Origin of the sequence: Methylocystis bryophila, assembly GCF_027925445.1 — a bacterium.
In the GTDB taxonomy this organism is placed as follows: domain Bacteria; phylum Pseudomonadota; class Alphaproteobacteria; order Rhizobiales; family Beijerinckiaceae; genus Methylocystis; species Methylocystis bryophila.
Genome location: NZ_AP027149.1, coordinates 4,419,438 through 4,534,780 on the forward strand (window position 1 = coordinate 4,419,438; position 115,343 = coordinate 4,534,780).

The 115,343-nt window shown below is 63.0% G+C and carries 92 protein-coding genes and 2 tRNA genes; 32 read left to right on the forward strand and 62 right to left on the reverse strand.

Translation table 11 applies throughout. From position 1 onward, the window contains the following. Positions 1-105 precede the first annotated feature (105 nt). From QMG80_RS20465 to QMG80_RS20515, 12 genes are all read right to left on the reverse strand, one after another. Entirely contained in the window at positions 106-1,821 is a 1,716-nt protein-coding gene (locus tag QMG80_RS20465; protein ID WP_245300103.1) for an extracellular solute-binding protein, read from the reverse strand. Positions 1,822-2,021: 200 nt separating this feature from the next. Beyond that, positions 2,022-5,321: an efflux RND transporter permease subunit gene (locus QMG80_RS20470; protein ID WP_085770853.1), complete on the reverse strand. Its 3,300-nt coding sequence runs from the start codon at positions 5,319-5,321 to the stop codon at positions 2,022-2,024. Then, positions 5,318-8,386 (reverse strand): efflux RND transporter permease subunit, encoded by a 3,069-nt coding sequence (locus tag QMG80_RS20475; protein WP_245300105.1) that lies wholly within the window; start codon positions 8,384-8,386, stop codon positions 5,318-5,320. Before QMG80_RS20475 ends, QMG80_RS20470 begins: the two co-directional genes overlap by 4 nt. Positions 8,387-8,567: 181 nt before the next feature. Then, positions 8,568-9,794 (reverse strand): efflux RND transporter periplasmic adaptor subunit, encoded by a 1,227-nt coding sequence (locus tag QMG80_RS20480; RefSeq protein WP_085770855.1) that lies wholly within the window; start codon positions 9,792-9,794, stop codon positions 8,568-8,570. Then, entirely contained in the window at positions 9,791-10,408 is a 618-nt protein-coding gene (locus QMG80_RS20485; RefSeq protein ID WP_085770856.1) for a methyltransferase domain-containing protein, read from the reverse strand. The genes QMG80_RS20480 and QMG80_RS20485 overlap by 4 nt, the downstream gene beginning before the upstream one ends. A 27-nt stretch (positions 10,409-10,435) precedes the next feature. Next, positions 10,436-12,061 (reverse strand): methanobactin biosynthesis FAD monooxygenase MbnF, encoded by a 1,626-nt coding sequence (mbnF, locus tag QMG80_RS20490; RefSeq protein ID WP_245300107.1) that lies wholly within the window; start codon positions 12,059-12,061, stop codon positions 10,436-10,438. Between the two features lie 116 nt (positions 12,062-12,177). Beyond that, positions 12,178-13,467, reverse strand: a complete 1,290-nt coding sequence (gene mbnM / locus QMG80_RS20495; RefSeq protein ID WP_085770858.1) for a hypothetical protein — start codon at positions 13,465-13,467, stop codon at positions 12,178-12,180. A gap of 11 nt (positions 13,468-13,478) precedes the next feature. Further along, positions 13,479-14,012, reverse strand: a complete 534-nt coding sequence (gene mbnC / locus QMG80_RS20500; protein ID WP_158658912.1) for a methanobactin biosynthesis protein MbnC — start codon at positions 14,010-14,012, stop codon at positions 13,479-13,481. A 28-nt stretch (positions 14,013-14,040) separates the two neighbouring features. Next, the gene (gene mbnB, locus QMG80_RS20505) at positions 14,041-14,871 is read right to left on the reverse strand and encodes a methanobactin biosynthesis protein MbnB (protein ID WP_085770859.1); all 831 of its coding nucleotides are present in this window, start codon (positions 14,869-14,871) and stop codon (positions 14,041-14,043) included. An 83-nt stretch (positions 14,872-14,954) separates the two neighbouring features. Further along, complete coding sequence (gene mbnA, locus QMG80_RS21615; RefSeq protein ID WP_085770860.1) at positions 14,955-15,044, reverse strand: methanobactin; 90 nt, start codon at positions 15,042-15,044, stop codon at positions 14,955-14,957. Between the two features lie 148 nt (positions 15,045-15,192). After that, positions 15,193-16,089: an outer membrane protein gene (locus tag QMG80_RS20510; protein WP_085773556.1), complete on the reverse strand. Its 897-nt coding sequence runs from the start codon at positions 16,087-16,089 to the stop codon at positions 15,193-15,195. A 288-nt stretch (positions 16,090-16,377) separates the two neighbouring features. After that, on the reverse strand, positions 16,378-17,232 hold the full coding sequence (locus tag QMG80_RS20515) for a class I SAM-dependent methyltransferase (protein WP_199769038.1): 855 nt from the start codon (positions 17,230-17,232) through the stop codon (positions 16,378-16,380). A gap of 193 nt (positions 17,233-17,425) precedes the next feature. Here QMG80_RS20515 and asnB point away from each other — a divergent pair, with 193 nt between their 5' ends. Beyond that, positions 17,426-19,705 (forward strand): asparagine synthase (glutamine-hydrolyzing), encoded by a 2,280-nt coding sequence (gene asnB / locus QMG80_RS20520; protein WP_085770861.1) that lies wholly within the window; start codon positions 17,426-17,428, stop codon positions 19,703-19,705. 127 nt (positions 19,706-19,832) lie between these two features. Here asnB and QMG80_RS20525 read toward each other — a convergent pair whose 3' ends face one another. Both QMG80_RS20525 and QMG80_RS20530 read right to left on the reverse strand, forming a co-directional pair. After that, positions 19,833-20,948 carry a helix-turn-helix transcriptional regulator gene (locus QMG80_RS20525; protein WP_158658631.1) on the reverse strand — a complete coding sequence of 372 codons (1,116 nt, stop codon included), beginning with the start codon at positions 20,946-20,948 and terminating at the stop codon, positions 19,833-19,835. A gap of 206 nt (positions 20,949-21,154) precedes the next feature. Continuing rightward, the gene (locus tag QMG80_RS20530; RefSeq protein WP_158658632.1) at positions 21,155-21,523 is read right to left on the reverse strand and encodes a hypothetical protein; all 369 of its coding nucleotides are present in this window, start codon (positions 21,521-21,523) and stop codon (positions 21,155-21,157) included. A 521-nt stretch (positions 21,524-22,044) separates the two neighbouring features. Between QMG80_RS20530 and QMG80_RS20535 the strand changes: the two genes are divergently transcribed. The 9 genes from QMG80_RS20535 to QMG80_RS20575 all read left to right on the forward strand — a co-directional run bounded on the left by QMG80_RS20535 (position 22,045) and on the right by QMG80_RS20575 (position 35,958). Next, a complete protein-coding gene (locus QMG80_RS20535; RefSeq protein ID WP_085770864.1) occupies positions 22,045-24,576 on the forward strand; it encodes a YadA family autotransporter adhesin in 2,532 nt (843 codons plus the stop codon). Positions 24,577-24,687: 111 nt separating this feature from the next. Then, on the forward strand, positions 24,688-25,257 hold the full coding sequence (locus QMG80_RS20540) for a hypothetical protein (RefSeq protein WP_085770865.1): 570 nt from the start codon (positions 24,688-24,690) through the stop codon (positions 25,255-25,257). A 105-nt stretch (positions 25,258-25,362) separates the two neighbouring features. Further along, complete coding sequence (locus QMG80_RS20545) at positions 25,363-26,895, forward strand: efflux transporter outer membrane subunit (RefSeq protein WP_245300108.1); 1,533 nt, start codon at positions 25,363-25,365, stop codon at positions 26,893-26,895. 386 nt (positions 26,896-27,281) lie between these two features. Further along, a complete protein-coding gene (locus QMG80_RS20550) occupies positions 27,282-29,798 on the forward strand; it encodes a TonB-dependent siderophore receptor (protein WP_158658633.1) in 2,517 nt (838 codons plus the stop codon). Between the two features lie 104 nt (positions 29,799-29,902). Further along, the gene (locus tag QMG80_RS20555) at positions 29,903-30,859 is read left to right on the forward strand and encodes an MbnP family copper-binding protein (RefSeq protein WP_085770867.1); all 957 of its coding nucleotides are present in this window, start codon (positions 29,903-29,905) and stop codon (positions 30,857-30,859) included. Further along, the gene (locus QMG80_RS20560; RefSeq protein WP_085770868.1) at positions 30,856-32,028 is read left to right on the forward strand and encodes a methanobactin export MATE transporter MbnM; all 1,173 of its coding nucleotides are present in this window, start codon (positions 30,856-30,858) and stop codon (positions 32,026-32,028) included. The genes QMG80_RS20555 and QMG80_RS20560 overlap by 4 nt, the downstream gene beginning before the upstream one ends. A gap of 510 nt (positions 32,029-32,538) precedes the next feature. Then, positions 32,539-33,111, forward strand: coding sequence for an RNA polymerase sigma factor (locus tag QMG80_RS20565; protein WP_085770870.1), 573 nt, complete (start codon positions 32,539-32,541; stop codon positions 33,109-33,111). A gap of 310 nt (positions 33,112-33,421) precedes the next feature. Further along, the gene (locus QMG80_RS20570) at positions 33,422-33,820 is read left to right on the forward strand and encodes a hypothetical protein (protein ID WP_085770872.1); all 399 of its coding nucleotides are present in this window, start codon (positions 33,422-33,424) and stop codon (positions 33,818-33,820) included. 641 nt (positions 33,821-34,461) lie between these two features. Next, positions 34,462-35,958 (forward strand): sigma-54 interaction domain-containing protein, encoded by a 1,497-nt coding sequence (locus QMG80_RS20575; protein ID WP_102938176.1) that lies wholly within the window; start codon positions 34,462-34,464, stop codon positions 35,956-35,958. Positions 35,959-36,010: 52 nt separating this feature from the next. Here QMG80_RS20575 and QMG80_RS20580 read toward each other — a convergent pair whose 3' ends face one another. The 7 genes from QMG80_RS20580 to nifE are packed head-to-tail and all read right to left on the reverse strand — an operon-like array spanning position 36,011 to position 41,669. Continuing rightward, positions 36,011-36,391, reverse strand: a complete 381-nt coding sequence (locus QMG80_RS20580; RefSeq protein ID WP_085770874.1) for a HesB/IscA family protein — start codon at positions 36,389-36,391, stop codon at positions 36,011-36,013. 15 nt (positions 36,392-36,406) lie between these two features. Beyond that, positions 36,407-36,595: a 4Fe-4S dicluster domain-containing protein gene (locus QMG80_RS20585; RefSeq protein ID WP_085770875.1), complete on the reverse strand. Its 189-nt coding sequence runs from the start codon at positions 36,593-36,595 to the stop codon at positions 36,407-36,409. Between the two features lie 27 nt (positions 36,596-36,622). Next, complete coding sequence (nifB, locus tag QMG80_RS20590) at positions 36,623-38,086, reverse strand: nitrogenase cofactor biosynthesis protein NifB (protein WP_085770876.1); 1,464 nt, start codon at positions 38,084-38,086, stop codon at positions 36,623-36,625. Between the two features lie 54 nt (positions 38,087-38,140). Then, entirely contained in the window at positions 38,141-38,425 is a 285-nt protein-coding gene (locus tag QMG80_RS20595; RefSeq protein WP_158658634.1) for a NifU family protein, read from the reverse strand. A 5-nt stretch (positions 38,426-38,430) separates the two neighbouring features. Further along, positions 38,431-38,901 carry a NifB/NifX family molybdenum-iron cluster-binding protein gene (locus QMG80_RS20600; RefSeq protein WP_085770878.1) on the reverse strand — a complete coding sequence of 157 codons (471 nt, stop codon included), beginning with the start codon at positions 38,899-38,901 and terminating at the stop codon, positions 38,431-38,433. A 3-nt stretch (positions 38,902-38,904) separates the two neighbouring features. Further along, positions 38,905-40,257: a nitrogenase iron-molybdenum cofactor biosynthesis protein NifN gene (gene nifN, locus QMG80_RS20605; RefSeq protein WP_085770879.1), complete on the reverse strand. Its 1,353-nt coding sequence runs from the start codon at positions 40,255-40,257 to the stop codon at positions 38,905-38,907. A gap of 11 nt (positions 40,258-40,268) precedes the next feature. Continuing rightward, the gene (gene nifE / locus QMG80_RS20610) at positions 40,269-41,669 is read right to left on the reverse strand and encodes a nitrogenase iron-molybdenum cofactor biosynthesis protein NifE (RefSeq protein WP_085770880.1); all 1,401 of its coding nucleotides are present in this window, start codon (positions 41,667-41,669) and stop codon (positions 40,269-40,271) included. A 313-nt stretch (positions 41,670-41,982) separates the two neighbouring features. On the opposite strand from nifE, the gene QMG80_RS20615 reads away from it, so the two are divergent. Continuing rightward, the gene (locus QMG80_RS20615) at positions 41,983-42,321 is read left to right on the forward strand and encodes a hypothetical protein (protein ID WP_158658635.1); all 339 of its coding nucleotides are present in this window, start codon (positions 41,983-41,985) and stop codon (positions 42,319-42,321) included. A gap of 139 nt (positions 42,322-42,460) precedes the next feature. Here QMG80_RS20615 and QMG80_RS20620 read toward each other — a convergent pair whose 3' ends face one another. From QMG80_RS20620 to gloA, 3 genes are read right to left on the reverse strand one after another with little or no spacing between them, the layout of a single operon-like run. Further along, positions 42,461-42,658, reverse strand: coding sequence for a Nif11-like leader peptide family natural product precursor (locus tag QMG80_RS20620; protein ID WP_085770882.1), 198 nt, complete (start codon positions 42,656-42,658; stop codon positions 42,461-42,463). Positions 42,659-42,715: 57 nt separating this feature from the next. Beyond that, entirely contained in the window at positions 42,716-43,600 is an 885-nt protein-coding gene (nifH, locus tag QMG80_RS20625) for a nitrogenase iron protein (RefSeq protein WP_085770883.1), read from the reverse strand. 8 nt (positions 43,601-43,608) lie between these two features. Beyond that, positions 43,609-44,478, reverse strand: a complete 870-nt coding sequence (gene gloA, locus QMG80_RS20630) for a lactoylglutathione lyase (protein WP_245300110.1) — start codon at positions 44,476-44,478, stop codon at positions 43,609-43,611. A 431-nt stretch (positions 44,479-44,909) separates the two neighbouring features. Here gloA and vnfD point away from each other — a divergent pair, with 431 nt between their 5' ends. From vnfD to QMG80_RS20655, 5 genes are all read left to right on the forward strand, one after another. Then, positions 44,910-46,328, forward strand: a complete 1,419-nt coding sequence (vnfD, locus tag QMG80_RS20635) for a nitrogenase vanadium-iron protein, alpha chain (protein WP_085770885.1) — start codon at positions 44,910-44,912, stop codon at positions 46,326-46,328. Then, positions 46,325-46,666 carry a V-containing nitrogenase subunit delta gene (gene vnfG, locus QMG80_RS20640; RefSeq protein ID WP_085770886.1) on the forward strand — a complete coding sequence of 114 codons (342 nt, stop codon included), beginning with the start codon at positions 46,325-46,327 and terminating at the stop codon, positions 46,664-46,666. Before vnfD ends, vnfG begins: the two co-directional genes overlap by 4 nt. A 79-nt stretch (positions 46,667-46,745) precedes the next feature. Further along, positions 46,746-48,134, forward strand: coding sequence for a nitrogenase component 1 (locus QMG80_RS20645; protein WP_085770887.1), 1,389 nt, complete (start codon positions 46,746-46,748; stop codon positions 48,132-48,134). Between the two features lie 65 nt (positions 48,135-48,199). Beyond that, complete coding sequence (locus QMG80_RS20650; protein ID WP_158658636.1) at positions 48,200-49,102, forward strand: hypothetical protein; 903 nt, start codon at positions 48,200-48,202, stop codon at positions 49,100-49,102. Positions 49,103-49,120: 18 nt separating this feature from the next. Then, positions 49,121-49,606 (forward strand): NifB/NifX family molybdenum-iron cluster-binding protein, encoded by a 486-nt coding sequence (locus QMG80_RS20655; RefSeq protein ID WP_085773559.1) that lies wholly within the window; start codon positions 49,121-49,123, stop codon positions 49,604-49,606. A 27-nt stretch (positions 49,607-49,633) separates the two neighbouring features. Here QMG80_RS20655 and phnE read toward each other — a convergent pair whose 3' ends face one another. From phnE to QMG80_RS20680, 5 genes are all read right to left on the reverse strand, one after another. Continuing rightward, positions 49,634-50,455, reverse strand: a complete 822-nt coding sequence (gene phnE, locus QMG80_RS20660; RefSeq protein ID WP_245300111.1) for a phosphonate ABC transporter, permease protein PhnE — start codon at positions 50,453-50,455, stop codon at positions 49,634-49,636. Further along, entirely contained in the window at positions 50,452-51,330 is an 879-nt protein-coding gene (gene phnD, locus QMG80_RS20665) for a phosphate/phosphite/phosphonate ABC transporter substrate-binding protein (RefSeq protein ID WP_085770889.1), read from the reverse strand. The genes phnE and phnD overlap by 4 nt, the downstream gene beginning before the upstream one ends. Positions 51,331-51,345: 15 nt before the next feature. Further along, entirely contained in the window at positions 51,346-52,131 is a 786-nt protein-coding gene (locus tag QMG80_RS20670; RefSeq protein WP_199769039.1) for a phosphonate ABC transporter ATP-binding protein, read from the reverse strand. A gap of 519 nt (positions 52,132-52,650) precedes the next feature. Next, positions 52,651-53,868, reverse strand: coding sequence for an ATP-binding protein (locus QMG80_RS20675; RefSeq protein WP_281926156.1), 1,218 nt, complete (start codon positions 53,866-53,868; stop codon positions 52,651-52,653). Between the two features lie 31 nt (positions 53,869-53,899). Further along, on the reverse strand, positions 53,900-54,889 hold the full coding sequence (locus QMG80_RS20680; protein WP_085770891.1) for a glycosyltransferase family 2 protein: 990 nt from the start codon (positions 54,887-54,889) through the stop codon (positions 53,900-53,902). On the opposite strand from QMG80_RS20680, the gene QMG80_RS20685 reads away from it, so the two are divergent. The 4 genes from QMG80_RS20685 to QMG80_RS20700 all read left to right on the forward strand — a co-directional run bounded on the left by QMG80_RS20685 (position 54,888) and on the right by QMG80_RS20700 (position 58,371). Next, positions 54,888-55,034 (forward strand): hypothetical protein, encoded by a 147-nt coding sequence (locus QMG80_RS20685; RefSeq protein ID WP_158658637.1) that lies wholly within the window; start codon positions 54,888-54,890, stop codon positions 55,032-55,034. The genes QMG80_RS20680 and QMG80_RS20685 overlap by 2 nt on opposite strands. Positions 55,035-55,770: 736 nt before the next feature. Beyond that, positions 55,771-56,634, forward strand: a complete 864-nt coding sequence (locus QMG80_RS20690) for a WecB/TagA/CpsF family glycosyltransferase (protein WP_158658638.1) — start codon at positions 55,771-55,773, stop codon at positions 56,632-56,634. A gap of 635 nt (positions 56,635-57,269) precedes the next feature. Further along, positions 57,270-57,929, forward strand: coding sequence for a sugar transferase (locus QMG80_RS20695; RefSeq protein ID WP_085770894.1), 660 nt, complete (start codon positions 57,270-57,272; stop codon positions 57,927-57,929). A gap of 366 nt (positions 57,930-58,295) precedes the next feature. Continuing rightward, positions 58,296-58,371: transfer RNA gene (locus tag QMG80_RS20700), tRNA-Phe, on the forward strand. 45 nt (positions 58,372-58,416) lie between these two features. Here the strand turns inward: QMG80_RS20700 and QMG80_RS20705 are convergent. After that, positions 58,417-59,130, reverse strand: a complete 714-nt coding sequence (locus tag QMG80_RS20705) for an MgtC/SapB family protein (RefSeq protein ID WP_085770895.1) — start codon at positions 59,128-59,130, stop codon at positions 58,417-58,419. 115 nt (positions 59,131-59,245) lie between these two features. Between QMG80_RS20705 and QMG80_RS20710 the strand changes: the two genes are divergently transcribed. Further along, on the forward strand, positions 59,246-59,659 hold the full coding sequence (locus tag QMG80_RS20710; protein WP_085770896.1) for a hypothetical protein: 414 nt from the start codon (positions 59,246-59,248) through the stop codon (positions 59,657-59,659). A gap of 135 nt (positions 59,660-59,794) precedes the next feature. Here the strand turns inward: QMG80_RS20710 and QMG80_RS20715 are convergent, their stop codons facing one another. The 10 genes from QMG80_RS20715 to QMG80_RS20760 form a co-directional block, all read right to left on the reverse strand. Continuing rightward, positions 59,795-60,490, reverse strand: a complete 696-nt coding sequence (locus QMG80_RS20715) for a Crp/Fnr family transcriptional regulator (protein WP_085770897.1) — start codon at positions 60,488-60,490, stop codon at positions 59,795-59,797. 261 nt (positions 60,491-60,751) lie between these two features. Next, the gene (locus QMG80_RS20720) at positions 60,752-63,031 is read right to left on the reverse strand and encodes a CHASE2 domain-containing protein (protein WP_085770898.1); all 2,280 of its coding nucleotides are present in this window, start codon (positions 63,029-63,031) and stop codon (positions 60,752-60,754) included. A gap of 171 nt (positions 63,032-63,202) precedes the next feature. Beyond that, positions 63,203-64,051, reverse strand: a complete 849-nt coding sequence (locus tag QMG80_RS20725) for a FecR family protein (protein WP_158658639.1) — start codon at positions 64,049-64,051, stop codon at positions 63,203-63,205. A 478-nt stretch (positions 64,052-64,529) separates the two neighbouring features. Continuing rightward, the gene (locus QMG80_RS20730) at positions 64,530-65,444 is read right to left on the reverse strand and encodes a FecR family protein (RefSeq protein WP_158658640.1); all 915 of its coding nucleotides are present in this window, start codon (positions 65,442-65,444) and stop codon (positions 64,530-64,532) included. 258 nt (positions 65,445-65,702) lie between these two features. Beyond that, positions 65,703-66,119, reverse strand: a complete 417-nt coding sequence (locus tag QMG80_RS20735; protein ID WP_085770901.1) for a DUF3307 domain-containing protein — start codon at positions 66,117-66,119, stop codon at positions 65,703-65,705. A 411-nt stretch (positions 66,120-66,530) separates the two neighbouring features. Next, a complete protein-coding gene (locus tag QMG80_RS20740; RefSeq protein WP_158658641.1) occupies positions 66,531-68,765 on the reverse strand; it encodes a cyclic nucleotide-binding domain-containing protein in 2,235 nt (744 codons plus the stop codon). A gap of 356 nt (positions 68,766-69,121) precedes the next feature. Next, a complete protein-coding gene (locus tag QMG80_RS20745; RefSeq protein WP_085770903.1) occupies positions 69,122-70,483 on the reverse strand; it encodes a PP2C family protein-serine/threonine phosphatase in 1,362 nt (453 codons plus the stop codon). A gap of 37 nt (positions 70,484-70,520) precedes the next feature. Next, on the reverse strand, positions 70,521-70,961 hold the full coding sequence (locus QMG80_RS20750; protein ID WP_281926157.1) for an ATP-binding protein: 441 nt from the start codon (positions 70,959-70,961) through the stop codon (positions 70,521-70,523). Positions 70,962-70,986: 25 nt separating this feature from the next. Beyond that, a complete protein-coding gene (locus tag QMG80_RS20755) occupies positions 70,987-71,325 on the reverse strand; it encodes an STAS domain-containing protein (protein ID WP_085770905.1) in 339 nt (112 codons plus the stop codon). A gap of 354 nt (positions 71,326-71,679) precedes the next feature. After that, a complete protein-coding gene (locus tag QMG80_RS20760; protein WP_085770906.1) occupies positions 71,680-72,762 on the reverse strand; it encodes a HupE/UreJ family protein in 1,083 nt (360 codons plus the stop codon). A 148-nt stretch (positions 72,763-72,910) separates the two neighbouring features. On the opposite strand from QMG80_RS20760, the gene nikR reads away from it, so the two are divergent. Further along, positions 72,911-73,381 carry a nickel-responsive transcriptional regulator NikR gene (nikR, locus tag QMG80_RS20765; RefSeq protein WP_085770907.1) on the forward strand — a complete coding sequence of 157 codons (471 nt, stop codon included), beginning with the start codon at positions 72,911-72,913 and terminating at the stop codon, positions 73,379-73,381. Between the two features lie 586 nt (positions 73,382-73,967). Here nikR and pyk read toward each other — a convergent pair. From pyk to QMG80_RS20780, 3 genes are all read right to left on the reverse strand, one after another. Next, positions 73,968-75,389 carry a pyruvate kinase gene (gene pyk / locus QMG80_RS20770; protein WP_085770908.1) on the reverse strand — a complete coding sequence of 474 codons (1,422 nt, stop codon included), beginning with the start codon at positions 75,387-75,389 and terminating at the stop codon, positions 73,968-73,970. A 42-nt stretch (positions 75,390-75,431) separates the two neighbouring features. Then, the gene (locus QMG80_RS20775; protein WP_085770909.1) at positions 75,432-75,875 is read right to left on the reverse strand and encodes a DUF1036 domain-containing protein; all 444 of its coding nucleotides are present in this window, start codon (positions 75,873-75,875) and stop codon (positions 75,432-75,434) included. A 425-nt stretch (positions 75,876-76,300) separates the two neighbouring features. Then, positions 76,301-76,657 carry a transposase gene (locus QMG80_RS20780; RefSeq protein WP_085770911.1) on the reverse strand — a complete coding sequence of 119 codons (357 nt, stop codon included), beginning with the start codon at positions 76,655-76,657 and terminating at the stop codon, positions 76,301-76,303. 324 nt (positions 76,658-76,981) lie between these two features. Here QMG80_RS20780 and QMG80_RS20785 point away from each other — a divergent pair. After that, a tRNA-Thr gene (locus QMG80_RS20785) sits at positions 76,982-77,056 on the forward strand. A 299-nt stretch (positions 77,057-77,355) separates the two neighbouring features. On the opposite strand, the gene QMG80_RS20790 is transcribed toward QMG80_RS20785, so the two are convergent. The 3 genes from QMG80_RS20790 to nusG form a co-directional block, all read right to left on the reverse strand. Then, positions 77,356-78,846: a hypothetical protein gene (locus QMG80_RS20790; protein WP_158658642.1), complete on the reverse strand. Its 1,491-nt coding sequence runs from the start codon at positions 78,844-78,846 to the stop codon at positions 77,356-77,358. A 138-nt stretch (positions 78,847-78,984) separates the two neighbouring features. Beyond that, complete coding sequence (locus tag QMG80_RS20795; RefSeq protein ID WP_085770913.1) at positions 78,985-80,529, reverse strand: hypothetical protein; 1,545 nt, start codon at positions 80,527-80,529, stop codon at positions 78,985-78,987. A 235-nt stretch (positions 80,530-80,764) separates the two neighbouring features. Continuing rightward, positions 80,765-81,391, reverse strand: a complete 627-nt coding sequence (nusG, locus tag QMG80_RS20800) for a transcription termination/antitermination protein NusG (RefSeq protein WP_085770915.1) — start codon at positions 81,389-81,391, stop codon at positions 80,765-80,767. A 1,568-nt stretch (positions 81,392-82,959) separates the two neighbouring features. Between nusG and QMG80_RS20805 the strand changes: the two genes are divergently transcribed. Further along, positions 82,960-83,256, forward strand: coding sequence for a hypothetical protein (locus tag QMG80_RS20805; protein ID WP_085770919.1), 297 nt, complete (start codon positions 82,960-82,962; stop codon positions 83,254-83,256). A gap of 213 nt (positions 83,257-83,469) precedes the next feature. Here QMG80_RS20805 and QMG80_RS20810 read toward each other — a convergent pair whose 3' ends face one another. The 5 genes from QMG80_RS20810 to ccmA all read right to left on the reverse strand — a co-directional run bounded on the left by QMG80_RS20810 (position 83,470) and on the right by ccmA (position 89,634). After that, complete coding sequence (locus tag QMG80_RS20810) at positions 83,470-83,919, reverse strand: DUF2147 domain-containing protein (protein ID WP_085770920.1); 450 nt, start codon at positions 83,917-83,919, stop codon at positions 83,470-83,472. A 40-nt stretch (positions 83,920-83,959) separates the two neighbouring features. Next, on the reverse strand, positions 83,960-86,761 hold the full coding sequence (locus QMG80_RS20815) for an MMPL family transporter (protein ID WP_085770921.1): 2,802 nt from the start codon (positions 86,759-86,761) through the stop codon (positions 83,960-83,962). A 141-nt stretch (positions 86,762-86,902) separates the two neighbouring features. Further along, positions 86,903-88,036, reverse strand: coding sequence for a L,D-transpeptidase family protein (locus QMG80_RS20820; RefSeq protein WP_085770922.1), 1,134 nt, complete (start codon positions 88,034-88,036; stop codon positions 86,903-86,905). A 273-nt stretch (positions 88,037-88,309) separates the two neighbouring features. Beyond that, positions 88,310-88,975 (reverse strand): heme exporter protein CcmB, encoded by a 666-nt coding sequence (gene ccmB, locus QMG80_RS20825; RefSeq protein WP_085770923.1) that lies wholly within the window; start codon positions 88,973-88,975, stop codon positions 88,310-88,312. Beyond that, positions 88,972-89,634, reverse strand: coding sequence for a heme ABC exporter ATP-binding protein CcmA (ccmA, locus tag QMG80_RS20830; protein ID WP_085770924.1), 663 nt, complete (start codon positions 89,632-89,634; stop codon positions 88,972-88,974). The genes ccmB and ccmA overlap by 4 nt, the downstream gene beginning before the upstream one ends. A gap of 315 nt (positions 89,635-89,949) precedes the next feature. Between ccmA and QMG80_RS20835 the strand changes: the two genes are divergently transcribed. Then, positions 89,950-90,813, forward strand: a complete 864-nt coding sequence (locus QMG80_RS20835; RefSeq protein WP_085770926.1) for a hypothetical protein — start codon at positions 89,950-89,952, stop codon at positions 90,811-90,813. A gap of 93 nt (positions 90,814-90,906) precedes the next feature. Here QMG80_RS20835 and scpB read toward each other — a convergent pair whose 3' ends face one another. The 5 genes from scpB to argS all read right to left on the reverse strand — a co-directional run bounded on the left by scpB (position 90,907) and on the right by argS (position 97,201). After that, complete coding sequence (gene scpB / locus QMG80_RS20840) at positions 90,907-91,656, reverse strand: SMC-Scp complex subunit ScpB (protein WP_085770927.1); 750 nt, start codon at positions 91,654-91,656, stop codon at positions 90,907-90,909. Positions 91,657-91,833: 177 nt separating this feature from the next. Further along, positions 91,834-92,643, reverse strand: a complete 810-nt coding sequence (locus tag QMG80_RS20845; protein WP_085770928.1) for a segregation and condensation protein A — start codon at positions 92,641-92,643, stop codon at positions 91,834-91,836. A 138-nt stretch (positions 92,644-92,781) separates the two neighbouring features. Next, positions 92,782-93,792 (reverse strand): beta-N-acetylhexosaminidase, encoded by a 1,011-nt coding sequence (gene nagZ / locus QMG80_RS20850; RefSeq protein WP_085770929.1) that lies wholly within the window; start codon positions 93,790-93,792, stop codon positions 92,782-92,784. Positions 93,793-93,872: 80 nt separating this feature from the next. Then, complete coding sequence (locus QMG80_RS20855; protein ID WP_085770930.1) at positions 93,873-95,348, reverse strand: SPOR domain-containing protein; 1,476 nt, start codon at positions 95,346-95,348, stop codon at positions 93,873-93,875. Between the two features lie 83 nt (positions 95,349-95,431). Next, positions 95,432-97,201, reverse strand: coding sequence for an arginine--tRNA ligase (gene argS, locus QMG80_RS20860; RefSeq protein WP_085770931.1), 1,770 nt, complete (start codon positions 97,199-97,201; stop codon positions 95,432-95,434). Positions 97,202-97,407: 206 nt separating this feature from the next. Between argS and QMG80_RS20865 the strand changes: the two genes are divergently transcribed. The 4 genes from QMG80_RS20865 (at position 97,408) to rpoD (ending at position 102,536) form a co-directional block, all read left to right on the forward strand. Continuing rightward, positions 97,408-97,698 (forward strand): type II toxin-antitoxin system TacA family antitoxin, encoded by a 291-nt coding sequence (locus QMG80_RS20865; RefSeq protein WP_085770932.1) that lies wholly within the window; start codon positions 97,408-97,410, stop codon positions 97,696-97,698. Continuing rightward, on the forward strand, positions 97,695-98,207 hold the full coding sequence (locus QMG80_RS20870) for a GNAT family N-acetyltransferase (protein WP_085770933.1): 513 nt from the start codon (positions 97,695-97,697) through the stop codon (positions 98,205-98,207). The genes QMG80_RS20865 and QMG80_RS20870 overlap by 4 nt, the downstream gene beginning before the upstream one ends. 157 nt (positions 98,208-98,364) lie before the next feature. Continuing rightward, positions 98,365-100,284, forward strand: a complete 1,920-nt coding sequence (gene dnaG / locus QMG80_RS20875; protein WP_085770934.1) for a DNA primase — start codon at positions 98,365-98,367, stop codon at positions 100,282-100,284. Positions 100,285-100,514: 230 nt separating this feature from the next. Then, positions 100,515-102,536 (forward strand): RNA polymerase sigma factor RpoD, encoded by a 2,022-nt coding sequence (gene rpoD, locus QMG80_RS20880; protein WP_085770935.1) that lies wholly within the window; start codon positions 100,515-100,517, stop codon positions 102,534-102,536. A gap of 200 nt (positions 102,537-102,736) precedes the next feature. Here the strand turns inward: rpoD and QMG80_RS20885 are convergent, their stop codons facing one another. Then, positions 102,737-104,011 carry a cation:proton antiporter gene (locus QMG80_RS20885; protein WP_158658643.1) on the reverse strand — a complete coding sequence of 425 codons (1,275 nt, stop codon included), beginning with the start codon at positions 104,009-104,011 and terminating at the stop codon, positions 102,737-102,739. 552 nt (positions 104,012-104,563) lie between these two features. Here QMG80_RS20885 and QMG80_RS20890 point away from each other — a divergent pair. Continuing rightward, positions 104,564-106,165 (forward strand): peptidoglycan L,D-endopeptidase MepK, encoded by a 1,602-nt coding sequence (locus QMG80_RS20890; protein WP_085770937.1) that lies wholly within the window; start codon positions 104,564-104,566, stop codon positions 106,163-106,165. Positions 106,166-106,290: 125 nt separating this feature from the next. Here QMG80_RS20890 and QMG80_RS20895 read toward each other — a convergent pair whose 3' ends face one another. From QMG80_RS20895 to QMG80_RS20905, 3 genes are all read right to left on the reverse strand, one after another. After that, the gene (locus tag QMG80_RS20895) at positions 106,291-106,731 is read right to left on the reverse strand and encodes a hypothetical protein (RefSeq protein ID WP_085770938.1); all 441 of its coding nucleotides are present in this window, start codon (positions 106,729-106,731) and stop codon (positions 106,291-106,293) included. Between the two features lie 65 nt (positions 106,732-106,796). Beyond that, positions 106,797-107,369, reverse strand: coding sequence for a hypothetical protein (locus QMG80_RS20900; protein WP_245300113.1), 573 nt, complete (start codon positions 107,367-107,369; stop codon positions 106,797-106,799). A 71-nt stretch (positions 107,370-107,440) separates the two neighbouring features. Next, positions 107,441-108,658, reverse strand: coding sequence for a DUF3047 domain-containing protein (locus QMG80_RS20905; protein WP_085770939.1), 1,218 nt, complete (start codon positions 108,656-108,658; stop codon positions 107,441-107,443). Positions 108,659-108,900: 242 nt separating this feature from the next. Between QMG80_RS20905 and QMG80_RS20910 the strand changes: the two genes are divergently transcribed. Beyond that, positions 108,901-110,166: a metallophosphoesterase family protein gene (locus QMG80_RS20910; protein WP_085770940.1), complete on the forward strand. Its 1,266-nt coding sequence runs from the start codon at positions 108,901-108,903 to the stop codon at positions 110,164-110,166. 129 nt (positions 110,167-110,295) lie between these two features. Here QMG80_RS20910 and QMG80_RS20915 read toward each other — a convergent pair whose 3' ends face one another. Together QMG80_RS20915 and glpK are read right to left on the reverse strand one after the other, a co-directional pair. Continuing rightward, entirely contained in the window at positions 110,296-111,768 is a 1,473-nt protein-coding gene (locus QMG80_RS20915; protein WP_085770941.1) for a pyruvate kinase, read from the reverse strand. Positions 111,769-111,915: 147 nt separating this feature from the next. Continuing rightward, a complete protein-coding gene (gene glpK / locus QMG80_RS20920) occupies positions 111,916-113,400 on the reverse strand; it encodes a glycerol kinase GlpK (RefSeq protein ID WP_085770942.1) in 1,485 nt (494 codons plus the stop codon). Positions 113,401-114,072: 672 nt separating this feature from the next. Between glpK and QMG80_RS20925 the strand changes: the two genes are divergently transcribed. Further along, complete coding sequence (locus QMG80_RS20925; protein ID WP_085770944.1) at positions 114,073-115,215, forward strand: type III PLP-dependent enzyme; 1,143 nt, start codon at positions 114,073-114,075, stop codon at positions 115,213-115,215. Positions 115,216-115,343 lie beyond the last annotated feature (128 nt).

Here is a 115,343-nt window from a genome sequence, read left to right on the forward strand (position 1 = left end):
ATGCGTCGCGCGCCAACACGGCTCCGGATGAATCGGAACAAGTTGAACGTTCCGATTTTCGCATGAAGCCGCCGAGCCCCCAAGATCCTTGGCAAGGCCGCTTCATCAGGGCCTCTCGCGCCACCAGCCCTCCAAGATCATATTGTAAGGAAACATCGGATGGCGCGGGTTGCTTGCGGCGTGCCGGAGCTGGGGGACGTGCGCCGTATAGATGTCCGTCGCGTGATATAGGGGCACGAAATAGAAGCCCGAAATGAGAACACGATCGAGCGCGCGCGCGGCGGCGATCAGGTCTTCCTTGCTGCGCGCGGCGACGAGAGCGTCGATCATCGCGTCCACGGCGGGCGAGGCGACCCCACAGAGATTGACCGAACCGGCTTGCGATGCGGCAGGAGAACCCCATCGCGCGCGCTGTTCGGCGCCGGGCTCGGCGACGGGGAGCCATTGCCCGACAAGCATGTCGAAATCAAAATTTTGCCGGTTGCGGTTGTATTGCGCCTCTTCGACCAGGCGCACCTGCGCATCCACGCCGATCCTGGCGAGGGACGCCGAAAAGTTCAGCGCGAGCCGCTCCTCGTCGTGGCTGCGGACCAGAATCTCGAAGCGCAGCGGCGAGCCGCCCTTCGTGAGCCCCGCGGGCGACGGCTGGTAACCGACCTCCGTGAGCAGCGCGATGGCGCGGCGGGCGATCGCGCGATCCCGGCCCGAGCCGTCGTGAGCGGGCGGCAGCCACCGTCCTTCCAGGATGTCCTCTCGCAGCACGCCGGGAAACCGTGCGAGCAGCGCCCGTTCGGCGCCGCTAGCCGGCTTTCTGGACGCCGAATAGACACTCTCGTCGAAATAGCTTTGGGTTCTCCGGTAAAGACCGGAAAGCAGATTGGCGTTGATCCACTCGAAATCGAGCATCATCGCGATCGCTTCCCGCACGCGCGGATCGCGAAAGATTTCGCGGCGCAAATTGAAGCCGAAGCCTTCGATCCCTACCGGCCGCGTGGGTCGAATCGTCTCCTTGACGATCCGCCCTTCGCTCATCGCCGGGAAATTATAGCCCTGGGCCCATTGAGTCGCGCTCGTCTCCTCTCGAAAGTCGACGAGCCCCGCTTTGAAGGCCTCGAATAAGGCGCCGGCGTCTCTGTAGTAATCAACCTCGACCTCGGCAAAATTGAAGAAGCCTCGCCGCGCCGGCAAATCATTGCCCCAATAGTTGGGATCGCGGCGAAGAAGCAGTCGTTCGCCCGCGTTGACCTCACTCACGATGTAGGGGCCGGAGGCGAGCGGCGGGGCGAGCGTCGCCTCGGAAAAGCGCTCGACGTCGGTCGCGTGCTTCGGAAGCACCGGCATAGCCGCAAGCGCCAGCGGCAGCTCGCGATCATTCGCGCCTGTGAGATCGAAGCGGACCGTGCGCGCATCGGGCGCGTCGATCGACTTTACGAGCGAAAATTCGGCGCGCGTCTGAGGAAGGCCTTGCTCCTTGAGCAAAGCGAAGGTGAAGGCCACGTCGGCGGCGGTGATCGACGCGCCGTCGGAAAAATGCGCGCGCGGGTCGAGGTGGAACACGACATGCTCGCGCGCGTCGTCGATGTCGACGCTTTCCGCGATCAAACCGTAATAGGTTTTCTCCTCGTCCTCCGAGCGCGTCATGAGACTTTCGTAAACCGCGCCTTGGAGGAAGAGCGGTGCGCGCAGGAACTTGATGTTGAAGCGATTGAGGTTCTCGAACGTCCCGAGCACGCCAAGGCGCAGCCTGCCCCCTTTCGGCGCGCTGGGCTCGGCGTAGGGGAAGTGGTCGAAATCCGCAGGCAGCTCGGGTTCGCCGACCATGGCGAGCGCGTGCGCGGATCGCATCACGGCCGGCGGAGGGCTTTCGGCGCTCGCCGGTCCGGCAAGCCGAAAAACCGCAGCCAACGTAAAACAGACTCGCATCGTTAGAGTGGCGAGACTTCTCATTGGGGAGCCGCCTTTCTCGTCGCCGCAAGGACATAAAGACGCGGGGGACGCGGCGTGAGACCCCGAAATCAAGCTTATCCGACGGTTTCCTCCGGATGACTGGAAGGGAAACTCGAGCGCCGGCGAAAGAAACGGCGCCATCGTTGACCCGACCAAGAGCGGAGACTCTCGAGATAGAGATAGACGACTGGCGTGGTGTAAAGAGTCAGCAATTGGCTGACGATGAGGCCCCCGACCAGGGAAGTGCCCAGGGGGCGGCGGATCTCTCCCCCGTCGCCGAAGCTCAACGCCAGCGGGACGGCTCCGAAGATCGCGACCAAGGTCGTCATCAAGATCGGACGGAAACGCGAGACACTTGCGCGAAAAATGGCGTCGCCAGGCGCGAGTCGATGCGAACGTTGCGCCTCGAGCGCGAAATCGATCATCAATATCGCGTTTTTCTTGACGATGCCGATGAGGAGAATCACGCCGATGAGCGCGATAATGCTGAAATCGAGGTCGAACAGCAAAAGCGCCAGCACCGCTCCGACGCCCGCCGAAGGCAAGGTCGTTAGGATCGTGATCGGATGAATGAAGCTCTCATAGAGCACCCCGAGGACGATATAGACGGCCGCGAGCGCGGCGAGAATGAGCCAGGGCTCTTTCCCAAGGGAGTCCGCGAAGGCCCCGGCCGTCCCCTCGAGACTCCCATGAATCGTCGAAGGCGCCTGGAGTTCCGCCATGATCCGTCGGATCTCTGCGTCGGCCTCTCCCAAGGCTCGGCCCGAATTGAGATTGAATGAAACGGTGATCGCCGCGAAGAGCCCCTGATGGTAGATCGCGGTCGGCGCCGCACCGGAGGCGAAATGGGCGAAAGAGGACATCGGCGCCATGATTTGCTGACGCGTGCTGACGGCCTCCCGAGTCGGCGCGCTTCCTCCACTTGCATTTATCGGCGCGGTGCTCCTTGCACGACTGGGGGAAGCGATCGCGTCGCCGCCGACATCGCGACGCACCGTCAACCCCGGCGCCCGCGCGCTCTGCGCCTTCGCTTCGAAAGGCGTGTTGCTTGCCGCGGGGCCACTGGCGGCGCCGACATAGAGGTCGTCTAAGATCGTCGGATCCTGCCAATAGCGCGGCTCCACCTCCATCACCACGTGATATTGGTTGATCGGGCCATAGATCACCGAGACTTGGCGCTGTCCGAAAGCGTCGTAGAGCGTGTTGTCGATGTCGCTCGTCGTGACCCCCAGTCGAGAAGCCGTCTCACGGTCGATCGCGACATTCGTTTCAAGCCCGTTATCCTCCATGTCCGAGCTGACGTCGCTCAGAATGGAGCTTCCTCGCAGCGCAGCCACAAGGCGCGGCACGAAGTCATAGAGATCGCTCACATTATCGCCTCGAAGAGTGAACTGATATTGAGCGTCGCCCTGTCGTGCGCCTACAAACAAATCCTGGACCGATCTCAGGAAGAGCCGAGCGCCGGGAACCTGCGCGGCCCTGCCCCGCAGACGCGCTATGACTTCATCCGCGCTGACGTCGCGCTGCGACGTCGGTTTCAAGTCGACGAAAACCGGCGCGCTGTTCGTTTGGCCCATGGCGGAGCCGGCGACGCCCGACACGCTTTCCACCGCAGGATCGCTTTCGATGATCTTTTCGAACTGTGCGAGCTTGCTCCGCATCAATTGAAAGGAAACGGTTTGGTCCGCCCGGATGGCGCCGGCCAGTCGACCGGTGTCTTCTTGCGGAAAAAAGCCCTTCGGAACGATCGAGAAGAGCCAAATGTTCAGGCCAATGGTCGAAATCAAGATCACGATGATGACCGGGCCGTGGCGCAAGGACCAGCTTAGGCTCCGCGCGTATGCATTGAGGAGCCAAGCCTGGAAATCATAGCGCGGTCGTGTAGGCTTCGAGGATTCCGCCTTTAGGAATCTCGCGCAGAGCATCGGCGTCGCCGTCAAGGACAGAAGGAGCGAGACGAGAACGGCGACGGAAAGGGTCACCGCAAACTCGCGGAACAGACGCCCTAGGATGCCGCCCATGAAGAGGATTGGAACAAAAACGGCGATCAGCGAGAGGCTGATCGAGAGCACGGTGAACCCCACCTCCTGAGCGCCGCGGATAGAGGCTTCGACGCGTCCCCTTCCGTTTTCGATGTGGCGAGAAATGTTCTCAAGAACGACAATCGCGTCATCGACGACGAATCCTGTGGCGACGATCAAAGCCATCAGCGAAAAATTGTTCAAGCTGAAGCCCAACAGATACATCGCGCCGAAGGTCGCGACGATCGAGACTGTCGTGACGACAGCAGGAATGAGGGTCGCGCGAGCATCTCGCAGAAACAAGAAGACGGTGAGCGTGACGAGGAAGATCGCGACCACCAGCGTTCCCTCGGTATCGTGGAGGGAAGCGCGGATCGTATTGCTTCTGTCGGATTTAAGCGTGATGCCGATCTCGGCGGGCATCGCCGCCGCAAGTTTCGGAAGCTCGGCCTTCACGCGCTCGACCGTCGCGAGGACATTGGCTCCGGGCTGACGATAAATATAGACGGCTACCGCCTTCTCGCCATTGGCGAGGCATTCGTTGCGCAAGTCCTCAACCGAGTCCTCCACCTCGGCAATTTCACTCAGGCGGATCGCTGCGCCATTGCGATACCCGACAATCAGAGAAAGATAGTCGTTCGCCCGCGTCGCTTGATCGTTCGTGTAGATTTCGAAGGTCTGATCGACATTGTTGATCTCACCCTTAGGGCCGTTCGCATTTGCCGCGACAAGCGTAGCGCGCACATCTTCGGGGCCCAGGCCATATTTGAATAGCGCTTTGGGGTTGAGCTCGATACGCACGGCTGGCGGACTCGAGCCGCCTACGACAACTTGGCCGACACCGTCGAGCTGGGACAATCCGAGCTGCAGAAAATTGCTGGCAAGGTCGTAAATGCGATCCGGGGTCAAGGTTTTCGAGGTCAAGACCAGGATGAGAACCGGCGCTTCGGCCGGATTGAGCTTTCGATAGGTCGGACTGTTGGGCAAGTTCGAAGGCAGGTCGGAGCGCGCCGCGTTCAACGCCGCTTGCACATCGCGCGCCGCGCCGTCGATATCGCGATTTATATCGAACTGTAGCACGATGCGAGCCTGACCCGGGCTGCTCGTGGAACTCATCTCCGTCACATGGCCGATCCGGCCGAGATAATGCTCGAGCGGGTTGGCGACGCTCTTCGCCACGGTCTCGGCGCTGGCCCCCGGCAGTAGCGCGGTCACCGCAAGGGTTGGGAAGTCCACCTGCGGCAGCGGAGCGACCGGCAGCTCGAAAAATGCGATGCAGCCCGCCAAAGCGAGTCCAATGGTGAGAAGCGCCGTTCCCACGGGTCGTGCGACGAAAAAAGCGCAGAAATTCATTCCTCGGACTCGCCGGCGGCGAGGGCGGACGCCGCTTTCCAACCCGCGAGCCGGGCGCCGAGGCGATCGAAGTAGAGGTAAATGACGGGCGTCGTGAACAGCGTCATCGCTTGGCTGAGAATCAATCCGCCAACGATAGCCGCGCCCAGCGGTTGCCGGAGCTCTGAGCCAACGCCCGTACCCAGCATCATGGGCAACGCCCCGAAAATCGCGGCCAAGGTGGTCATCAAGATCGGGCGGAGACGCAGAAGACAGGCCTGAAAAACCGCCTCCTGCGCGGGAAGCCCGCCAGAGCGCTGCGCGTTGAGCGCGAAATCGACGATCATGATCGCGTTCTTCTTCACAATTCCGATGAGCAGGATGATTCCGATGAAACCGATGATGTCGAGTCCCTTCCCAAGCGCGAGCAAAGTAAGCAAGGCGCCGAGACCCGCCGAGGGAAGCGTGGACAAGATTGTGATCGGATGTATGAAACTCTCGTAGAGCACGCCGAGCACGATATACATCGTGACGATAGCTGCGGCGATCAAGAGAAGCTCTTTTGACGCCGAGGCGCGGAACGCGGCGACAGCGCCTTGAAAAGACGTGGTGAAGCTGACCGGCAGCCCGATCTCCTTCTCGGCCCGCTCAATCGCTCTCACGGCCGACGCCAGCGAGGCTCCCGGGGCCACGTCGAAAAATATCGTGGTTGCCGGAAACTGCCCGAGATGCATGATGGACAAGGGGCCATGGCGTTGCACGACATGAACGATCTCGGAAAGCGGGACCTGCCCGTTCGACGTCGACACCGACGATGGGAGGTAGAGCGTCGACAGGCTCTCGAGAGCGCTCTGCAAATTTGGATCGACCTCTAAGATCACGCGATACTGGTTGGACTGCGTATAGATTGTCGAGACGATGCGTTGACCGAACGCGTCATAGAGCATGTTATCGACTGTCGCAGGAGCGATGCCGAACCGCGAAGCCGCGGTGCGATCGATAATGAGATCCACGGCCAATCCCGCCTGCTGCAGATCGCTTGCGACATTGCTGAGCTCCGGCGCTCGTTCGAGCTCTTGCATGAGCCGCGCGGTCCAACCGTTCAACTCTCCAGGATCGGCGGATTGCAAAATGAAGCTATATTGCGCGCGGCTGACGCCGGCGTCGATGGTCATGTCCTGCACAGGCTGCATGGAAAGCCTGACGCCGGCGACATCTGCCGTGTCCCTCTGCAAACGGCGAACGACGTCGGCGGCGCTCAGACGGCGTTCGCTCCAAGATCTTAGATTGATGAGAAAGCGTCCGCTGTTTCGCGTCGCATTGATCCCGTCGACGCCTATGAATGAGCTCAGGCTCTCGACTGCGGGATCGCTCAGAATGCGGTCCGCAAGCTCGGTTTGAAGACGCGCCATGGCTTCGAGAGAGACGCTCTGCGGGGCCTCGGTGATCGCCTGGATCATCCCGGTATCTTGGACGGGAAAAAACCCCTTGGGGATCACCACGTAAAGTGCGACCGTGACAGCGAGCGTGATGACGGCTACGGTAAGAGTGTGCGGTTGGCGCCGAAGCGTGAACTGCAGAGCCTTCCTGTAGCTCACCTTCATTTTGTCGAAGAGGCCGTCGCCCAACTGATCAAGGCGGCTGAACGCCGCGCCGGCTCGGCGCCACCTTGACCTCGCGCAGAGCATGGGCACAAGGGTCAGCGATACGATCGCCGAAATCACGAGCGCCGCTGCAAGCGTGATGGCGAACTCGTGAAAGAGGCGGCCCACGACATCGGCCATGAACAGAAGGGGGATGAGGGCGGCGATGAGAGAAATCGTCAGGGTTATGATCGTGAAGCCGATTTCTTGAGACCCTTTCAGCGCCGCCTGCAGAGGACTGCTGCCGTTTTCTCGATGACGGATGATGTTTTCGGTCATCACGATGGCGTCGTCCACGACAAATCCGGTCGAGATCGTCAGCGCCATCAGCGACAGATTGTCGAGCCCGAAGCCCAAGAGCGGCATGGCTGCAAAAGTTCCGACGATGGATAGAGGGACCGACATACCGGCAATGATCGTCGCCGACAGATTGCGCAAAAACAGATAGATGATCAAAACGACGAGAATCACCGCGAGCGCCAGCTCAAATTGGACATTGGCGATCGAGGCGCGAATCGTTGTCGTGCGATCGCTCAGAATGGCGATATCGATGGCGGCGGGCAGCGTGGATTCGAGCCCCGGGAGTAGAGCTTTGACGCTCTCGGTCACTTCGACGACATTCGCTCCCGGTTGGCGGCGAATGTCGAGAATGATGGCGCGCGTTCTGTTGGCCCAGGCGGCGAGCTTCGTGTTTTCGGGTCCGAACTCCACGGTGGCGACATCGGTGAGGCGCACCGGACGGCCCGCGCGATAGGCGATGATCAGACCTTTATAATCTTCGAGGTTGGTGATCTGGTCGTTGGCGTTGATCGTCGAAGCTTGCGCCGGGCCGTCGAAGCTGCCTTTCGGCGCATTGACATTGGCGTTGCCGATGATCGCGCGAAGATCATCGATGCCGAGGCGGTGCGCCGCCAAGGACCGAGGGTCGAAGCGGATGCGCACCGCTCGCCTGTTGCCCCCATTGACGCTGACCAATCCGACGCCCGGCAGCTGAGATATTTTCTGTGCGAGCCGCGTTTCGGCGATCTCCTCGACTTCGGTCAGAGCCAAGGTGGACGAGGTGATCGCAAGAGTCATGATCGGCGCGTCGGCCGGATTGATCTTCGCGTAGGTGGGAGGGCTCGGCAGGTCAGGCGGAAGCAGATTGCTCGCCGCATTGATCGCGGCCTGAACCTCCTGCTCGGCGACGTCCAGGCTGAGGTTCAAGCCGAACTGCAGGGTGATGACCGAGGCCCCGGCGGAACTCGTCGACGCCATCTGGATCAGTCCCGGCATCTGACCCAGCTGGCGCTCTAGGGGCGTCGTCACTGTCGACGTCATCATTTCCGGACTGGCGCCGGGCAGAAAGGCTTGCACTTGGATGGTCGGGTAATCGACGTTAGGGAGCGCGGACAAGGGCAGAAAGCTGTAGGCTGCGCATCCGGCAATCAAAAAGACCGCCATCAAGAGCCATGTGGCCACTGGGCGGAAAATGAACGGTCGCGATGGGTTTAGCCCTGCGTCCCGGGGGGCGCGAAGCTGTGCTCTTGCTTCATCGCTTGCGCTTCTTGTGCTCATGGCTCCCGCGGATCTCCCTCGAGGGTGATGGGAGGACGTTTGTCTTCAACTCGGGCCTTAGGTTGATTCAGCGGCCTGGGGGGCCGCCTGGCCGGGCGGCCGCCGCGGGAAGGGTTACGCTCGCACCGTCACGCAGTCTGGTTGCGCCTTCGGTCACGACCCGATCTCCACTTTGCAACCCCGTCTCCACGATGACGCGATCATGAGCCGAAGCGCCGAGCTTCACCGGGCGCGACGCAACCGTGTTGTCGGGCTTGATCAGATAGACGAGGGAACCCTCCGGGCCTCGCTGCATAGCGGCGAGAGGCGCCGTCACCGCGTCGTGCAACATTTCGACGTATAGCTCGACGTTGACGAACTGGCTGGGAAACAGCCTCTCGTCTTCATTCGCGAATTCGGCGCGTAACTTGACTGTGCCCGTGGCGGGATCGATCTGATTATCAATCGCCTTCAGCTCGCCCAAAGCGAGCTTGGTCGAGGACGCGTTATCAAAGGCCGCGACGGGGAGCTTCGCCCCGGATCGGAAGCGTCGCAACACCGGCTGCAAGCGGCTCTCAGGAAGCGTGAAAATCACTGTGATGGGCTTCAGGCGCGTGACCACGACAATGCCGTTTGGGTCGTTTGGCGTGACGAAATTTCCCTGATCGACCTGGCGGAGGCCCGTGCGTCCATCGATCAGCGACACGATATTGCAGTAGCCGAGATTGAGGCGCGCCGTATCGACCATCGCCTGGTCGATTTCGACCGTCGCCCTGGTTTGGGCGATGAGCGCCTCTTGGGAATCGACCTGCTGGGCGGAAACTGCGTCCTGAACCTTGCTGCGCAATGTCCGATACCGCTCGAGATCGCGTTGCGCATTGTGCAAAGTGGCGAGGTCGCGACGCAACTGCCCTTCGTTTTGTTTAAGCGTCAGCTCATAGGTGCGAGAATCGACCTTAGCGAGAATGTCGCCGGCCTTGACGGCCTGGCCTTCGACGAAATTCACCTCCACCAATTGTCCAGAGATTTGCGACTTCACGACCGAGGTGGCGGAAGGCGTGACGGTGCCGAGCCCCGTCAATATGACCGGGAAATCCCCCGCATGAACCTCTTCATAGGCAACGGGGGTCGCCGGCCCGCGCCCGACCGGGTGAGCGCCGGCAGTCGACCCTGGCGCATTTTTGGAGGACGCATAATAGCGCCAGAGCCCGCCGCCTACCAGAATAGCGATCAGAGCGAACGCCAGAGGCCAACGGTACGAGCTCCAGCGAAGCGGAGCCGGATGGATGGTTTCTATGTTGCTTTCTCGGTTCATCCGCGACGTCCGCGAGCCGCCACAGTTACGGCGCCGGCGCAGAGGGACTTCCGCAACAAAACCACATGGCTTCCGTCGATGCTTGGGCCCGACGTCATGACCATCAGACCGGAGCCGACGGCCGCGGCGGTCAATCCTTGAAAAGATTCGATCGCCACATGACCGTCCGGCTCGACGAGCAGCAACAAAGCCTCCGGCTTTAAGGCTTGGACGATTTCGCCGAAGAAGCGCTCGGGGTCCGCCACTTCATGGGCAACTGCGAACAAGAAAGCGAAATCGATCGCGCCAGCCAAATCGTCAATACCGAGCGAAAAGCGCGAGGCTTGCCTGGCGTCGATACGATCGCCGAGCTTTGCGCGCTGGGCTCGTCGCTTCAGGCCTTCGACTGACGCCGTTTGCAGCTCGGAGGTGAACACTCTTCCCTTGGGTCCGACGAGCCGCGCCAGCTCCAGCGTGAAGAACCCACGTCCGGGACCAGGCTCCAGGACCAGCATTCCCTCATTGACGAAAGGCGAGAGAATCTCATGCGGATCATGGACGAGGCGACGCAAAGGGCTCGTCAACAGGAATCCGGCCCACCACGGACTGGGGCCATGCTCTATCGCTTGGCGCATTGGTCACTCCCTCGCTTCACGTCGACATCAAGCTCGCCGAGACTCTTCTGGTCGATCGGACCTGGCGCAGATTTGATCCAACGCGCTGGCTAATCGATCGTCGGCGCCCTGGAGCCCGTCCCCGCGCCAGGCGACGAAGCCGTCGGGTCTGATAAGAAGCGCTGCGTCATCGTCGAGCCGCAGAGTTCGATGGAGATCTTCAGTCGATTGGAGATCGGCGTCTATCCGGTAAGACTTTAGCGGGAAGCCCGTCAGCACGGCGAAGCGCGCCGCGGCCTTCATCCAATGCGCGGCGTTTTTCCCGGCGATCAGGACAAAGCCTCCGGCCGACAAATCGTGGAGCGAGAGCTGCTTTCCCTGGACATTCATGAGAGCGTGCGGAATCCGGAAGCCCGGCGAGACGGAAGGGGCGTATGGATCCTCGCTCGATGAACCGTCGTCGTCGGGGCCTGGAACGATGGCTCGCGAACGGTAGCGATAACCAAACACGACGTTGAGATAATCGGCTTCGGCGCTCCGAATTCGGATATCTTCGCGATCCGGGCGCATCCGCTCGACGTAATTGGCGATGCCGCGCGCGTTAGCGAGATGAGCGACCGGCCGGCGCTCCGCCTCATAAGTCGTCAGCAGGTCGGCTCCGGCATATCCCTTGATCACGAAAGCGAGCTTCCACGCGAGATCGGCTGCGTCCTGAATGCCGCCCTGCCCGCCTAAGCCGCCGACCGGCGGCGTCAGATGGGCCGCGTCGCCCACGAGGAAAACGCGTCCCCGGGAAAACTGCTTCGCGACAGAAGCCGACATTTGCCACGGCAGCACGTCATGCACCTTCACTTCGAGCTCGGACGTTCCCAGCGCCTTTCGCACCAGATCGGCACAATGCATCCGGCCGAAGTCTCGGGGAGTTTTCGTCGCCGGATCGTACTCGACGTTGAGTTGTCCGAAACGCGGGTCATCGCAGCTGACGAAGGCGCCGGTGAATTCCGAATTGCGCAGATAATATAGATGCGCGCCCGCTCCATTCAGCACCGAGGGAAGATCCGCCTCAAAGAGCATCGATACGGCGTGTGTCAGCACGCCCGGACCTTCCATCTCCACCCCGAGTTCTTTTCGAACCGAGCTGCCTGCGCCATCTCCCGCGAGAAGATAATCGCAGATGACGTCGACGCGTTCTCCCGTCTTCTCTTCTCGCAGCTCTGCCATGACGCAGTCCGCGCCTTGCTCAAATCCCACCAGGCTCGTCGAAAATCGCACATCCGCGCCATGCGCGCGGGCGTAACGCAACAGGACAGGCTCCACGCGGTCCTGTCCTGCGCTGCAAAGACGCGCAGGCGACAGGCTGCTCGAGGCGTCGTTCATCGCTTTCGTATTGATGACGCTTATCGGCGTTCCGGTGACGGTCTGCGAGACAGCGATCGTCCAATCGTTGGGGCCGCTTCTCGAGGCGGCGAAGAGTTCCGCCTCCAATCCCTTGACGGAACGCAGAAGCTCCATGCTGCGCCGATTCAAGCCATGCGCGCGCGGATGGGTTGAAAGAGAGTCCCGGCGCTCCACCAGCAGACAGGGAACGCCAAGCCATCCTAGGAACAAGGCGGAGGTCAGACCGGCGAATCCCGCGCCAATGACGAGAACGGGAACATGAATTCTCTGCGCCACGCGCCCCACCCTTTTGTCCTGGGCAAGCGATCGTCGGCTCAACGACGAATCCTTGCTCAGCATGCTATGTTCAAGCAGGTTGATTGGGTCACCCGTTTCCACTCTCGAAACCCTGCTCAGGACAGCTGGAAGCCGCTAGCAAGGCTGGCGCCCTTCTCCTCATGAAGAGATTGGCGGCGCCAAAGCCAAAGCACGCAGGCGACTTCAGGCGCGAGCAACGACAAGCACGCGACCGCCGGCTGATCGAAGAAAAGACCCAGCGCAATAAGCGGTAGGGCGAAGAGCCAGGGCGCCGCGCTGTCGGCCGTGGCGACCACCCCGATACGGCCGTGCGAGAGCAGCGCGCCGCGCAGAAGCGCTCCCGCATATCGTAACGGCAAGGACAGCGCCAAAGCGACCGCGAAGCTCGACCACCAGGGTCCGAGATTTCCGTAAAGCGCGGCGCCGAGAGCGTCTCTTCCGAGCGCCAACGCGCCGGCGATGACAAACAGCAGAGGCGCTCCCCCCAATAGCAAGGTCGATATGAGGCGTTTGACTTCGGCAGGAGCGCACCCGCAAAAGCGCATGGCGAAGAAACGAGTCGCCGCCAACAGCGGCGCCAGAACGAGCACAATCAGGCCTTGCACAGCCGCGTAGGCGTCCAAGCGCTGCATTCCGGCCGGAGCGGCTTGGGAGAGCGCGAAAAGCGCAAATGAGGCGAATACGGCGAGTTGCGGCGCCAGCCCGCGCGTCGACTCGATGATGCAGTCCCGCATGAAGGACGCGCGGAAGCCCGCGGGCGGGCTCTCTCCTTCCGCCACGACGATCCGCCTGATCACGATCACGGCCCAAAGGGCCGACAGGATCTCGACTGTGACGCTCGCGATAAAACATCCCACGAAGCCGAACGACGCGATAAGGTGAAGATTGAGCGCGGCCTTTACGGCGGTTTCACAAATCTGCCAGCCCAGAACGAGGCCGCCTCGCCCGAGCGAATGGAGGGCGAAAATGGTCGCGCTCTCGACCATCCGCACCGGCGCGGCCGAGAGGTAAATGAAAATAGCAGAATGCGCGAATTCGGCCGCCGGATCCTTGTGGGCCAAGAGATCAATCAAGACGGGATAGGCGAGCGCTCCGATCGACGCGGCCGCAAGTCCGAGCAGCGCTGCGCAAATCCATATCTCCTGCAACAGCTTCCGGTGCGCCCGAGCCGGCTGCGCGCGCGAGAGGACGATCAACGACATCGAGCCGACGGCAACGGTCAGCGCGGCGTCGAGCACGGCGACGCGCGAGATGAGAGCGTATCCCGCCAGCGCTCCCGCGCCAAGCCTCGCGACCATCGCCAAATCCAGCTGCACCACGACAGCGCGCAGGCAAAAGCTTGCCAACATCGGCGGAAAGCCGCGCCAGAAGGATAGCTCGATCATCTATCGATCGCTCATCTGGAGAGACCTTCCCATCCTGGGAACGTCTTGAGCTCGAAATCCGGCGCGAAAAAGCAGCCGAACAACTCCGTTGGCGCCGGAATGTCTTCGATTTCCAACAACTCGACCTGACGCCCTGTATTGACCGTGCGAACTTTCCAGCCCGCCACAAGGTTCGGCGTGTCGCGACAGCCGATGACGACACCGCAATTTCGTCCCTTGTCGTAGATTGCCCATCCCGCCGCGGCCGCACCCATGATCTCGAGAAGGATTTCTTCGTTCAGCCTGTTCTTGAATTCGGATTGGAGCAGCCAGTGGTAGACCCAGAGATACCAAGTCCAACCCAGCGTAAGCCCGCATTCGTCGGCCCAGGCCATAAAGGGCCAGAAGATCGCCGCTCCGTCGGGAGGACTCATTTCGAGCAGCCGGGGACAGATGTCGAACAGATGATGCCAATAAACGCGTGTGCTCGCGTCTATACGCACGAAGGCGCGGGACTCGGGCGGATAGTCGAAGATGCGGGCCGGGCGCGACAACGCGCCGAGCAAGTCGCTATCCTTGAACGAGTCGTTCTTTTCAAGCTGTTGCGATGGCGAGTTCACGAGCGCTGACCTGCTGCTTGGGAAAAATGGCGCGTAGCCGAGAGAGATCGGCGACGATGTCGTCGTAGTGGATTTCGTTGTCGCGCTCGTAGGTCATCGTCGCGCCTTCCTTGTCGAACAACTCCCGGCGAGACGAAAGAAACTCGATCGTGTCGGGCGCCAGCGCCTCCGCGTGAGTATCCAGCCGCACATAGGGCTGGATCATCGAGTTACGGTAGCCGGCGACGTGAAAATGGCGATTGCTCGCGATCACTCGGTCCCATCTTTCGAGAGGAAGTCCGATATTGCCGTAGGCGCAAACGGCGTTCGACGCGTCGAAGAGCACCCCGGTCCCAATCTCTTGCTGAAGTTTTTCAAAAAACTCCGGCGCTTCATGGCCGCCAAACATGATCGAAGGATAGTTCTCGACCAGCAGCTTCGTTCCCAGCTCGTTCTGCCAGAACTCGGCCTTTTCTCGCGCTGACTCATAATCGCGCGAGTAGTCGAACTCCCCGAGGAAAAGCAGCCTGCGTCCGTGCTCGGTGAAGTAGGCACAATGATCCGAAACATAGATCGGATTGAGCGCGTCGATATAGGGGCGAAGACGACGCGCGAAATCGCGCAGCGTGTCACGATCCTCTTCAAGGAACCGGGAAAACATGATGTGAAAGCCGACGGGGCATGAAAAGGCCTCCGCCAGCTCGGAGGGGGGCACGCACAGGAAATTATCGATCAGCAGCTCCACATAATCGATATGTCCCTCGGCGTTCATTCGCCGGACCATGTCGTAGGTTTCCGGGAGAGTGAAATTGAATCCTAGCCGCATCACTCCGCCCCTTCATGCCTGGGATTGGACGCACGCCCGATGGCATGCCGCCGCGCTCGGAGCAGCGACGGCATGCCAACGCTTTAGCGAACGGGCGTGCAGTGGCTGCCGCAACAGGCGCCCGCACGGCCGATGACGCTCATGATGATTCGCTTGGCAATCTTGATAGCCATCTTATTCCCCCTGTGATCTTCGATTAGGCTCCAACTCTTTTGTTGGAGAGGGTCCGCCCCATGCGGCGCCCTTTTGTTAGACGTATGAGCTTCGCCAAATCAGACACGGACGAAACGAGATTTTGTGGATCTCGGCGAGATGCTCGCATCAATATTTGGCGAGCACAGGAATCGGAGCGCCCCAGGCGAAGTGATAGTTCACGCCCGCACGCACGAGATTGCCGCTGAAGCGAGCGCTCGTGTACGTCGCGTAGTTGTATCCCGTGAAGCCCGTGAAGCTGTTGACCCCGGTGGGAATGGCGTTGATGCTCACCGTGCCGAGGTCATAATAGAGATATTCGATCTTGGCGCTCCAATTCGGCAGAAACATCCATTCCACGCCGGCGCCCGCTGTCCAACCGACGCGCGTGTCCGAGTAGGAGGCGCTCGCGTATCCAGGGCCGTAAACGCCGGCAAGGTCGAGGGAGGCATAGGCCGCAGAGAGATTCGCATTGGCGTAAGCAAGACCCGCCGTCCCATAGAGCAGCAAGGTTGGCGTGGCGAGAAAGCCCGCGCGAGCGCGCATGGTGCCGACATAGTCGAGCGAAGCCTGGACTTGCCCAGCGGTGAGCATGGTCGTCGGGCTACCAAGCGGGTCGCGCGCAACACCGGTGACGCTGGTGTTGAGGCTCGAGCCCGCCACGCCTTGAATGTCGGCCTCGAGCCCGACCAGGAAGCGGGGATTGAACTGATAATTGAAGCCGACTTGGGCGCCGCCGCTGAACGATCCTCTATTGCCGGCGCCGGTCCCCGAAGCGGCGGCGCTCAGCGCGCCAGCGGCGCCCGCCGCCGCGGGAAACGCGTCGTCGAAAAGATCAACGCCATAGCTCCTCAGGCCAGAGCTCCCACCCAAAATTCCGCCCGCGTTTCCGCCGACATAAAACCCCGTCCAGAGCGGCGGCGGCGGCACAACGAGGGGCGCCTTGAGCGAAGGCAGGTCTGCGGCGAAGGCAGACGCGGATAAGGCGCTGGCGAGCACTGTTGCGGCGAGCAGCTTACCTTTCATGATGAACGTCCTTGTCTGGGTTTCGGCGCAATTGTCGCGCCGGAAAGAGATCGAATTCATTGGACGGCCGACCGACTCGCTGACAGGAAGCAGCGCCTGCTTCTGCTGCCGAGGTCGCTGCAGTTTCACGAGCTTAGAACGAGCCTTGAAGATCGCGCCTCTACAAAATTGTAGAAGCCATCCGCCATGAGGCCGGATTTAATCTGCCTTGGAGCTGATTTTTAAAAGTTGTGGCAGAAAGGCCACAGTTTTACTGCGAAGGCTTCGCCGCTCGCATGAGGCCGCTCTTCATACCTTGTGAGCTAAAATGATCCAGCACCCGGCCGTGAAGCGAACTTCCTCTCCCACAATATGCTTAGAAAAAACGGGTCGGACCTTTTCGATGAGCTGTGCTTGTGAGTCTTTGTCGAGCTGCCGAAACGCGGCGCCGATGGCGCCAAAGCTCGTGAACATATAGTCCAGATCGCATAGGGGAAATGAGCAGGGAATGTCGACGGAAAGAATCTCAATCCGACCCCAACCGCTGCCGCTCAGGACAGCTTCGATTCTCTCTCGCTTGGACAGAGCAAACCGCCCGGGCGCATTCGGATTTGGCGCCGGCGCTTCCGGCAGGAAGGGCGCGGCGGCGAGCTCCGCCTCGCGCATGAAGGCATTGTCCGCCGGACCGCGCCAGACCGCGAAACAGGCCTTGGCGTTCGGCTTGGCGGCGCTCCGCAAGTTGGCGAAGGCGCGCACGGGATCGTCGAAAAACATGACGCCAAAACGAGATACGAGTAGATCGAAGCTTGCTTCCTCAAAAGGATACACTTGCGCATCGCCTTGAATGAAAGAGGCGTTCGCCTTCTCACGCTCGCACCGGGCTCGCGCGGCCTCAATCATGCGAGAAGATAAGTCGATGCCGACACAGGCCGGCCCGGAGTCGAGATGCCGCGCATAGGCGATCGTGACCGCGCCGGCGCCGCAGCCAACATCGAGAAGGCGATCGCCGACCGTCGGCGGACAGGCTGCGAGGATGGAGTCCAGAACCGGCTGATACATGCGGTCGAGCAGCGCGCGTCCTTCGACCCAGGCGCGGCCCCCTTCGCCATTCCAAATTTCGGCTTGCTGTTGATTGGCGTCGAGGAAACGACCTAAGCGCATCATTTTACATCCACGGTACGGATCGAACGCTGAGAGCGTATCACAAATCGCGTGGCGCCAACGCCTGCGCCGTTTTTGTCGCGACGCTTTCGTGCTAGTCGCGACGATCTCGCCATTGGGCCGGTCTCCGCGACGACGCGAGAAACCGCTCGAGAGGCGAACGAAACCGACGCTTCGCCGGACAGGGATCGAAAAGATGTGTGGTATTGGCGGCATTATACATCTCGATGGCGCACAGGTTTCAACCGACGTTGACGGGAAGCGCTTGCGCGACATGGCCCGCCAAATGAGCCATCGCGGTCCCGACGATGAGCAAATTTACATCCACGCCAACGTGGGTCTGTGTTTCAGACGACTCTCGATCGTGGACCTGCAAGGCGGCCAGCAACCGCTTTTCGACGAAAAGCGTTCCGTGGTGACGATGTGCAACGGAGAAATCTACAACCATAAGGAGCTCCGCACACGTCTCCTCCCGAATTCACGCTTTAGAACCCATTCTGATTGCGAGGTCATCCCGTATTTATACGCCCGCATGGGGATGGACTTTCTTTCTGAGCTTAACGGGATATTCGCATTTGTGCTTCTTGATAAAGAAAGAAACAAAATATATCTAGGCCGCGATCGGCTGGGCGTGAAACCTCTGTATTACTATTTCGATGATAATTTACTCGTCTTCGGTTCAGAGGTGAAGACGGTTCTCGCCCACCCCACCGTTCCGAAAGAGTTCGATTGGGAAGCCGCTCTGACGCTTAGAAGCAGGATGAGATACCCCCACCGGGAATACGGACTCACTTCGTTTTTCACTGGTGTGCATCATCTGCCAGCCGGACAGTTTCTTGAGATCGAGCTGTCGACGGGGAGACGGCGCGAGCACGTTTATTGGGACGCCGCCTCCGCATGCGACCGGAGACCGGAGGCGGATCTCGATCGTGAGCGATACGTGAGCGATTACCGTGAGCTTCTCCAGGACTCCGTGGAAATGCAGCTCATGGCGGACGTGGAATGCGGCGTGTTTTTGAGCGGCGGGATCGACTCGGTCGCCGTCGCTCATTTCGCAGCGAAGCATAAAGCGGTTCACGCTTTCTCCGTGCTCTCTCAGAGCACTCTCGGGAACGGCGATGCGCCTTCGGCTTATGCGGCCGCGCAATCATTGGGCATACCGATCCACATGGCGCTGTTCGATTGGCGAAAGCTGGACGTCGATCCGGCGTTATGGCGCACAATGCTTTGGATGGTGGAAACGCCAATCGCCGACGCCGAGCAGTATTACAAATATCTCCTGCATGCCTTTGCCCGTGCCCGGGTTCCTGGATTGAAGGTCATGCTGCTGGGCAGCGGCAGCGACGAGTTCAACGGCGGATATACGCGGTCTTTTTACAACGCAGTCCACGACCCGTCTTGGCGCAAGTTCGAGCAGATTTTGGAAGGCTACGAGCGCGAATCCTTATTGCGGCGGAGCGGCGCCTGGAACAAATACGCCATTCTTCAAGCCGGCGGGCGTCCGTTGATCTCACGGAGCTTCTTGGCTGAGCTGGCGGGGTTGACGCCTTACGAAACGCCCTGGGCCGGATACACAGACATGCATCGCCGCGTGTTGCAGATGTGGGTGCTGTGGCATGAGGATCGCACCTCCGCCGCGAACGCCATAGAAGCTCGCGTGCCCTTCCTGGACCATCGTCTCGTCGAGCTCACCTATGCGGTCCCGCCGCAATTGCGCGAAGAGCTGTTCTGGGACAAAACGATCCTTCGAGAAGCCATGAGGAACGAGCTCGCAGAACAATTTCGCCATCGGCCGAAGACGCCTTTTTTCCAAGGCGACGACCTGAAGTATACGCGCCGCCTCTTGTATAATCTCCTCTGCGCCAAGAACCACGCGTTGATCGAGGAGGCGATCGACGCAGCGCCCGGTTTCGTTGAAGTCGTCGATAAGGACGCCTTGTGGCGGTTTGTCCACGATCTGCCGAACGATCCAGAATATTCAAACGTCGATCTCGCCCTCGATCTCGTGAACATGGGCCTTCTCGCCGCAATGGCGAAGGCGCCCGAAGAAGCTCCCGACAGCTGGAGCGGCGATCTGCCTGTGTCTGAAGCGATCATCGGTGACTGGCCGACTTGGGAGCAAAACTTTGGCGTTTCGCTCGTTCAAAGGACGCCTTCGCTCGAGCGAAGCAGCGTCCTGCGCTTTGCCGACGGGATCAGCGTGCTCCGGAAGGAGGCGGGCGACCCCAAGGCCGGCAGGAGCGACGCCTACTGCATTTTGAGAAATGACGTTCTCGAATTCACGCTCGACGCGAAATTGGAGCCGTGGGTGCGCTTCCTTCGGCAAGTCGACGGCGCGAAGTCGGTGGAGGAGACGATCCGCGCCGCGGACGTGACCGAAGCGGAAATCTGGAAGCACTTGGAAGAGGCCGTAGAGTATAAGGTGCTGCAAGTGAGCTCGGGGGGCGCGCTGACTTCGGCGCGCCCGTCCGGATGACCTGTCTAGGGACAGCGCTCGGATCGAGCCCAGCTCCCGCTGGAAGCCGGGCCGGCGGCCCTGCCGCTTTCGCGGCGACCGCCGGATTCCTGGCCCCCTGCGCCAGTCTGGTTCTCCAAGAGAAGAATTAGCCCAGCGAGAGCGGCATTCCCACCAACAAGGCCACGGCGTCGATTTGGCGGTTGCTGCCGGTCTTTTCGAGCACGCCGCGCACATGGGTTCGCACCGTGCCCGGAGAGACGCTTTCATTCGCGGCGATCTCGCTCACGCTTTTTCCACTCGCAAGGGCGCGTGCGACCCTGGCTTCGCAGGGCGTCAGACCGAAGAGCGATCGCAGCAACGCTTCGGGAGGCGCGCATCGCGCTCCGGCGGACGCCAGCACCAGCGCCGCGGCTTCCCGCGCGAAGCTGTCATGCGAGCGCAGGGGCAGGAGGCGGGCGACGTAGCCCCGGCCGGATTTGACCTTGACGGGGAAGGTTGTAACTGCGCCCGTGTCGCCGGATTTCATACGCTCCAGCGCGTCTCTCAAACTGGCGTCGGCGGCTGGGTCCCGTAGCGCAAATCCGCCTCCGGACCATGCGACATCGAGCTTGATCGTTTCCAAGAGTCCGTTCGCCGCAAGGACATGTCGATCGCCATCGAGAATCAGCGCAGGCATGCCCACCGCCGCCAACGTGTCGACCACGGTGGCCATGCCGCGCTGGCGCGACCGCGCTCCGATCCACACCGCGCGGATCAGCGCGAGACGCAACGAATCAAGCCGTTTGAGCTCGTCCAGGCCCAGCGGCTCCGCCCCGAACCTGCGCCTCCAGCCGATCGTGACGCGCTCGCCGGTCGGCAACTCCAGGCCGGTCGTCGCCCCGAATCCGAGGTCCGAGGGGAAGCAGAAGTCGGAGAAAAGCGGTTCGCCCCGGAGTTCCTCGAGCGTCATGACTTCCTGGTCGGCGATGAAGCGGGGAGCGCAAATTTGCGAAAGCTTGCGTGGATAGGCCCCACGCGTCAGCCAACGCTCGCGGACAAGGCGCGCCGTCTTTTCGTCGAATGCTGGCGTGTTCGCCCATCGGGCGGCGTCGGGATCGCCGATGATCACGAACCCGAAGGGGGCGTCGATGATCCGTCCGATTTGCTCGAGGACGGCGGGCCACAGCTCCGGGCAGTGGGTCGCTTCGTAAATCTGCTCGATGAGTAGATCCGTCTGATCGGATTGACCGGATAGCTCTGAGCTTGAAAGGGTTGCTGACATTTTGGGAAATTCCGCTGTAGGCGCCAAGCCGGCTTGAGCGGCGGCGCTATTCATTGCGGCGGCGCAGGACGCATCGCCGGGAAGACAGGCGAAGCCGATTGCCGCAGCGGTGAGGGGGAAGTGCGATCAGGCGTTTCGGGACGCCTGAGAGAACGCGCACGCTTTTCGCCCGAGCAGACGCAAGGGGGAACTCGCGCGACAACGGGTCAGCAGGAGGGAGGCGCCCGAGGCTGATGCGCCGAGGCGAGCGGTCTCGGCGGCTCGGCGCCGTCGGCGCGCCCAAAAAGCTCGACGCGGTCGTGAAGGGCCACAGGGGCCTGCAACGGCGCGCGCTCCAAGGAGGCGAACGAGCCCTCGCAGGAGAGCTGACAGATCGGACAGGCGGCAACGTGGCCGCCCTTGCCGGGCGCGTGCTGTTGACCGCCTGCGCCGTATGTAACGGCGCTTATGCAATATTGGAGAACTGTCCCTTGGCCGGGGACGGTCGCGGCATGGCCGGGGGTCGCGGCCGGCAGTAGGACCTTGAGCCCCAGCGCCAGAGCAAAAAGCACAACAGCGATCGCGTTGCGTCTCATCCCTTTCGTTCCGCCCATCCTCATCGGCGCGCGCGTTCTCCGACGCTTACCAAGCTTTGGTCACACTTCGTTACCTTTGACAAGCTCAGCTTCGGCCGAAGTCGGCGAAAAGCCACGAGTCCCTGCAACTACGGTCAGCGAGTCGGAATATTGACGACACCCGTGTCGGGCCGAAGCCGTCGAGCGCCAATATAGTCTTCAAGAAAGCAAAAGCTCGCTATAAATCCTGTTGACGAAGCGCAGAGCGTTAACAAGCGGTATTTTGAGACCAACGCCTAAGCAGTGTGATATTTTTGCCACAGGAAAAGTGTGACTATTTTGTCACGCCTGCCCAGAAAACTTCAATTCAGACAAGAAAACGAGCGCCGCCGAAGAGCGCTTCTACAATCCTGTAGAGGCGCTATCTCCGCAGCCCGTTCTAACTTTCCGGCGCTGCCGCGATGACGGCAGAAAAAGCGGCGGTCGTTCTGCTCCTTCGGAGGGCGGCAAGACCCACAAAAGAGCGCCGGTAGGAGGCCCCAATGAAAGAGCAGTGTTGGAGTTCATGGCAGCGCGCGGCTGAAAAGCCCAAGGCGCGCTTCTCAAGCAAGACGTCATTGCAGCGGACGCTGTTTCACGGCGTCGCCGTGGCGGCGCTTGCCTTTGCCTTCGCGCCGAGCGCCGCCAAGGCGGAAATTTGCTCCTCGACCAATAGCGGTCCCAATGCTGCGACCGACAACGGCGTCGCCACCGCTTTGGCCTGCGGCAATGGGTCTGGCGCCGTCAACGGCGCGTCCGCCAATGCCGCCAATGACGTCGCGGCCGGCGCGGGCTCCGTTGCGATGGGGGGCGGGACGCCCACGACGGCGGCGGTGGCCGTCGGCGGCGCGGCGAAGGCCAACGCGGCCGACACGACCTCCGTCGGCGCGAGCTCGCTTGCAAACTCGGCTTGGGACACCTCGATCGGCGCCCGCTCATTTGCGAAAGGCGGCGGCAGCATCGACTTCGGGGCCACGGCAGTTGGCGCCTGGGCGCAGGCCACCAACATGGGCGCCACCGCCCTCGGCCAGTTTGCGCAAGCGAAACCCTCCAACGCCAACATCGGCGGCGGCACCGCCACCAACCCCGACAACTACAACCCTCTCATCGGCGCCGCGTCGGGCACGCTCGCCGGCAAGGCGATCAGCGGCAACGCTTCTCTAGCCACCGCCGTCGGCAATTGGACGATCGCCGCGGGCTATAATTCCACCGCCGTCGGCCAGTTGGCGGCGACCAACTCCGACAACGCCACCTCGGTTGGCCAGTTCGCCTACGCCACCGCCAAGAACGCCACCACCGTGGGCCAGGGCTCCTGGGCCGGCGGCAACAACACGCTTGCCCTCGGCGCCGGCGCCGCTGCGGGCAGCGCGGCGTTCAACCCCGGGCCCTCCAATTCCACCTGGAACGGCAACATTCCGAATACGACCGGCGTGGGCACCGCGGGCGACACCGCCGTCGGCTATTTCACGACGGCGTCTGGCGGCTCTTCGACGGCGATCGGCGGCACCGATGGGACAAACAACCAAGTGACTGGCGCGTTCACCGGCGCGAACGCCGCCACGGTCAACGCTGGCGCGACCAGCGCCGTGGCGATCGGCGGCGGCGCCTCCAACGGCAACGGCGCATCTGTCTCCGCCAACTCCGTTGGCGGCGTGGCGATCGGCGGCGGCTCGAACGGCATGCAAGGCGCGGCTGCCGGCTTCAACCTCAGAAATTACTACCATGGTCTCCCGGCAACCGGCGCCGCGCCCGGCGCGATCGCGATCGGCGGCTCGGACGGGATTAATTTCGGCGCCGCCGCGGCTAACGCTGGCGACGTGGCGACGGGCACGGGCGCGTCCGCCATCGGCGGCGGGAATCCGAACGCCACGCCGGGCAGCTGCGGCGTCGGGACGCCTGGGGTGTGCAATGGAGCGGCGACCGCCACCGGCTATCTCGCCACCGCCTGGGGCCAAGGCGCCACGGCCGTCGGCAACTATGCTTACGCCATCGGCAACAACAACACAGCCCTCGGCAACTACGCGTTCGCCAATAACGTAAACAACGCCACCGCCATCGGCCAGTTTTCGTATGCCCACGCAGACAACGCCACGGCCGTCGGTCAGGCGGCCTACGCCATCGGCGTAAATTCCTCCGCCTTCGGTCAGGGCGCTTACGCGCAGAGCGACTACTCCACCGCCCTGGGCAGCCAATCCTATGCGAGCAGCAAGGGCGACACGGCGGTCGGCTACTATTCGACCGCACAGGGCGGCGGCACCAGCACGACGGGAGCCACGGCGATCGGCGCTAACGTTTCGGCTTACGGACCCGGCGCGGTCTCGCTCGGCGCGCCCGGCAGCGTCACCGGCGGCGGCGTCGCTTCAGGCGCTGGCGCTGTCGGGATCGGCCTGGGACAGCAGGCGATCGGCAACGGCGCGGTCGCCATCGGCGATCCCAACGTCGCGATCGGCACGGGCGCGGTGGCGCTCGGCGCCAACAACTCGGCGGTCGGAGACGGCGCGGTGGCGCTGGGCAACCAGAACGCCGCAGCGGGCAATGGCGCGGTGGCGATCGGCAATAATGCGGTCGCCAACGGCCCGAACTCAGTGGCGATCGGCAATGGCGCGGTGGCGACGAAAGCCGGTCAGGTTGTGATCGGCGGGCTCGGGACCTCGACGGCGGCTCAGGTCGGGCCTGTGCGCTTCATGACTTCGGACCCCAACGGCACGTTGGGCGCGAGCCAGTTCGGGCCGAATGACATCGCTGCGCTTTATGCGGGTCAGCAGGGTCTGCAACAACAGGTCTATGACTTGCAGAGAAGCGTGCGCCGCAGCTACGAGGGCACGGCGGTCGCTTTGGCTACGCAGGGCGCGATCTTGCCGGAGGGCAAGCAGTTCGCCATCTCGGCGCATTGGGGCGGGTTCCGCCAGCAGAACGCCTTCGGCGGCAATGTGCAGGCGCGCGTCAGCCAGAACATCGTGCTCGATGGGGGCGTCGGCGTCGGCCTCAACTATGGTGGCGTCGGCGCCCGCGCGGGAGCGACTTACTCATGGTGAGCGTCGCCTCGTCCATGAAAGACTGACAACAGTCCTGGGGGCTCGCGGCGCTGGTCGCCGCGAGCCCTTATCGCATGAAAAAAGGCCACAGACCCCTGGAGCAGGATTCGCATGTCAAGCAAGCGCACTCTCGTCGCCGTTCTTCTGGCGACGCTCTGGGCGACGAGTTCTCTCTCTCCCGCCTCGGCCGAAACCGCCGCAAAGCCCCCCGCGCCAGCGCCGGCTACGCAGGCGCAGATCGACCGCAACGGCCTGTTGATCTTGCTCAGGAACGCGCTTTCCGCTCTCGACCAAGCCAACAAGACCGGCAATTACACGGTGTTGCGGGATCAGGCCGCGCCGGGCTTCGCCGCCGCCAACAACCCCGCCCGGCTTGGCGAGATTTTCGCCTATCTCAGACGCGACAAGGTCGATCTTTCGGGCGCGCTCGTCATGGAGCCGCAACTGACGGTCATGCCGGAGATCACGCAGAACGGCATGCTGCATTTTGCGGGGTTCTTTCCGTCGGCGTCGTCGCGGCTCAACTTCGAAATGCTCTTTGCGCCGGTCGACGGGCAGTGGCGACTGTTCGGTCTCGGCGCCAATCTCGGCTCGGCGGCGCCCGCCGCGCCGGTTCCTCCGCCCGCCCCCGCGCCGGCGCCGGGGGCCAAAAAGGACGAGAAGAAGCCCCCAAAACCGTGACGGGATCCCGATGACGCGGGCGACGTTGTCGGGCTCTCGGTCGACTCAAATAGCGCAGCTGCGTCAGTGGCCGCTCGCGTGTTGTAGCAGTGTGAGGAGCCGAACTTGTCCCTGCCGGTTCACATCAGGCGCTGCGCCGGCTTGATCGCGCTTTGCGCCATGCTCGCGCTGGCCGGCTGCGACCTCGAGTGGGAGAAGCCCGACCTCGCCACGCCGCTCCCGGAACGCTTTCGCGCTGCGGCGCCGACTTCCGCGCCCTCGTTCCATTCCGCGCATGAATTCGCCGGGCGCTTCGGCTCAGCGGAGCTCACGCGCGTCATCGACGAGGCGCTTGCAGGCAACAACGACATCGCCGCCGCCGTCGCACGCATCACGGAGGCGGACGCCCAGGCGCGCGTCTCCAGCGCGCCTTTGTTTCCGACCCTCTCCAACGTCAATAATTTCGAGCGCCTTCAGATTCCGAGCACGGTGTACGGGGTTGGCGTCGGCAACAGCGCCGGCCTCGCCACCGCGTCTTCCACGAGCAGCAGCCCCTTCGGCGCGAGACGCATCGATTTTTATTCGCTCGGCCTCAACGCCAGCTATACGCTGGACATCTGGGGCGTGAATCAGGACGCCTCCAAGGCGGCGCGACTGCTCGCCAACGCCAGCCGCTTCAATCGCCAAGTCGTCGAGATTGCGACGGTCGCCTCGACGCTCAACGCCTATTTCGCGGTGCTCAACGCGCAGGACCAGCTGCGCATCGTGAACGAGAACGCCCGCATCGCCGGTAAGGTGCTCACGGCGTTGAAGGCTCGTCGCGAGGTGGGGCTCGCGACCGTGCTCGACGTGGCGCAGCAGCAGACTGTCTACGACACGCAGCTCGCGATGATTCCGCCGCTGCAACAGACGTTGGCGCAGCAGATCAATCTTCTCGCGGTTCTCCTGGGGCGAACGCCGGAGAGCTTCTCGATTCAGGGAACGACGCTCAAGAGACTGCATTTTCCCAAGATCGACCCCGGACTGCCATCAGAGGTGCTGTTGCGTCGGCCCGATGTCGCCGAGGCTGAAGCCAGGCTCGCCTCGCAGGAATTCTCGGTTCTCCAGGCGCGCGCCGCATTCTTTCCGCAGATCCAGCTCACCGGCCAATATGGCGTGGAGAGCATCGTCTGGAGGAATTTGGCGACGCCCCAGGCGATCTTCTGGCAGGTGCTGGCCACGACAACGCAGCCGCTCTTCGATGGCTGGAATCTGCAAGGACAGTATGAGCTCCAGAAGGGCAAATATTCCGAGCTCGCAGCAAATTACCGCAAACAGACGCTCACCGCGCTCTCCGACACGGAAAATGCGTTGATCGCCATCGCTCAGACGCAGCGTCACTTGAGCTTGCAGGAAGATTCCGTGGCCTCGGCGAGGCAGGCGCTCACGGCGGCGCAGGCGAGGCTAAGCGAAGGCACGATCGACATCGTGACGCTGGCGACGAACGAGACCGCCTATTTTCAAGGCCAGCTGGTTTTGGAGCAAGTGCGCCTCGCGCGCTACCAGGCGGCGACGACATTTTATCAAGCTCTCGGCGGCGGCTGGTCGGCGACCACGCGCGAGGCCGAGATCGCCCGCGCCGACGCAGCCTATGAGACCGACAAAGGTCTTTGGCCCTGAATATGACTCACGCCGGGTGGCGCGTGGGGCTGCAGTCGAGACCGGAACGCGGCCCGTCGATGCGTCGCCGCTCGCTACGCTCGCAACGCCGAAACATTCCTCGCCGCCGTCTGCATCATGACTAATGTCAGCTGTTCTCTATGAGCGTGGATTTAACGAGGTCGAGTGTGACTTTTTTGCCACGCCAAAACTGTGACCTTTTGGTCACAAGCGAAAAGAAAATCTTCAAAGCAAACTAAATCCCGCTCCGTAGTCGATACGCTTCTACAATTTTGTAGAGGCGCGATCTCGGAAGCTCGTTCTAATTTCGTCGAAGCTGCTGCGACGCCAGCAGAGAAAGCGGCTCAAATTCGTTCGGACGCTCCCCGCCGCTACAGGAGATGTTTATGCCTCGCTCGACACTTTTGCGCGGAGCCTCAATCTGCGCGGTTGCGCTCGTCGCTGTCCCCTCACTCGCGCAGCAAAACTTGCCGACGATTGAAATCAACACGCCGAAGACGCGACCGAAGGCTATGCCCCAACAGCATGCGCGAACGAGCGGCGGACCGCGCCTCCGGGCGGCGCAAGCGCCTGCCGAGCCGGTCGCTCCCGTCCCGAGTCCGCCCGCCGAAGCGGGCTCGCCCTATGCCGCGCTGCCGCCCTCGCAGACCGCCCAACTCACGCAGCAGAGCGGCGACCGCTACACCGGCTACGACGCGCAGAAAGCCATCTCCGCCAAGATCGACGCGCCGCTCATGCAGACGCCGATCAGCGTGAAGGTCGTGACGCGCGAGCAGATGGACGATCAGCCGCACTTCAACGTCAATGAGACGATCGCCACCAACGTCAGCAGCGTGGCGCTGCTGCCGAGCGATTGCAGCAGCTCGCAGAACCTGATCGTTCGCGGATTTCCGACGGGCTCGAACCAAATCGCGCAGGTTTACAGAAACGGGCTGCTCGATCCGAACGAATACTGTCCGAGCACCGCCAACCTGCAGGCGATCGAGGTCGTCAAGGGTCCGGCCTCGGTTCTTTACGGCCGCTCGGAGCCGGGCGGCCTCGTCGACTTCGTCACCCGGCAACCCCTCGAGACGCCCTATTACTCGCTCACGGAGCAGGCCGGCGGCTTTGGGTCGACGCGAACCTTCGTCGATGCGACGGGTCCGCTGACGTCGGACAAGAGCTGGCTCTACCGCGTCGACGCCGAAATCACGCGTGATGGATCCTTCATAAACCACGTCTGGTCGCAGAGAAACTTCGGCTCGGGCGTGCTCACCTTTCACCCGACCGAGCAGTTCAAAGCCAATCTGCGAGCCGAGTATCAAGATTCATCCAACGTCGACACTCAGCCGAATTTTCCTGCCTTCGGCAACCACCCCGCGCCGATTCCGATCAACACCTATTTGGAGGACATCAGCTTCACCGGAGCGAATCCGGACCAGTCCCTGAAGCGCTACGTCAATTTCGACTGGTCATACGATCTCAACAAGGACTGGAACATCACGCAGCGCTTCGCTTACAACAACTCGCGAAACATGACGACCAACAACTATTTTGCGTGCTTGAACAACCCTCCCTATCCTGACGCGGCAGGAGGCCCGTGCACTTTTGACTTCACGAATTTCAACCCGGTCCCGTTAGGAACCGCATGGAATCAGGCGATGTGGTTTCCAGACGTCGTGCGTTCGATCACCGGAAACCTCGAACTCAAAGGCAATTTCACGACGGGCATGTTCGAGCATGCCGGGCTCGTGGGGATAGATCACCTGAACTTCAACGATGTGGACGACGGATTCTATGGGTTCGTGCCCACGCAGCTCAACATCTTCGCGCCCCTCTACGGCAACGGCGGCCTGCTCGGTAGCGCCATCAACCCCTTCGCCGGCTATGGCGGCTCGCCCTTTGGGTGCGGCTACCAATGCAGCACGATCGCTCTGGTCAAAAAGCAGGAGTGGCAGGGCTTCTACGCTCAGGACCTCATCTCCTTCGCCGACGACAAGCTGCATGTCCTCTTGGGCGGGCGATACGATATCGCGTCGGCCTCCACCGGCACGGCCGTCGGCAGCCTCTTTCCCACCTACAACGACACGCTGACGCTGGCCAATCTCCCCGGGGCCTCTCCCTTCGGCCATTACGGCACCACGAAGGATAAGTTTTTCAGTCCGCGCGTAGGCGTCGTCTTTCAGCCTCTGCCGTGGTTCTCCGTTTACGGCAGCTATACGGAGTCCTATGGCCTGAACAATGGCTTGAATGCGAAGACCTTCGCTCCTTTGCCCTCGCAGTCGGCGATTCAATGGGAAGGCGGCGTGAAGGCGGAATTCTTCGACAAGAAGCTGACCGCCACGGCGGCTTTCTTCGACATCAACAAACACAACATGGCGGTGGCGGATTCCGCCCTCTTGGCCTACTACGACCTTCTCAGCGCCAGGAGCCACGGCGCGGAGCTGGACATCACGGGCCGGATTGATCGCAATTGGAGCGTCATCGCCAATTATTCGCATGTCGACGTGCGGGTCACGAAAGGCTCGCCGTTCAACTTCGCCGATCCATTCGACCTCATCAACAACGTCCCGGTCAAGGGCAATCGCTTTCCCGGCGTGCCCGACAACACCGGAAATCTCTGGGTCAAATATGACGCGGACGGCGCTTTTCGCGGCCTGACCGGCGCCGTCGGCGTCTCGCGCATCGGCACGGCCTGGGGCGACCAGGCGAACTCCTTCATCATACCGGCTTACACGCTCGTGCGATTGATGGGCGGATACAGATTCCAGGTCGGAAACACCTGGGTCACGACGCAGATCAACGTCGATAACCTTACGAACACGCGGTATTTTTACGGCTGGAACCCAGCTTTCGCCAACCGCTTTTCCTTGACGCCCGGCGCGCCCCGCTCGGTGCTCGGCACCTTGCGCATGGAACTCTGAAAACCTTCGGGGCTTCGGCGACGTCGCTTGCTCGTCCTCGTCGCCTCCCCTGCCCGTCACTGCAACATCGGCTCGCGTCAGAGCTTGAAACAAAGAGGTAACAGATGCGCCTTCCGCTCGTCGTCGCTCTTGGATCGGCGCTCGCTCTCGGAGCGAGCGTTCCGTCAATCGCCGCGGGGCTCGCGAGCCCACAACCCGTCATGATCAGCTTCTCGCTCACGCTTGACGGCAAGCCGGTCGGTTGCGCCGCCCCGCTTCCCAAGCTCGGCGCAAGCAAGGTGGACGCCAAGCTGCGCGAGGCGCGGTTTTACGTCTACGACGTGAAGCTCATCGACAAGAAGGGCGGGCGAGCCCCCATCGCGCTCGCGCAAAACGACTGGCAATACGCAAATCTCGCGCTCCTCGACTTCAGAGACGCGCGCGGCGGCAGCGCGCCGTGCAGCCCGACCAATCCCCCGAAGAACAGCGCGATCACGGGAAGCACGCCCGCGGGCGACTATGTGGGGCTCGAGTTTTCGGTTGGCGTGCCCGTCGAGAGCCAGATCGACGGCAAAACGGTCGCGCTCAACCACTCGAATGTCGAGACCGCGCCGCCGCCGCTCGATGTTCAGGCCATGTCCTGGAACTGGCAAGCCGGGCGCCGATTCTTTTCGGTCGAAGTGGATCCGTCGAATTTCGTCGCTCTGTCCGACGGGGCCAAGGCCAGAACCTGGATGGTTCATCTGGGCTCCAGTGGCTGCAAGGGCAATCCGGCGACGGGCGAGATCGTCTCCTGCGCGCAGCCCAATCGTTTCACCGTCACGCTCGATCGCTTCGATCCGAAGACGGAGCAGGTCAATCTCGATTTGACGACGCTCTTCAAGGAGAGCGACGTCAGCATGGACAAGGGCGGCGCGGTCGGCTGCATGAGCGCGCTCGACGATCCCGAATGCCCGGCGATCTTCAAGGCCATAGGCCTCAATCCGCCCGGCGGCGCCGGCGCCGGCTTACAGACGAAGCCCGGCGTCTCCTCCATCTTCTCGGCCAGGCCCGTCGTCGCCGTGTCGGGAGCGAAGCCGTGACCCGCGCGCGCGCGCTCCTCGCAGGGCTGGGGCTCCTCCTCGCGCCTGCAGCCTTCGCTGAAGAAAGCAAGCCTTTGGCCTGGAGCTGGGACTTGCCCTCTTACGTGCCGCCGCCGCGCGTTCCCGCCGACAATCCAATGTCGGAAGAAAAATTCCAGCTCGGGCGACGACTCTTCTACGATAAGCGTCTCTCGGGCAATGGAACGCTCGCCTGCTCCTCATGCCATTTGCAAGAGCGCGCCTTCACCGATGGCCGGGTGACGTCTCTCGGCTCAACGGGCGAGCACACGCCGCGCAACGCGCCCTCGATCGTCAACTCCGCCTGGCACGCCACCTACACTTGGGCCAATCCGGCGCTGGTGACGCTGGAGCGGCAGATGGAGAATCCGCTGTTTGGCGAGCACCCCATCGAGATGGGCGTGAACGACGCCAACAAGCCCGAGATCGTCGCGCGCTTTCGCGCCGACGCGGATTATCGCAATCGGTTCAAGGCGGCTTTTCCCGAAAAGGCCGACCCGATCAGCTTCGATACGATTATCAAGGCGATCGCCGCCTTCGAGCGCGGCGTCGTGTCGTTCGGCAGCCGTTACGACCAATATTTGGACGGCAAGATCAAGCTGACCGAACAGGAGCAGCGCGGGCACGATCTCTATTTCGGCGAGAAGGCGGAATGCCACCACTGCCACGGCACCGTCAATCTCGACGATCAGTTCGTTCACGTGAAGACGCGCGAAGCCGAGACGCCATTCCACAACACCGGGCTCTATGACGTCGACGGCAAGGGCGCCTATCCATTTCCCAATCGTGGGCTGCTCGACGTGACGAACGATGCCGACGACATGGGCAAATACCGCGCGCCGAGCCTGCGCAACATCGCCCTGACCGCTCCCTACATGCACGACGGGACGGTCGCGACGTTGGAAGACGTGATCGACATTTATGCGCGCGGCGGCCGCAAGATCGAGGCGGGGCCGAACGCCGGCGACGGCGCGTTGAGCCCGCTCAAGAGCAGCCTCATCGTCAAGATTGATCTGACGCAGCAGGAAAAAGCTGATCTTGCGGCGTTTCTCAAAACGCTCAACGACGAGAATCTTCTGACTGCGGAACGCTATTCCAATCCTTGGGCGACCGGCTCCGGACCCGAAAGCGAGGGCAAGGGGAAGCGATAGAGCGCGATGTGAAAAAGTGGAAAGCGGTTTTCACGGGAATCGCGCTCTAAACTTTTAGAATGGATCACGTTTTCTGCGTTCAGGCGGTTCCGCCAAAACGCAGCGTGATCTCGGGCGACGAGCGGCGTTGATGGGTGAGAACGCAGGCGAGCGCTGTCGCGCCCTTGTGGTTGCCCCCGCCTGTCCAAACAGAACCGGAGCGCGCGCGCTCTCGCCGGATGAAGTTGCGCGAGGAGACCGCGCGCTCGCTCGCCGCCCTGATTGAGAGCCTGCCCTTCAGCGGCCTTTCGGAGGGCGGGAGAGCAGCCAAGAAAAGCGCAGAAACATCGCAACCTGGGTGCGCGACATGTGGGTGAGCGCCGATCAAAGATCTGCTGAGGCGCGGTTGGGCGCGTGCTTCGTCGCGCTCGCGGGGAACGTGCTGCCGCTCTTCGCGCACCAACCGACGACTGCCTTTGCGGCCGCCGTCGCCCGCGCAGGAGACTTCTGTTCTTTGGACGCGTCGGCGTCATGACGCGCTCGACTTTCAAGAAGCAGCGTGATCGCGCCAGCGACGATCCGCGATCATGCAGTTCCGGGCAAGAAACCGCGAAGGAACCATCGTTCGACTTCGATGCGTTCTACCGCGCCTATGCTAAGCCGGCCAGGGCTTTCGCGCGCAGACGCGCACGATCGCATGATGCGGAAGACTTCGTTCAAGAGGCATTTCTTCGCGCCTTCGAGGATGGAGCGATCGCGACGGCCGCAAGCCCTCAGACGTATCTCCATCGAATTGTCGCCAACCTCATCATCGATGAGCATCGCAAGGCGCGGTCGCGCTCGCGCTATCGCGATGACGAGGCGGACCAACATTCTGTCGAAGACCCCGGCGAGACGGAAGCCAGCGTCCAAAGCCGCTTGGAGCTCCGGCAATTATGCGGGTTCCTGAGCCTCCTTCCGCTCCCGTGTCGAAAGGCCTTCTCGCTCTATTACATCGACGGCCTGAATCACTGCGAAATCTCCATGCGGCTCGGCGTGACGGTCAGGACCGTCGATCGCTATCTGAATAAGGTCCGCGCATTCTTGATTCAAAAAATCGCTTGAAGCGGCCCGCTATTGCCTCCGACCTTGATCGGGACTGACTACGATGGCGTGAAGATTGCCTCCTGCGACGGAAAGACAAGAGCATGTCGCGGAAAAGTGCGAAGCGGTTTTCCGGTCAAGACATGCTCCAACCTTTTGATTTGGCGCGTTTCCCGCTCGAACGATTCCGTTCGAGCGGGAGACGCGCTAGAGCGCGATGCGAAAAAGCGGAAACCGGTTTTTCGCATCGCGTTCTACACTTTTGGAATCGATCACGTTTTCTGTGTTCAGGCGATTCCGCCTGAACACAGCGTGATCTAGGAGCCCGTCCATGGTCGGTTTCATCGGCGCCGAACCCAAGCTGCCCCCGCAATCGACCGCCTCCTGCAAAATCTGCACGATCCAGTTGGAATCCCTTTGCTACGAGCGCGCCTGGTGGTTCCGCGCGTTTCGCGAGCTGCTCGCGACGGGAATCCGTCTCTTCGCAGTCGTCTACTGGATCAGGCCGCGCGACTATCTGGCGCGATCGCCAATGTGCTACAAGTGCTTGCGTTTCCGAAAGAACGCGCTCAAAGCGCGCTCGCCCTTCTTCAACGGGCTCGACGGCTATCTCAATCCGCTCTTCAACCGCGTCCGCGACTCCCTGCTGACGACGGAGGAACTGGAGCGGGCCCGCCGGCTGGCGCGCCGCGCGGCGGACCCGAGCTTTATCGATTACAGCCAGATTTAGAGCCGAGAGCAGCGTTTCGACCCGCAGCCCGGCGCCCGAAAGCTTGCCAAAGCGCTCCATAAGAAGCATTTCGCTATATATTTCATCTGCATCACGATAAGACGACAGGCCATCATGCTCATAATAGATTGCTTTATAAACAATATCTACGACCAGCCCCCCGGAAATCCGGCGCCGATTTCTTCGGCCTAATACTTGCAGGAGTTCTGACGCGCCGACAAGGAGGCGCTTCGTGATCCTTCACGCTCGAAAGGCGGCGGAAGCAGCGCGACAGGGATGCGCCGAGCAAGGACAGTTGAAGGCTTCATCGATCGATCCCTGCGATATTCGCCGCGTTCGAGGCCTCTGTGTCCCGAGCTCCGGGCGGGCGGCGCGGCGGGAGGCTGAAATGCTTGCCGAGGCGACCGCGATGAAGACCCCGTTTTCAAGGCGACGAAGCGTGGGCCATGCTTCAACGCCTTCGGGCCCGCTCAGGCAGCTTATTGCATTCACGACGGAGGCGATTAGTGGCCGAGAAAACTGCATTGGCTGAGAAGAGTCGCTCAAGCGAAGGCTCTCAGCCGATCCCGCAGCTGACGCCCTTCGAGCCTCATGCCTGCGATTGCGATCTCGGCGAGTGCAGAACGAATGTTCTTCCACTCATGAATGAGATGAGCCGGATCGCCAACGCAACCAGCGATCTGTCGGAGACGTTGCAAATCCTGCTGGACGTCTTGAAGTCGCATATGAACGTCGTGCGCGCGATGATCAGCCTGTTCGAGCCGGGGTCTGGCGACATCTTCATCCATAAGAGCTTCGGCCTCACCGAGGAGGAGGAAGCCAAGGGACTCTATTTTCTGGGTGAGGGCGTGACGGGCCGCGTCGTGGAGACCGGACAGCCCATCGTGGCGCCGAAGATCAGCGAGGAGCCCGCTTTCCTCAACCGCACCGGCAGCCGCACCGGCGAGCTCGACCGGAAAGTGAGCTTCATTTGCGTTCCCATCACGCGCGGCAAGCGCGTGCTCGGCACGATCAGCGCCGAACGTCTTTACGACAATGCGCGGCTGTTGCGGCTCGATGTCGAAGTCTTGTCGATGCTCGCCACGCTGACGGCGCAATCCGCCGAACTCTATCTGATCGAAAATGTCGAGAAGGTCGCGCTCGAGAACGAGAACCGCCGCCTGCGCAGCGCGTTGAAGGCGCGCTTCAAGCCGTCCAACATCATCGGCAGCTCCAAGCCGATGCAGGAAGTCTATCAATTGATCGACCGCGTGACCCGCACCAAGACGACCGTGCTGATCCTTGGCGAAAGCGGCGTCGGCAAGGAGCTCGTCGCCAGCGCCATTCACTTCAACAGCCCCTTGTCCAAGGGGCCCTTCGTGAAGTTCAATTGCGCGGCGCTGCCCGAAAGCGTGATCGAAAGCGAGCTTTTCGGTCACGAGAAGGGTTCGTTTACCGGCGCGGTCGGCGCCCGAAAGGGCCGCTTCGAGGAGGCCAATGGCGGAACCGTGTTCCTAGACGAGGTCGGCGAGCTTTCCCTGCCGGTCCAAGCCAAGCTCTTGCGGGTCCTTCAGGAGAGAAGCTTCGAGCGTGTCGGCGGCAATATGCCGATCAGGGTCAATTTGAGGGTCCTCGCGGCGACCAATCGCGACCTCGCCGAAATGGTCGATAAAGGAACTTTCCGTGAGGACCTGTACTACCGGCTGAATGTTTTCCCCATTACGATCCCGCCCCTACGCGACCGCTGCAACGACATCGTCGCGCTGGCGGATCACTTCGTCGCCCGCTTCTCCGACGAGCTCGGCATGGAGGTGAAGCGCATCTCGACCTCCGCGATCAATATGCTCCTCTCCTATCACTGGCCCGGCAATGTGCGCGAGCTCGAGAATGTGATTGAGCGCGCCATCATCCTCTCCGACGACGGGGTCATTCACGGCGACAATCTGCCGCCCTCGCTGCAAATGCCCGTGCTCTCCGAAGTCGAGTGCAAAGGCGACCTCGAGACGCGGCTCAACGCTGTCGAATATGAGATGATCATCGAGGCTTTGAAGGTTCAGAAGGGAAACATGACGGAAGCCGCCAAGATGCTTGGGCTCACACGGCGGATCCTTGGATTACGCATGGGGAAATATAAGCTCAACCACAAGGATTTTCACTGATCTCAAGGCCGCGTGGGACCGGCGCGCGTTCGAGAGCGCTGCAACCGCAGCGTCACTGAAAGCTCGCGCTGCAAGAGCAGGAGCGGCCCGACGCCGAACCGCAAGTTCCCGTTTCCGAGGGCTGGCTCTTGCAGGAGCTTTGCAAGCTCGTCTCCGGATCGAGCGTGAAGTTGAACCCTCGAGCGTCGCCGTCCGGGGTGTAATCCACGGTGGCGCCCCGCAGAATATCCATCGACGCCTCGTCGACGAAGACGCGAACATCGCGGATTTCGATGACGACGTCCTCACTCAAGGGCTCCGCCTCGAAACGCATCGAGAATTTTGCGCCGGAGCAGCCGCCTTCGGCGGCGATGCGCACGCCAAAGCCGGCCTTGTCATTCTGCAGCATGGCGGACTGGATCGCGCCGATGGCCGGACGCGTGAGAATGAGCATGGACTCCTCCCCCTATCACGCTCTGACGCAGGTGTTCTCGACGGGGCAGACCTCGACGCAGCGGGGTCCGTCGCCATCGCATTCCGTGCACTTGCCCGCGTCGATGATATAGGTTTCGCCCTTCATGCGGATGGCGCCGTTCGGACACTCGAATTCGCACGCGCCGCAGGCCGTGCATTGGGAAGCGATGATTCTGTAGGCCATTTCTCTCTCCTCTTCTCTGCATGCGGATCAGGCGTCGGCCCGCGCGACCTCACGTCGCCGGGCATAGAGCGTGGCGATCGACGCCTCAATGAATTCATAGGCGAAGTCGTCTCTCGGCTCGATGCCGGCCTGAGCGAGCTCTTCCTTGGGACAATCGCCGATCTTCGCACAAAGCAGCACATCGACGTCGCTCAGAATTTCGATGATGCCGGCGAGCGCCGAGTCTTCTCCGAGCCCGCCTGTGCAATAGTGCTCGTCGATCCTGCGCGCGCCGAGCAAGCGTACGCCGCGGCCGTCCGCGTGATAGACCTGAAACTCCGTGGCGTGGCCGAAGTGCTGATTGATGAGGCCCTCGCCTTTGGTCGCCACTGCGACGGTGAGGGTGCGTAGGTCCGAGTTCTCCCGGATCAGCGCGCTGGCGCTCGCCTTGGCGGCGCGGTGGGCGCCGCGCTTGCGCTCGACCTCCTCGCGGTAGGCGTCGCGCTCGGCCGTGTCGACCTTGGTCAGAACCGGCAACCTGTCGAGCGTGAATTCCCGACCGCGGTCTTCCCCGAGCAGGCCGACAGCATCGGCCCGGCATTGGCGGCAATGGCGCATCATCTTCGCGCCGCCCTCGCAGGCGTCCTGAACTTTTTTCAGCTCCTGCGCTGTGGGGCCGCGTTGGCCCGTCAGTCCGTAATAGGTCCCGTGCGCAGCCTCCGAGATCAACGGCATGACATTATGCAGAAAGGCTCCGCGCGCCTTCACCTCGCGGTTCACCTCGACGAGATGCTCGTCATTGACGCCAGGGATCAGAACCGAATTGACCTTCACCAGGACTCCCCGCTGGGCGAGCATATCGAGACCGAGCATTTGCCGCTCGTGCAGAAGCTGCGCCGCTTCGGCGCCAGTCCAGCGTTTGTGCTCGAAATAGATCCACGGGTAGATCTTCGCGCCGATCTCGGGGTCGACCATGTTGATCGTGATGGTCACATGATCGATGTTCATCGCGACGATCTCGTCGACATGCTCCGGCAGGGAGAGGCCGTTCGTCGAGAGGCAGAGCTTTATGTCCGGCAGCTGGCGCGCCACGAGCTCGAAAGTCGCCTTGGTGCGCCGCCAATCATAAAGCGCGTCGCCGGGGCCCGCGATTCCGAGCACCGACATCTGCGGTACGCTCTGCGCGACGGCGATGACCTTGCGCGCGCCCTGCTCCGGCGTTAGGCGCTCCGAGACGACGCCTGGCCGACTTTCGTTGGCGCAGTCGAATTTCCGGTTGCAATAATTGCATTGAATATTGCAGGCCGGCGCGACGGCCACGTGCATGCGCGCGAAATAATGATGCGCTTCCTCCGAGTAGCAGGGATGATCCTTGACCTTCTCCCAAATCTGCGGGGCGAGATCGCTCGGTCCCTCCGAAGAACCGCAGGTGGAGGAGGCGCATCCTCCCGTCTTGGCTGACGTCGTGACGCCACCCGTTCCCGCCCGAGCCAAGTCTCCGATCGCCATCATTGACATTCCCTTCAGAACGGATCTCCCCGGCGACGGGGATGCGTAAGCTGGGTCCTACTCCATGATCGGCACGACCATGACGGGTTGATCCAGCGCCTCCATAAGCCTGCGCCGAATCGCGCCGAGCGTCTGGCCAGCGAGCGCGCAGGTCAGGCATTTCCCGGTCAGACGCACCTCGACGCGGTGGCCGCGTAGCCCGAGGAACTCGATGTCGCCGCCGTCAGCCTGAATGCCGGGACGCGCCTCGGCGATCGCTTGGAGGATCAGCCGCATCGTCTCGGCCTCGGAGGCCGAGGAGCCTTCGCTGCGAGGACATCCGCCGCTGTCGAGAGTGGTCATGGGACTCATTCCAATTCCTCAATCGATGCGATGAGCTTTCGGCTCTCGCCCGTTGCAGAGGCCGCCGACAATGACGCGGCGGCCTTCTTCTTGGCCTTCTCGACCCAGGGCAAACCGCCGTAGACGAGCGCGAGACTGACTTCGTTCAGCAGATCCAGGATCTCGTGACCTTCGTCGACGACGATCGGCTGAATGCCCGCCGCCATCAGCCTGCGCACGGAGTTGCCTCCGATGGACGCGGCGTAGACGGCCGCACATCCGTCGACGAACTCGAGCTTCGGGATCACCTTGTCCTGCATGGAGCCGCTGAGCCCGGCGCGCCCCGCTTCGCCGATCTGTTCCGCCTTCAAAAACTGCTGGACGCCGACGAGATCCGCGCGGCCCGGCGAGACGTCGTAGATCACGAGACTTTCGGCTCCGCCGAAATGCAGGTTCACTCTTTCCTGATCGGTGGACGCGAAGGCGATCTTCAGCATCGCTTACTCCGCCGCCTCAGCGCGGAACCGCGACACATAGGGCCGCAGCTCCTGATAGTGGTTCGAGAGCAGATTCGCCGCCGTGAAGATCAATTGCCGCGTCCCGCCATAGCCGATCCAAGCTTCCGCTTGCGCGCCATAGGCGTCGTAGATCGGAAAACCAGCCCGTAGCAGCGCCGCGCCCGTGCGCCGAGAGATTTCCCCGCCATGCGAATTGGCGACGATGAGGTCAACGCCATTCTCGATCACGAGCGTCTCGAAGTCTTCGAGATCGCCGATCACGACAGAGTCGACGGCAAGATCGTCGAGACGCGGCGAATTGGCCGAGGCGACCGCCGCCACGACATGCGAACCCATTCCCATGAAGAAATCAGCCAGCGCGCCCACGACATCCGCGTCACCGGCAACGCCGATGCGCGCGCCTCCAAACTGGAATTGGCAGTCCACCATGGCGTCGGTGAGCTGCTCGCGCTTACGCGCTAGTCGCACCGGCGCATCCTTGCCCGAAACATCGACGAGCGTCTGGGTAAAGGCGTCGCTTTGGGCAAGGCCGATCAGTTGATCGAAGCGCCAATCAGGAACCCCAGTGATTTCCTTCAGCGCGTCGGCTGCGCGCGAGAGCGAGCGTCCGATGACAAAGCTCGCAATCGATTCGCCCATCGTCTCGATCTCCGCGCGCGAGACACCGCCGTAGGTCAGCGTCGAATAGCCCGCATCGATGAGATGTCCGTCGAGCGAAGCCCCGATATCCGGCACGATGATCGGCGTCAGCCCGAACGCCTCGATCCACTCGCGCAGCTTTTCGAGATCCCCCGGGGTCAACATAGCGCCGGCCAGCACATTGACCTGCCGGGGGTTCTTGCGCGCCTGTGGGCGACGGGGAACCAAGGTCCGAATGATCGATTCCACTCCGGCGGCGAAGCCGGTCTCCAGACAGCCCAAAGTGTCGCTGGCGCTAGCCGGCGCCACGGCGACGGCCGCGAATTCCGGATGCTTCCGTCTGAACTCCTGAACGGTGCGCAGCACGTCGGCCCCCTGCATCTCGGAGAGCCCAGTGGTCACGAGACCGATAATCTTGGGTTGGTTTTTTCGACAGATTGTCGCGAGCGCCTCGACGACGCTTGCATCGGCGCCGAGGATGGTCGTGGTCTGATCCATCGCCGTCGTCTGCAACGGGATCGGCTCATTGAAATGGCGCATGAAGAACAGCTTGTTGAAGGAGGCGCAGCCGCGCGCCCCATGTTCCAATGGCATGCACTCGGCAAGCCCGAGAAAGGCGAGCGACGCGCCGATCGGTTGGCTGGCCTTCAAAGGGTTGACCGTGAGCGCTTTGGTGGGGGTGAGGATCTGCGCCATCGCAAGTCTCCTCAAGCGACCGCGCGCGCGGGTCTGACCTCTGCCCAGGAAGGACGAGAGCGCACCGATCCCCAGACGGGCGAGTGGACCGCGAAGTCGAGGTTCCGCGCGAGCTCGATCAGGCCGTCATAGCCCGCATAGCCGATGCGCCGGACATGGTCGATGTCGAGGAAGGGAATGCGCGACTTCAGTGTCGGATAGATATAGCGGTCTCCGGCGATGAGGATGTCGGCTTGGCATTCGTGATAGGCGTCGATCAGCGCGGTCTGATCATTGTCCGAGATCATGCGCGCGTTCGGGCCCATCAGCTCGCGGATGCGGGCTTTGTCTTCCTCTGTTGATTTCTCCGTTCCCGTCGCGACGACGACCATGCCGAGGTCCTGCATCGCCGAGACGACAGACCAGGATTTGTAGCCGCCCGTGAAGATCAGCACGCGTTTGCCTCGCAGCCTCTCCCGCAGGGGCGCGAGCGCCGCGTCCACGCGGGCCTCCTCCCGTGCGATGAGCGCCTCGACGCGCGCCGTCAGATCAGGATCTCTCAATAGGCGAGCGAAACCTCGGAAGGCCTCGGACGTATCCTTGACCCCGTAGAAGCTGCCTTCGAACCAGGGGACGCCGTGATCCTGCTCGAGCTTGCGCGCGACATGCAGCATCGCCTTGGAGCAGACGACCATGCTCGCCTCCGCGCGATGCATTGTCTGAATCTCGCGAAAGCGGCTGTCTCCGGATAAGCTGCACAAAACCCGAAGGCCAAGCTCGTCGAAGAGCGGCGAGACGCTCCAGAACTCCCCACCGACGTTCCATTCGCCGATGAGATTGACGTCGTGCCTTGCGACGCCCGCAATTTCCGATCCCGGCGGCGGCGCGTCGGGCTCGCGCGTGCCAATAATATGCTTATAGGCTGCGTCGCCAGCGACGCGGTTGCCGAGATTCTTGTTGCCATAGAAGCCGGCGCAATCGACCGGGACCACGGGCACGCCGAACCGCTCGGACGCCGCCTTGGCTACGGCGTCGATATCGTCTCCCTGGAGCGCGGGAACGCAGGTGTTATAGACAAAGACGGCAGCGGGCTTCCTCGTCTCCACAGCTTGTCGAATGGCGCGATAGAGACGCTTCTCTCCGCGGCCCATGATCACATCCATATCGGAAAGATCGGTCGTCATACCGATACGATAGGTGTCGGGACCGGAGGAGCGCGTGCCGCGGTTGTCCCAGGAGGAGCCCGCGCAACCGATAGGGCCATGCACAATATGGGCGACATCGGCGACAGGCAGCAGCGCGTTGCGCGCTCCGTCGAAGCAACAGCCTCCCTGTGTCGCGCCGGGCGCCGGCTTGGCGCAGCCGGACTTCGACTTCCTATTATGAGCGCAGGCTGGCTCATTCATCAGCGCCTGAATCTCGTCGGGCTTCATGCCGTCCTCCGCGATGTGCGAAGATCTTTTTGCAAGACTGCGGCCACGTCGAGAATTCTTCCAAGCTTGCGGAAAAGCCGTCAGGCCAGAGAAGAAGCGGCGAGAAGGCGAAACATCTTCCCGTGCAAATTTGTCATGAGCGCAGGGCGTTCGTACCGTGGCGTACGCTGAGCCGAGACGTCCGCGCCGTTTGCAAGCCCTGCATGGCGCGTGGGGAGCGTCGCTCTTTGGCGCAGTTCTTGCCGTCGCCAATAGAAGATTTCCGTTCACGCGCTTCTCGTTAGAGCTGCGCAAAGCGCCGATGGAGAATGACATGGCTGACATGACCGAAAACCAAATGTTCAATCTGCTGCTAGCCGATATTTCCATGGCGGCGGCGATCTCCACGGCAGGATCGAGCTTCTCCGCGCCGGCCAATTACGCGCCTGGCGCGATCCGCGACACTTGGCTCGCGGACGTTTCAGACGAGGTGCTGAAGCGCCGGGTTTTGGCCCTTGCCAACGCCGGTCTCGCGTCCTTGCAGGGCGTTGACGCCGAGCAGCTCTTGCGCGCGGCAAAGCGCTATGGTGTGCCGGTCGACGCGGCTCTGGCCGATCGTATCGTCGAATTTTTCACAGACAAGCGGCAGGCGCTATTGCGCTATAGGCGCTAAAGCGCGCCGGAACCAAGAGCGCGCCCATAATAGACGCCGCAGTTGCGCTGGACGGCGGACTCGCGCATGCCGCAGGACGACAAAAAGAAGTCGCCCGCCAAAGAATGACGGGCTGAGTTTACGGCAGACCGAAAGCGCGTCACATCGGCGAGACGCCATGCTCCTCGTAAATGACGTCCTGCGCCCTTTTGAACTCTACCATCGTGAAGTCGTAACCGGCCTCGCGGATCGCCGCCCAGCTCCCTTCTTCATCCTCGGAAATCTCGTTCATCCCTTTGCGGAACGCGTCATCCGAGCGCATGCGCCGAATATACGCCACCGCCGATTCCACCGACATCGAACTCTCCATCTTGTGCGACGGCGGCCCGGGAACAAGCCCTGGCCGCCCTTCTCTTTAGGCGACGTGGAGTTCTGCCGCAGACTTGCCGACCTGGCTCTCGTCGACGGCCTTCATAATGCCATGCGACATCAGAAGGTCTTCCAGCTCGTCCATGGTGATCGGCGTCGGAATAATGCCCTTGCCCTGATTATTGTGAACCTTATTTGCGAGCTGGCGATATTCTCCCGCTTGCTTGGAGTCGGGCGCAAACTCGACCACGGTCATGCGGCGCAGCTCGGCGTGCTGAACGATATTGTCGCGCGGCACAAAGTGGATGAGCCGGCATCCCAATTTCGCGGCCAGTGATTCGGCAAGCTCCAGCTCCTTGTCAGTTTGGCGCTCGTTGCAGACGAGCCCGCCGAGACGAACGCCGCCGGACATCGCGTATTTCAAAATGCCCTTCGAGATGTTGTTTGCCGCATACATGGCCATCATCTCACCGGACATGACGATGTAAATCTCTTGCGCCTTGTTCTCGCGGATCGGCATCGCGAAGCCGCCGCACACCACGTCGCCCAGAACGTCATAGGAGACGTAGTCGACATCCTCATAGGCGCCGTTCTCTTCGAGGAAGTTGATCGCGGTGATGACACCGCGACCGGCGCAGCCGACGCCCGGCTCCGGGCCACCCGACTCGACGCATTTGATGTCGCGGAAGCCGATCTTCAGCACGTCTTCGAGCTCGAGATCCTCGACGGAGCCAGCCGAAGCGGCGAGCGAAAGGATCGTATCCTGCGCCTTGGCGTGGAGGATGAGGCGGGTGGAATCCGCTTTCGGATCGCAGCCCACGATCAGGATCTTCTGGCCCAGCTCTGTGAGGGCGGCCAGCGTGTTCTGCGAGGTGGTCGACTTCCCGATTCCACCCTTACCGTAAAAGGCGATCTGACGTAACATGTTCACTCCTGTCTTCAAGATTGAGCCAAAGGGGCTCCTTCGAGCGTCGCCGCCGCTTCTGGCGATGGCGCTTGAATCAGTTCGATGCGGTAACCGTCTGGATCCTCGATAAAGGCGACGATATTCTCGCCATGGCGCTGGGAGCGCGGCGGGCGCGGCATCGGCACGCCCGCAGCGGCCAGGCGGTCGCAAAGGCGCGTGATGTTGTCGACGCCGATGGCAATGTGGCCAAAGGCGTCGCCGGGGACATAGGATTCGTCCCGCAGCCAATTGGCGACGAGCTCAATCGTCATGCCGTCGCCATCCGCGCCGTATCCAAGATAGGCTTGGGAAAACATGTTCTTCTTGTGCTCGCGCCGCTCGAGCACGCGCATGCCGAGTCGTTGCGTGTAAAATTCGATCGAGCGATCGAGGTCCGCCACGCGCAGCATGGCATGCAGAAGGCGGAAGTCCGTCGCGTCGATCGGGGCGTCCCGCCACGCATCGAATTTCGCCGCATAGAATTCGCTCAACGCGTCGACGACGTTTTTTCCTGCATGGAGATTGGTGGACTCGATCCCGATTTTGGCGAGCGCCTCCTGAGGCGTCGCGCCGATCTTGGCGACCAGAAGCGCCGAGCAATCGCTGATCATGCGATAGATGGTCTCGCGCTTGTCTTCCTCCTCGCTCAGCGCATGCTGGGCGATTTGGCGGTCCTCCACGAGACGGGGCCCGTCGGCGTCCACGTCGAATACCCGGAAGGATTCAGCGGCCCCGAAATGCAGGTCGACGCGCTGACCATCCCGCGTCGCGACGGCGACGCGAAGCGAGGAAGCGTGCGAGGCGACTTCCGCTCGCGCTGCCGGTTGAACCGGAGCCTGGACCTCCTCCATAACGTCGGACATCAACCGCCCTCGCTTTTCGCTATATAGTCGGAATATATATGCATGATATGTACCAAACAGGCGCGACCGCGGCTGGCGCTCATTCTCTTATAGATGCTCCGCTGGGTACAGCGGATATTCGTTTAGTTCGGATTTGTGCAGTCAGGCCGCCGCCTTTTATCTCTTTATAGATATGCACAGCATGGCGTCCCCGGCCGCTCATTTTTTGAGGAGTCAGCCTAATGTCTCATCACAGTCACTATCTAGTTGTTTTTACGATTATATGCCGATCGAGCGACGGCCCAGCTATGTATCATCGCTACATAATATAATACTGGCACATATTCTGCGTTTGCAGAGTCATTCGGTGACGGACTGGCCCAGTTCCTTCCGGCGCCGCTAGCTGAAAGCCGCTGCGCTGTGAAGCTCACCTTCAGTGAGGAGGACGACTCATGCCTATGGTTCTGTTGGAATGCGACAAGGCGATACCCGAACGTGAACAGCACATTTATCTCAAGGTCGAGGGTGAGGACTCCCGCGACTATCTGCCGGTCTCCAACGCCTCCACGATCCCAGGCACGCTGTCCGAACGCGGCTGCGCCTTCTGCGGCGCCAAGCTGGTCATCGGCGGCGTGCTCAAGGACACGATCCAGATGATCCATGGGCCGATCGGCTGCGCCTACGACACCTGGCACACCAAGCGCTATCCGACCGACAACGGCCACTTCAACATGAAATATGTGTGGTCCACGGACATGAAGGAGAGCCACATCGTCTTCGGCGGCGAGAAACGCCTCGAAAAGTCGATCAACGAAGCCTTCGACGAAATGCCCGACATCAAGCGCATGTTCGTCTACACGACATGCCCCACCGCGCTCATCGGCGACGACATCAAGGCGGTCGCCAAGAAAGTCATGCAAGAACGACCCGACGTCGACATTTTCACCTGCGAGTGCCCCGGCTTTGCGGGCGTGTCGCAGTCAAAGGGCCACCACGTTCTCAACATCGGCTGGATCAACGAAAAGGTCGGCACGCTGGAGCCTGAGATCACCAGCGACTACACGATGAATTTCATCGGCGATTTCAACATCCAGGGCGACACCCAGCTGCTGCAGACCTATTGGGACAGGCTCGGCATCCAGGTCATCGCGCATTTTACCGGCAACGGAACGTATGACGACCTTCGCTGCATGCACCGCGCTCAGCTCAATGTCGTGAACTGCGCGCGCTCCTCGGGATACATCGCCAACGAGCTCAAGAAGCAATATGGCATTCCCCGCCTCGACATCGACTCCTGGGGCTTCTCCTATATGGCGGAGGGCATCCGCAAGATATGCGCCTTCTTCGGCATCGAGGAGCGCGGCGAGAAGCTGATCGAGGAGGAATACGCTAAGTGGAAGGGCAAGCTCGACTGGTACAAGGAGCGCCTGCAAGGAAAGAAGATGGCGATCTGGACCGGCGGCCCGCGCCTATGGCACTGGACCAAGTCGGTCGAGGACGACCTCGGCATCCAAGTGGTCGCCATGTCCTCGAAGTTCGGCCATCAGGAGGACTTCGAGAAGGTCATCGCGCGCGGACAGAACGGCACCTATTACATCGATGACGGCAATGAGCTCGAGTTCTTCGAGATCATCGATCTCGTCAAGCCCGACGTCATCTTTACCGGCCCGCGCGTCGGCGAGCTCGTGAAGAAGCTGCATATCCCCTATGTGAACGGCCACGGGTACCACAACGGCCCCTACATGGGTTTCGAAGGCTTCGTGAACCTCGCTCGCGACACCTACAACGCCGTCCACAACCCGCTGCTGAAACTCGCTGCGACCGACATCCGCGACGATCAAGCCGTTCGCTTCCTGGAGGCCGCGGAATGAGCGAGCAGCAAATCATGCAACTCTTCGACTATGTGCAAAAGCGCTACCTGTGGCAGTTCTTTTCGCGGTCTTGGGACCGGCAGGAGAACATCGAGGGGATCATCGCTACGGCGACCGACCTCTTGAACGACAGGCACACGCATAAGCACGCGCCGATGGATCGGCTGTTCTATGCCGATGCGAAGGAGATGGTGAAGGACTTCAGGGAGAACTTCCCCTGGATCTGCGAGCTGGAGCCCACCAAAATCAACGAGGTGATGCAAGGCCTGAAAGCCATGCTCGTCGACCACACCATCACGAAGTCGTTGAACCACGAGCTCAACCACACGCTCTATTGAGCGAGCGCGGTCGCGGCGTCGCGCGGCGGCCGCTCCCCCAATCAATGCGGTTCGACCGCCCACGGAAAGGACCCCCAAGATGGGTTGCGAAATCACTACGCGCGAAAGGGCCGGCGTCATCAATCCGATGTACGACTGCCAGCCGGCTGGCGCGCAATATGCCGGAATCGGCATGAAGGATTGCATACCGCTCGTGCATGGCGGTCAGGGCTGCACCATGTTCGTGCGCTTGCTGTTCGCCCAGCACTTCAAGGAGAACTTTGACGTCGCCTCGACCTCGCTCCACGAGGACTCGGCGGTGTTCGGCGGCCATAAGCGTATTCAGGACGGCGTATTGACGCTCGTGCGCCGCTATCCCGACCTGCGCATAATCCAGGTCATCACGACCTGCTCGACCGAGGTCATCGGCGACGACATCGAAGGCAACATCCGATACGCCGAAGAGCAGATCGCCAAGGAGTTTCCGGGCCGCAAGGTCTATGTCGTGCCGGTGCATACGCCGAGCTTCAAGAACAGCCAGGTTGGCGGTTACTCCGAATGCGTGCTTTCGACTTGGAAGACCATCGCCAAAGAGAAGGTCGCCCCGACCGGCAAGCTGAACATCTTCCCTGGCTGGGTCAATCCCGGCGACGTGCAGCTCCTCAAGCATTACGCCAAGGAGATGGGCGTCGACGCGTCGATCTTCCTGGATACGCAGGATTTCGACTCGCCGATGCTGCCTGACAAGTCGATCCACACGCATGGGCGCACGACGGTTGAGGACATTCGGGCCTCGACGGGCGCGCTCGGCTCGCTTTCGCTCGCGCGCTACGAGGCTGCGAGCACGGTCGACTTCCTCAAAAAGGAATTTGATGTGCCGGGGCATACCGTATCCTCGCCCTACGGCATCGCCAACACCGACGCGATGCTCAGAAAGATCAGCGAGATCACCGGGAAGCCCATTCCCCTCTCGCTCGTCGAGGAGCGCGGCGTCGCGATCGACGCGCTGCAGGACTTGGCGCACATGTTCTTCGCCAACAAGCGAGTCGCGATCTTTGGGCACCCGGACCTCGTCATCGGATTGGCCGAGTTCTGCATCGAAGTCGAGCTCGAGCCGGCCCTTCTGCTGCTTGGAGACGACAACACCCGTTACAAGAAGGACCCGCGCATCGTCGCCCTCAAGGAGCGCGTGAACTGGGACATGGAAGTTGTCTGCAACGCCGACCTCTGGGAGCTCGAGCGTCGTATCAAGGACGATCCCAAGAAATACGATCTGATCCTCGGACACTCCAAGGGCCGTTATGTCGCGATCGACGCCAACATTCCCATGGCGCGCGTCGGCTTCCCGACCTTCGATCGCGCAGGTCTCTATCGCCATCCCACGATGGGATATCGCGGCGCGATGCTGCTCGCCGAGCAGATCGCCAATGCAATGTTCACGCACATGGAATATGTGCGCGATCGCGAATGGATCCTCAACACCTGGTGATCGCACAAGGGGAGCGGACATGCGCCGCTCCCCTTGCACATTTTTGGAGTGCTCAGGCTTGAGAGGTGTCTGAGTTGGGCTTCACGCAAAAACTGATCGTCAATCCGGCCATCGGCTGGTCGCAACATCTGCGGCTTCCCGATTATCGGCAGGTTGAGCTCTATACGAAACGCAAAGGCCTCAGCTTCCTCGATCCTCCCGCGCCGGCAGAAGCTCCTCTGGATCGGATCGCGTCAGTCGCTCGCGCCGCGCTCGTGTTCGAGGCCATTCTCGCCGGACTCTATCCCACGCAACAGCCGCTCACCGCTTGGGCCCGCAGCAAGGAGCTGCCGCGAACCACGCAGTGCGAAAAGATTCTCGCAGAGCTGCATCGCATCCTGCGCGTCCTGCGTAAGATCGCATTCCATCCGCACGGACATGTCGATATGCGCGACGGCGTCATCTGCCTCAATGGCGCCATCGACCTGGTGGCGCTGTCTTTAGAGATTACCCGGCCGGGTCTCGACATTTTGGAGACAATGGTCGCCTATTGGTGTGACGCCCGGGAGAGCGTCTACCCCGAAGCCTATGTCACCCGGATGCTCTCTGAATTTTTTTCCGATCTCGTCTCCGAGATCAAGCGCTTTTCCGACGAGGATCGGATCCTCTACCAGTTCAGGCGCAACGGCCCCTTCAATCGCAGTTTCCGTTTCGACTGCGACAATCCGAGGATCGTGTCCGAGGGCGATCGGCTCACCTTCGAGATTGGCGAACGCTATCAGGACGCCGCGCGCTATCCGATCGACTTCTTTGTCGTCCTGGACGACAGGCTGCACATTCTTCCCGTAGAGGCCCTCCGCGATCGGACGATCCAAAAGAGCGAGCTGCAGCATTGGCGCGCGCGGACGCCGGACGCCGTCTCACTACCTGCCTCCTTTCGCACGCGCTTCGCGAGGGAGAAAATCGTCGTCGGCCAGCCGATGACCTAACCGCCAATGGAGTCGAACATGGACGCTCCCCATCTCCGTATCGCCATCACGACAAACAGCCTCGTCGATCTCGACGCGAATTTCGTCGTCGCCAAACAGTTCGTCTTCTATGACGTTTCGGCGGAGGATTCGGAGTTCGTTGACGTCGTGCAATTCGCCCGGGGCGGCAAGGGAAAAGCGAAGGGGGGCGGCAAAGCCAATAATGGCGGACGCTGCATCATGGACGACATGGAGAACGACGACGGCACGGGGTACGATCCCTTGCTGGACCGGGTCGCAGCGCTTGACGGCTGCGGCATTCTGTTCACCCTGGGATTGAGCGATCTCGCCGCCGTGCGCGTTCACGACTTGAAGGTCTTTCCGGTCAAGAGCGAGCGGATGAGACCGATCGACGAGGTGATTGCGCAAGTTCAATCGATGATGTCGGGCTCCCAGCCCCTTTGGATGCGCCGCGCGCTGAGCCGGCGCAACGGGACGCCGCTGCAAGAGCAGACCGCCTATTGATGAGAGAGAGGCGCCTGCGCGCTTTCCTTACGCGCGATTCAAAAAGCCTCGCCGTAGCGTCGCCCCCAGAAAATTCACCAGAGTCACGAGCGCCAGCAACACCAGGATGAGCGCCGAGGCCTCGCGATATTCGAAGAGGTGGAAGGCGGTCACAATCTCCAGGCCCAAGCCGCCGGCTCCAACGAGGCCGAGAGTTGTCGCCGCGCGCAGATTGTGCTCGAGGCGATAGATGAGCGCGTCCGTGAGGCGCGGCAGCGCCTGCGGAAGGATGACGAAGCGAAAGACGCCGAGTGCTGACACGCCATTGGCGCGCAGGGCGGCTCCCGGGCCGGGGTCGACATGCTCCATCGCCTCAAAGAATAACTTGCCGAGCATCCCGCACGAATGAGCGCCCAGCGCCAGCACGCCGGGCAGTGGACCGAAGCCGACAGCGGCGACGAAGACGACTCCCCAGATGAGGCCGGGGAGAGAACGCAACGCATTGAGCCCGAGCCGAACCAGTTGAGCGAGCCGGATCGAGGGGCTGACGTTTTCTGCGGCGAGCGCGGCCAGCGGCAAGGCCAGCAAAGCGCCCAGCGCGGTGCCCGCTACGCCCGTGGCCAAAGTCTCCGCCAGCGGACGCCTCCACTCCCGCCAACGGCCGAAGTCGGGCGGAAGAGAGTCGCCGGCAAGACGCAGCAGAGTCGCCGCCGCATCGGAGTAGCGCGCGGGATCGAAAGCGCCCGCCAAAATGAAGGCGACGAGGACGACGCTCATCGCAAGCGCCGCCACGCCGAGGCCGGCCCACTGCCGGCGGCGCCACTCGCCCGCCAGAGGGAGAAAATCGCAGAGAACGGAGGAGTCCGTCATTTCGGCGCCCATGCGGTTGCGCCGCCCGCCGCCTGAATGGCCGCGATCCACTCACGGACAATTTCGACATCCGAATCTACTGCGGGAACGAAGGCTTGCGCCCGGAAGACGCTGAGCGCGCCGGCGTCCTTCATCTCCAGAATGGCTGCGCGAACCTCGTCCTTGAAGGCCGGATCGAAACCCGCGCGGAAGGTCCACATATACTCGGGGATCGGCGGAGACTCCTCGAGCACGCGCACCTTTCCAGCTGAGATTTTGCCCTCTTTGAGCAGACGCTCGAAGATCGGCTTCGACAATCCGCCGGCGGCCACCTTGCCGTTTTCGACCGCGAGCGCGACGGCGTCATGCGCGCCAAGAACGCGCATCGTATAGTCGCGGCCGGACACGAGACCTGCCTTCAGCAATTGCCAACGCGGAACCCATGTCCCCGAGGTCGACGCCGGATCGCCGAAGGCGATCTCTCCTCCCTTGAGATCGGTGAGCGTCTTGGCGGGGCTGCTGGCGGGAACGATAATCGTCGCCTGAAACGTCGCTCCGACGCTGGCGTGGCTTGGCCGCGCGAAAGGCTCCAGAGGCGATCGCTTCGACTGCAGGATGTAGGTGACGGGCCCGAGATAGGCGACGTCGATCCGACCGAAGCGCAAGGCTTCGGAAGTCGCTGCGTAATTCGCGCCGACAACGATCTCGACCGGCAGCTTGAGCCGTTCCTCGAGATAGCTACGCAGCGGCTCGTTGAGACGCATCACTGTCGGCGCCGATTCGCCGGGCAGCAAGCCGATCAGAAGCTTCTTCGGCCGCTCTGCGGCATTCGCTGCACTCAGTCCGAGCGTCGCGGCGAGCGCCGCGATCGAGATCCAACGTAGAACACGCGCCATGTCAGCTTCCTTCCCTCATGTCAGCGCGCCCCGCGCGGCGCCGGCGAAGATTGCGGCTTCGGTTTCCTCGTCGAAGAGCTCGACTGGCCCATCGAAGACGATATGTCCCGCGTTGACGCCGACGATGCGATCCGCCAGCGCTCGTGCGAGCGAAGTCTGGTGCAACACGAGAAGGACCGTGACGCCGTCGCGCGTTGCGAGGCTGCGCAGATTCTCGCCGAGTTGACGCGCCAGCAGCGGATCGAGCGAGGAAAAGGGTTCATCGCCAAGCAGAACGCGCGGATTCTTGACCAAGGCGCGCGCGACGCCGACGCGTTGCCGCTCTCCGCCCGAAAGTTTCTCAACGCGTTCGAAGGCTCTGTCGAGCAGCCTCACGTCCCGGAGCGATCGCGCAGCGCGCTCGCGCGCCGACGATGACCAGGGCGCTAGGGACAGCGGGTGGCGCGTCTCCGCGAGACCCAGCAGAACATTGTCCAACGCGCTCAGGCGACCGATTAGGGAGTTGTCTTGAAAGATCGTCGAGGTCGCTCGGCGCAGGCGCGCCCACTGCGTCGCCTCGACCAGCGCTCCGATCTCGGGTGTTCGGACGCCGCCGCGACGGGGGACCACGAGGCCGTTGATCACATTGATGAGCGTGGTCTTCCCGGCGCCGGAGGGACCGACAATCGCCGTCACGCGACCGCGCTCGAATCCCGTCGAGACGCTATCGAGGATGCGCCGCCCGCTCCGCTCGACGTCGACGTCCTCGACCGTCAGCGCGAAATCGAGCACATGGCTGCGCGGAGAGACCAGCATGTTCATCTTTGCCTCCCGAGGTGAGCGAACGCGGCGACGCAGGCGACGCCGAGCAGCCGTCTCTTCCCGGCCATGAGCGCACGAGCGAGGAAGCGTCACGAGGCTCAAGCATGGCGCCTCCGGCGAGATGAGCCGCACAACCGATAATTCTTCTGCAGCAGGATCCACGCCAATCGCCCGCATGCGGAAGGACTCGGGTTCTTCGAAGTTTGCGCAGCTTTTGCCGTATGAGGCCGCACCAAAATGTACAAGTGGCGCAGTCGCCGCTCCAAAATGCGCGAGGGCGGTCAAGCTACTTCGATAGAGTGCAGCCAGCGCGCTTGCCGTGGAAGAGCTTTTTCTGTTTTCCGCTGAAGTGGTGAACCTGACCACCGCGGCGGCCGCTTGGCTTGGCTTGGCTTGGCTTGGCGAGATGGCCAAAGGCGCTAGAAACCGGGGTGGTGGAATCGATTTTCAGTCGCGTTGAAGTATTTTAGATAGCAGCCCCTTGTGCTCAATTAGAACCGTCTACGCCTCCACTGGAAATCAGTCGCGAGCGTTGAATTGGTCTGCACCCTCGGCGCCGAATGTTGCGGATAATGGTTTTCCTCCCGTCATGCGCGCGAGCAAGGCTGGATCGTCGAGCGGAGCATCGACGAAACCACGAAAATCGGCGAGACCGACAGGATCGCGTCGCCATTCCTGCGGAAACAAGGCTACGGTTTCTTCGCGCTTCGGAGGCGGATGGGGCGTCGGGACGCCACGGATCGCGTCAGCAAGCGCCTCACACAGGTTCACGCCAATGCGAGAACCCAGATGGGTGGCTTGGACGGGCCGCAAATTGCATTCGAGGAGAAACGCCTTACCCGTCGCGTGTTCAATCATAAAGTCGAAACCGATGAAGCCGGTCGCGCCCGCGGCGGCGATGAGCGCGCAAGAAGCGCTGGCCATCTCCTCATGCGCCCCGAGACGCACGACGCAGCTCGGACCATTCGCGGAACTGGCCCGTTCAACAAAACCTGCAAAGCCAGCCAGCATCTTTCCCTTCCACGCCAAAGCGGCATAGAAGGCGGGGAAGCCGTCGACGGACTGCTGGACGTCCACCCTCGTGCTGACAGGATACCAATCGCGACGTAAGAGGCGCCTCGCCGCCGTATAAAGCGGATTTTGATGCCGCGGCTGCAGCGATGCAAAAGCCGACGCGACCTCCGCCGGGGTGTGGCAACGAATAACGCCCCGCCCTGCCCAGCTGAAGGATTGCTTGAGGTAAACCGGACAGCCGATGCGCTCGGCAAGCCGCACGGCGTCTTCAGCCGAAACCGCGCTGCCCCCCTCGGGCGTTCTCATTCCGCACTGTCGCGCCAAGGCGACCGTCTCGCTCTTCATGAGCAGCGTGTCGTAGTGGTCGAAATCACCGAGCGAGTTCATCAAAGTTGCGAGCGAATGGGCGTCCAACGCCAGTCGTTCGCCGGTTTTGGCTCGCCGGACCAGCACGTGGAGAAAGACCACCGCGCGCTCGTCTCCCGGAATGACAAAGGCGGGCTTCCAATCACGCAACGCTTCCGCCAGCGCCAGTTCAATGCGGCGCGAATTCTTCACGCTGTCGAGGGCGTAGCGCCTGCAGAGGTAACGCGTCTGCGTTAACGCGTCGCCTGCCGGGCAGAGCGCAGCAACCGCAAAACCCGCCTCTGTCAGAGGCTTTACGAGGCGGATGACGCCCCATCGCTCGTCCTCGAACGAGACGATAAGAATGTTCATAGCCATGCTCACGGAGCCTTATTCTGAGAGGCTGCAGTCAGATGCGCAGGCTTGCCGCGCGGCGCATCGCCGCGCGCGCCATTCTGTCGACAAGGCTTCGAGGGAGAACCACTCCGGCAAGCCCCGCCGCGAGCGTGGTCAGCGTTCGTGCGGGTTCGGCCAGAACGATTCTCGGTTTCAGTTTCAAGGCCTCCCAAACAAGCTTGAGCCCTTGCGCGTAATGCGATGAACGAATGGCGCGGCGCGCCAGGTAGCGCAGCTGGTAGGCTTCCGCGAGGTCTCCCGCGCGCGCCTCAAGAGACGGCGCATAGGCTGCGACCTTCCTGCGGAAGCGGCGCCAGGTTTCCAGCTGCACATCGACGTTCGCGGACAGGCCTTGAGCGTTGACGCGATATCGCGTCAATGGAGCGTCCACATAACCGAATTTCCAATTTGTCGTCGCCGCGATGCGCGTCCAGCACTCGATGTCCTCGGACTGCCGGAAGCTTTCGTCGAACCAGCAGAGACGGCCGCGCTCCGTGTCGAAGAAGGCGATCGCGTCCAAGGTCTCCCGCCTGATGACGGGCGCCGATCCATTGCCGACGGGATTGCGGCAAAAGACGCTGGCGGCGTCGAAGGCGAGACGGATCGGCCTTTGCACGAGACCCATGTCCTTGGCGTCGTCGTCCATGAGCGCGGAGGCGCTGAAACTCACGCCGATCATGGGCTCTGAGTCGAGCTGCTCGACATGGCGTTGCAGCTTTTCCGGCGTCCAACGGTCGTCGGCGTCGAGGAAGGCGAGATATTGTCCTTTTGCATGCGCGATTCCGCCATTGCGCGCGCCGGACAGCCCGCGATTTTCCTGATGCACGACGCGCAGTCGCGGCTCGCCCGTCCCTTCGGCCAAAGCCGGGCCACGATCGCTGGAGCCGTCGTCCACGACGACGATTTCAAAATCCTTGAAGGTCTGCGCCTGCACGGTGCGGATCGTTTCGCAGATATAGCGTTCGCTTTGGTAGAGTGGGATGATGACGGAGACTTTCGGCATGGACGCTCTCCTCACGCCTGGCGAAAGGGTTGAACAGCGGGTGGCCGCCAAGCTCGAAACGGCGGCGAACCAGGTTGCGAGCGCCCACTCAGCGCATGAGCGCGCCTGCGTTTACATCCCGGCGCCCGTCCCGGCCAGAAATTGAGCCGGCTCGGGTTGGCGAGTGTCCCTTGTCGATTGCCGCGCGGCCTTCGCCACAGCGAAGCGTCGACGGGTCGGGCGAGGCCATCTCTTTCGCGATGCCTCAGCGGGGGAGAAATCGAGGGTCTGCGCCGAGTCAGCCACTTTGCTCGCAAAGAGCGTCCATCGGCGCGACCAAGTCTGGCGGCTCGCCCTCGGCGAGCGCGAGAAGCATGGCTTCCGACGCCCAGCGGCCGCGACGCAGAGAAGCCGGAAAGAGGCAAGCTTTCGAGGCCTTCAATCTCGAAAGAATCGATCACCTTGATCCTCTGCCCGTCGATCGAGGCGGCTTCGGCCAACCGCTCGGCCTCGTTCTCCGAATCGCGGGCGATGTCGCCGAAGACTCGCAGAGCTTTTTTTCGCGCCGCCCGAAAACGCCTGAACGCAAAGAGTTTATAGCCCTTTGGCCACGGCGTGTCAGGCGCTTCTTTTGCTTGCATTAAATTACGAGAGAACCTCGCTTGCGCAATTTTGCGAGACAAATTCGGCCGCAAAAAACTCATACTATCCGGCTATCCGACGTTTGTAGTTTTTCGCAATTCCCAATTTGCAAAGCAAAGCAAGGAAACCCGTCTCCTGCTAACTCTGCGACTCATAAATATAGGCTATAAATCAATACGTTAGCGTCAAAGGCCTTGTGGCACGCGTTGTGAAACTTTGGGTGCATGAACGCCAACCACGGCGACCCGCAGAGGTCTGAAATGTCCCTTACCCAAGCAGCGATCCTCAACAGCGCGCTTCTTCGCAACGCGAGACGCTCGTCGTTGCTATGGCAGGACTCCGCGGCCTATGAGCCCACGGTCGAGCTGTTCGATCTAACGATCCGCAACAGCAGCCTGGAGCAGGCGGCAATTGACCTGGCCAAGCGCGCGCGCATCGGCCGCCGCATGCGTGTGAGCTTCGTCAATGCTCATGTCATCAACGTCGCGGCGAGCAACCCTGCCTATGCGCGCGTTCTCCAGGGCGTCGACCGGCTCTACGCCGACGGCAGCGGCATGGCGCTCGCCGCCCGCTGGAACGGCTCGCCGCTCGCCGACAATGTGAATGGCACCGACCTCTTCCCGCTGCTCTGCGCGGAGGCCGAAAAGGCGGGCGTGACGATCTTCCTGCTCGGCGGCAAGCCTGGCGTGGCCAAGGCCGCAGCGAAAACCGTCAAGGCCATGGGCCATGACGATGTGATCGCCGGCGTGCATCACGGCTACATCAACAGCCCTGCAGACACGCAGCGCGTCATCGAAGAGATCAACGCCAGCGGCGCCTCGATCCTGCTGGTCGGCATGGGCGTGCCCGTGCAAGACATCTGGATCGCGAGCCACTTCGACTCGTTGAAAACTTCGGTGGTGGTCGCCGTCGGCGGATTGTTCGACTACTTCTCCGGAAACGTCTCGCGCGCGCCGACCGTCCTGCGCTCCATCGGCTGCGAATGGACCTGGCGTCTGATGCAAGAGCCGGGTCGACTGGGATCGCGCTACCTGATCGGCAATGTGGCCTTCGTCCTCCGGGCGCTGGCCTTCGTGGCGCGGGAGCAGTTTGAAGCGCCGCTCCAGGGAAGCGGGGCAAGCTAAAGCGCGATGCGAGAAGGGGAAACCGGTTTTCGCACAGTCGCGCTCTAAGCGCCTGGAATCGATCACGCTTTCTGCCTTCGGGCGCCCCCGCCTGAAGGCGTCTTGTTCTCATGCGTCTAGCTTAGGCCCGACCCGCATGTCGCAGCGCCTGCGCCTGCCGCTCCGCGCCTCGATAGCGATTTCCTCGGCGGGGAAGAGGATCGGCTAGCGCGTTTCCCGCTCGAACGGAATCGTTCGAGCGATAAGGAATCGCGCAAAGTCAAAAAGTTGGAGCATGTCATGACCGGAAAACTGCTTCGCACTTTTCCGTGACATGCTCTAAGCCATGTCCGGGCTCGTCCTGGCCGCGTCGGCATCTCCTCTAAGACGATCCCTCCCAGCAAGAGACGTGTCCGCGCCACAAGCTCAACTCCGGCGCGGACCGCTCACTCGCTTCTACGATTTGCGCGATTTTCAATTTGCAATGCAGAACCGCGAAAACGGTCCCTCAAAATCAGGCGCAGCTCCCGCGCGCTTCGCTATTATCATAATAAATCAATTAGTTATATATCGCTTCGCCCATGGCGCGTTTCGTGAAACTCCTGGCCCATGAACGCCGGTCGCGGCGAGTTCCAAAGTTCAGAGGCAGGCACGAGATGTCGCTCACCACCACCTTCGAGATCCGCAATAACGCGCTGCTTGGCAGCGTAGCCCGTTCGCCGATGTTGAAGCGGGTTGTCGACATCGTCGGCGCTCTTGGCGCGCTCACGCTGTTTGCGCCCCTGTTCCTGGTGACGGCGATCGCCATCAGGCTGGAGTCGAAGGGTCCGGTCTTCTTCCGCCAAACGCGGGTCGGCAAGAACGGCGCTCCCTTCTCCATGGTGAAGTTCCGTTCGATGGTCGTCGGAGCCGATGCTCTGCATGCGAAGATGCAGGGCGCGACCACGTCCCGTCACGACATCCGCTACAAGAACCAAAACGACCCGCGCATCACGCTGACCGGCCGTTTCATCCGCAGATACTCGATCGACGAGCTTCCGCAATTCTGGAACGTGCTCATCGGCGACATGTCCCTCGTCGGTCCGCGTCCGGCGCTTCCGTCGGAAGTGGCGAAATATGCCCCGAGCGATCGCGTTCGACTGCGCGTGAAGCCAGGCATCACCTGCCTCTGGCAGATCGGAGGACGTGCGAATATCGACTTCGTCGGTCAGGTTGCGCTCGACCGCCAATATGTCCGGGATCAGTCGATCGTCCTCGATCTCTGGATCCTCCTGCGCACCCCCTATGCGGTGCTCTGCGGCGAGGGCGCGTATTAAGCGCCCTCGTCAAAATGAGGCGCGAGCGACGGCGGCGCTCCTCCTTCCCGGGGGCCTGCCGCCGAAACGCTTGCCCCGCACACGCGCAGCCGCACTGCGTGGCGCGGATCTCCTCCCGCACGCGGGCGCCGATCACGCAGCTGTTTTCGTCGCTGGTGATGGCGATGCAACCACCTCGGCTCTGCGCAATGGCTCCAGAATGTCCCGGCCGAAGCCAGGGAGGGAAGCTGGAGCTGACGATCGGACGATCGCCAACTCGCTAGGGCTTTGCGCGGGATGGGCGATATCGGGAAATTCCCCGCAACTGGCTCTGGACAAGCTCGGTTCCGGCGCCTATAAGCCAGCCCTCCGCGTGATCGCGAAGACGCCCGGGTAGCTCAGTTGGTAGAGCATGCGACTGAAAATCGCAGTGTCGGTGGTTCGATTCCGCCCCCGGGCACCATTAGAATCAAAGATTTAGACGTCGCGCCTCGCCGCGGGCCCCGGCTCAATCTTCGCTGCGCGAGCCCCAGGTGGCGTGGCGCACGCCCGCGACCCGTTCCAGATCGTTCGTGACCGCGTCGAGCTCCTTGGGATGCACGCTCGTCGCGGCGAGCGTCGCGATGAGCTCGACCTCGTCGTCGCGCTCGGCCTCCTCTATGTCGCGCACCGGATAGCTCGCCGCCTCGAGCTTCTCGACCAGGAGATCGCGCAATATGTCCCGCTGCGACGGCGTCACCGTCAGGCGCACGTCGTAAATTCCTTCGAGCGCGCGCTCGTCGATTGGCGCGCGTTCGATCAGCGTGACGAGCGGCCGTAGGAAAGTATTGCCGCCGAGCACGAAAAGGGCCAGCGCAAACGCCTCGACGGGCAAGCCCGCGCCCGCAAAGCCGCCGGTGACGGCCGAGCACCAAATCGTCGCCGCCGTATTGAGACCGCGTATGTTCGCGCCGTCCTTGAGAATCACGCCCGCGCCGAGAAAACCCACGCCCGAGGCGATGTATGCAAGCACCTGCACCCCGCCGAGATTGCCGTTGAGCCGCGTCGCCAGATCGACGAAGGCCGACGCGCCCAGCGCTACGAGCGCGTTGGTGCGCAGGCCCGCGTTGCGCTGCCGCCACTGACGCTCGGCGCCGATGATCGCGCCGAGCGTCACGGCGACGAAGAAGGCGAGAAGCGTCTTCTCGAATCCCAACGCGTTGAAATTCAGGAGAGATGACATGCGCGCGGGCTCGTGGGGCTGACCTTTCAACCGGGAGAGTCTATCCTTTAGCGGAAAAGCGACGACGATACGACGCGCCCGCTCTCCTGCGGCGGCGCAGAAGGGAGAATTTCGCGTGCTCAGGCGGAGCTTCTTCAAGGCGCTGGGTCTCGCCGCGCTCGCTGGCCCCGCGCGCGCCGCTGCGCTGCCGAGCCCGCGCGCGGATCTGATCGAGCTCGCTGCGGCTGCGACCCAAGGCGCGGCGGCGGCGCAGCAGTTTTTGCGCTTTGCCGAGCCTCGTCTCGCCGAGAGGGATGCGGCGCTCGCGGACTGCGTCGCCTCCGCCGCCGAGATGGTTGCGGCTTGCGACGCCTTGGCGGGGCTCGCGGCGAGCGACGCGCCTTTCGCCTATGGCTTCGCGCGCACCGCCGCCGACCTCTGCGCCGTCAGCCGCAGGGACTGCGAAAAATTCCCCAAAATAGCCGAATGCGCCGCGCTCGCGGCGGCGGCCGCAGCTTGCGAAGCCGCCTGCCGGAAAGCCGCCGGCTGAACTCTGATCGCAGTCTGTCAGATTTTCTCCCGTTCGAACGGAATCGTTCGAGCGATAAGGAATCGCGCCAAATCAAAAGTTTGGGCATGTCCTGACCGGAAAACCACTTCGCACTTTTCCGGGACAAGCTCACATCTAGACCGCCTCCAGCCGGCTCAGCGCCCGGCGATGGTTCCTCTCGAGGCGGCGCACGATCAGCCGCACGAGATAAAGCCCGAACTCCGGGTTCTGGAAGTAGTGCTGCTCGAATTCCTCATAGGTGATGTAGAGAGTCTCGACATCCGTCCTGCAGACGGCCGAGGCGAGGCGCGCGCCGTCATGCGTGAACAACGCCATCTCGCCAAACATGTCGCCTGGGCGCAAATTCGCGCCGGCCTCGGGAATCTCGACCTCGCCTTCGGTCACGATGAAGGCTTCCGACGCCTTGTCGCCCTTGCGGAAGATCATCTCCCCCGCCTTGAAACGCCGCGCATGCGCGAAGGGCTTGAGCCACTCGATGTTGAGATCGGTCTCTGCCGCCTGGCGCACCGCGACGATGAGCTTGCGCATCTGTCGCGCCCTGGCCGCGTTGAGCGGCAAGCTCACGCCATACTCGACGATCGACGAAAAACTGCCGCTGCCCAGCCCATAGGCGAGGCCCGCGGCGTTGCCGAGCATCGAGATGTAGCGCAGCGGGATCATCCGCGTCGCAAAGGCGGCGGCCACCGACATCGCGACCTCCATCCAGTTGAACAGATTGGACAGATAGAGGGGAAAACCGTGATCGATCCTCGCGCGGACCCAGGCGAGAAAGCCGAAGAGATCGAAAGAGCCGACGAAATCGTGAACCATCGTCTCGCCTCCGCATCCTAGATCACGGGCTCGCTAGATCACGCTGCGTTCGAGCGGAACCGCCTGAACGCAGAAGACGTGATCTATTGTCAAAGTTTAGAGCGCGATTTGCGCGAAAAACCGGTTTCCACTTTTTCGCTTCGCGCTCTAGCGCGTTTCCCGCTCGAACGGATTCGTTCGAGCGATAAGGAACCGCGCCAAATCAAAAGTTTGGAGCATGTCCTGACCGGAAGATCGCTTCGCACTATTCCGGGACATGCTCTAGACCACGACCTCAGGCGTTCGCCCCGCGGCGCTGGGCTTCGCCTTTTCCTCAGTCCCGGACTTACTCTCCATCACCCAGGCTGCGGACCAATCTTCAGTCGGGTCGCGTTCTGCGAGGGCGCGGTAACGCGTTTCCAGCAGTTGGTAAAGGGAGCGCCAGCGCTCGGGCGTTTCGAGAGCCAGGCGGTTTGCGAGCGCCGCCGCCGCATTGAAGCGTCGCGCCGCATAGTCTTCCAGCATCTCCTCGTGCCGGACCGACCAAGCGGCGAATTCAGGGCTCTTCGCGAAGGCCTCGTCGCCGGCGATCGTCGCGACGGCGGTCGGCGTTTCTCGACCCACCACGACGATTTCGCCAAGGTCGAGCCAAGCGAACTCGGGCGCGGCCTTGCGCACGTCGCCCGAGACCAAAATGTCGACTTTGAGGATCTTGCTCGCGCCCTCCAGGCGCGAGGCGAGATTCACGGCGTCGCCGAGCACGGAATAGTCGAATCGCCGGGTCGAGCCCATATTGCCGACGCTGCAGGGACCGATATTGATTCCCGCCCCCATCGCGATTTGCCGATGGGCGACGCCCGCGGCTCGCGCCTTCTCCTCGCGCAGGGCGTTGAGGGAGATCATCGCCTCGCGCATCGCCAGAGCGGCGCTGACGGCTTTCCGCGGATGCTCGGGCACGTCGAGCGGCGCGTTCCAGAACGCCATGATCGCGTCGCCTATGTATTTGTCCACCGTGCCGTCGCGATCGAGAATGCAATCGGTCATCGGCGTCAAATAGTCGTTCATAAAGTGCGTGAGCTCCTGCGCGCTCATGCCTTCCGAGAGCGTGGAAAAATTCCGCAGATCGGAGAAGAGCACGGTGAGCTCGCGCGTCTCGCCGCCGAGCACGAGCCGATCGGGATTTTCCGCCAGCCGCTCGACGACCGAGGGCGAGAGAAACTTACCGAAGGCCTGATGCACGTGCTGTTTGGCGGCGCGCTCGAACTGCCACTGCGTGATGGCGCCGATCGTGTAGGCGACCGCCAGCGCCGCGCTCGGATAGAAAGGATCGAAAAGCAGGCCGTCCTGTCGAAAGATTCGGAAGGAGGCATAAAACAGAGCGGCGATCGACACGATGACGAAGAGAGTCGAAACGAGCGGCGGCGCAAAGAGGCTCAGCACGGTTAAAATCAGGATGAGCCCGGCCGCGATCGCAAACTCGGCGCCGGGAGCCCAATCCGGACGCGACAGCAATTGATTGGAAAGCAGAGCCTCGATGATCTGCGCGTGGATCTCGACGCCCGGCACCGTGGATTCGAGGGGCGTTGCGCGCACGTCGCCAAGCCCGGCCGCCACCTCGCCGACGAAGACGATGCGGCCCTCGATTTCGCTGCGGTCGACCTGATCACGCATCACGGCGTCGACAGAGATCACGCGGGTGGGGTCGGAATAGGCGTAACGAGGACGAATGTCGGCGTGCGGACCCGTGGCGATCTCGATCGCGCCCACGGCGATCGCGTTGACGCCGGTCTTCACGCCGCCTGCCTGCTCGCCGCTCGCGTTCGACGAACGGATCACATAGGTCGTCTCCCTCTGCGCGACGCGCAGCGCCTCGAGCGAGAGCGACGGGAGGGGCCCGGAGGGGTCCGCCGCGATCAGCGGGATGCGGCGCACGATCTGATCGTGGTCGGGCAGCCAATTCGTCGCGCCCATGCCCTGCGCGGGCTCTCCGAGAATAGGGATCGGCGTCACCACGCCCTGAAAGGACGCGAGGAAGGGCGCGGGGTCGTCGCCGGCGATGACAAGCCCGGCCTTTTGGGGGTGGCTCTGCGCGCCGCCTTTGTTGACGAGCGTCATTCCCAGAACCAGCGGCGCCGATTGGATCGCCTTGGCGAAAAGCTGATCGTTGGTCGCGGTCTTCGCCAGGGATTTGGCGAGGTCCTTTTGCGATTTCTTGTTGGCGACCGAGGCGAGGATATTTTCGAAGCTCAGACGATCCGGCTCCGCGAAGAGCACGTCGAGCGCGATCGAAGCCGCGCCGAGGCTCGTCAGCTTGCCCAAGATCTCGGCCCATTTGTCGCGCGGCCAGGGCCATTGGCCCAGGAGCTTCACACTTTCCTCGTCCACCGCGACGACCCGGACTGGGGAGTCGCGATCATAGACGCGCGGGGAAAGTCGCTGGAAGCGATCGAAGACGAAATTGCGCATGTCCTCGAGAAAAGGCGGCTGGATCAGCGCCCACGGAAGGACGAAAAGCGCCGCGCATAACGCGGAGAGAAGGAAGATCAGTCGCCGTCGCTTCATCCACGCATCCGCCCACAGGCGGCCCTTATCCCACTTTCACGCCCCGAGCGAAAGGACCGAGTCCACCGACGCCCGCCTCGATCACGCGGTGTTCGGGCGGAAACGCCCGAAGCCTGGATCGTCATCGATTTACCTGACCGGAAAGCCGCTTCGCGCTTTTCCGGAACAGCTCTAATGGCCGTCGGAGCAGTGCGCCGCGCCGCATTTATCCGGGCTGGGCGGGGTGTAGGGTTGCGGTGGCGGCGCTGGCGGATCGCCTCCGTGCTTCGTTGGCGCCGGGGGAGCGCTTGGGCCGTTTTGGCCGGAATTCTTGGGGCCGCCGCCGTCGTTCGCGCTCTGACCGGCGTCGACGGTCTGACAGTTGCTCCCTTGGCAGAAGCTGACTGAGCCGCTCTCTACATTGACCTTGGTGGTTGTGTTCGACAGACCCTCTCCCGGGTTGCTCGTATCGGGCAGGCTCCCAGCGTTGGGCTGCTGAGCGCCCGACTGATCGACCGAGCCGCCCTCTACATCGACCCGCGTTGAATTGCTGGTGACGATCACCGTGAACACGGTGCCGCGCACGCTGATCGTCGAAGTCGGGGTCTTGATCTCATACGCGCTCTTATCGGAGGCGCCGGTCACGAAGCGGAAGACTCCCTTGCCGAGATCGAAGGTCGCTTTCTTGAAGGTCTTGTTATCATTGTAGACGAAATGGCTCAGCGTCACCTGCGCCGAGGAGCCGATCGACAATGAGGTGCCGTCATTGAAACCGATCCTGGTCGAGCCCCTAGGGCCGCTCTTTATGACCTCGCCCTGCGTAACGCCGTCGCCGTCCTTCATCGTGCTGTTCCCCCCGGACACGTCGGGACGCACCGAGTTCGCCGAGCCGATCGTCTCCGCTGTGAGCGAACCCGGCGCCCCGAGCGCGACGACGAAAAGGACGCTCCAGAGAGCGCGAGGCGAAAAAGCGGAAACCGGTCGCTCGCAAACGCGCCTGGAGCCAGCGTGATCTCGTCTGTTCGACAGGAGCTTCGCCATTCTACCATCCACGCTGCTTCTCCCAATCCCCGCTAATGGTGCTTTGAGGCGTTTCATAGAACCTGTACAAGCTATACGGCGTGCGAAGCGATGACAAATGGCGGCCTACGCGCCAACAACGCAGACTTTGAGACGTGAGCCAAGGATCACGGCTCGTGTTCAATTTGAAAAAACAAGGACTAAAGCAAAGGCGGCGGCGCGGAGACCGACGCCCGCGCCAAAGAAATCGGATTTCGACGTGCGCGAAATTAACAGTGCGTCCCGATCGCGCAGAATCACGCAATTGAAACGGACTAGATCACGCGGCGATCAGGCGAAATCGCCTGATCGCAGAAAACGTGATCGATTCTAAAAATCTAGAGCGCGATTTGTGCGAAAAACCGGTTCCCACTTTTTCGTATCGCGCTCTAAGCTCCAAATCCAAAGATTAGAGCATGTCCTGAACGGAAAACCGCTTCGCGCTTTTCCGTGACAGGTTCTAATGGCCGTCGGAGCAGTGCGGCTTGCCGCATTTATCCGGGCTGGGCGGAGTGTAGGGATCCGACGGCGGCGGCGGCGGATCGCCTCCGTGCTTTACCGGCGCCTGGGGGGCGTTTGGGATTGGCCCCTTATTTTGGCCGTTTTGGCAAGAATTTTTGGCGTCGCCGCCGTCGTTCGCACTCTGGCCGGCGTCGACGGTCTGGCAGTTGCTCCCTTGGCAGAAGCTGACTGAACCGCGGTACACGACGACCGTGGTGATTGTGTTCGACAGACCCTCTCCCGGATCGCTTGTATCTGGCAAGCGCCGAGCCTTGGGCGGCTGAGCGCCCGACTGATCGACCGAACCGCCCTTTACATCGACACATGTTGAATTGCTGGTGACGATCACCGTGAACACGGTGCCGCGCACGCTGATCGTCGAAGTCGGGGTCTTGATCTCATACGCGCTCTTATCGGAGGCGCCGGTCACGAAGCGGAAGACTCCCTTGCCGAGATCGAAGGTCGCTTTCTTGAAGGTCTTGTTATCGTTGTAGACGAAATGGCTCAGCGTCACCTGCGCCGAGGAGCCGATCGACAATGAGGTGCCGTCATTGAAACCGATCTTGGTCGAGCCCTTTGGGCCGCTCTTTATGACCTCGCCCTGCGTAACGCCGTCGCCGTCCTTGATCGTGCTGTTCCCCCCGGACACGTCGGGACGCACCGAGTTCGCCGAGCCGATCGTCTCCGCCGTGAGCGGGCCCGGCGCCCCGAGTGCGACGACGAAAAGGACGCTCCAGAGAGCGCGAGGCGAAAAAGCAGAAACCGGTCGCTCGCAAACGCGCTCGGCTTTTTTAACTTCGATCGCGTCTTCCGCCTTCCGGCGCTTTCGTCTGGAGCCAGCGTGATCTCGAATGTTCGACAGGAGCTTCGCCATTCGGCCATCCACGCTTCTTCTCCCAATTGCCGCTAAGGGTGCTTTGAGGCGTTTCATGGAACCAGCACAAGCTATACGGTGCACGAGGCGATGACAAATGACGGCCCATGCGTCAAAATACAGGATTTGAGACGTGAGCCAATGATCACGGCTCGTGTTCAATTTGAAAAAACAACGACTAAAGCAAAGGCGGCGGCGCGGAGACCGACGCCTCCCGCCTGAGAAATCGGATTTCGACGCGCGCGAAATCAACAGAAATCAGCTCAGCTCTGGCGCGCTGTAGTAAGCCGCGAGAATCACGACGAAGGCGGCGTGCGTGGCGTGATGCAGAACCTGATCAAATCCGAGCAGCCACCAGAAGTGAGAGTTCTCCGGGGTGAGGCCGAACCGCCGTCCAATGAGGCCTTTGGCGCGATCGATCGCGCAGTGGACGAAGAAATCGATGACGCCGAGCCAAGCGAGACTTGGCGCGAGAAGCGCGAAGGTGATCGTCGTCAGGGCGGCGTGGATCCCCGCGTGGGCGAGAAGCGGCGCGATCCATCCCTTCGTGCGCTCCTTGCCGAAGGCCATCCATTGGTTCTGCAACAAGAAGTCCCCGACGAGCTGCTTGGCCAAAAAAGCCGAGAGGCCAATGATCAGCCACCGCGTGGAGAGCAGTGGGGGTAGCGCCAGCATTTCGGTCCTCTCTCCATCATAGGCGGCTCTTGGATCACGCTGCATTCGGGCGGAATCGGCTGAAGACGTGATCGCTCTCGGCCGGGGACGGACCGGATGCCGAGCCGCCCCCGTCATGGCGGGTTCCCAATGGGATTCGCCTAAATCGACGCTCCAGGGTGTGCGCTGGCGCACATACGCGGGTCGAAATCATTCCCGAGCGCCATTCAGGCTGCTGAGAAAAGACAACGGACGCGGCCGGGGAACCCTGTCGCCGAGATCACGCTGCCTTCGAGCGGGAACGCTCAAACTCAGATAAGGTGATCTATTCCAAAGTTTTAGCGGGCGTCCCGAAAAAAGCTGAGAGCATGTCCCGACGGGGAAAACGCCGCACTCTTCCCTGACACGCTCGAATGGGGAAAATCGCGGTTCTCAACGGGAAAGATAACGCACGAGCCGATTGGCGCCGAGGACCCGATCGGCGAGGCGCGCCGCCAGGAAGTGCTGGAAGGCGAGCGCCGCCGCCGGTGCCTCCTCGCCGAGCGAGTCGAGCGCGCTTCTGGATAGGCGCCACACGTCAAGTTCCGTCTTAGCGCGCACGGTGGCGGAGCGCGGCGTCCGCAAGAGATAGGCCAGCTCGCCGAAAAGCGCGCCGGGTCCGAATATCGCGAGCTGCACCAGCCCGCCTCCCGCCGACGTCATCTCGACGCTCGCCTCTCCATGGGCCACGACATAGAGCTCGTCCGATTGCTGCCCCTCGACGATCACCGCTTCGCCTGGAGCAAAGCGCATGGCCTCGCCGGCGGCCGCGAGGCGAGCGGCGAGGGCTTCGGAGCCTGTCGCCTGCACCAGCCAAGCGAAGACAGAGACGGGGTCCTGAGCGACGACAGACGGCCTGTGGCGCGAAAAGACCTCGTCCTCCGCATAGCGCAGACCCTGCTCGAGGTTGGAGAACAGGTGAAAACCCGCCGAAAGATTCAGACCCAGCCCCGCGAAGGAGCGCCGATGCTCCTCGGAAAGACCGCAAAACACGATCTCGACGCCGGCCGCCCGCGCGTCGCGTCCGATGGCTTCGAGCGTCATCGCCGCGGCGCCGTCCACGCCGGCGACCTCTTCGAAATCGATGACGATGCATTCGAGCCTTCGATCGCTCGCCAACGCGTCTTGGACGCGCTCGCGCAAGCCATGCGCCGATCCGAAGAAGACGTAACCCTTCAATCTCAAGATAACGATGGCGTCGCCGAGCTCCTTGATCGCGGCGAGCCGCCGATCGTCGAACTGCGTCAAAGAGGAGTGATATTCGCGGCCGCTGATCTGCAGGCGCACGACCCCGGTGCGCGCATATTCGAGGATGAACAGGAAAGCCCCCGCGAGCGCGCCGAAAACCATGCCCTGGTAGAAGCCGAACGCCACGACGACGGAGAGGATAAGCGCTTTCACGATCGCATGAGCGCTCTTCATCTCCAGGAGGCCTCGGAAAAACCAATCCTTCAATCCGACGACGCCCATCCAGATCAGCATGCCGCCAAAAAGGGGCCAAGGCATGAGCTGCAGGAATGGCTTGCCGCTCACGAGCGCCAGGAGGCACACAAGCGCGATCATCGCCGCGACGATCCTTCGGGGGGCGCGAAAGCGCAAAGCGAGCAGCGTGTGGACCGTCGAGTGAAAGCCCGGCACGGCGCCAAGCGGCGCGACGAGAAGATTTGCCGCGCCTGCGTTCTTGAATTCCGCGTCGACGTCCTGCGCTTTGGGCGAAACGCGTTCGATGCCGGAGAGAGCCAGCATCTCGCCCAACGCGCTCGTCAGCACGAGGAAGACCATGGAAGGCGCCTGGCCGAGCAAGGCGATCCAGTCGACCTCGCGCAGCCTCGCCGGCGCCAGAGGCGGCAGATTTTGCAGTTCTTTCGGCGCGTTGGCGACCACCCAGCCGTGCCGCTCCAGCGAGTCGATCGAGAGCCCGCTCCAGCGAATGACGATCTGGAAGCATCCGATCGCAGCCAGGATCAGCAGCGGCGCAGCCAGGCGCGATCGCGATCTCGATTCGATGATGAGCAGCAGCAGGGCGAGAAAACCTCCTCCGCAAAGCCGCGAGACCGCGTCCGGGTTGGAAAGCGACGTCACCGTCGACTGAAAACCGTCCGCGCCGGCGAGCGCCAGGACGCCGCTTTTCAGAAGCAGGAAACCGACGCTGGCGAGATAGCCGCTCACGACGCAGTCGGGCACGAATCGCAGATAGCGCGTCAAGGAAAAGCGGCCGATCGCATATAATCCTGTCCCCACGAAGGCTGCGCCGAGAGCGCAGAGCGCGATCACCGTGGCTTCGATCTCCTCACGGCTGTGCGTGTCCCTCATCGCGGCGTGCAGCGCCAGCGCCATCACGCCCAGATTGGCGATCGCGACCTCCTGCGTACGCAGGATGGAGAAGGACCGCGCGCCCGACGCCGCACTGACGACGCCGAAGATCACCGAGGACATCAGGGTCATCGCCAAGCCCACGGGGAAGGACTCTTGCAGCGGGCCCGCAAAGATGAAGAGCGTCGAGGTGACCGAAGCGACGAGAGCGAGAAGGCCGGCGAGAAGGCCAGTGGAAAGACCGAGGGCGATATGCTTCTGTTCGAACGAGCCAAATAGCGAGCGGGGCGCGCCCCCAGCCTCGGCCCGACTCACGCCCAAGTCGTTCTGCCCTCGAGGCGGCGCCGTCGTTTGACTCGCATCCTCAAGAGACCGCTGTTTTCGATCGGCCCTGGCGTCATGCTCCATGGCGGCGAGGCTCCAGCGCGCTGTCCGGCGCGCTTAGATCACGCTGCGTTCAGGCGGAATCGCCTGAACGCAGAAAACGTGATCGATTCTAAAAGCTTAGAGCGCGATTGGTGCGAAAAACCGGTTTCCACCTTTTCGCATCGCGCTTGCGTCGCCTGACGACAAGCTCTGCCTGAAGCTTAGCTCATAGGAGCGAGGGCGGCCAAGGCCGAGCGGCGATCGCAGCGAGAAGGCGTAAACCTCATCCGCTCGTCGCCCTGCGGTCAATTCGAGTCGCTAATCGCGGTTTCCGGTAGAATGTTTGGTTTCACGCGGCGCCGAACGGCGATGCAGGTGATGTCGTCGGCCTGCGGCTCCTCGCCGGCAAAGGCGTCGACCGCGTCGAAAACCCTCGAAACGAAATCCGCCACAGTCCCTTCTCGATTCTCCATCAGAGTTTCGAGGAGGAGAGCGTCGCCGAATTCTTCCTCGGCGGGATTGATGGCCTCCGTGACCCCATCGGAAAAGATAAAGAGCGTGTCGCCCGGCGCGAAGGGAACGCGAGCGGCGCCGGCCGGGCGATCCGCGAGCATCGCCAGCGGCAGACCGGTCGTCTCCAAGCGTCTCACCTGCCCCGACGACGAAAGATGCACCGGCGCGTTGTGCCCGCAATTGCAATATTCGAGAACGCCTTCACGGAGATGCAGGACGGCAAAAAAGCAGGTCGCGAACAAGGACGCGCTGTTGTCCCGGCAGAGCAACGCATTCGCCCGCGCGATCGCAGCCGCCGCGTTTTGCTCTTCCCTTGCGGACATGCGGAGCACGGTCACGACGACGCTCATGAAGAGACTCGCCGGCATTCCCTTTCCGCAAACATCGCCCAGGACCACGGCGAGCCGGTCGGAATCGAGCGGAATGAAGTCATAGAAGTCGCCGCCGACCTCGCGCGCAGGCCGCATTTGCGCGCGCAATTCCAGGTCGTCGCGAGCGAAGTCGATCCTCGAATCTTCCGGGAGAAACGACCGCTGGATGAGCGCCGCGCTCGCCATTTCCTCCTGGCGCCGCTTGTTGCGCACAATGTGCTCCGCGAAGCGGCGGAACGCCGCGGAAAACTCGGCGAGATGGGGCGAGGCGCGCGTCAAATCCTCTAGGATCGCCACGTCGAAATCGCGTCTTTCGAGCGCCTGAAGCGCATTGGAGTAAAGAGCCAGCGCCTTGTTGACCGAGTCGATCTGCCCGCCCAGCTGGCGAACGACGGTGGCGAAGAAATCGGGGGAGCGGCGGCCAAGCTCCAAGAGCTGCACGCGATCGACGCGGTAGACCCGTGCGGCGCTCGCCGCTTTGACGCTTGCGATACGCGCCAATCCCGCGAGAGCGCCGATCTCGCCGATAAGCCGCGGCGCCTCCAGGGTCGCGAGCGGCACCGGTCCGTAACGCGTCTCCGCATAGACCTGCAGCGCGCCCCTTTCCAGGTAGAACGCGCAGTCGCTTTCCTCTCCCTGACGTAAAAGGACGTCGCCCGATGGGAGGTCGATCGGAGAAAGATCGGCGAGAATCTCTAGCAAGAAGTCTAAAGGGGGCAAACTCCCTTTTGCGTGGACCGCTTCTCCCGCCTGCCGCGCTCCGCGCTCCTCCTGGTGCGTCAAGCTGGTTCCTTAGAGATTCAATTTCGGAAATTTCAATTTAACGCAAAAACTCAGCGATGACACAGTTTCCTGTCGCGGTACGGGAATATTTGAGGTTGTCGGCGAAGCTACGGATCACGCCGATGCCGAGGCCGCCGGGGCGGATGCCGTCCAGCCCCCCCTCGACCCCGCGGGGTCGAGCGGAAGAGATGTCGAAAGGTCGCCCATTATCCTCGACGGTCAACGTGATTCTGTCGCTCGAGACATTTACCGAAACGGAGACTTTGAGGGGATCCGCGTTCTCGTCCGGGCCGTTTTGCGCCGCCGTAGAACGGCCGTGCATTGCGACATTGGCCATGAGCTCCTCGAGGCAGACCTGCATCGCATACGACTTCTCGTCGGGGAGATGCAGGTCCGAGGCGATCGAACCCACCCATCCCACGGCGCCGCTGACCGCGTTCATAGCGCCCGCAAAATCCCGGCGCCACTCGCTATGCACGCGCTGCTCCGTCGTTGTCGCCGCATCAAAGGCCGAAGACCCTCTCGGCCTCGCTCATGTCGCGGACGATTGGGATGATCGTATCTATAGCGGCCGCTCTTAAACCTTTTTCGACGTTCTGCTGAGGGGTGAGCAGCACCATTTTGCCGCCCTTCTCCCACGAGGCCTTTGCGCCTGAGACGAGCGTCCGCATGCCAAGCGAGGCGAGGAAGGACACGTCGGACAGATCCACCGCAAGGAACTTCTTCTCCTTGACGATGTTCATGAAGGGCTCGTCGATTTTGAGCGCGCCATCGATGTCCAAACGCCCCGACAGCGTGATTTTGGTTACCTCATTCCCGATATCCGCCGACGTCAACTCCATCGATCCCTCCCCTGTCGTCTCGTTCGAGTCTGTTTTTCGTCAGAGCTTTCCCCCCTCTCGGCGCTTTGCCTGCCGCCAGCCGAGAGCCGACCCGCGATTTGCGCGGAAGGCCGCCTGGGCGGGAGGGAGAGCGTCGGACGGCGGACTTTCGCCTACGCCGTCGAAAGGGTCGATCCCGCGGCGGGCAAGCGCCCAACCGCCGGTGGGCCCGCAACCACCATCGCAGGCTCGCCTTTAAGAAAGACTCTAACTTCCGTATGTAGCTATTGTAGAAGAATTGTGACGACGCGGCCCCTCAGCCGTTGCGGAGCCGCGGGTCTTTGCGCGCGCCAAACCTCAGCCGGGGAATAGACCTCAGCCGGGGATAAGCCCCAGCCGTTGCAGCAGCCAGTAGGTCCCGGCGAGCGCGATCACCCCCGAAATGGCGTAGACGAGCTTTTCGTGACGCTTCTTGCCGGTGTGGTGGTCGATATAGAGGAGGATCGGCAGCAGCACGAGCACGATGGCGATCTGGCCGATCTCCACCCCGATATTGAAGCTCGCTAAGGCCGGCACGATGGTCGCCTTCTGCACGTTGAGCTCCTTCAAGCCGCTCGCGAAGCCGAAGCCGTGGATGAAGCCGAAAATGAAAGTGACGATCCAGCGTCTGTCGATGTTGCGCGAGAAGAAGTTCTCGACGGCGACGAAGATGATGGACGCCGCGATCGCCGATTCCGTCAAGGTCGTCGGCAGGCTCACGACATCGAGCGCCGCCAGAGACAGCGTGATCGAGTGCGAGATCGTGAAGGCCGTGACGACCTTGACCACCGGCCAGACGCGCGTCGCCCACAGGATCACGGCGATGAGAAAGCAGATGTGGTCGTAGCCGGTGAGAATGTGCTCGATGCCGGCCTTGCCAAATTTCAGCATGAGCTGCGCGGTCGTCTCGAGCGGCTTCGTCAGATCGAGCGGTGGGCTCGCGCCGTCGAGCACGATCTCGCCGGCGTTGGCGCCGCTCAGCAGCGTGACGAGCTCCTTGCCGCGCGGCCCCTGCGCCTTGAGGAGCTTCGTCGCGTCAAAGGCGACGAGCCCCTCGCAGTCGAACCGCAGCACGACGAGCGCGCTATCCTGATTGGTCGGGTCCTCGCCCGCATGCTCGACAGAGCCGGGGCAGGCCTCTCCGGCCGCGTTCCGCATCGTGACGCGGCGCTCCACGAATTTGCCGATCTCCTCCTCGAGAACGCCGGGCTGAGAGAGGTCCGCGTCCTTGCGCTCGGCCATGGACTCCTGGAACATCCGCTCGAGGTCGGTCGCAAGGAATCCGACGTCCACGACAAAGCCCTTGTCCTTGGCTTGGATCTTGGCGGTCGAGATGTCCGGCGTGTGCGCCTGCGCGGGGAGCGCGCCAAGGACAGCGAGAAGCGCGAACGCCGCCAACCTCGCCAGGAAGCTTTTCATGCTCTTAACTCCTGCGAACCTCAACTCTAGCGTAAGGGCGCTTACCCGAAGGCGCGCCGCCCGGCAAGGCCGCCCTAGGCGTTGCGGCGCTCCCCGCCGAGGTCTATGACAAGCGAAGCGCCCGCCGCTCTTTGGGAGACGCCGCACGATGCAGCGCGTGACGATGACGATCGACGAAGAGCTGATGGAGAGCCTCGACCGCTACATGGCGGCCTCGGGCCATCGCAATCGCTCCGAGGCCGTTCGCGACCTCGTGCGCGCCGGCCTCTTGCTTCAGCCCGAGAACGACGACGGCGAGCGCGCCTGCATGGCCGCGCTCGTCTATGTCTATGACCACGAGACTCGCCAGCTCTCGAAGCGCCTGTTGAGCGATCATCACAGCCACGCCGACATGTCGATCGCGACCTTGCACGTGCATATCGACGCGGAAAGCTGCCTCGAGGTCTCGCTCCTGCGCGGCCAAAAGGCCGAGGTGGAGCATTTCGCGCAGCACGTCATCGGCGAACGCGGGGTGCGTTATGGGCAGCTCGTCGTGGTTCCCGCCAATCTCGAATCCAGTTCCGAAGGCGACGACGGCCATGGTCACGACCATCATCATCATGGCGATGATCTGGTCTAAGCCGCACTGAATTTAGCGGAAGCGCATTTTATTGCTTGTTCCCCCTCTGGCGCGAAATCTGATCAGGCGAGCGCGCTGCAAGAAGGTGGAGGCTGCGCATAAGGCGCGTTCCACCTTTTCGGAATTGATCACATTTCCCCTATAGGCGACGAACGCATGCGCGGGCGTGTGACCTGGATTTCATTGATGGTTCGCCGGAACAAAGGGCAAGGAGCCCGGTTGTTGCCGCAAGACATCAGAACAGGAGTTCCGCAACGAGACTCGTTCTAGCAGGCGCCGTCGCCGCCGCAGCTCTCGTCGCCTCTGTTGAAAGCTCGCAGGCTGCAATCGTGTGCTCGGGCGTCGATTGTTGGCACAGGAGCGAAAGATACGAATTCCCGGCCCAATCGGGGGTCGTCGTCCACCCCGACGCGTGGCGATGGGGACCGCGTGAACACTATGTCTGGCGCGAGCACGGCGGCCGTGGATATTGGCAAGGCGACCAGTGGGTTGAGTGGTAAGTCGCGCCCGATTTGAGACCCGCCGGGAGAAAGGTCCTGCTCGCAGGGCCTTTTTCGTTTTGGAACGCCGCAGATTCGAGCGAGCTTTACTCGCCAACCGTCGCGATGCGGATCATATTGGTCGCGCCCGGCGAGCCGAAGGGCATGCCGGCGACGATCGCGACACGGTCTCCTTCCTCGCCGAAGCCTTGGCTCTGCGCCGAGCTGCAGGCGCGATGCACCATATCCTCGACGCTCGAAGGATCCGGCGTCTGCAACGCATGCACGCCCCAGACGAGCGCGAGGCGTCGGGCCGTGTCTCGCTTCGGCGTGAGCGCGAGAATCGGCGAAGCGGGCCTTTCGCGCGCGATGCGCAGAGCGGTCGCGCCGGAGTCGGTCCAGGCGCAGATCGCCTTCACGCCGATCGTCTGCGCGACGTCGCGCGCGGCGGCCGCGATCGCATCGGCGACCGTGGGGTTGGGCGGCTCGGCGCGCTGGGCGTTGACGATCGCGCGATAGACCGTATCGGTTTCGACCTCCTCCGCGATGCGGCTCATCGTCGCCACGGCCTCTCGCGGATATTGGCCCGCAGCGCTCTCGGCCGAGAGCATGACGGCGTCGGCGCCCTCATAGACGGCGGTCGCGACGTCGGACACCTCCGCCCGGGTGGGGAGCGGCGAGAGAATCATCGACTCGAGCATTTGCGTGGCGACGACCACGGGCTTGCCGACGCGACGGGCCGCGCGATTGATGCGCTTCTGCAGCCCCGGCACCCTCTCCAGCGGCATTTCGACGCCCAGATCGCCGCGTGCGACCATCAGCGCGTCGGAGACCTCGATCACCTCGTCGAGTCGCGCAATGGCCTGCGGCTTTTCGATCTTGGCCATCACCAGCGCGCGGCCCTGCACGATCTGCTTCACTTCGACCACGTCCTCGGGACGCTGGACGAAGGAAATCGCAATCCAATCGGCGCCCTCCGCCAGCGCCGCGACGAGATCGGCGTGATCCTTGCTCGTCATCGAGGTGATCGGAATGTCGGTGTCGGGCAGGCTCACGCCTTTGCGATTGGAGATGCGGCCGGCAACCTCGACGACGGCTCGGACTTGGTCCTGCATGGCCTCGACGACCTTGAGCCGCACCCTGCCGTCGTCGATGAGCACCGTGTGGCCGACGTTCAGCGCGGCCACGATCTCGGGATGCGGCAAGCAGACGCGATTGGCGTCTCCCGGAGTCGGATCGAGATCGAAGAGCAAGGCGTCGCCCTTGCGCAGATGCGCCGAGCCTTCGGCAAAAGCGCCGATGCGGAGCTTCGGCCCCTGCAGATCGACCAGCACGCCGATCGAGCGCGACAGCTCGACTTCGATCTCGCGGATCATTCGCACGTAATTGGCGAGCGAGGCGTGATCCGTGTGGCTCATGTTGATGCGGAAGAGGTCGGCGCCGGCGGCGGCGAGCGAGGCGACGACCGCACGGTCGACGCTTGCCGGCCCCAAAGTGGCGATGATCTTCACGCGCCGCAGCCTTCTCATGGAATGATTTATCCCTTTCGTGAGGAAGTCAGGGAAGAGGAGCTAGCGCTCGACGGCGGGCGCGTGGGGAACCGCTTGCGCGGGATCCGTCAGCTCCACCGTCCAGCTGCGTGCATCGTGACCCGTGTCGACCTCGAAAAAACCCGTGCGATCGAAACCGCGCGCGAAGCAATCCTCGCGGCCTTCGATCTTGAACTCGCGATCGCGCGTGCACATGAAGGACTTGCCTTTCCATTCGCCGCCGCGCTCGTCCATCGCGTAAACGTAGTAATACTGCGCGGCGAGCGGTCCACGCAGCAGGTTTTCACAGGCCGTCGGCCGCAGATTCCACCAGCCCTCGATGAACCAGTTGCGCCCGTCCGTATAGGCAAGCGCGACGCTCACACGCCCGGACGTCTTGTTGCACAGTCGGAAATCGGCGCGCGCGGCGTCAAAAGCGCAAGCGCAAGACAAGACGGTGACAGCGGCGAGAGCAGGACGGAGCATGGCCTCTTCGTTGCGGCGAGACCGGCGCGCTCTTTTGGGAAGCGAAGCCGATGATTCTAGCCAAACCACGTGCGCCAAGCTTTGTCCACCCCGGCAAGCAGAAGGCCGGCGTCGCATGCAGCATGCAAGGAAGGCCTGCGCGGGGCTTGCGCCGTTCGGAGCGAATCTTCGCCAGCGAGGCGCGGGACTCGCGCGGCCTCGCAGAGGCTACGACATGGCGAGGGAAGAACCACGAGTCGCTTGCCGGCTCGGCCGACCCGACAAGCGCGCTCAAATCCGAGCATTTCGAAGGCGCGAGAGCGGATTGCACAGAAATTGACTGGCCCGGGCGAGCAAAATTCGCTTCGGCTTTTTGATTCAGCGTGATTTCGAGCGCTCGCCGGCGCGACGGCGTGAAGTTGCGCCGGCGCAGCCGATCGAAGTCCTCAAGCCGCCTTTTCGATCGTTGACCCAGCGTCCTGGGCGATGAGCCGGCGCAGCGGCGCATGGCGGATAACGCCCTCCTCATAAAAGAACTCGCAGGTTTCGTCGGCCGCCAGCGCGTTCAGCACGACGGGCCAGAGCTGCTTTTGCGTCCAGCGGCGGAAACGGGTGTAGTTGGTGGACCATTTGCCGAATTGCGGCGGGAGGCTGCGCCAAGGGGAGCCGGTGCGCACGATCCAGAAGACGGCTTCGATAAAGAGTCGATTGTCGCGGCCATGACGGCCGGGGTCGCCGTCTTTGCCGGGCACGCGGGACGCAACCAGCGCCCAGCGATCGTCGGTGAGATAAGATTCCGTCATGGCGACCTCCTTCCCGTGCGCGCGCCGTCACCCGTGCGCCCAGGGCGCGCGAGCCCTGCGACCGACGCGGCTTTAATGTGGTTTCAGCCGGGGGCGCCGAGCAGGATCGCCATGCGCGCCCAGCCGTCTCCGACCGACGCTCATACTACCTGTGGTTGTAATAATTGCAATTGCAATTTGCTTAGCTTGACGCGGGAGTTCGTCGCGCGCCAGCGGGCCTTCGCAGCCCCGCGAAGCCCGGGCTCGTGGATTTCGCTATCCTCGCCGCCCTCCCCGGCTTGCCTGCCATGCGCGCCTATGGCACAAGCCGCAAGCCTAAATGCTGCTGCAGTAGCTCAGTGGTAGAGCACTCCCTTGGTAAGGGAGAGGTCGAGAGTTCAATCCTCTCTTGCAGCACCAGGCATCTCCATGAAAAACAGATAGTTTCTGCGAGCGCGCGCAAAAGCGTCCGCGCAGCTCGATGCAGAACGGCGCAAGAACATGCGCCTCGGACTCGTGGAAAACCCGTGGAACGGGATGGAGAGATTCGCCAAACGTTCCGGTCAAGCCCCGAGTTCTCCCCCTCGCCGGCCAGCGCGCATCCCGGCCGAGGCCACAACCCGAGCGCAGAAAAAAGCCCCGGCCGCCTCTCCGGCGCCGGGGCTCACGCTTCCCGCTCTCGCGCGCGCGGGGCGGAACAGGGATATGAATCGCGCCGGCTACTTGAATTGCACCACGGTCATGCTCCAGGGCGTCAAGGTCAGCGCGAGCGGGAGGGATTTCGCCCCAAGCGAGCTGGTTGTGACGCCCCTCCAGATGTTTCTCGTCGACCAATCATAGGTCCCGCGGTCGTAACTGCTGACGGTGACGCCCGACGATTGAGAGACCCCCGTCACCCCGATCGTCACTTGCAAAGAGCTCGACTGATTGAGGTTGAAGAGCATGACGGCGGTCCCCCCCTGGTTGGTCATGGCGTAGGCGCGCAGATTGGCCACGCCCGCGCCGCCAAGGGTCGAGCCGAGCATGTGCTCGCCGTTCCGGGCCACGAGGCTGGCGAGCTTGAAGGCCTGCGCCGTCGGCAACAAAGTGTTGAGGGGGATTGTCGGCGCATTGGCGCAGCCATAGGTCGGCAAGCCGTCGGAAATGATCTGATATCCCCCGAAATTCTGCCAGCCATAGAGCGAGGACGCGTAATTGCCCCCGCCAGAAGGATCGCGGCAGTCGCCGTGGGCGATCCACCAATTCGCCGTGGGAATGCCGGCCTGCATGAGCTCGCCCAGGACCTCGCCTGCGAAGAGCGCCTGCGTGATCGACATCGACTGCTTGCCGGGGTTCTGGTTCACCGAGCCGAGCTCCCCGATGATGATCGGCGTGTTCGGCTTGCCGGCGGCCGCAAGCTCCTGTCTGATCGTCGCGATGTTTTGCGCCAGCTGGGCCGGCGTCGAGGAGATCAGATAGGAATCGTTCTCATAGCCCGCCCCTTGCGCATACCAGTGGTACTCGACGAAATCGTAAGACGCCTTGGACAGCACGATCTGATCCCAGTTCGCGACGCCCCAACGGTCGCCGGCGTCGACGACGACGCCAACCTGCGCGTTGGGGTCGACCGCCTTGATCGCAGGATAAAAGCCCGTCGACACAGCATTGGCGTAGGTCGTCGGGTCGTTGGGAAGGGCGTGCAGATCCTTTTCCCAAGTTCCGTAAACTTCGTTGCCGATCGTCCAATGGCTGACCGCATAGCCCTTGGATTTGGCGTAGGAGACCCACGCCGCCGCCTCCTTGGGATCGCCGCCGCCGGTGCAGGCGGCGTTCGTGCCATAATTGAGCGTGATCGCGAGCGTGAGGCCGGCCGGTTTGACGATATCGTTGACGAAATTGTCGAAGGTTGCGTTGGGACTGACGTAAGCGCCGAAGCAATCGCTGTTGGTCGCCAGGTGATAGAGATCGCTATTGGAGCCGCCGGGCCAGCGCGTCGTTGTGAAGCCCACTCCAGCCATGGTGGAGGCCAGACCCGGCCGCGTGGGATCGAACCAATTTCCCATGTTGGCGCCGAGAATCTGATTCGTGAGCGTCGCCCCCACTTGCGCGGGATTGATGGTGACCGACGCTTGCTGCGGCCCCTGCGCCGCTAAAGGCGTCGCAAGCAGGGTCGCCGAGAGGGCGGTGGGAACCGCGAGGCGCGCGTGACGGGCCAACAAAAAAAATTGCATGCTGATTTCCTCCTCCGCAGGCGAGCGCCCTCCGCCCATTGCCCGTCGCCTGCGACGGGTTGAAGGCGCCCTATAGATCTCCTGCATTATAAACGGGGACGGGCGGAGCCTCGCGGTATGGAGATCGCGCGAGACCTCTCATTGGATTTTGTAAATCTTGACTTGATAGTTGTCACCGTTCGCGCCGAACGTGTCAGTAAATTGCGCTGAGGAATTCACCGGGTGAGTCGAGTTGAGGCTCGTGTGGGTGCTGTCATAGCGAGAGTTGCTATCGTAAACCACCTTCGCCGTCTTGCCCGCAAGACCCGTCAGCGTGAAGGTGAACGCCGCCGTGCCGTTACGATCCGGCTGCGCGATGAGATAGGTTGCGCCGCCATAGCTCTTGACCAACGCCGACGCCGGAACCGTCGATGTTCCCGTCGAGACAGTCAGGATCCCATTTGTGCACGACGTGGTGTAATTGGCGTAGGCCATGCCCGTGTTCATCGTGCATCTGCCGACCGTCGCGGCGTTGAGAACCGGCGCGAAGGATTTGAGATTTGAGTTCATGTAGGTGACATTCGCCTGCCCCGCGAGCGCGCCGGCGCTCCCGCCTTCTCCCATGCAGTAGGCAAAGCTGGCCGTCGTGTCCTCGCAGAAATATTCGATGCCGGTCGCGCCATTGATGATGCTCATCCAGACCTCGGCGTTGACGAGATTGGCGGGAGCACGCTGATAGATCGTCCACGATCCGTTCGTGCAGCTGTTGGTCGATGCGTTGCAGGTAAAGCCGTTGCCGCTTCCACCAAAGCCGAGCGCGTCCGACCCAGACTCAACGAAGGCCCAGAAGGGCGCGCCAGCAACACGCTGCGAGATCATTTGAGCGACAGACCAGCCCTGGATCCAAAGCGAGTCGACGGGCGTTCCGGAGCCTTTGGCGTTAGAGGTGGTCCAGGGGTTGATGAGAGGATATGAGTCCATCGATCCGATGGGCACTGCTTTCATAAAATCCTGATTGAGTGTCCCAGAGCACCAGCCTGAATTAAAAACATAGTCCGTGCTGTTCATGAAAAATGGACGCGTGGAATCATAGGTCTGATATTTCGCGACTTCGTTCGGGATGCCGCTCATCGGCCATTGCGTGCAGGAGCCGGTCTGAGGCTCGTCGCCCATGACATAGCCGATGATCGTTGACTTGAGCCCTGTGTTTGCGATGAGCGCTTGATAGGACGCGACCGAGTTCACATCCGTGTTGTTGGGGCTGAGGTTGCCGATGCAACCGCCGGAGCAACCCGGTAGGTTCGTCGCCGAGTTGACCTGCGGAATGAGGTAGATTCCCGCGGCGGCGATTTGGGCGAAGAAGCCGGTGTTGTCCACGCCGAAGCTCGACGGCCACCACAGTCCGCCCGTATAGCCATTCAGGTCCAAAAGCGTATTCATCCCCGTGCCCTTCATGGCCGCCAGGAATGAAGAGTAACCGGGGATCGTCGTGCGCAGGTCCTGCAGCCACAGAACAGTCGGGAAATAACTGGGGTCCTGCGGATAATTCGACCAGCCGCCATTACCGGAATGTAGTCTTTCGCTCTCCTCAGCTGCTGAGGAAGGGAGGGACGTCAGCGTCACCCCAAAGATCGCGAGCATGGAGGCAAGCGCCGCTTTTTTCATGCGGATCGAGCCCGTTCGGGGGAGGGAAAAATGAGTCATGCGCCTTGCTCCTCTGTTTAGAGCTATGCTCTGGTTGCGTTCTTTCCACGGGGAGTCTGATGGGCGATTGCGAGGCCGGCACTGGGCCGAACAACCGGCTTTTCTTGATTTTTCGCGACGTTGCGAATCGCGAAGGCGCGCGCCGCCCGAAGCGCGCCGCGATGCGCTCTACGCATCGGCGAGAGCGCTTCCTATTTTGGTATGGCTTCGCACTTCGCCGCGAGCCATCAAGGTCTCAAGCGGCTTTGTGAGACGTCGTCTGCGTCGGGGGCCGTCGGCACAACTCCAGCAGATCGACGTGGCCGACTTCGCAAATGATCGTCGCCGGGGTCGGCCCCCCTTCAGGATCGAGCAAAGTTAGGCGCAGAACGCGCTCGCGGTCAACTCTCGCGACGATTCCTTCGCGTCCGCTTGCGGGTCCGACCAAGATGCGAACCTTACAACCTTCGGAGATTTTCGGGCAATCTGCATCGCGCTCGGCGGGCTGTGAATTTCGATAAAATTCGACAAGACCTCGCGGCATCGCCGCCGCTTTCCGGCTCCCGGCCTCTCGCACAACGAGCAGCACGTCAGCGAGGTTCAAAACCTCTGAGAGCAGCCATCCTTCCTCCATGAGCCGGCGTTCGGCCTGGAGGAACACATAGCTCCCAAAGCGTGAGACACGGCGCGTCTGCGCCCTCGGCGCTTTTCCGCGCTCCCGAACTATTTGCTTGATGCTCCTCACCGGCCGCCAGGCCGTAAGTCCTGAGGCAAGCAGCGTTCGGCAGACATGCCCCTCGCGGCCGTTGCGAACTTCGACCACATACCAGGACAGCAGATCATCATCGAGGCCAATGGCCGCCTGTCGACCGAGCTTCTTCATCTTACCCTCGTTCTTCTCGATGCAATGGCTGCTTAGCGGCCCTTCGCCGCGACATCGCTTAGGATCCTCAGCATCTCTTCCGAACAGCGAGTCTCCGCGCCGCCCCAACGCCAGCGGCCGATGCGCTTTTCATTGAGGATGGCCGCGCATTCGTCATCGGTCCCAAGCCAATCGTCGCGGCGCCTGTCTTGCGCGGGCGGGCAGCCGCGACGAAATTCCTCGTGAAGCTTGGCGATGCGCGTTCTTTCTCCGGAGCGCTCTGTTGCCGCCCAACGCGCCTGACGCCGACGCCAATCGGCCAATTGCTCCTTGGCGAGCCTCTGCGCCTCGGCTCTGCGGGCCTCGGCCTCTCGACTGTGAGCGCCGACCTGGAAACCCGCGCGGGCGCGCGTTCCGATCGCGCGGAATCACGCGATCGAAAGGGACTAGGCTCGAGATCAAAAACTTAGAGCATGTCCTGACCGAGAAACTGCTTCGCATTTTTCCGGGACATGCTTTGGGCGCGATGCGAAAAAGTGGAAATCTGTTTTTCGCCCCAATCGCGCTTTAAAACTTTGGAATCGATAACGCTGTCTGTGTTTGAGCGATTCCACTCAAGCAGCGAAAACGAGGCGCAGGTGAAGCCGGTGTGGTAAATTTGCAACACCAGGGAAATTTTTAGCCATTCGCGGGCGGGCTCGATTTACATTCAGGGCGCGCGACTCCAAAATGAACGCATTGCCACGCGTTCTGGCTGTGACACGGCATCGGCTAACCCTGCCGAAGCTGGGGGTCGCCCAGGATCTATTCAGGTCATCTCTAGGGAGTGCGGCTATGTATAAAAGGGTCGCTCGGCTTTGCGTGGCCGCGTTCATCCTCTCGGGGGGCGCAGCATCCGCGCAAGCCCAGGCGAATCACATCAGCGGTGGCGATAACGCAACGATTGGGAGCACAGTCAGAACTCTGGAAACATCTGCGAATGACTCGCTCGGTCCTTCCCCGCTTCCGCAGACCTCAGCCTCCGCCGTTGAAGCGTCCCGCGCCGCTAACACAAGCAAGTCGCAGACTTTGATCCTTCTTCCCGCGTCGGGCCCGAAAGCGGGCGAAGGCGTGGTGAGCTTCGTCGCGATGCTAATCGTGCTCATCGCAATAAAATACCGCGGCCTCATCGTGTGACCTGAGCGGCTCGAAAAGCCGGCCCGGGTTGGCCTCGTTGTTTGCGAGCTTGCCGGACCCCTTGTGACGGCGGCGAAATCGATTATGTCTTCGCCATTGCCGGCAGCGCCCTTCTTCAAATATCGCCTCAGGAGAACCGCCTTCACGGTGGCGGTCACCAACAGGCGCCGACGTCTAACTGACGGCGAACGAGAATGAAGAAAGAGCGCCTGCCTTCGAATAGTCGTTTTCCTGCCGTCTGAATCAAACCCACTCGTTCGACCGGAGACGGAACTCCAGTGAGGTCAGTCGGCGATCCAATTGCCGTGTGAATTCAGGGGCGCTTTCTTCAGCCCCCAGTTTTCAGGCGTTGGTGCGACCAAGGTCGGGGTGAGGTAAAAGAGTTCGTTCCATTGTGGCTCTGGGGGAAGAAAATGGCGTCATCCCAATGCGAGCAAATGTTCGATCGCGCTTTTCCGTTGGCCAATCAAACGATGCTGACAGTCGCCGCAGCCCCAGATCGCCAGGAGGAACTCCTCGATATTCTTGATCGAGCGATGGCGCGCGGCCTTCGCCATAAATCTCGCCTATGCGAGATTCACGTGCCATTCGAGCGCTTTCCGCTCATGGATTCGAAATTCTGGCATATTCCCGTAGAGGACAGCGGCGATCCGCAGGTTTTGCGGCTGTTCTTCGCGCCATCCGAAGGCTCCGCGGACGGCCTCGCCTGATCGCTCGAGCATGTCACGGAAAAGTGCGAAGCGGTTTTCCGATCAAGACATGCTCTAACTTTTTGACTTGGCGCGATTCCTTATCGCTCGAACGATTCTGTTCGAGCAGGAAACCCGCTAAAGCGCGACGCGAAAAGTCGAAACCGGCTGTTCGCTAGACAAGCCGCGCGAGAGCCTGGCCACTTGGGCTTAGCGCCTACTTCGACATAGAGCCTATTTGGGCTTGCCGTGCGCTGCCGTCGGCGCCGCGGGGCCGTGCAACGGCGTCGGCGCCGGGCTGTTTGCCGGCGTCTTATCCGAGCGCGTCCAGGTTTCGCTCTGGCAGAGGAAGGCGATCAGGCATCCCGTCAGCGTCAGCTGATTGGGCGGGTTGTATTGAATCTTACCGCTGTAGGTCTTGCCGTTCTCGGGGTTGAACAGCTCGCCCTTCCACTGATTGGCGCCAGCCTTGACGGCAGATCGAAGAATGATCTTTGGCGGACCGCCATAAATCGAGACGACATTGTCCTCGCGGGCGCAAAGCTTTCCGTCGCAGTCGTAAAACTCCAGCCGCTCTTCGTGCTCGTCACGCAGCCAGACGCCATAGATCGGCGGCTCCGTCGCGAGCGAGGGACTTCCTACGAGGAGGGCGAGAGCGACGAGGGCGAGCCGTCCATGCTTCATGGAGCCAATCTCCTATCACATTCTTGCTGCAGTGCGAAGATCAGCCGGGCTGCGTCGCATCCTCTTTCGCCTTGCGACGCGGCGGCCCGAGGAAGGCCGGCACCACGAAGAAAGCCGCAACCAGCGTGAAGAACAACGAAATCGCCAGAAGCTTGCCCATGCTCGCCGTCCCGGGATGGGACGAAAGCATCAGGCTGCCGAAGGCCGTTCCCGTCGTGAGGGAGGAAAAGAAGATCGCGCGGGTGAGGCTCGAGGCGAGCATGTCGGAAATGCCTTTGCGCCAGGCGATGACGTAATAAATGTGAAAGGCGACGCCGACCGCCAACATCAACGGCAAGGCGATGATGTTCGCAAAGTTCAGCGACATGCCGAGCGCGTCGGCGGTCTCGAGGCTCAAAACGCCCGCAAGAACCAGCGGGCCGAGCGTGAGCGCGACGTGCCAGGGATTGCGCAGCGCCACGACGAGAATCAAGAAGATTGCGCTGAATGCGTAAAGGCCCGCCCGCTTGAAGGCGTCCACGACCGTCACCCCGGCCTGCGCGACGACGATCGGCGGCCCGCTCGCGTCGGGCGCGATACGCCTCAAGGCTTCGGCGAAGGTGGTCATGACCTTGCTGTCGTTGCTGTCCCCCTTCGGAAACACCTCGATGCGATATTGCCCCTCTTCGGACACCCAGTCGCGCAATATGCGATCGGGCAGCGAGTTCTCCGTCACGGCATGTGCGTCGAGTTGGACGCGCAGATCCTTAAGCAGGCGCTCGAAATCGGAGAACACCGCCTGCTGCGCGCGCTCGCGCGTCGCCGGGTCGGCTTTGGCGAGCGCCGCCAGCGCCTTGGCGAAGCTTGCGACTTCCGGGGGAGGCGCGGGCTGGGGAATAGCCCCCGGGCCGGGGTTTGGCGGAACCGCCGCGCCTCGGTCCTGACGGCCGCCGCGGCGCCTTTGCTTTGCGGCGCGCGGATCGAGGCCAGCGGCAGCGGCCGCCTGGGCCGCCGCGCGCGGGTCCATCCCCGCCGCCGCCATCGCCCGCGGATCCATTTGCCCACTCATCAGCATCGAGGCCGTCTCCAACGCCTTCACGGTTTCGGCGTCGGTCGGCGCGGGTTTCTGCTTCGGCGCGAGCGTGTCGCGCAACTGTCGGGCGGCGTGCTCGATGAGCCGCAGCTTCTCTTCCTGGTTCTTGGGGATCAGAGAGTCGACGTCGACGATATGATCGACCTCCGGAAGGCTCGCGGCTTGGGCCGCGACGTCGCGCGCCGCTTCAAGTGAAGGCTGGATGATCTCGATCGTGTTCGGCGCCGTCTGAGGATTTTTCGCGAGATCGAGAAAGGTCGCGACCGACTCCACCTTGGCGTTCCGAAGGTTCATCGGATTGGAGTCGAACGTCAAATGACGAAGGAAGGTCGCCCCCGCGAGCGTGACGGCGATCGCCGAAACGATCACCAGCGCGCGATGGCGAGCGATCCAATGATCGACGCCGGCGAGCGAGGCGGTCTCCACCGGTAACTCTTCCGGTTTCGGCCTCAAAAGCTTGATCACAGCCGGCAGAAAGGTCAGCGTCGCGAGATACGCGATGATCATGCCGAAGCCGGAGATGAGCCCAAGTTCTCCAACGCCGCTAAAGTCGGTCGGCAGAAAGCAGAAGAAACCGGCCAGAAGGGAGACTGCGGCAAGCGTCAGCGAGCCGCCGATGCTCCGCGCCGCAGCGCTTAGCGCCCCATCGACGCTGTCGCCCCTGCCAAAAATCTTGTGGCGCTCGTCGCGGTAACGCGTCGCGAACTGAATGCCGAAATCGACGCCCAGCCCGATGAAGAGCGCGGCGAAGGCGACCGAAAGCATATTGAAGCGGCCGATCAGCAAAATGCCGAGGCCCGCTGTCATCGCAAGGCCCGCAAGCAAGGTGGCGAGCACGGCGAAGATGAGCTTGGGCGAGCGCAACGCCGCGAGAAGGATCAGCGCGACGATAGCCACCGTTCCGGTGAGATTGACGCCCATGTTCTCCGAGATCGTCGCGAACTCGTCGTCCTCCAGCGGCACCAGTCCCGTAAGACGCAGCGTGACGCAGTGCTCAGCGTTGAGCCCGAGAGCGGCGGCGGTCTTCCGCACAAAAGCGATCGCCTCGGCGCCCGGCTGCAGTTCCGAGTAGTTGATAACCGGATTGATCAAAACGATGCGGCGCAGATCCGCGGGCTCGACCTTCTTCGGAGCCTCGGTCTTTGGCGCGGCGCCCTCGCCGGACGATTGGTCGCCGAGCAACTTTTCCCAATCGAGCTTGGCTGGCTCTCCGGCGAGCGTCTTGTCGAGGACCGCGGTGATCTGTTTCAGCCCCGAAACATAGAGCTCCATCCCGCGCTTGCTGTCGCCGACCTCGCGCATGTTGTCGATGAGCGTCGCCGTCAATCCGCGCAGGGTCGGATCCTGAGCGAGCGGCTGAAGCACCGCGCGCTGGGCGATGAGACTTGCGGTGATCTTCTGAACCTCGGCCGAGTCGAGATAAAGGAGGCCGTGAGCTTTGAAGAAGGCCTCGTCCTCCGGCAGCCAGCTGCGCCGGATCAGAGGCGCCCCGGCGAGCGCTGCGTTGAGGCGCTTGGCCGCATCCTCGGCCTCTTCCGCGGTTTTGCCGTCGATGACCGCGACGATCTGCTTGTCGAGCTGCGGAAAGTTCCGGTAGAGCTCGATCTCATTCTCGCGCCAGGGAATGTCTTTGGAAAATAGATGGTTCGTGTCGGTGTCGATCGCAAAGCGCGTCGCGGTGAGATAAACGCCGCCGGCCGTGAGCGCGAGCGTTACGGCCACGACGAGCCACGGCCAACGCACGCAATACGCCACGAGCTTTTCAAGCATCGGCTATTCCCAAGGAGCGCGGTCTCGGGCTCGGCGCCCTGGGGCGCGAGCCGCGTCGCGGCTGAAAGTTCGCAGGCTTATACAGGCGCGCCCGCCGGTGTCCAACTCGCGCGCGACTCTCCCCCCATCCGCGAAGAGGAGCTATTTCGGGATCGATCCGGTGGGCTGGGCGTCGCTCTGCCCGTGCAACGCCATCCAGCCGCGCGCTGCGCCGTCTTCCGCAACGGCGCCCTCCTTCGCGCCAGAGCCGCCGCCGGCCCCGCGCGCGGCGAGGCGTGCGCCCTTCTTGCCCGCCCGGCCTCCCTTGTCCTCGACCGCGATCTCGGCCGGCGGCACGAGAGTCTCCGGGCGGCTGACCTCGGCGATGCGCGACGCGAAGCTCGGATGCTGGCCCCCATCCTGATAGACAAGGCGAACGGGCTGCACGTCCTTGGAGAGCTCTGCGATTCGCGTTTCGTCCTTGCGCTGCTTTTCGGCGACGAGCGAGGCGGTTTGCGGATCGACGGCGAGCGGCGGACAAGCGGCTTCAGGGTCGAGCGCCCGCCCGTTCACGGCTTGCGCGTTGAAGACATAGCGCCCGCCGCAGACGCCGACGGAAGGCTCCTGCATCGTGGTCTCGAAGTGATCGGAGCCTTCCTTGAGCTGCCGCCAGAAGGCAAGATGCGGATCGAGCCGGTGCTTCGCCAGATTTTCCGCGGTCATCCGGAAAGGATAGGACTGCATCTGCACCGCGTGCTGCCCATTGCTGAGCGAGGTGCGCACGATGGCGTAGATCTCGGCGATCTGCCGATCGGTCATCGAGAAGCAGCCAGCCGACGAACAGGCGCCGTGCACCATGATCGTGCCGCCCGTCGCGCCATGCGCGCGGTCATAGGCGTTGGGATAGCCGACGTTGAAGGAAAGGTAATAGCTGGAGTTCGGGTTGAGCTGGCCGGGCGCGATGGCGTAGAATCCTTCCGGAACTTGGCGATCTCCCTCGCGCATTTTCGGGCCGAGCTGGCCCGACCACCGGCACATCGGATAGGTCTTGAGCCTGGCGTAACGCCCGTCCGGCTTCTTCTTCCAGACCTCGAGCTCCGCCTCCTTCTTATAGGCTCGGATGAGCGTCGGGGCGTCCTTGGAGACGCCGACCTCCTCCATCAACGCCAGCGTTTCGGCCGGGATCGGGGCCGCGCCGCGATTGGCGAGGCCTGTTTCCTCGCAACCGGCGAGCGCGCCGGCGCCGAGCGCAGCGGAAAGAAGCGCAATCGCCCGTTTATGGAGGGGAAGAAACATGGCGGCTCCGCGATCGGCGTTGGCCGGCGTCCATCGCCGGACGGCGTTCTCTAGCGCGTTTCCCGCTCGAACGGAATCGTTCGAGCGACAAGGAATCGCGCCAAATCAAAAGCTTAGAGCATGTCCTGACCGGAAAACCGCTTCGCACTTCTCCGGAACATGCTCTAAGCGGCTAAGGGTAACACCTTCGGCGCCCTGGCCGGCGAAATTCCAACCTTGAGGGTAATCAGAACATTAAGACCGCAGCATGGCCCTTAACCCGCCTGCCGCCGCTCACATCTGTCGCAGCAGCGACGCCGCGGCGAAGGGGCACAGCGCCAGCGCCGCGAGCGCCAGCGCCGCCAGGATCGCGAAAGGCGCGACGAGCGGCGCATCGGCGGTCATCGCGGCGCTTGCGGCCGAAACGCCGAAGATCAGCACCGGGATGGCCAGGGGCAGCACGAGCAGCGCCATCAACAGTCCGCCGCGCCGCACGCTCACCGTGGCGGCGGCGCCCATCGCGCCGATCAGCGTGAGGGCGGGCGAGCCGATGAGCAGGCTCGCCGTCACCGCGAGCAGCGCCGCCGCCTCTTGATCGAGCATCAGCCCGAGAAAGGGCGCTGCGAGAACGAGGGGCAACTCGGCGCTGACCCAATGCGCCGCGCATTTGGCGATGACGGTGAGCTCGAGCGGCAGGCTCGCGAGATGGAGCTGATCGAGCGAGCCTTCCTCGGCGTCGGCCTGAAAAAGGCGATCCAGTCCGAGCAAGGTTGCGAGCAGGGCGGAAATCCATAAGATCGCCGGACCGATGCGGGCGAGGAGCTTGGGATCCGGCCCGACCGCGAAGGGCGTGATCGCGACGAGACACAGAAAGAAGGCCACGCCCATCGACGCGGAACCGCCGACCCGCTTGGCGATGCGCATCTCGCGCAGGAACAACGCGACGAAGGCGGAACTCATATCAGGCCTCCTGCGCCGAGCTCGAGCGTGCGCGTGGTCTCGAAGCCGAGCGGGTCATGTGTCGCGACGACGAGAATTCCGCCCTCTTGGCAATGTTCGCGCATCGCCTGCGCGAAGTGGTCGCGCGCCTTCGAGTCGAGCGCGGTCAGCGGCTCGTCCAGGAGCCAGAGGGGGCGGCGCGCGACAAAAAGGCGGGCCAAGGCGATCCGGCGCTTTTGACCGGCCGAAAGAACGCCGATCGGCGTTTCCGCGAGCGCGGCGAGGCCGACGCGCGCCAAAGCCTCCGAGGGCGAAAGCCCGCCTGCGGAAGCCGGCGCGGAAAGAAGCGCCCGCCAGAATTGGAGATTCTCCAGCGCCGTCAGCACGCCGCGCAAGCCGTCCGCATGGGCGAGATAATGCGTCGCGACGAGCGTGTCCTCACCCTCGGCGACGCCGAGCCGGACTCGCCCGGATCGCATCGGCAACAGCCCCGCGAGGGCGCGAAGCAACGTCGACTTGCCCGCGCCATTGCGGCCCGTGACGCGCAAGGATTCGCCGGACGTCAGCGAGAAACTCACATTCTCGAGCACGAGGCGCCGGCCCCGCTCGACGCAGAGCGAGTCCGCCACGAGCGGCGTGAAGGCGAGCGCTTTGGGCTCTGGGTCTTGCGGCGTGTCCATCGCCTCGCTCTATCGCCTCGGACGCGGAACCGCCAGTGCGGGCGCCGGCGTGTTCTTACGGGGCGTGTTCTTGGCGTTGGATTTATGCGCGCGCCTGCGTTAAACGATCGCGGCATCGATGAGAGCGCGATGCGAAAAATTGGAAACCGTTTTTTCGCACAGATCGCGCTCTAAACTTTTGGAATCGATCACGTTTTCTGCGCTCAGGCGATTCCGCCCGAAGGCAGCGTGATCTCGGTGAAATTTGGCCGATCCGCTCGCCGGGACGCGAAGTCCGCGCATCGGGCGATCGCCGCCGTAAGAGCGGAAAGCGGCATGATCAACGTCGTCGATCTCGCGGTCTATGCTTTCTGGATCGGGTTGCTCTGCGCTGTCGTCTACACGGCGATCGACTCGCCGATGCGGCCTGTGCAGAACTGGCTGTCGAGCTGGCAGGACAGCTTTGGCTATCCCTTGCGCTTTTGGATCGTAACTTTCGTCATTTTATTGATTTTCGCCGCTGCTCCGAGCCTGGATTTTCTGATGAGGCGTCAGCTCAGGCTCGATACGAGCACGATCAAGGCGCTGACGACGACGTGGCAGGCGATCAGCGGCGGCCTTCTCGCCTTTATCGCGATACGCGTCCATCAATGGGCGGCTTTGCATCCTTTCGATCGCGATCGCGATCGCGGACGTTTCCGCTACGCCGCCAATCGGCGCCGCGAATTATGGGCTGCGGCCATTGGCGCGGCCGTCGTGCTGATCATGTTCGGTCTGGGCGAAGGCTTGACCGCGCTCGTGCTCAAGCTGCCGAAAGAATGGATCCCCCTCGGCGGCGCGCTCGTGCCGTGGCTGCGCGCGCTCGTCTTCGCGCCGCTGGCGATCATTCGACCTTGTCTCTCGCTCGGCGCGCATCGACCCCTCCGCACAGCCTTTATCGGCTTCTCCCGGCGACCGCTGTCCTTCTTCATCTGGATTTCGATCATCGGCTGGCCCCTTCTCTTCGCGCAGGTCGCGGCCGAGATTTTCGGCCGATCGGCCGAGGTCGTCACGCCGAAATTCTGGGCGGTCCAGGGCGCGCTCCTGCTGTTCAACTTGTTCAACTACCTGGCTTTTGAAATGACCACCCTGCGGTTTGTGCGCGATCTTGCGAAAACGCCGCACGAAGATTTCAGGGTCGGCGTCGACGAACGCTTCTGAGCGGGAGATCGACGACAGACCCTCGGTCCAAATCAGAAGCTTGAGCATGTCCGGATTGGAAATCCGCTCCGCGCTCTTCCGTGACACGCTCCATCAATCTTCCAACGGGCTCTCCTCGGCCGGCTCCGCCTCTTCTTCCTCCAGCCCGAACTCCATCTCGAGCGGCTGAAGGCTTTCCTCGAGCGGCTCCTCATCCTCCCGGAGCGTGGGATCGTCGCTCGGCGCGGGGATGCGAAAATCCTTGGGCAGACGTCCGTCGAAGAGACCGTCCCGCTTCAATTCGTCCAGTCCGGGCAGATCACCGATCTGCTCGAGACCAAAATGCATGAGGAACTGGTCAGTCGTGCCGTAGGTTATCGGCCGGCCCGGCGCTTTGCGGCGGCCGCGCAGGCGCACCCAGCCTGTCTCCAGCAGCACGTCGATCGTGCCCTTGGAGATGGCCACGCCTCGCAATTCCTCGATCTCGGCGCGCGTCGTCGGCTGATGATAGGCGATGATCGCGAGCGTCTCCATCGCGGCCCGCGAGAGCTTCTTTTGCTCGACCTCCTCGCGCGCCAGCACATAGGAGAGGTCGGGCGCCGTGCGGAAGAACCACTTGCGGCCGGCGCGGGCGAGGTTGACGCCGCGCTGGGCGTAGTCCGCGCGCAATTGCTCGAGGACGGCGTGAACCGTGACCGCCTCGGGCAGACGACGCGCGATTTCCGCCTCGTCTAGCGGCTCCGAGGCCGCAAACAGCAGCGCTTCGGCGACGCGCGCCGCTTCCGCCAGGCGCAACGCCTCGTCCGCGAGATCCTCATCGCTCGCCGGTCCGAAGAGTTCGATTTTTGCAGCGGCTTGCGCCAAAGCGTTCTCCTTTTTGCATCTCGCGCGCGCCTCGAACGATCCCGTTCGAGAGATAAGCGCGCCAGGAGCGCGTCCCGATTGCGTGGAATCACGCGATCGAAAAGGACTAAGCCCCAAATCAAAAACTTAGGGCATGTATTGACCGGAAGACCGCTTCGCGCTTTTCCGGGACATGCTCTAGACGCCGGCCTCGGCGAGCGAAGGTTGTTCGCCGCGCTTCACCCAGAGCGGCGCGAAAGCGCGGTCCTGGCGGATGAGGATGCGGCCCTCACGCGCCATTTCGAGCGAGGCCGAGAAGGCCGAGGCGCGCACGGTTCGCGCCGTCGGCGCGTCGAGACAGAATTGGAAGAGATAGTCGTCGAGCGCCATCCACTCTTGCGCCACGCCGACGAGCCGCTCCAGCGCCTCGCGCGCTTCGGCGAGCGACCAGACGGCGCGTTGCTGCAGCGTCACCTGGGTCACGGCGGTCTTCCGCCGCTGGCGCGCATAGGCCGTGAGAAGGTCGTAGAGTTTCGCCTCGAATTTGGGACGCGTGGAAACCTCGACGCCTTCGGCCGCCCCGCGCAGGAACATGTCGCGACCGAGGCGCGCACGCTGTCCCAAGGCCGCGGCGGCGCGACGAATCGCCTCGAGCCGGCGCAGACGCTCGGCCAGCGCGCTCGCGAGATCGGCGGCCGAAGGCTCTTCCGCGCTCTTTGGCGGCTCTGGCAGCAGCAATCTCGACTTCAGAAAAGCGAGCCACGCGGCCATGACCAGATAGTCGGCGGCGAGCTCGAGCCGCAGCCGTCGCGCCGCCTCGACGAAAGCGAGATATTGCTCGGCGAGCGCGAGAATCGAGATCTTTGCGAGATCGACCTTTTGTCGACGCGCCAGCTCGAGGAGAAGGTCGAGCGGCCCCTCGAAGCCATCGACGTCGACGAGGAAGGCGGGCTCGCTCTCGTCCCTTTCGGGCGACTCCGCCTGCTCTATGCCCCATTGCGCCGACATATCCGCCCCGTTGCATCCATCGAGGATTGTTGGCGGGCCAACGAATTCTTGATGGGAAATCCTTTTCTCAGCAGGGCTCTCGTTAAACCCCGGCCCCAGATCCTGGGAACCCTGCTTGGGCGGTCGAGATTGTGCTTTTTAGGCCACGCTCGCAAGGGCGGCGTTGAATTCCCTTTCGCCGTCCACAGGATTAAAGGCTTCGACGCGCTCGAGCAGCCTCAGCGCCCGATCGGCCCGCTCGAGGCTTTTGCCGGCAAGGAGCGGAGCGCCTTCGGCGACGCGGCGGGCTTCAGAGAGCTCGCCGTTGCAATGCAGGACCAAATCGCAGCCGGCGGCTGAGGCGCTCTCGGCGCGCTCGCGAATATCCCCGGACAAAGCCTGCATCGAGAGATCGTCGGTCATCAGCAAGCCGTCGAAGCCGATTTCCGCGCGCACGATTTTTCCGATCACCTCGGGGGACAGGCTTGCCGGCCGCTCGGGGTCGATCGCCTCGAAGACCACATGGGCCGTCATGGCGATCGGCAAATCGGCGTTGGCTGCGAAGGGCGCGAAATCGGCGTCGCGCAGGGCCTGCAGAGAGGCCGCGACGCGCGGAAGCTCGAAATGGCTGTCGGCCGCCGCGCGGCCGTGGCCGGGGATGTGCTTCATCACCGGGAGAACGCCGCTGGCGAGCAGTCCGTCCGCGGCTGCGCGGCCAAGGCGCGCCACCCGGGCCGGATCGCCGCTATAGCCGCGATCGCCGATGACCTGGTGCGCTCCGCGCTGCGGCGTGTCGAGCACAGGAAGGCAGTCTATGGTAAGCCCGACCTCCCGGAGATCGTGCGCCATGAGCCGCGCGCCCAAAAAGGCGAGGCGCGCCGCCGTCTCCAGATCCGCGCCGAGCCGCTCGTAGGACGCGGCGCTCGGATAGGCGCGCCACTCCGGCGGCGCGAGCCTTTGGACGCGGCCGCCCTCCTGATCGACGAGAATGGGAAGTCGATCGTCGCCGAGCGCCTCACGCAGAACGTCGGTGAGATCGCGCAGCTGCGACCGGGATTCGACATTTCTGCGAAACAGGATCACGCCCCAGGGGCGCGCATCGCGCAGGAAAGCCTTTTCCTCGGGCGCGAGCCGCGCGCCGGCCAATCCGCAGATGAAGGCGCGGGCCATGAGTCGAATTCTCCGCTGATCATATTTGGCGAAGGCGCGGGCTCCGAGCTTGCGCGCGCGGGCCTGCGCCCGCGCCCGGCTCAGTTCTTCGCAACGTAACAATCGCCGCCGTCGTTCTTGACGGCCTTGCACAAGCTCGCCGCGGCTTCCTTGCTCAGGCCGCCGACGCGAACACGGTAGACGGTTTTGTCGCCGACCTCGGCGGATTTCCAGGTGGGCCGATGTCCGCCCAAACGCGATCCATATTTGTCCACGACCTTCTTGGCGAGCGAGCGCGCTTCGCTCTCGTTAGGCGCGGCGCCGAACTGGACGAATGCGGAGCCTGCGGGGGGAGCTTCCGCCGCCTGCTCCGGCGGCGCGGCTTCTTCCTTCGCGGGGGCGGCCTTGACCGGCTCCGCGGGCAGCGTGGCGACCTTCTCGACCTTCTTCTTGGGCGGTTGCTTTTGCGCCGTCTGCGCGGTCGTTGCGGGCGGGGCGGCAAGCTGCGGCGTCGTCGTCGACGCTGCGGGCGAGGTTGCGGGCGCGTCATTGGCCGCGCGCTCGACCGCCGCCGGCGCCTTGGCTGGGCTGACCCCGCTGTCCTCGTTGATCGCCACCGTCTTGACGCGGCGGAAGCTCTGGGTCGTCGGCTCGCGCGGCGGCTCCACCACGGGCTCGACCGGCGCCTCCTGATGGGGCACGACCCCGCGCACGGGCGTCTCCTCCCCTCGGTCGAGGACGGTCGCATCCTCTCTCGCGGTTTGGTTGGCGTCGGCGGCCGGCGCGACCTTCGTCGGTCCCGAAGGCGCGGCGATGGTGGCGATCTCGCGAGATCCGGCGACGCCCTTGATGCGGGCGACGCCCCAGCCGACGCCCAAAGCGCCGACAAGGCAGGCGACCGCGACGCCGTGCCAGGGCTTTACGCGAAAAGCGCGCCGGCCTGCATCAGACTCCTCGCTCCTGACCTCGTCGTAGGGCTCGTTGGGAAAGTCTTCATAGGCGCCGTGTTCCGCCGAATAATATTCATCGGACTGCGCATGCTCGAAAGACTGCGCATGCTCGAACGCAAGATCCGACCCCTGCGCACCATGCGCATGCGCATGGTGATCGGTCCGCTGGAAGTCCTCGGGATAGAAGTCTTCCTCGGGATGCGCGTCAAAGTTCGGCTGGGCCGCGGGCTGGCGTCGCCAGCCCGCGTGCGGCTGCGCGACGTGATCCGGTTCTTCGTAGAAAGAGCCCCGGAGCGGCGGCGGCAAATCTTCCTCGGGGAAGTGATCGTCCGGCTCCTGCGCCGGCGCATGCGGCGCGAAGTGCTGTTCCGGAGCCGCGCTCAGAGGACCTTGCGTGGCGTCGGGATGATACCCCCAGTCGGGTCCCGCCTCCTCGCCAGGCTGGCGATGGTCGTTGAAGATCCGCCCATAGCGTTGCGACAGATCGTCGTGCTCTTGCTCCTGCATCAGACGAGCGAGCTCGCGCAGCGGGTCTCCCAGGGAAGCGCGTTGTGCTTCCTGGTCGCGCAGGCGCCGCTCGAACTCCTCGATCTCGATCGGTGCGCCTCTCTTTGTCGCTTCACGCATGAACCGCCTCGCTTCTCAACCGGGACGCTCTGAAGACCCACGGCCGCGCCGCCGATCCCGAACGCCGGAGGGATCGAGCGCGTTCAGCGCATTTCGTCAGGCGCGTTCACGCCCAAGAGCGCCAAGCCTGACGCGAGCACGGCGGTCAATGAGACCACCAGAGCGAGGCGTGCGCTCGTTAAATCTCTCTCGCTTAGATTAACAAAGCGTAATTGTGGCCAATCTTTGCCCCGATTCCAATGAGCATGAAAGCAGCTCGCGAGCCCGTAAAGATAAAAAGCGATCCTGTGCGGTTCGTGCGCGCTCGCGCTCGCGGCCACGACACGCGGGTATTGCGCGATTTCTCGCGCCAAGCCAATCTCGCCCTCGTCTTTGAGCAGCTCGAGCGGCGCGGCGCATAAAGCTGCTGGGCTCAAGTCCATGGCCGGGAAGGCGGCCTGGGCTTGGCGCAGCACAGACTTGCCGCGCGCATGCGCATATTGGACGTAGAAGACAGGATTGTCCTTGGATTGCTCGACGACCTTGGCGAGATCGAAGTCGAGCGGCGCGTCATTCTTGCGATAGAGCATCATGAAGCGGACGGCGTCGACGCCAACTTCGTCGACGACCTCGCGCAGCGTCACGAAATCGCCGGAGCGCTTGGACATTTTCACGGGCTCGCCGCTGCGCATCAGCCGTACGAGCTGGCACAGCTTCACGTCAAGATCGACCGAGCCGTTCGAAAGCGCTTTCACCGCCGCCTGCATGCGCTTGACATAGCCGCCGTGGTCGGCGCCCCAGACGTCGATGAGCGTCTTGAAGCCGCGGTCGACCTTGTCCTTGTGATAGGCGATGTCGGCGGAAAAATAGGTCTCGGATCCGTCGGATTTCTTCAGCGCGCGGTCGCCGTCGTCGCCGAAGGCGCTCGAGCGGAAGAGCGTCTGCTCGCGATCCTCCCAATCCTCGGGAAGCTGACCCTTGGGCGGCGGCAGGCGGCCCTCATAGACGAGGCCCGCCGCGCGCAATTCCTCGATGCAGCGGTCGATTTCCGAGACGCCATTGATCTTCTCGTGCAGGCTGCGCTCGGAAAAGAAGACTTCGTGCTTGATGTTAAGCGCGGCGAGATCGTCGCGGATCATCTCCATCATCAGCTCGATGGCGCGCGACTTGACGATCGGCAGCCAGACGTCCTCCGCCGCGCTCAGCAGCGCGTCCTTGTGCTCGCGAGCGAGCGCTTCACCGACCGACTTCAGATAATCGCCGGGATAAAGCCCCTCGGGAATCGCGATCGTCTCGCCGAGCGCCTCGCGGTACCGCAGATAGGCCGAGCGCGCGAGAACCTCGATCTGTGCGCCGGCGTCGTTGACGTAATATTCGCGCGCGACCTCGTTACCGACGAACTCGACCAGATTGGCGAGCGCGTCGCCGAAGACCGCGCCGCGTCCATGGCCGACATGCATCGGACCCGTCGGATTGGCGGAGACATATTCGATATTGACCTTGCCCTGGGCCGCGGGCTCGGGTCGCCCGAAGGCCCGGGGCCCGGCGAGGACGCCGCGCAGCACATCGAAATAGAGGGACGGCTCGAGCCGGATGTTGATGAAGCCCGGCCCGGCCACCTCGACCTTGGCGACCCCCGGCGACTGCGCCAGCGCCACCGCGATCTCGTCGGCAAGGACACGGGGCGAGGCGAAATAGGCCTTGGCCTCCTTGGCGAAGACCATGGCGGCGTTGCAGGCCAGATCGCCCATGGCCGTGTCCTTCGGCGGCTCGACGACGAATCGCGCCGGATCGAAGCCGGGAAGGCGGCCGGAGTCGGCGATATTGCGCAGGATCGCGCTGATGCGGTCGTGGAAGAGCGAGAAGAGGTCCATGGTGGGCTTGTGGGCTTTCCGGCAAGAGAGGGCGGCGGTTTAGCAGAGACCGGCGCGGAAGAAAGCCCCGGAGCGCCGGGCGCGGCAAGAGTGCATCTCTCGCACGGCCGGCTCCGCATGTGAAAAATCTCGTGCAGCCACAAGTCTTTCTCTTGCAATGTCCGGTAAAATACCGTACATCTCCCGAAGACGAAGAGGAATGCAAGATGCCTCAAGAACAGCCCCGCACCGCGCGCATCGAGGCCCGCATTGCCCCCGACGCGCTCGCGATCGTAAAACGCGCCGCCGAGATTCAAGGTCGCAGCGTCAGCGACTTCGTGGTCGCCGCCGCTCAGGAAGCCGCCGCGCGCGCCATTGAAGAAACCCAAATCATCCGCCTGTCGGTCGAGGATCAACGCATCTTTGCCGAGGCGATCCTTAGGCCGCCGGAGCCGACGCCGGCATTGCTCCGCGCAGCGCAAGCCTATCGGACGCTCTTCATCACAGAAGAGCCTTGACTTCACGATTCCGTATCGAAGCGCTGACAGCAGCGCATGATCGCAAGCGTTTTTCTTGCGGCGTCGAGCCTCTCGACCGTTATTTGCGCGAGCTGGCCTCTCAGGACATTAAGCGCCGCATCAGCAATTGCTTTGTCGCTCTCGACGAGAGCGGCGTCGTCGCCGGCTATTACACCCTTGCCGCGACGAGCCTGCCTTTGAACGAGCTGCCCGCCGATGTGGCGAAGCGCCTTCCTCGCTACCCGCTCGCGCCTGCGGGGCTCATCGGTCGTCTTGCCGTCGCCGAGGGGTTTCGCGGGAAGAAGCTAGGCGGCGCGTTGGTCATGGACGCCGCCCTGCGCGCCGCGCGTAGCGATCCGGCAATCTTCGCCCTCGTGGTCGACGCCAAGGGCAATGCCGCCGTCGCCTTTTACGCACATCACGGCTTCCGCCGATTCGCGAGCAGGTCGGACACCCTGTTTCTGCCCTTGGCCACCGCCCTCAAGGCCCTTGGCGCCATTCGGGAGTGAGGATGCGGAAAGCGAGCGACACAGACCGCTGAGGTCCATTTCGCCGAAACGCCAACGTCTTTCTCATGCCGGCGCCGGATCGGCAGTGTGAATTGCGGGCGCAAAACCGCTTTCTTCTGGAGGCCGACGGCCGGCGCCGGTAAACTGGGGGCGAACCATGAAATTCTCCCCCTCCTTCCTCGACGAAATCCGGGCGCGGGTCCCCGTCTCGGAGGTCGTGCGCCAAAAGGTGGCGATCAAGAAGCAGGGGCGCGAGTGGCGCGGGCTTTCCCCCTTCAACAGCGAGAAGACGCCCTCCTTCTACGTCAACGACCCGAAGGGTTTTTTTCACGACTTCTCCTCCGGCAAGCATGGCGACGGCTTCACCTTCCTGATGGAGACGGAGGGGATTTCCTTTCCCGAGGCCGTGGCCAAGCTCGCCGCCATGGCGGGCCTGCCGATGCCGGTCGAGACGGCGCAGGAGCGGGAAAAGGACAAGAAGCGCGCGACGCTGACGGAGGTCCTCGAATGGGCCGCCGAGCATTTTCAGAAGCAGCTTCGAGGCCCGCAGGGGCGCGAGGCCCGCGACTACCTGGCCCGGCGCGAGATTTCGCCGGCCGCGCAGGCGCAATTTCGCTTGGGCTATTCGGCGCCCGGCCGCCATGATCTGCGCGATGCGCTCGCCGCCAAGGGGGCCACGGTCGAGACGATGATCGAGGCCGGCCTCCTCATTCACGGCGAGGAGGTGACGGTCCCCTACGACCGCTTCCGTGACCGGGTGATGTTCCCGATCTGCGACCGCGCGGGCGTCCCGATCGCTTTCGGCGGACGCGCGCTCGCGAAAGACGCTCAGGCCAAATATCTGAATTCCCCGGAGACCGAACTCTTCCACAAGGGCTTCACGCTCTACAACCTGCACAACGCGCGCAAAGCCGCGCATGAGACGGGGACCGTGATCGCGGTCGAAGGCTATGTGGACGTGATCGCGATGACCGCCGCGGGCTTTCCCCATTGCGTCGCCCCGCTCGGCACGGCGCTGACGGTCGAGCAGTGCGGCCTCTTATGGCGGATGGCGGAAGAGCCGATCCTGTGTTTCGACGGCGACAAGGCCGGCCTCAAAGCGGCCTGGCGGGCCATCGACACGGCCCTGCCCCTGATCGAGCCGGGGAGAAGCCTGCGCTTCGTGCTGTTGCCCGGCGGCCAGGACCCTGACGAGCTTTTGCGCTCCGGCGGCCCGGCCGCGGTGGCGGAGGCACTGCAGGCGCCCCTGCCCCTCGTCGAGATGCTCTGGCGGCGCGAGACCGAGGGCAAGGCGTTGGAGACCCCCGAGCGGCGGGCGGGGTTGGAGCGACGCTTTCGCGAGCTCTCGGCCCAGATCCGCGACCCTTCGCTGCGACGCCATTACGAAAGAGAGCTCGATCAGCGGCTGAGCCAGCTTCTCGACGCCCGAGACCGCCGCTTGGCGCCGGCTTTTCGGCGTCGCGGCGAGGGTTTCCGGCGCCAGCCCGCTGGGGCGTCAACGGGAGGGGCCGTGAGCGTCGGGGCTGCGCTCGCCGGCTCGCCGCTGTTTCGCGGGGTGAAGACGCCGATTTCGCCGCGCGAATGCCTGCTCCTGCTGATCTTCGTCAATCACCCGTCGCTCATCGCCGAACATCTCGAGGATCTCGTCGCCGTCGAGTTCGAGGCGCGGGAAGCGAGAGCTTTGCAGCAGCTTCTCGTGGAAATCGGGACGAGCCGCCCCCAGAGCGAGCTCGACTGCGACCCCTCGATCGAGGAGGAGATCGAAAGAGCGGGATTGGGCGCCTTCCTCTCGCGGCTCGAAGGAATGGTCGCCCACGCCAACCTCTGGAGCGTCCGCAAGGGGGCGGCGGCTTCGGATGCGGCAGTCAGCCTCAGGCAGGTTTTGAGCTTGCATCGCAAGGTTTCCACGCTAAATAGGGAGTTGCGCGCCGTCGAAAGGCGTCTGGCCAACGACCCTTGCGAGGAAGATCAGGCGCGACTGGCGGAAATCCGCGCACAACTATCTGCGATCGATGGAACCGAAGCCTCGCTCGAGGGTTTTGGGTCTATGTCGGGCCGCGTCAGCCGAGCGCTCTAATTTCTCTGCCGGCGGGGATGCTTAAGACCGCTTTAAGCGCGGTCCGTCAGCCTGCTCCGCCGAATCGGCGGTCGTGGAGGGTTTTCGTTCGAAGGACCGGACGAGGCCCTTGGTTCGGGAACTCGCGTCCGTCCCGGTTGGGCCACGGAGCGCCCTCACAGAGAAGCGTGTCTGGAACGGTCGCGTTTGCGGGCGTCTCCCAGTCGCTGACTCCTTTGGAGCTGCAGTTTATGGTCAAGAAGGACGAGGAAAAGGTCGAAGCCGAAGGCGGCGCCCCCATCGTGGAGACGATGGACGGCCCGTTGCTCGACTTGAACGACGCCGCCGTGAAGCGGATGATCAAGCTCGCCAAAAAGCGCGGCTTCGTCACCTATAGCGAGCTCAACGCCGTTCTTCCCTCCGAAGAAGTTTCGTCGGACCAGATCGAGGACGTCTATTCGATGCTGTCCGAGATGGGCATCACCGTCTCGGAGGGCGACAACGACGATCAGGAAGAGGAAGGCCAGGAGCAAGAGGCCGAGGAGCCCGAAGGCGGGGAGCTCGTCGAGGCGGCGCGCACTGCCGTCGTCGCGACCAAAGCCTCAGAGCCCGCCGACCGCACCGACGACCCCGTCCGCATGTATCTGCGTGAGATGGGTTCGGTCGAGCTGCTCTCGCGCGAGGGCGAGATCGCTATCGCCAAGCGCATCGAGGCTGGCCGCGAGGCGATGATCGCCGGGCTCTGCGAAAGCCCGCTGACGTTCCAGGCGATCATTATCTGGCGCGAGGAGCTCGAGGCGGGCAAAGTCCTGCTGCGCGACATCATCGATCTCGAAGCCACCTACGCCGGGCCGGACGGCAAGGCGGCCGGCAAGGCGCCCAGCGAGGCGGCCGTCGGCGGAGCGGCGATGGCCCCCGCCACGGCGCCGCGCACGCCCCCCGCGAGCCTAGAAGACGCGCCCGCCGGGCCGGAGAGCTTCGAGGACGACGACGACCTCGAAAACTCGCTGTCGCTCTCGGCGATGGAGGCGGAGCTCAAGCCCAAGGTGCTCGAGACCTTCGCGCGCGTCGCGGATGCTTACAAGAAGCTGCGCCGCCTGCAGGATCAAAACGTCGAGAACCGCCTCAAGAACGAGACGCTGACGCCCGCGCAGGAGCGCAAATACAAGACGCTCAAGAAAGAGATCGTCACCGACGTGAAGTCGCTGTCCTTGAACCAGAACCGCATCGAGGCGCTGGTCGAGCAGCTCTACGACATCAACAAGCGGCTGATCGGGTTCGAGACGAAGCTCTATCGCCTAGCCGACTCGCACGGGGTCGCGCGCGACGACTTCTTTGACAAGTTCCACGGCTCGGAGCTCGATCCCAAATGGGTGGCGCGCGTCGCGCGTCTCGCCTCGAGGGGATGGAAAGATTTCGTCGCCGAGGAGAAGGATCGCATCAAGGACCTGCGCTCGGACATCCATGCGCTCGCGACCGAGACCGGGCTCGAGATTTCCGAGTTCCGCAAGATCGTGCACATGGTGCAAAAGGGCGAACGCGAGGCGCGTCAGGCCAAGAAGGAAATGGTCGAGGCCAACCTCCGCCTCGTGATCTCGATCGCAAAGAAATACACGAACCGCGGCCTGCAGTTCCTGGACCTCATCCAGGAAGGCAACATCGGCCTCATGAAGGCGGTCGACAAATTCGAATATCGCCGCGGCTACAAATTCTCGACCTATGCGACCTGGTGGATCCGGCAGGCGATCACGCGCTCGATCGCCGATCAGGCGAGGACGATCCGCATCCCCGTGCATATGATCGAGACGATCAACAAGATCGTGCGCACCTCGCGCCAGATGCTGCATGAGATCGGCCGCGAGCCGACGCCCGAGGAGCTTTCCGAAAAGCTCGCCATGCCGCTCGAGAAAGTGCGCAAGGTGCTCAAGATCGCCAAGGAGCCGATCTCGCTCGAAACGCCGATCGGCGACGAGGAAGACTCGCATCTCGGCGACTTCATCGAGGACAAAAACGCCGTGCTGCCGATCGAGGCGGCGATTCAGTCAAATCTGCGCGAGACAACCACGCGCGTTCTGGCCTCGCTCACGCCGCGCGAAGAGCGCGTGCTGCGCATGCGCTTCGGCATTGGCATGAACACCGACCATACGCTGGAGGAAGTCGGCCAGCAGTTTTCGGTGACGCGCGAGCGCATTCGCCAGATCGAGGCGAAGGCGCTGAGGAAGCTGAAGCACCCGAGCCGGTCCAGGAAGCTGCGGAGCTTCTTGGATAACTGAGGCCGAAGGCCTGGGCTGGGCTTAAGCTTTTGCGGTAACTTTTGCGGTCTGCGGCTCCTCCGCGTCATTGCGAAGAGCGCAGCGACGAAGCAATCCAGGAGTCGCAGTCGGCCCCTGGATTACTTCGCCTGCGGTTCGGACGCGCTATAAACCTTTAGAATCGAAGACGTTTTCTGCGTTCCGCCTGAACGCAGCGTGATCTAAGGCTCTCTGCTCCTGTCCGGCGCGAGGCGCGTCGCGAGTTGCGCATATTGGGCCGCGAGTCGATCCCCGAATTCGCAGAGCGCGTTGGTAATGCCGCGGTCGGGCCGCGCGTCGTCGGGCGTCTCGCGAAGCCATAGGGCCAGGGTGGGGAAGACGGCGACCGACAACACCGCTGCGCCCACGAGCGCGGTGGCGTTTTCGGGCAGCATGTGGCCCGTCCGCGTTCCCAGGTAAGTGATCGCGACGACGAGCGGCAGCGTCGTCGCCGAGAGGAGTCCGAGCGGCGTGAGATCGCGCGGCGGCAGCGCCTGTCTATAGAGAAACACCGGCGCGGCGCGGACCACGAGAAAGCCCAGGAAGAAGAGGGAAAGTCTGCAGAGGTTCGCCGGACTCGTTATGAGATGCGCGAGGTCGAGCTCCATGCCGCTCGTGACGAAAAACAGAGGGACGAGAAATCCCGATCCCAGCGCGCCCAGCTGGCGCTCGAGCGGCTGCGCAGGGGTGTTGCGCACCAAGGCGGCGAGCACCACCCCGGCCGCATAAGCGCCGAGCACGACCTCCATGCCGAGCTCGCTCGCAAGCGAGACGAATCCGAGCAGAGCCAGGATCGCAACGCGCAGCGGCAGGGCCGAGGCGTCGCTCAATGAGCGGGCGACAATGAGCGGCACGCCGTTCGCGCGCGCGCCCTTCGCCAGCCATGCCGCGCCCATGGCCGCCGCCAGGAACAGCATGACGAGCGCTGTCTGGCGCAGATGCTCATGCGCCTCCGCGAGCAGAATGGGGGCGAGGAGGATGGGCCCAAGCTCGCCGAAGGCCGCAGAGCCGAGGACATAGCGGCCAAATTCGCTCTCGAGCTCGCCGGCTTGGCGAAGAATCGGGATTAAGACGCCGAAAGCCGTCGTCGGCAGGACGATGGCGACGAGCAAGGGCGCGCGCAGCAAGCCCACTGAATAGAGCAGCGCCGCGAAAAGGGTCGCGAGGGTGAGCGAGACCAGCCAGGCGAGCGCGCCGAGGCGCAGCGGCGCGGCGCCGATCTTCTCCGGATCGAACTCCAGGCCGGCCTGGAAGAAGAGGAAAATGAGCCCGAGCTCGCCCAGAAATCCGATGGAGCCTTGGCTCGAGACCAGATTCAAAGCGCCGGGGCCGATCAATATGCCCAGCACGAGCTCCAGGACGATGAGAGGCGTGCGCATGAACGCCGGCAAACGCTCCAGGAGCGGCGCGATCACCGCGGCAAGTCCGATCAGAAACAGCGCACGCATATCATCCATGGCCATCGATCCTTTCCGCTTGCGCGCTTCCCCCTGAACCGAATCAATTCGAGCGAGCGACGCCTCGACATCAACGGCTGAGCGCCGTTCCGACGCGCCCTCCTTGCCACAATAAATCCATATCGGAAATCCGACGAGCTTTCGCTTCGGCCCCTGTCAAACCACCCAGAACCATTGAAAACCTGGGAGCTTCGACACGCCCCCTCGACATAGCAGCCGTCATAATTGGGATCGGCCGGCATTCTTTCGCCACGATCTTGAACTAAGCGGAAGAGCGGGGGGCGCAATCAACCTGCGAGGGCCTGCGCCAGGGCGAGGCGACGACAAGAGTTTCTCCTGTTCTTCCCGAGCATTAGCGCCCCTTCGCCATGGCGAGAGGGCTAGGCCGAGCGTTTCGCTCCCGCGAACGCGAGGATTTTGAGAGCCGCGCGAGGGGCTGCGGGCGCGTGAACGCGTCTTAGGGTCTCTCCGCCAGCATGAAAGCGCGGAAGTTTGCGAAGGAATATACTGATAGGGGCGCTTCGCTCGTCCCGCGCCGCCGCAACCCTCATCATGGGAACCGTCGTCATTCTGGCGACGACGCTCTCGCCCTCCATGACCGAAACCGCAGTCGCCAACGGCGACACCCGCACGATCAATCTCTTCCATGCGCATACGCAAGAATCGATTTCAGCAACCTATCTCGTCAACGGCCGCTATGATTCGGCTGTCCTCAAGCAGCTCAACTGGTTCTTGCGCGACTGGCGGCGCGACGAGCCCACTGAAATGGACCCGCGTCTCTTCGACGTGGTCTGGGAGGCCTATCGCACCGCCGGCGCCGGCGACGAGGTGATCCGAGTCGTTTCCGCCTATCGCTCGCCCGAGACCAACGCCATGTTGCGGGCGCGCTCCCGCGCCGTGGCCAAATATTCGCAGCACATGCTCGGCAAGGCGATGGACACCACGCTGCCGGGGATGTCGATGTCGCGGATTCGCGAGATCGGCATGCGCATGCAGCGTGGCGGCGTCGGCTATTACCCCACGGCCGGAACGCCCTTCGTGCATCTCGACGTCGGCGGCGTGCGTCATTGGCCGCGGATGACCTACGATCAGCTCTCGCGCCTCTTTCCGGACGGCAAGACGGTGCATATCCCCAGCAACGGCCAGATGCTGGCGCGCTACGACGAGGCCAAGGCGGAGATCGAGGCGCGCAACAATGGCGCGATCGTCGTCGAGCCGCGCCGGTCCTGGGGCGGCAATCTGCTCGCCATGATCTTTGGCGGCGGCGGCGAGGACGAGAGCGAGGACGCCGCGCCGACTCCGGCCCAGGCTCCACACAAACAGTGGTCGAAGCTCGCCTCGCGCGATCCCGCGGATTCTCGGGCCGCCTCCGCCGGGGCCGAGGACGACGGCGGATCGCCCACGCTTTCTCCCCAGCTCGCCAGGGCGGCGGCGAACACGCCACGGGGCGAGACGTCGCTGTCCGCCCCGCCCTCGGAGCTGGTTCCGAGCGCCGAAAAGCAGAGCTCGCAGGACGCCCAGGACGAGGGGACGCCGCGCGCCGCAGAAGAAGCCGCGACATCGGACGCCGGCGAGCCCGCCGAACGCGCGTTTCCGCTGCCGCCGCGCCGGCCCGCCGCGCTTCTGGCGGCGGTCGCGCCGCTCCCGCCCGCCAAGCCGCGAGGGCTGGCGCAAGCCCGCGGCGCGAGCCATGCGCTTGACGATATGATCGTGACGACGAGCTCGATCAAGCCCAAGCGCGCGGCCGAACGAAAGCGCATCGGTCCTCAGGCCGCCCTCGCCTATGATTCCGCGGACGCCTCCGTCGCGGACGCCGCCGATGCGGAGCCGAAGCCCGAAGAGCAGCGAACAGTCGAGATGAAGTCGGCCGAGCCGAAATCGGCGGAGCCGAAGTCGGCCGAGAACGTCGAATCGGCGCGCCCGAGCCTCGGCTGGGCCTTCGAGCGGGCGCGACTCGCGCCGGGCGCCTTCGCGGCGCGCAGCACCGCTCTCACGTCCGGCGCTTCCTCGGCTTACGATACGGCCGTCGGGGCGATGCGCTCAGCGGCGCAGGCGGCGGGCCAGGGCGTCGCCACGGCCTATGGCGCCGCGACAGGCGGTTTCTCGACCGGCCCCGTCGCCCCCGCGGCCAACAAGTTCTTTCCGTCCGAATAGTTCCGGACTGAGTTAGAGCACGTCCCGATCGCGTGGAATCACGCGGTCCAAATAGACTCGCTCCAACTCTTAATTTGGCGCGATTCCTTCCCGCGCTAACGCATTTTCTTCGAGCGTCCGCCGCGTCAGCGCAGGGTCCATTTGAGGACCGTCACAGCGCCCTTGCCGAAGCCGTAACTGGTGAGCGTGAGGCTGAAGAGCGTATAACCCAGGTAGAGGGTCGCGAAAGGTCCCGGTGCGGGCGTTGCCGGATCCAGTCCCGGAAAGAGCGCCATCAGCAGGAACAGGCTGGAGTTGGTGAACGCCCCGACGCCCATGGCCCAACGGACATGCCAGGGCAGCGGCGCCCTCGCACCGTAAAACCCGAGGATCAGCGCGCTCATGATCAGAAGATCGAGATGCGCTTGCACCACACGTTGATACTTGCCCGGGAAAAGCGCGTGAAGCGGCGCCAGATCGAAGCCGAGCCCAACGAGACACCAGGCGAGCACTAAGGCTGCGAGAATCCATAGGCATGCAAACTGGAGTAGAATGACGTTTCCCGCGTGCTTGTCGTCGCCTTGCATAGATGAACCTCCTGTTGGTTTCTGTGATCTTTGCTCTCGCGCCAATACGGCGCCATTCGCTCGCCTCAAACCGCCTCGCCCTCGATCGAAGCGTCTCGGCTCGCCGAGAGAGAGTGTCGAGCGTCGCGCCACGATCGCCATGCGGCGTGAAGGATGAGAGCCGTCGCCGCGAGAAAGCCGACCGTCACCGCCGTGAAGCTCAACGCCGCGGAAATCGGAAAGCTCGGCTGGGGTGGCGGGACCGCGACAGCGCCGGGCAGCTTCGCGATAAACGCGGCGCTCGCCAAGCCGAACGCGTTGAAGAACGCGCCATAGCAGCACAGCGCCAGCACCCAGCGCGGCGGCTCGACGGCATAGAGCCGAAACAGGCCAGAAAAAATGAATAGGAACTGCGCCATCATCAGAAGGTCGATGTGCCCTTGAATCAGACGGTGGCGGTCCTTGACGAGCTGCGCCAGCTCGCCATTGGGAAAAAACAGCGTGACGCCGAGAATCCAGGCCGCGATCAACGCAAGGAAGAGCAGGAGGCCGGCAAATCCCAACAGAAAAGGGATTCGCAGGCTATTCGGCCCATTCCCGAAGGGAAGGACGAGGATGAGCGAGAAAACCGCGAGACCGATCAAGGAAACGAGGGGCATGCGGTCGGGTTCCTCTTCAGCGTATAGGCCAATGGCGTAGCCATCTCGTCGAAAGGCGACGCGAATAGACGCTATAGATTGTGTATGGCGCCATCCGCTGTTGAAACTCGGATATCGGCGTAGCGGCACGCGCCGCGGCGGCGTTGGAAGGGCGTCACCGCCAGCAGCCAAATGTGACTGATCGCCTTCGCCGGCCCGCCGATGTGGGCGGCGTAATCTGCGGCGACGTCGCGCTCCAATTCCCGCCAAGAGCCGAGGCCGCCAGCGCCGGAATCGACGACCATATGCGTTTCGACCGCGCTCCACCCCGCGAGCGGGCAACGAAACACCTTGCCGGCCGGCAGCGCCGCGCTCCAGAAATAAGTGAGGTCCTGCCCCTCCTCGAATTTCACGCCGATCGACAGATAATCATGGAATAGCGCCTGGTCCTCTGCGACAGCGGAAGGAAGCGCGTCAATATTCCAGCGCCAGCCGAGCTTGGGGCGCGAGGAGAAAGGGAGCGCCAGCGGGCGCTCGATGATCGAGGCGGAGCCAGCGCTGTCGCAGACGATCTCGCCATTCTCGGCCCGGTTGAAAACCTCGGCGCCGCCCCCGAGGCCGAAGTAATTCGACCAACCTTCCGGGAGCCTGCGTCCGCGTTTCAGCCGCGCGATCTCGGCGCCGAGCAGACCGCCGACGTCGCCATGCGCGGCAAGGCTCGCAAGGCCGGAGGCCGCGTCGCCCTTCCACAGCAAGGCGACGCCCATGATCTTCACCTCTTGCTTCCGATACTCCTCCTCCGGAGTCCAAAGCTTTCCATCCGCGTCGGAAAATTGCGCGGCGGCGCGGGCGATCTCGAGCGGGCCGTCGTGGGCGGCCGTCATCGTGCCCGTGTCCACGCCGGGGCTCCAGATCGGCCGAAGCCCGCGCGTGCGGGCGTGAAAGACGAGACCGGGAGCAAACCAGAGATCGAGCGGGCGCGCGATCCACATGCGCCCCGTGAGCAGAAAGGTGATCTGCTGACCCTTCACCGCCTGCATGTCGATATCGAGCCAGGGCAAATCGGCGCCATTGATCTCGAAGAGGCGGTAGGCCGCGAGCTCAGGCGACTGGGCTCGCGCGACGAGATCCGTGACGCTTTTCCTGAAGTCCTCGGGCGGCCGACCGCTTGGCTCGGCGGCAAAGGCGTTGGAAGCGTCGCGCGCAAATGGCAGCGCCGCGCCGAGGAGGGCGGTCTGGCGCAAGACGCCGCGCCGGGTGAGTCCCTTATGCGCCGAACCTTTCGCAGACCCCAGACAGCGAAGACACATTGGTTTCTTCCCTCTTCCGCCAGCGAGAAAGGCGCAGGCTCCGCGGATTTCGCGGGAAGCGCTCGCGCCAAAGATCTAGCCAGGAACTTCGGGCGCGGCTTGGGCGCGGGCCACGATTTCGGTGGGGCAATTTGCCCGAGGGCCTGTGAGTCCCGCATCGTCGAGACACTTTGTCGAGACACTTGGCGAAGCCGCCGTTCCCTCGCATAACAGCGAAACGGTTCCGTCTCAGGAGACGCGGCATGATCTTTCCTCACCTGCGCCGCGCGGCGCTCAGCATTTTCCTGGCCGCGCTGGTCGCCGGCTCGATTCTCTCGATCGCCCGCGCTTGGGCTGGCGACGCCTATGCATGGACGCAGTTCGTCGCCGAAGGCGTCGAGGCGCGCGCCGTCACCGAGCAGGCGGAATGTCCTAAGGCCACGATCGACGGGCGGGTCACCCCGATGACCCTGCGCGCGGGCCCAAGCGAGGCCTTTCCGCTGCGAGTCTGCGCCATCGCGATCCCTCGCGACGCCAAGGAAGCCGCGATCGCGGAGCGCCCGCTTCCCCTTCCGGTTGCGCCCACGAACCGCCTGCTGATCATCGGCGATACGGGCTGCCGCCTGCGCGCCCTGGCGCTGCAGAGCTGCAATGTGATGGCGGATTGGCCCTTCCGCCTCATCGCCGACGACTCGGCCGAAACGCGGCCGGACCTCGTGCTCCATGTCGGCGACTTGATCTATCGCGAGCAAGCCTGTCCCCGAGCGAACAAGGGCTGCGCCGGCTCGCCGCATGGCGACAATTGGGAGACCTGGAAGGCCGACTTTTTCGATCCGGCCCGCGCGCTGCTCGAGACCGCGCCCTTCGTCTTCGTGCGCGGCAATCACGAGGACTGCAACCGCAATCACGAAGGCTGGCGACGCTTCGTGAGCGCTTATCCCTATGAGGCGAGCGCGGCCTGCAACATTCAGGAGGCGCCCTATCGGGTCGATCTGGGCGGCGTGACTCTCGCCGTGCTCGACGTCACGCGCGCCGAGGACCGCGCCGTCGACTGGACGCTCGCGCCACTCTTCAAGCAGCAGTTCGCGGCGCTCGCCGACATCAAGGGCCCGTTGTGGATCGCGATGCACAAGCCGATCTACGGCTCCATTCGCGTGAAGGACGGGATCAGCATCGGCGACAACAAGACGCTCGTCGAAGCGGCGCGGGGCGCTCTCGCGCCCAATATCGAGGCCGTGCTCGCAGGCCATCTGCATCTCTTCGAAGCCCTGAGCTTCACGCAGGACCTTCCCGCGCAAATCATTGCGGGGTCAGGCGGCGACATGCTCGACTCCATGCCTTTGAAGCTCGCGGGGCTCACGCTTGGCGACGCGACGGTGGAGACCGGCCGTGGCGTCGCGGGCGTCTATGGCTTCGCGCTCTTGGAGCGCGGCGACGGCGACTGGCGCCTGACCGAATATGACACGCATGGGAAGGCGCTGGTCCGTTGCGCCCTGCGCGGACGCAAGCTCGCCTGCGAAGGCGAGTGAGGAGCCCCCGAGCTTCTTAAAGCGCGCCCCATCGCGTGGAATCACGCGATCGAAAAGGACTCTCTTCAAATCAGAGACTAAGAGCATGTCCTTATCGGAAAACCGCTTCGCACTTTTCCGGGACATGCTCTAGCCCCAGGCGGAGAGCCGCGCGAAGCGCGCAAATTTCTTGATGTGGTGGCGATCCATGCGGGTCAAGATGTCGCGCAGGAGGGCGACGGCGTCGACGACATGCGGCCCCTTGTTCAGCATCACGCAGTCGGCGCGCTGCGCCATGGCCGCGTCGGTCGTCTCGGCCCGGCTGAACACGCCCTCCTTGACATATTGATCCAGCACCTGCGTCGCCCAGATCACGGGCGCATGCGCGGCCTCGCAGAGCCAGAGCAGCTCTTCCTGAATTTCCGACAGACGTGCGAAACCGAGCTCCACGGCGAGATCGCCTCTGGCGATCATGACCGCGGTCGGATGGCGCTTCGCGGATTGGATGATGAGTTGCGGGAGATTGCGCACGGCGAGCGGCGTTTCAATCTTCAAGATGAGCGGCTGCGGCGGCGCGTCGCCGCGGCGGCTCGCCAGATGATCCTGGAGCAATTCGACGTCCGAGACCCGCTGCACGAAGGAATAGCCGACGAGATCGGCATGTTGCGCGACGAAGTCGAGATCGACGATGTCCTTGGGCGTCAGCGGCGAGAGATCGAGCTCGGTCGAGGGAAAGTTCAAGCCTTTCTCGAGCTTCAGCCGCACGCCCTTGAGCCGGGCGGAGAAAATCGCGAGCTCCGCCGCGCCCTCGCTTCTCGCGACGACTTTCGCGCCAATCTTGCCGTCATCGATCCAGACCTCCGCGCCCGGCTCGAGAAGATTTACGATCTCGGGAAAGCTCGGCTCGATCGCGATGGCGCCATTGGGCTCCGCATCGAGATTTTGCAGGAGCTTCAGGCGATCTCCCTTATGCGCCCGATATTTTTTGGCGCATCTCAGCTTCTCGACCCGGCATTTCGGCCCGGCGACATCCATCAGCACGCGGCAGCCGACGCCGAGCTCTTGTTCGGCGGCCCTGACATTGGCGATCATCGTCGCCCAGGCCGTCGCATCGTCATGGGCGCAATTGATGCGGGCGCAATCCATGCCCGCGGCGACAAGCCGCTTGACGAGGGAAGGGTCGGTCGCCGCTTCGCTGGGCAGCGTCGCCATGATGCGCGTATGCGGACCGGGGCGCGGCGGACCGAAGATCACGTCGCATTGGGCGAGAAGCGCGTCGTGGCCTGCGGCCATGGCTTGCGCCGACGGATAGGGCGCGTGAGGGCCTCCGCACAGGCGCTTGAGCGTCGCGATCAGCGCATCGAGCGCGTTCCGCGTGCGCGCCTCGCTTCGCCCGAGCGAGGAAAGGCCATAAGACGCCAGGCGCGATTGCAGCGCCGCAAGATCATGTTGGCGCAGGATCAGATAGTCCGCGAGATTGGCGGCGGCCTCGCCGCTCGCCTCCCAGGCCGCGAGCAAGCCCGGACTGCGCCGCTCGATGTCCTCGCGAAGCGCCGTCGTCTCTGCGAGAAGGCGCTGAAGGTCGTCGTCGTCGTCGCGTGCTGGGCTCTGGCGGTGGGACATTCGCTTTGGGGCCTGCTGGGGGGGGGCGAGAAAAACGGGGTGCGAGACGACTCTTCTGGTCTGTTGTGACAGTCGTGTAACAGGGCTTCCCGCCGAGCGGGATTTCCGCCCCAATTTTCGATCGGGGTGGCGTCGCTTTCGTGCAGGTCAACTCTCCCAGCCGAGCGAGCGTTCGACGGCTTTCTCCCAACCCTGGAACAGCCGGGCGCGCTCCGCCTCGCCCATGCCGGGGCTCCAACGTTTGGCGCAACGCCAATGCGCGGCGATGTCCGCCTCGCTTTTCCAGAAGCCGACAGCAAGACCCGCGGCGTAGGCGGCGCCCAGGGCCGTCGTCTCAATACTCTTGGGCCGCGCCAGCGGCGCGTTCAGAATGTCGGCTTGAAACTGCATCAAGAGATCGTTCTCGGTCATGCCGCCGTCGACGCGCAGCTCGAGCAGCGGCGCGCCGGCGTCCTCCGCCATCGCTCGGGCGAGCTCCTGCGTTTGGAAAGCCGCAGCCTCGAGCGCGGCGCGCGCGATATGCGCCTTGGTTGAGAACAGCGTCAGGCCGGCGATCAAGCCGCGCGCGTCGGCTCGCCAGCGCGGCGCGTAGAGCCCCGAGAAGGCCGGCACGAAATAGACGCCGCCATTGTCCGGGACGCTCTTTGCCAAGGGCTCGATCTCCTCACTGCTTCGAATCAAGCCCAGATTGTCGCGCAGCCACTGCGTCAGCGCGCCGGCGATCGCGACGGAGCCCTCCAGCGCATAGACGGGCGGCGAGGAGCCGAGCTTATAGCCGAGCGTCGTGATGAGTCCGCGTTGCGAGGCCCGCGGCGACAGGCCTGTGTTCATCAGCAGGAAGCAGCCGGTGCCATAGGTGTTCTTCGCCTGCCCGGGCGCGAGGCAGGCTTGGCCGAGGAGCGCCGCCTGCTGGTCGCCGAGCGCGCCGGCGAGCGGGACGCCTTCGAGCGGCGCGGCGCAGGCGCCGTAAACCTCGCTCGAAGCGCAGATCTTCGGCAGGCAGGCGCGCGGAATGTCGAAGTAGCGCAGCAGCTCCTCGTCCCAATCCAGCGTTTCGAGACTCATGAGCAGCGTCCGCGACGCATTGGTCGCGTCGGTGAGATGTCGGCCGCCCGTGAAGTTCCAGATGAGCCAGGAGTCGACGGTCCCGAACAGGACCGAGCCGCGCTCCGCGCGCGCTCTCGCCTCGGGAACATTCTCGAACAGCCAAACGAGCTTCAGCGCGCTGAAATAGCTCGCGAGCGGCAGCCCAGTCTTCTCGCGCAAGCGTTTAGCGAAGCCGTCACGGGAAAATCTCTCGACGAGCGGCTCGACGCGCGTGTCCATCCACACGATGGCGTTGTGGAGCGGCGCGCCGGTCTCCTTGTCCCAGAGCAACGTCGTCTCGCGCTGATTCGTGACGCCGACAGCCGCGAGATCGGCGGCGCTGAGCCCCGCCTTGGCCAGTGCGCCTTCGATGGTCGCAACCGTGTTGCGCCAGATTTCTGTCGCGTCATGCTCGACCCATCCGGGCTTGGGGCAGATCTGCGCGTGCTCCCGGCGATCGAGCGTCACGACGTCGCCCGCGTCGTCAAAGATGATGAAGCGCGTCGAGGTGGTGCCCTGATCGATGGCGCCGATGAAACCCGTCATGAACTCTGCCCTTTGCCTGCTGTCCGCGACTCTTCAAACGATGACTCCCTTACGCGCGGGGTCAAGCGGGCGCCAGGCGTCCGCATTCGGCCCTGACGGGCTAAGGGGTGTGGCGAAAGGGCGACAGTCATGGGGAATTTTCGCGTCGACGCCGCGAAAGTGGAAAAACCCCTTGTCAGCGCCCGCGAATGGCGGCATCTAACGACTCGCCCAAATCGCACGTGCCTGTGGTCGTGTGTCGGTCGGCGGGGATCCGGACAAGAGGCCGGTTAACCGCCGTTAAAAAACCGGCAGCCGGAGGCGAACCGGCGAACTCCGTTTCTGCGGAGGATCGCGACTTAAAGCAACGACGGACCGGGCTTTTTCGTCTCGGTCGGCCCTCCAAAGGCCGACGTGCTGAAGAGGCTTGTCTTTCTTGCCGGGCGTGCGGATCGGGAATCATCCCCTTCCAAACGATGGCCATCCGTGAACGACGCGTAAGGCGCGATCAACGCCTTTGCTCGTTTTCGTCTGGCCACGGCGCATCGTCGGATCGAAGTCTTCCCGCTTCGATCCATGGGTCGCTGATGCTCATCGTCCTTCGCGTCTCCAACGCGCGAGGGCGAAGGACGTCGGCTATCCGTCGAAGCCACTCGTGCGGCGCGAGAGCGCGCCGGTCATGGGGATGCCGCGATGACCGAACGTATCCAAGAATTCCTGCGCGCCCGCCGACGCGAAGGCCGTGACAACGGACCCTGCCTCGTCGTCGATCTCGACGTCGTGCGCGATAACTATCGCGACTTCTCGCGGGCGCTGCCTGACACGCGCGTCTATTACGCCGTGAAGGCCAACCCGGCGCCCGAGGTGCTCTCGCTCCTCGCCTCGCTGGGCTCTTCCTTCGACACGGCTTCAGTCGCCGAGATCGAATTGGCGCTGGCGGCCGGCGCCTCGCCGGAACGCATCAGCTTCGGCAATACGATCAAGAAGGAGCGCGACGTCGCGCGCGCTTATCAGCTTGGCGTTCGGCTCTTTGCGGTCGACAGCGAAGCCGAGGTCGAGAAGATCGCGCGCGTCGCGCCGAGGTCGAAGGTCTTCTGCCGCATTCTCTGCGACGGCTCGGGCGCCGAATGGCCGCTGTCGCGCAAGTTCGGCTGCGCGCCCGAGATGGCGCCGCGCGTGCTCGAGCTCGCGCAAGCCAACGGCCTCATCGCTTATGGGCTTTCCTTCCATGTCGGCTCGCAGCAGCCAAACCCGCGCATGTGGGACAAAGCCCTCGAGTCCTGCGCGAATATTTTTCGCGAGCTCGCCGAGCGCGGCGTTTATCTGCAGATGGTCAATCTCGGCGGCGGTTTTCCGACGCGCTACCTCAAGTCCGTTCCGAAGGTGAGAATCTACGGCAACGCGATCTTCCGCGCGCTGTCGAAGCACTTCGGCAATCGGCTGCCGGAGACGATCATCGAGCCCGGTCGCGGCATGGTCGGCAACGCCGGAATCATCGAGGCGGAGGTCGTGCTGATTTCGAAAAAATCGGACGACGATCCGCTGCGCTGGGTCTTCCTGGATATCGGCAAGTTCAACGGGCTCGCCGAGACGACCGACGAGATGATCCGCTACCCGATCCGCACGCCTGTCGACGGCGCCGCGGTGGGTCCTTGCGTGATCGCCGGCCCGAGCTGCGACTCTGTCGATATTCTCTACGAGAAGACGCCCTATGAGCTTCCGGTCAGCCTGGAGATCGGCGCCAAGGTGCTCATCGAGGGGACGGGCGCCTATACGACGACGTACTCTTCGATCGCCTTCAACGGCTTTCCGCCGCTCGAGGCCTATGTGATCTGAGCGGCGGCGGCGGGCGAAACTCGGCGGTCGCGAAGGGAGCCACGGCTCCCTTGTAAAGCCAACGCGCTCTCGCGTGTCGACAGACGCTCGCGCGGGTCGCTGCGGCGCAAGGCTCCCGGCTTCTGGTT

What these genes read in the sequence shown, in the direction of transcription:
- QMG80_RS20465 (WP_245300103.1), bottom strand. Translation starts at nt 1,821, where the DNA reads ATGGTCGGCGAACCCGAGCTGCCTGCGGATTTCGACCACTTCCCCTAC.
- QMG80_RS20470 (WP_085770853.1), bottom strand. Translation starts at nt 5,321, where the DNA reads ATGAATTTCTGCGCTTTTTTCGTCGCACGACCCGTGGGAACGGCGCTT.
- QMG80_RS20475 (WP_245300105.1), bottom strand. Translation starts at nt 8,386, where the DNA reads ATGGCGGTCTTTTTGATTGCCGGATGCGCAGCCTACAGCTTTCTGCCC.
- QMG80_RS20480 (WP_085770855.1), bottom strand. Translation starts at nt 9,794, where the DNA reads ATGAACCGAGAAAGCAACATAGAAACCATCCATCCGGCTCCGCTTCGC.
- QMG80_RS20485 (WP_085770856.1), bottom strand. Translation starts at nt 10,408, where the DNA reads ATGCGCCAAGCGATAGAGCATGGCCCCAGTCCGTGGTGGGCCGGATTC.
- mbnM (WP_085770858.1), bottom strand. Translation starts at nt 13,467, where the DNA reads ATGATCGAGCTATCCTTCTGGCGCGGCTTTCCGCCGATGTTGGCAAGC.
- mbnB (WP_085770859.1), bottom strand. Translation starts at nt 14,871, where the DNA reads ATGCGGCTAGGATTCAATTTCACTCTCCCGGAAACCTACGACATGGTC.
- mbnA (WP_085770860.1), bottom strand. Translation starts at nt 15,044, where the DNA reads ATGGCTATCAAGATTGCCAAGCGAATCATCATGAGCGTCATCGGCCGT.
- QMG80_RS20510 (WP_085773556.1), bottom strand. Translation starts at nt 16,089, where the DNA reads ATGAAAGGTAAGCTGCTCGCCGCAACAGTGCTCGCCAGCGCCTTATCC.
- QMG80_RS20515 (WP_199769038.1), bottom strand. Translation starts at nt 17,232, where the DNA reads ATGATGCGCTTAGGTCGTTTCCTCGACGCCAATCAACAGCAAGCCGAA.
- asnB (WP_085770861.1), top strand. Translation starts at nt 17,426, where the DNA reads ATGTGTGGTATTGGCGGCATTATACATCTCGATGGCGCACAGGTTTCA.
- QMG80_RS20525 (WP_158658631.1), bottom strand. Translation starts at nt 20,948, where the DNA reads ATGTCAGCAACCCTTTCAAGCTCAGAGCTATCCGGTCAATCCGATCAG.
- QMG80_RS20530 (WP_158658632.1), bottom strand. Translation starts at nt 21,523, where the DNA reads ATGAGACGCAACGCGATCGCTGTTGTGCTTTTTGCTCTGGCGCTGGGG.
- QMG80_RS20535 (WP_085770864.1), top strand. Translation starts at nt 22,045, where the DNA reads ATGAAAGAGCAGTGTTGGAGTTCATGGCAGCGCGCGGCTGAAAAGCCC.
- QMG80_RS20540 (WP_085770865.1), top strand. Translation starts at nt 24,688, where the DNA reads ATGTCAAGCAAGCGCACTCTCGTCGCCGTTCTTCTGGCGACGCTCTGG.
- QMG80_RS20550 (WP_158658633.1), top strand. Translation starts at nt 27,282, where the DNA reads ATGCCTCGCTCGACACTTTTGCGCGGAGCCTCAATCTGCGCGGTTGCG.
- QMG80_RS20555 (WP_085770867.1), top strand. Translation starts at nt 29,903, where the DNA reads ATGCGCCTTCCGCTCGTCGTCGCTCTTGGATCGGCGCTCGCTCTCGGA.
- QMG80_RS20565 (WP_085770870.1), top strand. Translation starts at nt 32,539, where the DNA reads ATGACGCGCTCGACTTTCAAGAAGCAGCGTGATCGCGCCAGCGACGAT.
- QMG80_RS20570 (WP_085770872.1), top strand. Translation starts at nt 33,422, where the DNA reads ATGGTCGGTTTCATCGGCGCCGAACCCAAGCTGCCCCCGCAATCGACC.
- QMG80_RS20575 (WP_102938176.1), top strand. Translation starts at nt 34,462, where the DNA reads ATGAATGAGATGAGCCGGATCGCCAACGCAACCAGCGATCTGTCGGAG.
- QMG80_RS20580 (WP_085770874.1), bottom strand. Translation starts at nt 36,391, where the DNA reads ATGCTCATTCTCACGCGTCCGGCCATCGGCGCGATCCAGTCCGCCATG.
- QMG80_RS20585 (WP_085770875.1), bottom strand. Translation starts at nt 36,595, where the DNA reads ATGGCCTACAGAATCATCGCTTCCCAATGCACGGCCTGCGGCGCGTGC.
- nifB (WP_085770876.1), bottom strand. Translation starts at nt 38,086, where the DNA reads ATGATGGCGATCGGAGACTTGGCTCGGGCGGGAACGGGTGGCGTCACG.
- QMG80_RS20595 (WP_158658634.1), bottom strand. Translation starts at nt 38,425, where the DNA reads ATGACCACTCTCGACAGCGGCGGATGTCCTCGCAGCGAAGGCTCCTCG.
- QMG80_RS20600 (WP_085770878.1), bottom strand. Translation starts at nt 38,901, where the DNA reads ATGCTGAAGATCGCCTTCGCGTCCACCGATCAGGAAAGAGTGAACCTG.
- nifN (WP_085770879.1), bottom strand. Translation starts at nt 40,257, where the DNA reads ATGGCGCAGATCCTCACCCCCACCAAAGCGCTCACGGTCAACCCTTTG.
- nifE (WP_085770880.1), bottom strand. Translation starts at nt 41,669, where the DNA reads ATGAAGCCCGACGAGATTCAGGCGCTGATGAATGAGCCAGCCTGCGCT.
- QMG80_RS20615 (WP_158658635.1), top strand. Translation starts at nt 41,983, where the DNA reads ATGGCTGACATGACCGAAAACCAAATGTTCAATCTGCTGCTAGCCGAT.
- QMG80_RS20620 (WP_085770882.1), bottom strand. Translation starts at nt 42,658, where the DNA reads ATGTCGGTGGAATCGGCGGTGGCGTATATTCGGCGCATGCGCTCGGAT.
- gloA (WP_245300110.1), bottom strand. Translation starts at nt 44,478, where the DNA reads ATGTCCGACGTTATGGAGGAGGTCCAGGCTCCGGTTCAACCGGCAGCG.
- vnfD (WP_085770885.1), top strand. Translation starts at nt 44,910, where the DNA reads ATGCCTATGGTTCTGTTGGAATGCGACAAGGCGATACCCGAACGTGAA.
- vnfG (WP_085770886.1), top strand. Translation starts at nt 46,325, where the DNA reads ATGAGCGAGCAGCAAATCATGCAACTCTTCGACTATGTGCAAAAGCGC.
- QMG80_RS20645 (WP_085770887.1), top strand. Translation starts at nt 46,746, where the DNA reads ATGGGTTGCGAAATCACTACGCGCGAAAGGGCCGGCGTCATCAATCCG.
- QMG80_RS20655 (WP_085773559.1), top strand. Translation starts at nt 49,121, where the DNA reads ATGGACGCTCCCCATCTCCGTATCGCCATCACGACAAACAGCCTCGTC.
- phnE (WP_245300111.1), bottom strand. Translation starts at nt 50,455, where the DNA reads ATGACGGACTCCTCCGTTCTCTGCGATTTTCTCCCTCTGGCGGGCGAG.
- phnD (WP_085770889.1), bottom strand. Translation starts at nt 51,330, where the DNA reads ATGGCGCGTGTTCTACGTTGGATCTCGATCGCGGCGCTCGCCGCGACG.
- QMG80_RS20670 (WP_199769039.1), bottom strand. Translation starts at nt 52,131, where the DNA reads ATGAACATGCTGGTCTCTCCGCGCAGCCATGTGCTCGATTTCGCGCTG.
- QMG80_RS20675 (WP_281926156.1), bottom strand. Translation starts at nt 53,868, where the DNA reads ATGGCTATGAACATTCTTATCGTCTCGTTCGAGGACGAGCGATGGGGC.
- QMG80_RS20685 (WP_158658637.1), top strand. Translation starts at nt 54,888, where the DNA reads ATGGACGCTCTCCTCACGCCTGGCGAAAGGGTTGAACAGCGGGTGGCC.
- QMG80_RS20680 (WP_085770891.1), bottom strand. Translation starts at nt 54,889, where the DNA reads ATGCCGAAAGTCTCCGTCATCATCCCACTCTACCAAAGCGAACGCTAT.
- QMG80_RS20690 (WP_158658638.1), top strand. Translation starts at nt 55,771, where the DNA reads ATGTCCCTTACCCAAGCAGCGATCCTCAACAGCGCGCTTCTTCGCAAC.
- QMG80_RS20695 (WP_085770894.1), top strand. Translation starts at nt 57,270, where the DNA reads ATGTCGCTCACCACCACCTTCGAGATCCGCAATAACGCGCTGCTTGGC.
- QMG80_RS20705 (WP_085770895.1), bottom strand. Translation starts at nt 59,130, where the DNA reads ATGTCATCTCTCCTGAATTTCAACGCGTTGGGATTCGAGAAGACGCTT.
- QMG80_RS20715 (WP_085770897.1), bottom strand. Translation starts at nt 60,490, where the DNA reads ATGGTTCACGATTTCGTCGGCTCTTTCGATCTCTTCGGCTTTCTCGCC.
- QMG80_RS20720 (WP_085770898.1), bottom strand. Translation starts at nt 63,031, where the DNA reads ATGAAGCGACGGCGACTGATCTTCCTTCTCTCCGCGTTATGCGCGGCG.
- QMG80_RS20725 (WP_158658639.1), bottom strand. Translation starts at nt 64,051, where the DNA reads ATGGCGAAGCTCCTGTCGAACAGACGAGATCACGCTGGCTCCAGGCGC.
- QMG80_RS20730 (WP_158658640.1), bottom strand. Translation starts at nt 65,444, where the DNA reads ATGGCGAAGCTCCTGTCGAACATTCGAGATCACGCTGGCTCCAGACGA.
- QMG80_RS20735 (WP_085770901.1), bottom strand. Translation starts at nt 66,119, where the DNA reads ATGCTGGCGCTACCCCCACTGCTCTCCACGCGGTGGCTGATCATTGGC.
- QMG80_RS20755 (WP_085770905.1), bottom strand. Translation starts at nt 71,325, where the DNA reads ATGGAGTTGACGTCGGCGGATATCGGGAATGAGGTAACCAAAATCACG.
- QMG80_RS20760 (WP_085770906.1), bottom strand. Translation starts at nt 72,762, where the DNA reads ATGAAAAGCTTCCTGGCGAGGTTGGCGGCGTTCGCGCTTCTCGCTGTC.
- nikR (WP_085770907.1), top strand. Translation starts at nt 72,911, where the DNA reads ATGCAGCGCGTGACGATGACGATCGACGAAGAGCTGATGGAGAGCCTC.
- pyk (WP_085770908.1), bottom strand. Translation starts at nt 75,389, where the DNA reads ATGAGAAGGCTGCGGCGCGTGAAGATCATCGCCACTTTGGGGCCGGCA.
- QMG80_RS20775 (WP_085770909.1), bottom strand. Translation starts at nt 75,875, where the DNA reads ATGCTCCGTCCTGCTCTCGCCGCTGTCACCGTCTTGTCTTGCGCTTGC.
- QMG80_RS20780 (WP_085770911.1), bottom strand. Translation starts at nt 76,657, where the DNA reads ATGACGGAATCTTATCTCACCGACGATCGCTGGGCGCTGGTTGCGTCC.
- QMG80_RS20790 (WP_158658642.1), bottom strand. Translation starts at nt 78,846, where the DNA reads ATGCAATTTTTTTTGTTGGCCCGTCACGCGCGCCTCGCGGTTCCCACC.
- QMG80_RS20795 (WP_085770913.1), bottom strand. Translation starts at nt 80,529, where the DNA reads ATGACTCATTTTTCCCTCCCCCGAACGGGCTCGATCCGCATGAAAAAA.
- nusG (WP_085770915.1), bottom strand. Translation starts at nt 81,391, where the DNA reads ATGAAGAAGCTCGGTCGACAGGCGGCCATTGGCCTCGATGATGATCTG.
- QMG80_RS20805 (WP_085770919.1), top strand. Translation starts at nt 82,960, where the DNA reads ATGGCGTCATCCCAATGCGAGCAAATGTTCGATCGCGCTTTTCCGTTG.
- QMG80_RS20810 (WP_085770920.1), bottom strand. Translation starts at nt 83,919, where the DNA reads ATGAAGCATGGACGGCTCGCCCTCGTCGCTCTCGCCCTCCTCGTAGGA.
- QMG80_RS20815 (WP_085770921.1), bottom strand. Translation starts at nt 86,761, where the DNA reads ATGCTTGAAAAGCTCGTGGCGTATTGCGTGCGTTGGCCGTGGCTCGTC.
- QMG80_RS20820 (WP_085770922.1), bottom strand. Translation starts at nt 88,036, where the DNA reads ATGTTTCTTCCCCTCCATAAACGGGCGATTGCGCTTCTTTCCGCTGCG.
- ccmB (WP_085770923.1), bottom strand. Translation starts at nt 88,975, where the DNA reads ATGAGTTCCGCCTTCGTCGCGTTGTTCCTGCGCGAGATGCGCATCGCC.
- ccmA (WP_085770924.1), bottom strand. Translation starts at nt 89,634, where the DNA reads ATGGACACGCCGCAAGACCCAGAGCCCAAAGCGCTCGCCTTCACGCCG.
- QMG80_RS20835 (WP_085770926.1), top strand. Translation starts at nt 89,950, where the DNA reads ATGATCAACGTCGTCGATCTCGCGGTCTATGCTTTCTGGATCGGGTTG.
- QMG80_RS20845 (WP_085770928.1), bottom strand. Translation starts at nt 92,643, where the DNA reads ATGTCGGCGCAATGGGGCATAGAGCAGGCGGAGTCGCCCGAAAGGGAC.
- nagZ (WP_085770929.1), bottom strand. Translation starts at nt 93,792, where the DNA reads ATGGCCCGCGCCTTCATCTGCGGATTGGCCGGCGCGCGGCTCGCGCCC.
- QMG80_RS20855 (WP_085770930.1), bottom strand. Translation starts at nt 95,348, where the DNA reads ATGCGTGAAGCGACAAAGAGAGGCGCACCGATCGAGATCGAGGAGTTC.
- argS (WP_085770931.1), bottom strand. Translation starts at nt 97,201, where the DNA reads ATGGACCTCTTCTCGCTCTTCCACGACCGCATCAGCGCGATCCTGCGC.
- QMG80_RS20865 (WP_085770932.1), top strand. Translation starts at nt 97,408, where the DNA reads ATGCCTCAAGAACAGCCCCGCACCGCGCGCATCGAGGCCCGCATTGCC.
- dnaG (WP_085770934.1), top strand. Translation starts at nt 98,365, where the DNA reads ATGAAATTCTCCCCCTCCTTCCTCGACGAAATCCGGGCGCGGGTCCCC.
- rpoD (WP_085770935.1), top strand. Translation starts at nt 100,515, where the DNA reads ATGGTCAAGAAGGACGAGGAAAAGGTCGAAGCCGAAGGCGGCGCCCCC.
- QMG80_RS20885 (WP_158658643.1), bottom strand. Translation starts at nt 104,011, where the DNA reads ATGGATGATATGCGTGCGCTGTTTCTGATCGGACTTGCCGCGGTGATC.
- QMG80_RS20890 (WP_085770937.1), top strand. Translation starts at nt 104,564, where the DNA reads ATGGGAACCGTCGTCATTCTGGCGACGACGCTCTCGCCCTCCATGACC.
- QMG80_RS20895 (WP_085770938.1), bottom strand. Translation starts at nt 106,731, where the DNA reads ATGCAAGGCGACGACAAGCACGCGGGAAACGTCATTCTACTCCAGTTT.
- QMG80_RS20900 (WP_245300113.1), bottom strand. Translation starts at nt 107,369, where the DNA reads ATGCCCCTCGTTTCCTTGATCGGTCTCGCGGTTTTCTCGCTCATCCTC.
- QMG80_RS20905 (WP_085770939.1), bottom strand. Translation starts at nt 108,658, where the DNA reads ATGTGTCTTCGCTGTCTGGGGTCTGCGAAAGGTTCGGCGCATAAGGGA.
- QMG80_RS20910 (WP_085770940.1), top strand. Translation starts at nt 108,901, where the DNA reads ATGATCTTTCCTCACCTGCGCCGCGCGGCGCTCAGCATTTTCCTGGCC.
- QMG80_RS20915 (WP_085770941.1), bottom strand. Translation starts at nt 111,768, where the DNA reads ATGTCCCACCGCCAGAGCCCAGCACGCGACGACGACGACGACCTTCAG.
- glpK (WP_085770942.1), bottom strand. Translation starts at nt 113,400, where the DNA reads ATGACGGGTTTCATCGGCGCCATCGATCAGGGCACCACCTCGACGCGC.
- QMG80_RS20925 (WP_085770944.1), top strand. Translation starts at nt 114,073, where the DNA reads ATGACCGAACGTATCCAAGAATTCCTGCGCGCCCGCCGACGCGAAGGC.